This is a genomic window from Streptomyces sp. So13.3 (genome assembly GCF_005860785.2).
GTDB lineage: Bacteria > Actinomycetota > Actinomycetes > Streptomycetales > Streptomycetaceae > Actinacidiphila > Actinacidiphila fildesensis.
Genome location: NZ_CP048835.1, coordinates 3,716,024 through 3,831,027 on the forward strand (window position 1 = coordinate 3,716,024; position 115,004 = coordinate 3,831,027).

Genomic DNA, 115,004 nt, shown 5'->3' on the forward strand with positions numbered 1-115,004 from the left:
GGACCAGCGGCCGGTGCGCCCGAGGAGCAGCGCGGTCGCGGCGACCCCGGCGGTGGAGGTCCGCAGCACGGTCGCGCCCAGCCGGTACGGCTTGGCCCCGGCGGCGGCGAAGGCGGCGAGCTCGTCGGGCGAGACCCCGCCCTCCGGGCCGACGACGAGCACGATGTCGCCCTCGGACGGCAGCGCGGCGTCGGCCAGCGGCGCGGAGCCCTCCTCGTGCAGGACGGCGGCGAAGGCCGCCCCGCCGAGCAGACCCGCCAGCTGCCGGGTCGTCATCAATTCGGTGACCTCGGGGAACCGCAGCCGACGCGACTGCTTCGCGGCCTCGCGTGCCGTGGAACGCCACTTCGCGAGCGCCTTGGCACCCCGGTCGCCGCGCCACTGCGTGATGCACCGGGACGCCGCCCACGGCACGATCGCGTCGACACCGGTCTCCGTCATCGTCTCGACGGCCAGCTCACCGCGGTCGCCCTTCGGCAGCGCCTGGACGACGGTGATCCGCGGCGCCGGCGCCGGTTCGGTGCGCAGCTCGGAGACGGCGACCTCCAGCCGGTCCTTGCCCTCGACGGAGGCGACCACGCCGTACGCTCCGACACCCTCGCCGTCCGTCAGGACGATCTCCTCGCCGACCGCGAGCCGCCGCACGGACACCGCGTGCCGCCCCTCGGCACCGGACAGCACGATCCGGCCGCCCTGCGACCCGTCCCGCAACTGCCCGGGTTCGACGATGAATACCGGCGCGGTCATCCGAAAGCCTTCCGTGCTGCGTTGAGTTCTTCCATGAGCACGGCGACGAGTTCGCCCGCCGGCAGGTCACGGGCCAGCCGGTGTCCCTGCCCCGCCCACAGCGCCATCGCCTGTGGATCTCCGGCCGCCGCTGCGGCCTTGCGGATGCCCGCGGTCAGATGGTGGATCTGCGGATAGCCCGCGGGCGCGTACGGCCCGTGCTCCCGCATGAAGCGGTTGACCAGCCCGCGCGCCGGCCGCCCGGAGAACGCCCGGGTGAACTCGGTGCGCGCGTAGACCGGGTCGGTGACGGCGCGCTTGTGCAGCGCGTTGGCCCCGGACTCGGGACAGACGAGGAAGGCGGTGCCCAGCTGCGCGGCGTCCGCGCCCACCGCCAGAACGGCCGCGATCTGGTTGCCGCGCATCAGCCCGCCCGTCGCGATGACGGGCAGCTGGACGGCGTCGCGGACCTGTGGGACGAGCGACAGCAGCCCGAACCCCGCGTGGTCCAGCTCCGGATCGTCCCGGTGGGTGCCCTGGTGGCCGCCCGCCTCCGTCCCCTGGACGCACACCGCGTCGGCACCCGCCCACTGGGCGGCGAGCGCCTCACCGGGTGTGGTGACGGTGACCACGGTGTACGTCCCGGCCTTCGCGAACGCGTCGAAGACCGGCCGGTCGGGACAGCCGAACGTGAAACTGACGACGGGGACCGGATTGTCCAGCAGTATCGAGACCTTGGCGTCGTACGCGTCGTCCTGTCCCGATTCGGGGTCGCCGAGCGGCGTGGAGTACCAGGCGGCCTCGCCCGCGAGCTGCTCGGCGTAGACCTCGACGGCGGACCGGTCGGCGGTGTCGGGCTGCGGCGTGAAGAGATTCACGCCGAAGGGGTTCGACGTCAGGTCGCGCAGCTGCCGGATCTCCTCGTACATCGCTTCCGGCGTCTTGTACCCGGCGGCGAGGAATCCCAGGCCGCCGGCGTCACTCACGGCCGCGGCGAGCCGCGGGGTGGACCCGCCGCCGGCCATCGGCGCCTGGATGATCGGGAACGCCGAGAACGACGAGAGATCGGTCAACGCGGACATACGCCCATCGTTTCACGCCGGGCGGGCCCGAACAGGTCAGGCCCGCCCCATGGGGCACCCCCGGCCGGAGGCTGGGGGACGGTCGGAGCCGGCGCCCCGCTGGAGGAGCCGGCGCCCCGCTGGACGCCGGCGGCGGTCTCAGCGGCCGTTGAAAGCGTCCTTCAACCGGGAGAACAGCCCCTGCTGGCCGGGCTGGAAGTGACCGGTCGGCCGCTCCTCGCCACGCAACTTGGCCAGTTGCCGCAGCAGGTCCTCCTGCGCGGCGTCGAGCTTGTTGGGCGTGATGACCTCAACGTGCACGATCAGGTCACCCCGGCCGCCGCCCCGCAGATGGGTCACCCCGCGCTGGTGCAGCGGGATCGACTGGCCGGACTGGGTACCGGGCCGGACGTCGATCTCCTCCATGCCGTCGAGCGTCTCCAGCGGGCACTTCGTGCCCAGGGACGCCGCCGTCATCGGGATGGTGACCGTGCAGTGCAGATCGTCGCCGCGCCGCTGGAAGGTCGGGTGCGGAAGCTCCCGGATCTCCACGTACAGGTCGCCGGCGGGGCCGCCGCCGGGGCCGACCTCGCCCTCGCCCGCCAGCTGGATGCGGGTGCCGTTGTCGACGCCCGCCGGGATCTTGACGGTGAGCGTACGGCGGGACCTGACCCGGCCGTCGCCCGCGCACTCCGGGCACGGGGTCGGCACCACGGTGCCGAAGCCCTGGCACTGCGGGCACGGCCGCGAGGTCATGACCTGGCCCAGGAAGGACCGGGTGACCTGCGAGACCTCACCGCGGCCGCGGCACATGTCGCAGGTCTGCGCCGCCGTGCCGGGCGCAGCGCCCTCGCCGGAGCAGGTGCCGCACGTCACCGCCGTGTCGACCTGGAGGTCCTTGGTGGTGCCGAAGGCCGCCTCGTCCAGCTCGATCTCCAGCCGGATCATGGCGTCCTGGCCGCGCCGGGTCCGCGACCGCGGACCGCGCTGCTGGGACTGCCCGAAGAAGGCGTCCATGATGTCGCTGAAGTTGCCGAAACCGGCTCCGAAGCCGCCCGCGCCACCGCCGCCGGAGGACGACAGAGGGTCGCCGCCCAGGTCGTAGACCTGCTTCTTCGCCGGGTCCGAGAGCACCTCGTACGCGGCGTTGATCTCCTTGAAGCGCTCCTGGGTCTTCGGATCCGGATTCACATCCGGATGCAGCTCGCGCGCGAGGCGGCGGAAGGCCTTCTTGATCTCGTCCTGTCCGGCGTCACGGCGCACGCCAAGGACCGCGTAATAGTCCGTGGCCACCTACGACTCCGCCAGGATCTGTCCGACGTAACGTGCCACTGCGCGTACCGCTCCCATCGTTCCGGGGTAGTCCATGCGGGTCGGTCCGACCACACCGAGTTTGGCGACTGCCTCGTCGCCCGAACCGTAGCCGACCGCCACAACGGATGTGGAATTCAAGCCCTCGTGAAAATTCTCATGCCCGATCCGCACGGTCATGCCCGAGTCGTTGGCCTCACCGAGGAGCTTGAGGAGCACCATCTGCTCCTCAAGGGCTTCCATCACCGGCCGGATCGTCAGCGGGAAGTCGTGGTTGAAGCGCGTCAGGTTCGCCGCGCCGCCGAGCATGATGCGCTCCTCGGTCTCCTCGACGAGCGTCTCCAGCAGCGTCGCCAGCAGGATCGACACCGACGGCCGGTCGTCGTACTCGAAGCCGTCCGGCAGATCCGCCACCAGCGGCGGGACGTCCGCGAACCGGCGGCCCACCACCCGGGCGTTCAGCCGGGCCCGCACATCGGCGAGCAGCGTGTCGCTCATCGGCGCCGGGCAGTCGATGAGCCGCTGCTCGACGCGTCCGGTGTCGGTGATGAGGACCAGCATGATCCGGGCCGGGGCCAGCGCCAGGAGCTCGACGTGCCGCACCGAGGAGCGGGTGAGCGACGGGTACTGGACGACGGCGACCTGCCGGGTGAGCTGCGCGAGCAGCCGTACGGTGCGGCCCACCACGTCGTCGAGGTCCACCGCGCCGTCCAGGAAGTTCTGGATCGCGCGCCGCTCGGCGGACGTGAGCGGCTTCACCCCGGCCAGCTTGTCGACGAACAACCGGTAGCCCTTGTCCGTCGGGATCCGGCCCGCGCTGGTGTGGGGCTGGTGGATGTAGCCCTCGTCCTCCAGCGCCGCCATGTCATTGCGCACCGTGGCCGGCGAGACGCCCAGGCCATGGCGCTCGGTGAGCGCCTTGGAGCCGACCGGCTCCTCCGTGCCCACATAGTCCTGGACGATGGCGCGCAGTACTTCGAGTCTGCGTTCGCTGAGCATCGCGCACACCTCCAGCCGTAGATCCCGCACCAGCACTGCCGTGGCCTGGCACTCATCCGATACGAGTGCCAGCATCCCCCGCAGTCAGTGTACGGCGGAGTAGCAAGGCCCCGGCAAGGGTCGCAACGGTAGCGCGCGGGGAGGGTCCCCCGGCGATAGCGTCACAGGGTGGATACCGCAGAGTCCGGCGCCGACGGCTGGGAGCACCTGGCTCCCGGCGTCGCCCGCCGCCGTCTTCCCTTCCTCGACGTCACGATCGGCCTGGTCGTCGGTGACGAGGGCGTGCTGCTCATCGACACCGGCTCCACCCTCGCCGAAGGCGCTCGACTACGGCTGCAGGTGCGGGAACTGACCGGCCGCCCTGTGACGCACATCGCTCTTACCCACGGCCACTTCGACCATGTCTTCGGCACCGCCGCCTTCTCCGGAGTGCGGGTGTACGGGCACCGGGCACTCGACGGCCGGCTGGAACGCGGGCGCGACGCGCTCCGCGAGGACGCGGTCACGCACGGCGTCGACCCCTCGGCGGCAGCCGAGGCGGCGGACGTCCTGGTGCGCCCCGACCGGCTCGTCGACGACGGCTACGAACTCGACCTCGGCGGCGGCCGCACCGCCCGGCTCTTCCACCCCGGCACCGGCCACACCACCCACGACCTGGCCGTGTACGTGCCCGGAACGCCCGCCGTCGTGTTCTGCGGCGACCTCGTCGAGGAGTCCGGCGAACCACAGGCGGGCCCCGACGCCGTCCCGGCCGCCTGGCCCGCCACCCTCGACCGGCTGCTGGCGGTGGGCGGCGGGACCGCCGTGTACGTCCCCGGCCACGGCGCCGCCGTGGACGCCCGCTTCGTCCGCGCCCAACGCGACGCCCTGACGGCCCGGTTCACCGCGTCGTAGTCCCCGCCCAGGACGCTGTCCTCGATACGATCCGCCCATGCGCAGCAGAGAATACGGTCCCGACCTCACCCCTCCCTGGCTGCGATCTCCCGGGTGATAACCCCCGTACCCCCAGCAAGCCCACGTCCGCGCCAGCACCTGAGCAGAATGGCCCCCATGCGCAGCAGAGAGTACGGTCCCGACCTCACCCCTCCCTGGAAGAAGAGCGTGCCCGCGCCCGAGGTGGCGGCGGAGCCGGATCTGGTGGTGGAGGAGGTCTCGACGGGATTCTGCGGGGCGGTGATCCGCTGCGAGAAGACGGCGGAGGGCCTGACCTTGACGCTGGAGGACCGCTTCGGCAAGCACCGGGTCTTCCCGATGGAGCCGCGCGGCTTCCTGCTCGACGGCAAACCCGTCACCCTCGTCCGCCCCCGCACCGGCGGCCCCGGGGCGCAGCGCGGCCCGCTGCTGTCCGCGTCGGGCTCGATCGCGGTGCAGGGCGCCCGCGCGCGGGTGGCACGGGCCGGGCGGATCTACGTGGAGGGCCGGCACGACGCGGAGCTGGTCGAGCGGGTCTGGGGCCACGACCTGCGCGTCGAGGGCATCGTCGTCGAGTACCTGGAGGGCATCGACGACCTGCCGGCGATCGTCGCCGCGTTCTCCCCCGGCCCGGACGCACGCCTCGGCGTCCTCGTCGACCACCTGGTGCCCGGCTCCAAGGAGTCCCGGCTCGCGAGCCAGGTCTCCGGCATCGACGACGTACTCGTCGTCGGCCACCCCTACATCGATGTCTGGGAGGCCGTGAAGCCGTCCTCCGTCGGCATCCCCGCCTGGCCCTCGGTACCACGCGGCCAGGACTGGAAGACCGGCGTCTGCGAGGCACTGGGCTGGCGTGAGACCACGGGCGAGGCCTGGCAGCGGATCCTGGCGTCGGTCCACACGTACAAGGACGTGGAACCGGCACTACTGGGCCGCGTGGAAGAACTGATCGACTTCGTCACCGCCCCCTGAGCCGGCCTGCCCACGCGGCACCCCATCCAGCCCGTGCGCCACGGCCCCGTCCAGCCCGTCCGGCGTTTGAGGACAAGGGGGCCCGGGGGCTTGCCCCCGGTTTCGGGAAGGGGCGGGGTCGGGGAACAGCCCCGCAGGGCCCCCACGCCCACCCCCACCCGCTCAGTCGACCAGGTCCCGCACCACCGCGTCGGCGAGCAGCCGCCCCCGCAGCGTCAGAACGGCCCGCCCGTCGGCGTAAGGACCGGCCTCCAGGAGACCGTCCGTTACCGCCTTCGCGGCGGCCGCCGCCCCCGCCGGCGCCAGCAACCCCAGCGGGCACCCCGCCGCAAGCCGCAACTCCAGCAGGATCCGCTCGACGCGCCGGTCCTCGTCCGCGAGCACTTCCCGTCCCGCGCCAGGGCTGCGCCCCTCGGCCAGCGCCTGCGCGTACGCGCCCGGATGCTTGACGTTCCACCACCGCACGCCACCGACGTGGCTGTGCGCGCCGGGGCCCGCGCCCCACCAGTCGGCGCCGGTCCAGTACAGCTCGTTGTGCCGGCAGCGGCCCGCTTCGGTGGTCGCCCAGTTCGACACCTCGTACCAGTCGAATCCGGCCGCGGCGAACCGCTCGTCGGCGATCAGGTACCGGTCGGCGTGCACGTCGTCGTCGGTCATCGGCACCTCGCCGCGGCGGATCCGCCGCGCCAGCTGGGTGCCCTCCTCGACGATCAGGGCGTAGGCGGAGACGTGGTCGGGTCCGGCGCCGATCGCCGCGTCCAGCGAGGCCCGCCAGTCGTCGTCCGACTCGCCCGGTGTGCCGTAGATCAGGTCCAGGTTGACGTGCTCGAAGCCGGCGGCGCGCGCCTCCGCGACGCAGGCCTCCGGCCGGCCCGGGGTGTGTTTGCGGTCCAGGATCTTCAGGACGTGCTGCTTGGCGCTCTGCATACCGAACGAGATCCGGTTGAAGCCGCCCGCCCGCAGCTCCGCCAGATAGGCCGGGTCGACGGACTCGGGGTTGGCCTCCGTGGAGATCTCCGCGCCCGGCGCGAAGCCGAACTCGGCGCGGATCGCGGCCAGCATCCGGACCAGGTCGGCGGCCGGCAGCAGCGTCGGGGTGCCGCCGCCGACGAAGACGGTCTCGACCTGGCGCGGGTCGTCGCCGAGCACCTTGCGGGCGAGCCGGACCTCGTCGATCAGGTAGTCCGCGTAGTTCTCGCGCGAGGCGAGCACCCCGCCGGAGCCGCGCAGCTCGCTCGCGGTGTAGGTGTTGAAATCGCAGTAGCCGCAGCGGGTGGCGCAGTACGGGACGTGCAGATAGAACCCCAGCGGCCGGGCGCCCGCCCCTGCGAGCGCGCTCGCGGGCAGCGCCCCGTCCTCGGGCATCGGCTCACCATCAGGCAGTACGGAAGGCATGACCCCATTGTCCGCCCCCGGCGGCGGCGCTCGTCCCACTCACTCGGGGACGAGCGCCATCGCTCCTGCTACGCCTCGCGCGATCCCGCGTACATGTCGTCGATCAGCGACTGGAACTCGCGCTCGACGACCGGCCGCTTGAGCTTGAGGCTCGGGGTCAGGTCGCCGTGCTCGACGTCGAGGTCGCGGGGCAGCAGCCGGAACTGCTTGATCTGCTGCCAGCGCTGCAGGTCCTCGTTGACCCGCGCCACATAGCCCTCGATCAGCTCGCGGGCCTGCGGGGAGGCGACGACCTCGGCGTAGCTCCGGCCTTCGAGCCCGTTCTCGGTGGCCCAGCCGAGGATCGTCGGCTCGTCCAGGGCGAGCAGCGCGGTGCAGAAGTTGCGGTCCGCGCCGATCACCAGGACGTTGCTGACGAACGGACAGACCGCCTTGAACTGGCCTTCCACCGCGGCGGGCGCGATGTACTTGCCGTTCGAGTTCTTGATGATGTCCTTCTTGCGGTCGGTGATCGTCAGGAAGCCGTCGGCGGACAGCTCCCCGATGTCACCGGTGTGGAACCAGCCGTCGGGCTCCAGGACCTCGGCGGTCTTCTCCGGCAGCCCGTGGTAGCCCTGCATGATGCCGGGGCCGCGCAGCATGATCTCGCCGTCCTCCGCGATCCGGACCTCGAGGCCGGGCAGCGGCTTGCCGACGGTGCCGGTGCGGTACGACTCGCCGGGGTTGACGAAGCTGGCGGCGCTGGACTCGGTGAGCCCGTAGCCCTCCAGGATGTGGATGCCGACGCCGGAGAAGAAGTAGCCGATCTCGGGCGACAGCGCGGCGGAGCCGGAGACGCAGGCGCGCAGCTTGCCGCCGAACGCCTCGCGGATCTTGGCGTAGACGAGCTTGTCGGCCACGGCGTGCTTCGCGGAGAGCCCGAAGGGGGCGCTGGCCTTGCCGGTGAGGCGCAGGTTGTTCTGGGTGACCTTGGCGTACTCGCGGGCCACTTCCGACGCCCACTTGAAGATCTTGTACTTGGCGCCGCCGCCCGCGCGGGCCTTGGCCGCCACACCGTTGTAGACCTTCTCGAAGATCCTGGGCACTGCCGCCATGTAGGTCGGCTGGATCAGCGGCAGATTGGTGATGATCTTGTCGACCCGGCCGTCCACGGCGGTGACGTGGCCGATGGTGATGTGGCCGGCGGTGAGCACCTTGCCGAAGACGTGCGCCAGCGGCAGCCACAGGTACTGGACGTCGTTCTCGTCGAGCAGGCCGACCGACTGGATCGCGCGGGCCATGTAGGCCCAGCAGTCGTGCGGCAGCCGCACGCCCTTGGGGCGGCCGGTGGTGCCGGAGGTGTAGATCAGCGTCGCGAGCTGGTCGCGGGTGATCGCGCCGACGGCGTCCTTGACCGCCTCGGGGTGCTTCTCCAGGAACGCCGCGCCGCGCCGCTCCAGCTCGTCGAGCGAGAGCACCCAGCCGTCACCGGAGCCGTCGGCGTCCTCGACACCGGTGGCGTCGATCACGACCACATGGGCCAGCTCCGGAAGCTCGGCGCGCCGCTCGCGGGCCTTGCCGACCTGTACGGCGTCCTCCGCGATCAGCACCCGGCTGCCGGAGTCCGCGAGGATGAAGGCCGTCTCGTCGGCGTTGGTGCTGGGGTAGATCGTCGTGGTGGCCGCACCCGCGCACAGCACTCCCAGGTCGGCGAGGATCCACTCGACCCGTGTCGCGGAGGCGATGGCCACCCGCTCCTCGGAACTGATCCCGAGGTCCATCAGACCGGCCGCGATGGCGAACACCCGTCCCGAGGCCTGGCCCCAGGTCAGCGAACGCCAGCTGTCCGGGCCCCCGGCCGCGTCGATCACGGGGTAGCGGTATGCCTCCGCGTCGGGAGTCGACTCCACCCGTTCGAGGAAGAGTGTCGCCACGGATGGCGGTCGGGTCTCGATCAGCGTCTGTGTCTCTGTCACGACATCCTCCGGGCCCGCGCCTGCTCTGTTAACTCACCAGTAACCTCTGCGTCGCGATCAGAGTAGAGGCCCATCGCCCGGCGCGTAAGGGGCTCAGGGCCGCTCGTTGCAACCGTAACCAATCGAGTAGGTGCCAGGTACATGCTTCGGACGCGTCGCAGGTGGGGGTTGCGCCCGCGAACCGGGCCGGATGTACGGAGGGCGCCCCTCCGTTTCTGGTGGGGCGCCCTGGGCGCGGAGTGTGACGCGAAGAACTACTTCTTGCCCTTGCTCTCGCTGCCGCCGCCGTCGGAGTCCGTGGACAGCACCGCGATGAAGGCCTCCTGCGGGACCTCCACGCTGCCGACCATCTTCATCCGCTTCTTGCCTTCCTTCTGCTTCTCCAGCAGCTTGCGCTTACGGGAGATGTCGCCGCCGTAGCACTTGGCGAGCACGTCCTTGCGGATCGCGCGCACCGTCTCACGGGCGATGACGCGGCTGCCGACCGCGGCCTGGATCGGGATCTCGAAGTTCTGCCGCGGGATGAGCTTGCGCAGCTTGTCGACCATCCGGACGCCGTACGCGTACGCCTTGTCCTTGTGCAGGATGGCGGAGAACGCGTCCACCTTGTCGTGGTGCAGCAGGATGTCGACCTTGACGAGGTCGGCGGTCTGCTCGCCCTTGGGCTCGTAGTCCAGCGACGCGTAGCCGCGGGTCTTCGACTTCAGGTTGTCGAAGAAGTCGAAGACGATCTCGGCCATCGGCAGGTCGTAGCGCAGCTCGACGCGGTCCGCCGACAGGTAGTCCATCCCGAGCAGCGAGCCGCGGCGGGACTGGCACAGCTCCATGATCGCGCCGACGAACTCGTTGGGCGCGAGGATCGTCGACTTCACCATCGGCTCGTACACCGAGGTGATCTTGCCCTCGGGGAACTCGCTCGGGTTGGTGACGATGTGCTCGGAGCGGTCCTCCATCACCACGCGGTAGACCACGTTGGGCGCGGTGGCGATCAGTTCGAGGCCGAACTCGCGCTCCAGCCGCTCACGGACCACGTCCAGGTGCAGCAGGCCGAGGAAGCCGACGCGGAAGCCGAAGCCGAGCGCGGCGGACGTCTCCGGCTCGTAGACCAGCGCGGCGTCGTTGAGCTGGAGCTTGTCCAGTGCCTCCCGCAGCTCCGGGTAGTCCGAGCCGTCGAGCGGGTACAGGCCGGAGAACACCATCGGCTTGGGGTCCTTGTAGCCGCCCAGGGCCACGGTGGCGCCCTTGGACTGCGACGTGATCGTGTCACCGACCCTGGACTGCCGGACGTCCTTCACACCGGTGATGATGTAGCCGACCTCGCCGACCCCGAGACCGTCGGAGGGCGTCATCTCCGGACCGGAGATGCCGATCTCCAGCAGCTCGTGGGTCGCGCCGGTCGACATCATCTGGATGCGCTCGCGCTTCTTGAGCTCACCGTCCACGACCCGCACGTACGTGACCACGCCACGGTAGGAGTCGTAGACCGAGTCGAAGATCATCGCGCGGGCCGGGGCCTCGGCGATGTTGGCGCCGACCGGGGCCGGCACCTTCTTCACGACCTCGTTGAGCAGGTCGCCCACGCCGACGCCGGTCTTCGCGGAGACCTTGAGCACATCGGACGGCTCGCAGCCGATGATGTGCGCCAGCTCCTCGGCGAACTTCTCCGGCTGGGCGGCCGGCAGGTCGATCTTGTTGAGCACCGGGATGATCGCGAGGTCGTTCTCCAGCGCCAGGTACAGGTTGGCGAGGGTCTGGGCCTCGATCCCCTGCGCCGCGTCGACCAGGAGGACGGTGCCCTCGCAGGCGGCGAGCGACCGCGAGACCTCGTACGTGAAGTCCACGTGGCCCGGGGTGTCGATCATGTTCAGGATGTGGGTCGGGGCCGTGGCGTCGCCGTCCGTGGGCGCCCAGGGCAGCCGGACCGCCTGGGACTTGATCGTGATGCCACGCTCACGCTCGATGTCCATGCGGTCGAGATACTGGGCACGCATCTGCCGCGGATCGACCACGCCGGTCAGCTGGAGCATCCGGTCGGCGAGCGTCGACTTGCCATGGTCGATGTGCGCGATGATGCAGAAGTTACGGATCAGCGCCGGGTCGGTACGGCTCGGCTGCGGAACATTGATCGGGGTCGCGGGCACGCAGGGTCCTGTTTCTCGACGCTTGACGTCTGACGTCTGTAGGCGGATCGATACGTTGACCCCCATCGTCCCATGACTGGAGGCCTGGGACCGGTTTGGGAGGTCGTGCGGGCGGCTGGTAGCCTGGAGCACTGTGCCTCGTGCCCTGTGACCCGAGGCGCTCAATGAAAAGTACCCGAACCTGAGAAGGCTCCTTCGTGGCGAACATCAAGTCCCAGATCAAGCGGAACAAGACCAACGAGAAGGCGCGCCTGCGCAACAAGGCGGTCAAGTCCTCCCTCAAGACCGCGATCCGCAAGGCCCGCGAGGCCGCGGCGACCGGTGACCTCGAGAAGGCCACCATCGCCAACCGCGAGGCCGCGCAGAAGCTCGACAAGGCCGTCAGCAAGGGCGTCATCCACAAGAACCAGGCCGCGAACAAGAAGTCCGCACTGGCTCACAAGGTCGCCTCGATCAAGGCCTAACCGTTTGACCGGGGCCCCTGGCCCCATCTCGCCGGAAACGGAACCAGCGGCCCCTCTACCGCCCGGACCGGCAACCGAAAGACATCGCGCCGCGCTCGGCCGTTCGCCACGCGGGTGCGGCGCACACCGCATCATCCGAAGGCCCCGCAGCCATCCCTCACGGGACGGCAGCGGGGCCTTCGGCGTTGCCATATCCTCACGGCATGTCGACGCCGCCTGATCAGCCGAGCGCCTACCCGTATCCGGGTCCCCAGTCCGCCGCGCAGCCCTCGCCGGGGTTCGGGCCGCCGGTTCCGGCCCAGCAGAACCCGTACGCGCAGCCCATGCCGCAGCAGGTACCGCCGCAGCCGGGCCAGCCCGGGTCGTACTACGGACCGCAGGGTGCGCCGATACCGCAGCTGCCGCCACCGCCGCCGGGCGGTGGCTCGGGCGCCGGGAAGGCCGTGCTGTGGGCGGCCGTCGGCGCGCTGGTCGCGTCCGCCTTCTGGGGCGGCGGAGTGCTTCTGCTCGGCGGGAAGGACAAGGACACCGCGACCGCCGACCTCAAGGGGTACAAGGTCCAGTCCGATGTCTGCTCGGCCGCCGAGATCTCGGCCTTCAAGGGCAAGTACCCGGAGAGCGACAGCTCCCCGGTGACGTACACGCTCAAGCACGACGCGCTGGACGACATGTACTGCGACATGGACCTCAAGGCTTCGGGGTCGACCTACGCGGACGCCTATCTGTCCACCACGGTGCAGTTGCACAAGACGACCGATCCGTCGGCCGAGTTCGTGGCGCGGTGGGAGAGCTACACGCAGCGCAAGGGCGACTACAAGGCCGAGAAGGTCACCGGCTTCGGCGACGCGGCCTATCTGATCACCGAGGACACGATCAGCGGCTCGTCCGGGTCGCGCTCGGTGACGCTGGCCGTGCGGGACGGCTGGATGACGTACCAGATGGCCTGGAGCATGTATCTGTCCTCGCTCGACAAGGACAAGACCCCGCCGTCGGTGAGCGAGGTCACCGGCTGGGTGAAGAGCTCCACCACCGCGACGCTGGCCAAGCTGAAGAACTGAACGGGGCCGAAGAACTGAGCCGGGGCTGAGGAACTGAGCCGGGCGGCCCGGCCGGAGGCCTGCTGGGCCGCCCGCGACTCCAGGAGCCGCCAGGCTTCTACGAGCGGTCGCGGGCGGCGCGGGCCACCGCCACGACGGCTTTCTCCAGGGCGTATGCGGGGTCCGCGCTGCCGCCCTTGACCGCGGCGTCCGCCTCGGCGACGGCGCGCAGCGCGGCGGAGACCCCGTCGCCGGTCCAGCCGCGCATCTGCTGGCGCACCCGGTCGATCTTCCACGGGGGCATGCCCAGGTCACGGGCGAGCTGGCCGGGGTTGGCGCCGCGCGGGGCGGAGGCGAGCTTGCCGATGGCGCGCACGCCCGAGGCGAGGGCGAAGGTGATGCCGGGCAGCGGCTGGCCCACCGAGAGGGCCCAGCGCAGCCGCTCCAGCGCCTCCGCGGTCCGGCCGGTGACGGCGAAGTCGGCGACCTCGAAGCCGGTGGCCTCGGCGCGGCCGGTGTAGTAGCGGGCGACGACGGCCTCGTCGATCGTGCCCTCGACGTCGGCGACGAGCTGGGCGGCGGCGCTGGCCAGCTCGCGCAGGTCGCTGCCGATGGCGTCGACCAGCGTCTGGGTGGCCTCGGGGGTCGCGGAGCGGCCCAGGGCGCGGAACTCGCTCCGCACGAACGCCAGCCGGTCGGCCGGCTTGGTCATCTTCGGGCAGGCGACCTCGCGGGCCCCCGCCTTGCGGGCCGCGTCCAGCAGAGCTTTGCCCTTGGCCCCGCCGGCGTGCAGCAGCACCAGGGTGATCTCCTCGGCGGGCGAGTCCAGGTACGCCTTCACGTCCTTGATCGTGTCCGCACCGAGGTCGTGCGCGTCGCGCACGATGACGACCTTGCGCTCGGCGAAGAGCGAGGGGCTGGTCAGCTCGGCGAGGGTGCCGGGCTGCAGCACTCCGGGGGCGAGGTCGCGCACATCGGTGTCGGCGTCGGCGGCGCGCGCCGCCACGATCACCTCCCGCACGGCGCGGTCGAGCAGCAGGTCCTCCTGGCCCACGGCGAGCGTGAGCGGAGCGAGCAGATCGTCTGGGGAACTCTTCCTGGCCATCGCGGACCAGCATCCCACGGGGGACTGACAGCGGCGGCCATGGCGGAGAATGGTCCGGTGAGCGACGTACGACATGTCCTGGTGCTGCCCGACCGCGATGCCGCCGAGGAGGCCGCAGAGGCGGCCATGGAGCGGTTCGGCCTCCCCTTCGAGCCGCAGCTCGTCCGTGACGCCCTGGCCGGCGAGGACGACGCCGAGGACGCCCAGTGGCTGGTCGTGGTGGAGGACGAGGAGGGCCGCCTCGAAGGCGCCGCCCTGCACGCCCTGGCGGAGGAGTTCGACGGCTGGCGGGAACAGCCCCGCGAGTAGCGGGTCGCCGGGCGGCCTAGGTCCGGAGATCTAGTGCCGCGGGCTCTGGTGGCGTCCGTCGGTGCTCGGTAGCGTCACGGGGCATGACGACACCTTCCGCACCGCTCACGCCTTCCGCCCCTTCTTCCGCTGCCGTCTCTCCCGCTTCGCCCCCTTCGCCCGTTCCGGACGGGCCCCGGAGCTTGAAGCAGCGCAAGGACGAGGCGCTGCACCGGCTCGAACACGACGCGGACGTATGGGTGGCCACCGCCGACGCCCAGGGGGCGCCGTGCCTGGTGCCGCTGTTCTTCCTGTGGGACGGCGAGGCGCTGTGGCTGTCCACCCGCGGTACGAATCCCACCGGCCGCAATCTGCGGGAGAGCGGGCTGGTGCGGGTCTGCCTGGGGCACACCCGTGACGTCGTCCAGATCGATGCCACGGCCGGCACCCTGACCGCCGCGGAGCTGCCCGTCGAGATCGGTGATGCCTTCGCCGCGAAGGGCGACTGGGATCCGCGCGGCGACGGACCGTCCTATCTGTGGTTCCGGGTCCAGCCGCACACCGTCCAGGCGTGGGGCACCGTGGCCGAGTTGAAGGACCGGGACCTGATGCGTGATGGCCAGTGGCTTCTCTGACGGGAATCTATCGAGGTCGACAGCTCGGGTGATCCATTGCTTCGCATACACCATGGAACGGCAATATTGACGACGGATTTCGTTGTTCTGAATCTCTTGACGCGTTCTTGGCGGCCGGGGTTTGATGCCGGGGATGAAGCGGCCGTTCCGCTTCGATTTTCCCTGGACCGGAGGCGGTAAGCCCCCCTCAGCACCATCCGATCGGACCCCGCATGACTGACACGCTGCGTCCTCCGCACTCCCCCATCGCGCCGCCCGTCACCCCGCCGAAGGCCCTCACCCGGTCCATCGGCGTGGTCGGCGGCACGCTGCTGACGCTGTCCTGCCTGACGCCCGCCTCGTCGCTCTTCGTCATCGTGCCGGGCCTCTTCGGGGATCTCGGCACCGGGACGGCGCTGACCATCGTGATCGCGGCCGTCCTGTGCATCGCGGTGGCCTTCTGCTACTCCGAGCTCGGCACCCTCATCCCGAGCGCGGGCGGCGAGTACGCCATGGTCGGGACGCTGATCGGCCGGCTGGCGGGCTGGATCGTCTTCATCCTGTCGCTGATCGTGGTCATGATCGTGCCGCCGATCATCGCGCTCGGCACCGGCGAGTACCTCGAACCGATCATGCACATCAACGCCCAGTGGGCGGGCGCGGGCGTCATGCTGCTCGCCACCGTCATGGGCCTGCTCGATCTGCGGGCGAACGCCTGGATCACCGGCATCTTCCTGGTCCTGGAGGTCATCGCGGCCGGAGTGGTCGCCGTCCTCGGCTTCTCGCACTCCTCCCGTTCGGCGTCCACGCTCATCCACCCGGTCGTCGAGGCGACCGGCGGCGCGCCGGGCAGCCCGGCCACCGCCGCCCTCACCGGCGGCGCGATCGTCGCGGGGCTGGCCGTCGCGCTCTTCGTGCTGCAGGGCTTCAGCACGGCGGTGTACCTGTCGGAGGAGATGGAGAACCCGCGCCGGAACGTCTCGCGGACCGTGCTGTGGACACTGGGCATCGGCGCCGTGGTCGTCATCGTCCCCACCATCGCGATCACGCTCGGCGCGCCCGACATGCAGACCCTGACCGAGGGCAACCTCTCGGCGATGGTGAAGGCCTGGAGCAACTCCGCCGTGGGGACGTTCGTCAGCCTGTGCATCGCGCTGGCGATCATCAATGCGGGCATCGTCATGGTCATCCAGAACTCCCGGGTGCTCTACGCCTCGGCCCGCGACCGCGCCTGGCCGCGGCCGGTCAACAAGGCGTTCTCCACGCTGAACAGCCGCTTCGGCTCCCCGTGGGTGGCCACCCTCGCGGTCGGCGTGCCGGGTGCGGCGCTCTGTTTCGCCCCGCTGGACACGCTCACCAATGTCACCGGGGTCGCGGTCGCCGGGATGTATCTGCTGGTCGCGGTCGGCGCCCTCGCCTCACGGCGCGGCAGCCACAAGTCGCGGCCCGCGTGGCGGATGCCGCTGTGGCCCGTGGTCCCGGCGGTCCTGATCCTGGTGATGGCCTACGTCCTGTACGTGCAGGAGATCAAGGACCTCGCGATCACCGGCGGCATCGTGGCCGTCGCCTGCCTGTACTGGCTGCTCTATCTGCGGCCCCGCCAGGACACCCGCTGGGTGATCACGGTGCCGGAGGAGCAGCTGGGCCTGGAGGACGAGCCCGTGCACGCCACGGCCGGCTGAGAACACCGCGGTTGTGCGGCGGCGCTGCGGGCGCCGCGTCACGCCGGCTCCATCGTTGTGGCCTCCCGGGCCGGGATCTCCTCCTGGTCCGGGAGTTCGCGTATCCGGGGTACCGGCGAGGGCAGCAGCCACAGGACGCACAGCACTCCGCCGACGGTGGCGATCCACAGCGTGGGCCGCAGTCCGAGTGCCGTGCCGAGCACGCCGCCCGCCAGGGCGCCGAGCGGGCGGACGCCGTGGTTGACCATGCGGTAGGCCCCGGTCACCCGGGCCCGCAGCCGGTCGGGGATGACAGCGCTCTGCAGGGAGCCGCTGGCTATGTCCAGCACCATCACCCCGAATCCGGAGACGAATTCGGCGAGGAAGAGCAGGGCGAGGACCAGCGGGGTGGGTCCGCCGGCCAGCGGCACCAGGATCAGCGGGGTGGGGAAGACCGCGAAGCCGAGGACGACCGCCGGGCCGATCCCGATCCGCCGGACGATCCGGCCGCTGAGGGCGGCGCCGATGAGTCCGCCGACCGCCCCGGCGCCGATCACCAGCCCCAGCACGCCCGCGTTCAGGCCGAGTTCACCGACCGCGTAGAGCACGACGATGGTGTGGAAGACGAAGTTGAAGAAGTTCACGGTCGCCGCGGCGGCCAGCAGCGGGCGCAGGATGCGGGAGCCCGCCATGAACCGCAGCCCGGCCGTGAAGTGCCCCTTCTCCGCCGGGGCGACCGGTGGTTCCACCGGGGAGATGCGTGCCAGGTAGCCGGCCGAGACGAGGTAGGAGACGGCGTCGACGAGCAGCGTGAGCGGTGCGGCGAGTATCTGCACCAGCAGACCGCCCACACTCGGCCCCGCCACGAAGGAGAAGGCCCGGCTGCCGTTGACGAGCGCGTTGCCGTCCACGTACTGGCCGGGCCGCACGAGAGAGACGAAGAGCGTGGCGTTGGAGACGTCGAAGGCGACGCTGCAGGCGCCGACGGCGAAGGCGATCACATACAGGTGCGTGAGGGTCAGCACGTCGAGGGCATAGGCGGCGGGCAGCGAGAGCATCAGCGCCGCGCGGACCAGGTCGGCGGCGATCATGATGCGCCGCCTCCTGCTCCGCCGGTCGGCCCACGCGCCCGCGGGCAGCGAGAACAGCAGGGCCGGCAGCAGACCCGCGGCGGAGAGCCAGCCCATCTGGGCGGCGTCCGCGTGCAGCACCAGGACGGCCGCGAGCGGTATCGCGAGGAACGACACCTGGTCGCCGAAGAGCGAGACGGTCTGGCCGGTCCAGTACTGGCGGAACGGGCGTTCGCGCAGCAGAGCCGGCATGCGCTCGGCGACCTTCATGACTACTCCTCGGCGGTGTCAGGGTCGGGGTCGTTGCCGGGGGCCGGGTTGTCGGCGGGGGCCTCGGCTTCCCGGTCCAGGAAGGCGATCCGCAGGACGGAGACGCGCTGCGCGCCGTCGGGGCGGAGCGCGGGATCCGTGTCGCGGTCGGCGAACGTCTCCAGCAGTTCGTCCACCTTCGCGCCCAGCGCGGTCAGTTCCTCCGGGGTCAGATAGACCCACGTGTCGCCGAACTGCTCCGCTTCCTGCCAGTCGCGCGACAGTTCACGGCGGGTCTCCAGCGCCTTGGTCATCTTCCGGAAGTAGTCCTCAGCGACGGCGACGGTGAGCGCGTCCGCCGCGTCCGCCACCGCCGGGTCGTCCGAGTAGCCGGGCCAGTCCGTGAAGCGCGCCGTCGCCCGCCACGGCTTCTGCCGGCCGTGGCCGCCCTCGGCCTCCTCGACGAGTCCGAACTTGGCGAGCACCCGCAGATGGTAGGAGCAGCTGGCGACGGACTCCCCCGTCAGCTCGGCGGCCCGCGTCGCGGTGAACGGGCCCTCCCGGCGGAGCAGACCGGTGAGCTTCATCCGCGTCGGGTGGGCGTAGGCCCGCAGGGCGCGCGGGTCGCTGAGGTGTATCTGCCGCTCGGTCATGATGTAAAGATACCTTTAGAAAGAAATCTTTACAACGAAGTCTTTACATAGAACTCCCCACCACGGTGGCCCGGAGATCGTCCGCACGGTCCCCCACGACCGCGACCGATCCGTCGGTGTCCGTCCGCAGCACCCTCGCGCCCTGCGCGCGCAGCGCCGAGACCGTACGCGGCGCCGGGTGGCCGTACGGGTTGTCCGCGCCGCAGGAGATCAGCGCCAGACGCGGCCGGAGCCGGGCCAGCAGCACCGGGTCCTGGTAGGCCGAGCCATGGTGCGCGACCTTCAGGACATCCACCCGGGGCAGCTCGGGGACGGCCGCCAGCAACTGCCGCTGGGCCGGCGGCTCCAGGTCACCGAGCAGCAGGAACGTCAGCCCCGCCGTACGGACCAGCAGGACGACGCTGGCGTCGTTCGGACCGTTGTCCGGCAGCTCGCCCGGGGTCACGGGCGGCCAGAGCAGCTGCCACTCCAGCCCTCCCAGCCGGCGCCGCTCCCCCGCCGCCGCACGGACCACCGGGATCCGCGCGGCGGCCGCCTGTCTGCGGACGAAGGCCGCCTGCTCGGGCGGTTCGTCCAGCGTCGTCGTCTCGATCGCGCCGATCTTGCGACCGCGCAGCACTCCCGGGAGCCCGTCCACATGGTCCGCGTGGAAGTGGGTCAGGATCAGCAGCGCGATCGAGGTCACCCCGAGCGACCGCAGACACCGGTCGACGAGGGCCGGCTCCGGCCCGGCGTCGATGACGACGGCCGAGCCGTCCGTCCCGGACAGCACCAGGGCATCCCCCTGGCCCACATCGCACATGGCGAGCCGCCAGCCGGGCGGCGGCCAGCCCGTGATGACGCGCGGGAGCGGTACGGGCCGCAGCACGGCGAGCAGCAGCAGGAGCGCGACCGCCGCGCACAGCCATGGGCGGGCCAGCAGCCGGCGGCCCGTCGTCACCACCGCCACGGTGAGCACGGCGAGCAGCAGGCCCCCGCCCCATCCGCCGGGCCAGCCGATCCCGGCACCGGGCAGTGCCGCGCCCCGCCGGGCGACGGCCGCGATCCAGCCGGTGGGCCACCCGGCCAGCCAGGCCAGCCACTCGGCGGCCGGCATCGCGAACGGCGCGGCGGCCAGCGCCCCGAACCCGAGCACCGTGGCCGGCCCCACCGCCAGTTCCGCGAGCAGATTGCACGGGATCGCGACCAGGCTCACCTGCCCGGCGAGCACCACGATCACCGGGGCGCAGACCGCCTGCGCGGCGCCCGCCGCGCCCAGCGCCTCGGCCGGTCCCGGCGGCATCCCGCGGCGGCGCAGGGCCGCGCTCCACCGCGGGGAGATCGTCAGCAGCGCGCCGGTGGCCAGCACGGAGAGCAGGAATCCGTGGGAGCGGGCGAGCCAGGGGTCGTAGAGGACGAGGAGGAGCACCGCCGCGGCCAGCGCCGGCAGCAGGGCGCGGCGGCGGCCGGTGCCGATCGCCAGCAGCGTGATCAGCCCGCAGGCGGCGGCCCGCAGCACACTCGGATCGGGACGGCAGACGATGACGAACCCGACGGTGAGCAGCCCGCCGAGCACGGCGGTCGTGCGCAGCGGGATCCCGATCCGCGGGGCGAGCCCACGTCGCTCCGCGCGGATGGCGAGGCCGGGCGGCCCGATGAGCAGCAGCAGGACGATGGTCAGATTCGAACCGGAGACCGCCGTCAGATGGGTCAGATCCGTGGTCCGGAACGCCTCGCGCAGTTCCGGAGTGAGCCGTGCGGTGTCCCCGTCGACGAGCCCGGGGAGCAGCGCCCGCGCATCGGGCGGCAGCCCGTCCGTCGCCGCGCGCAGCCCCGCCCTGAGCCGCCCCGCGAAACGCTGCGTCGCGGTGGGCGGGCCACTGATGTGCGGCGGCCCGCGCACCGACAGCACGGCGGCGCTCCGCTCGCCGGGCAGGACCGACGGTGCGATCCGTGCCGCCACAGTGACCCGGGTGGACGGCAGCAGTCCGAGCCACGGATCGGCGGACGACGCGGACACCCGGCCCTCCGCGGGACCCGACCCGGCCGGGCGCGAGCCCGGTCCCGTTCGTGGCCCCGGCCGCTGTCCCGGTGCCGGCTTGCGCGGTGCGCCCGCTTCGGCGATGACCAGGACCGGCGTGCGGACCTTCGTGGTCACCCCGTGCGCGGTGACACGGACGGCCTCCGCCGCGACGATCACGGCGTCCGGGGCGCGGGCCGCGCCCCGGACGTGCGGGAGGGCAGGCCGCGGATCGCCGGTGATCCTCAACTCGACGACAGCGTGGGCATGTTCGGCGGCCAGCGCCGGCAGCGGCCCGCGATGACCGTCCGCCGCATGCAGCGCGGCGACGGCCGTCGCCGCGGAAGCGCACAGCAGCGCGGTGGCGGTGGCCACCGCCAGCCCGGCGGGCCGCCCCCACCGGGCCACCAGCAGCGCCACCCCCAGTACGGCGGTGACCACCGCACACCAGGCCGCCATCTCTCCCGGCATCCCCAGCGCGAGCGCCGACGCGAGCCAGGCGGCGAGGGCCGGCGGCACGAGCCGCAGGTCCGCAGGGCCCTCCTGGTGCGGGTTGGACGCGCCGAGCGGTGATACCGCCGACGCGTGCACGGCCGAGCGCGCCACGGCGCCCGTATCCGCCCGGCGCCCCGCCGCCGCGTCGGGGCCCGCCCTGGGACGGGTCACGGCTGGACCAGGGGCTTGAGGTCGGAGAAGCGCCGGTCACCGATGCCGGTCACATTGCGCAGCTGGTCGACGGAGGCGAAGCCGCCGTGCTGGGCTCGGTAGTCGAGGATGTGCCGTGCCAGGACCGGTCCGACGCCCGGCAGGGTCTCCAACTGGGCGCTGGTCGCGGAGTTGAGGCTCACAGGACCGGCCGGCGCACCGCCTCCCGGTCCGGGGGCGGCGGGTGCGGGCGGCCCGCCGACGACGACCTGCTCACCGTCGGCGAGCACCCGGGCGAGGTTCAGCGCGCTGGTGTCCGTCCCCGGGAGCGCCCCGCCGGCCGCCGCGAGAGCATCGGCCACCCGCGACCCGGCGGGCAGCCTGAGCAGCCCGGGACGGCGGGCCTTGCCCGCGACGTCCACCGTCAGGACCGTCTTCGCCGCCCCCACGGCGGCCGGCACGTTCGGCACGGACCCGGCCGGCCCGGAGCCGGGCGCGGCGCTCGGCCCCCGCATCGGGAACAGGGACGCTCCGGGCGACGGTCCGTCGACGCGCGCCGGAGCGGAGACCGTCCGCGGGCGCCCGGTCCAGAAGTGCTGCACAGCGAAGCCGACGGCGACGGCCAGGACGACCAGCAGGGCAGCGGCGGTCCTGAACTCCAGGCCGCAGCGCACATACAGCCAGCCGCGGAAGGCTCGTAACCGCTCGGCAGGAGTCGCCCGGAACCGCGCCATGCCCTCAGGCACCGACCCCGACGCCAAGGTCGACGGCGCGGCCGAAGAAGCCGCAGAAGGAGCAGTAGAAGGACTGGAGCCAGCGGGCGGTGACGGTGGCGGATCCGGGCGAGGGTCCGGGCGCGGGTCCGGTGGGTCGAAGAGCGCGGCGGCGCGCTCCCCCACCGTCCCCTGGAGGTGCTGAACGCCCCGATTGCCCTGGAGGTGACTGCGGCGGCGGCTGATCGTGGTGAGCGCTGTGGTTCCCATGCCGCGAAACTAAGCGGAATCACCGAACGAAGATGATCACTGCCAAATCCTGTGGATAACCCACGAGTTGTGGACAACTCGCTCACTCAATGAGGTGAAATCACCGCTCCGAGCAGCCCCGGCCCCGCGTGCGCGCCGATCACCGCGCCCACCTCGCTCACCACCAGCTCGTCCAGCCCCGGCACTCGCTCCCGCAGCCGTTCGGCCAGCGCCGCCGCACGGTCGGCGGCGGCCAGGTGGTGGACCGCGACGGCCACCCGCCGGCTGCCGGCCCGCTCGACGACGATCTCCTCCAGCCGCGTGATCGCCCGGGAGGCCGTACGGACCTTCTCCAGCAGCTCGATCCTGCCGTCCACCAGCTGCAGGATCGGCTTGACCGCCAGCGCCGACCCGAACAGCGCCTGCGCGGCACCGATCCGGCCGCCGCGCCGCAGATAGTCCAGGGTGTCGACGTAGAAGTATGCCAAGGTGTCCGCCGCGCGCTTCTCGGCGGCGGCCACGACCTCGTCGGCCGTGCCCCCGGAACCGGCGGTCTCGGCCGCCGCCAGAACCGTGAAACCGAGCGCCATCGCGACCATTCCGGTGTCGACGACCCGTACCGGAACGGGCGAGTCGCGCGCGGCGACCAGCGCCGCGTCATGGGTCCCGGAGAACTCGGCGGACAGATGCAGCGAGACGATGTGGTCCGCCCCCGCCCCCGCCGCGGCCCGGTAGCACGCGGCGAACTCCGCCGGGCCGGGTCGCGAGGTGGTCACCGGACGTCTGCGCTGCAGGGCTCTGGCAACCGCCGGGGCGGAGATCTCCGTGCCCTCTTCGAACGCCTCGTCGCCGATCACCACGGTCAGCGGAACGACGGTGATGCCGTGCCGGGCCAGTGCCTCCTGCGAGAGGTAGGCCGTGGAATCCGTGACGATAGCGACATGCGGGGACATGTGCGGGAGGTTACCCGGGGCCCGGGCGTGGCGACAGTGCGGCCCGGGTCAAGATCGGCTGATGTGCTTGGGATCGCCGGCGGAGCCGCCCGTGGGGCCGCCGGTCGGCAGCGTGCTCGGCGCCCAGTGGCGCAGCGCTCCGGCCTCGATGTCGATCTGCTGCGCCAGCGCGGTCAGATCGTCGTCGGCGAACTGCCGGGCCCGGTCCTGGGCGGCCCAGCGCAGCGCGTCGGCGGAGTGGGTGATCCGCTCGGTGCGCTCGGCCAGGGACGGCAGCCGGTCGGCGATCCGCGCCTTGTCCGGCTCGCGCTCCAGCACCTTCAGCTCGGTGTCCAGCACCCGCGCGTGATCGTTGAGCCGGGCGAGCAGGGCGGACGCCTCGGAGAGCGAGGCGTCCTCGGCCGAGCCGGCCTCCAGCGCCCGGTAGGTGCTGTCGATGGAGGTCCGCAGGTCCAGCCGGAGTTGCGCCAGCTCCCCCGCCGCCCCCATCAGCGTGTAGCGGCGGGCCTTGAGCGCGGTGTCCTCGACGACCCGGCGGGCCTGCGCGCTGCCGCGCTCCACGCCGCGCTTCACCGCCCGCACGGTCCGTACGGTGGCGACGACGCCCACCGCCACGAACGACGCGAAGAGCAGCAGCAGCACAACGACGGCGATATCCACGGGTGCTCCTCCGGTCGAACGGGCGCGGGCAGCCGGGTGGGCCCACCGTCAACGGTAAACGCACCGGGCGGATCGGTGGCTCCGTACGAACCCCCAATCCGCCCGTAAGGGAAACCCCTGGTACCCGGCGCACCGCCGGATACCAGGGGTTCTGCGCACTCCGTAGCGTCAGCCGGTGACGATGTTGACCAGCTTCGGCGCCCGCACGATCACCTTGCGCACCGCGGCCCCGCCCAGCGCCGCGACCACGCCCGCGTCGGCCAGCGCCAGCGCCTCCAGGTCCGCGTCCGAGATCGTCGGCGGCACCTCCAGACGGGCCTTGACCTTGCCCTTGATCTGAACGACGCAGATCACGGCCTCGTCCTGGACCAGCGCCGGGTCCGCGACCGGGAACGCTGCGTGGACCAGCGAGTCGTCGTGGCCCAGCCTGCGCCACAGCTCCTCGGCGATGTGCGGGGCCAGCGGGGCGACCAGCAGCACCAGCGGCTCGGCGATGGCACGCGGCACGGCGCCGCCCGCCTTGGTCAGGAAGTTGTTCAGCTCGGTGACCTTGGCGATGGCGGTGTTGAAGCGCAGGCCCGCCATGTCCTGGCCGACGCCGTCGATCGCCTTGTGCAGCGCGCGCAGCGTCGCCTCGTCGGGCTCGGCGTCGGACACGGTGACCGCACCGGTCTCCTCGTCGACGACATTGCGCCACAGCCGCTGCAGCAGCCGGTACTGGCCGACCACCGCGCGGGTGTCCCAGGGGCGCGAGACGTCCAGCGGGCCCATCGCCATCTCGTACAGGCGCAGGGTGTCCGCGCCGTACTCGGCGCAGATCTCGTCCGGGGTGACGGCGTTCTTCAGGGACTTGCCCATCTTGCCCAGTACGCGGCTGACGGGCTCGCCCTGGTGGAAGTAGGCCCCGTCGCGCTCCTCGACCTCGGCGGCCGGCACCGGGAAGCCGCGGCTGTCGCGGTACACGAACGCCTGGATCATGCCCTGGTTGTACAGCTTGTGGAACGGCTCGGAGGACGAGATGTGCCCCAGGTCGAACAGCACCTTGGACCAGAAGCGCGCGTACAGCAGGTGCAGCACGGCGTGCTCGGCGCCGCCGACGTACAGGTCGACGCCGCCGTGCGGCTGGCCCTCGCGCGGGCCCATCCAGTACTGCTCGATCGCGGGGTCGACCAGCCGCTCGCTGTTGTTCGGGTCCAGGTAGCGCAGCTCGTACCAGCACGAGCCGGCCCAGTTGGGCATGGTGTTGGTCTCGCGGCGGTAGCGCCGGGTCCCGTTGCCGTCACCCAGGTCCAGGTCGACGTTCACCCAGTCCGCGTTGCGGGACAGCGGGGTCTCCGGGCGGGTGTCCGCGTCGTCCGGGTCGAAGGTGCGCGGCGAGTAGTCGTCGACCTCCGGCAGCTCCAGCGGCAGCATCGACTCGGGCAGCGAGTGCGCCACGCCGGCCTCGTCGTAGACGATCGGGAAGGGCTCGCCCCAGTAGCGCTGCCGGCTGAACAGCCAGTCGCGCAGCCGGAAGTTGACGGTGGCCTCACCGATGCCGTGCCCGGACAGCCACTCGGTGATCCTCGCCTTGGCGTCGACGACACCCAGGCCGTCCAGGGAGAACTCGTCGTTGGCGGAGTTGACCAGCTTCGCCTCGTACGAGGCGAAGGCGTCGTCCCACGCCGCCGGGTCGGTGCCGCGGCCGTCGGAGGGCTGGACGACACAGCGCATCGGCAGCTCGAAGGCGCGGGCGAAGGCGAAGTCGCGGCTGTCGTGCGCCGGGACGGCCATGATCGCGCCGGTGCCGTAGCCCATCAGCACGTAGTCGGCGATGAAGACCGGGACCTGGTCCCCGCTGACCGGGTTCACGGCGTAGGCGCCGGTGAAGACGCCGGTCTTCTCCTTGGCGTCGGCCTGCCGCTCGACGTCGGACTTGGCGGCGGCCATCTTGCGGTACGCGGCCACGGCCTCGCCCGGGGTGGCGTGCCCGCCGGTCCACACGTCGTGGGTGCCCTCGGGCCAGGCGGCCGGGACGACCGTCTCGACCAGTTCGTGCTCGGGCGCCAGCACCATGTAGGTGGCGCCGAACAGCGTGTCCTGGCGGGTCGTGAAGACGGTGATCTTCTCGTCGCCGACGGCGAAGTCCACCCGGGCGCCCTCGGAGCGGCCGATCCAGTTGCGCTGCTGCAGCTTGATGGCCTCGGGCCAGTCCAGCGGCTCCAGGTCGTCGATCAGCCGGTCCGCGTAGGCCGTGATGCGCATGTTCCACTGGCGCAGCTTGGACTTGAAGACCGGGAAGTTGCCGCGCTCGGAGCGGCCGTCCGCGGTGACCTCCTCGTTCGCCAGGACGGTGCCCAGCCCCGGGCACCAGTTGACGCGCGACTCGGACGCGTACGCCAGCCGGTACTCGCCCAGCAGGTCGGAGCGCTCGATGGCGCTCAGCGCGTCCCAGGCGCGGCCGTCCGGGGTCGGGCGGGCGCCGGAGGCGAACTGTGCGACCAGGGTGTCGATCGGACGGGCCCGGCCCGCCTCCTCGTCGTACCAGGAGTTGAAGATCTGCAGGAAGATCCACTGGGTCCACTTGTAGTACGCCGGGTCGATCGTCTCGACCGACCGGCGCATGTCGTGGCCCAGGCCCAGCCGGCGCAGCTGGCGCCGCATGTTCTCGATGGCGTCCTCGGTGGAGGCCCGCGGGTGCGTCCCGGTGGCGACCGCGTGCTGCTCGGCGGGCAGCCCGAAGGAGTCGAAGCCCAGGGTGTGCAGCACGTTGTGGCCGGTCATCCGCTGGTGGCGGGCGTACACATCGGTGGCGATGTAGCCCAGCGGGTGGCCGACGTGCAGTCCCGAGCCCGAGGGGTACGGGAACATGTCCATGATGAATTTCTTGGGCTTGGCGGCCAGCTCGGCATCCCCCGCCAGGTCACCGCTGGGGTTCGGCGCCTCGTAGGTACCGGACTCCTCCCAGAAGTCCTGCCAGCGGGCCTCGATGTCGGCGGCCAGCTGAGCGGTGTACTTGAAGGTCGGCACAGTACGGTGCGGCTCGGCTGCCTCAGTGGCGGCGGTGGTCTCGCTCATCGTCCTCGAAGCTCCATCGTGATCATGACGGGCGTACGCCGCGTCTGCTGCCTGCCTGCGGAAACGAAAAAACCCCTCGCACAGGAGGGGCCGCCGCACTGACTCGGTTCGTCGTCAGTGCGGCTTGCTAAGCAGAAGGCGTACGGCACGCATGGGGTCAGGTTACCGCAGCGCGCGAGGGGCCCGCACCGGGAATGCCCCGGTGCGGGCCCGTGCACTGGCTCAGGAGCTCAGCCCGTGCGCCGACCGTGAGGTCAGCGGTGGTTCTTCTTCGGCAGGTACGAGGTCACGTAGTCGGCACCAGGGGTACCGACGCCGGTGACGTCGTCGAAGCCGACCGTGGCGTGCAGCGACGCGTCCTTGCCGAGGCTGCGCAGGGACGTGATCGTGCCGTCCGCCGCGTCGACACCGTTGACGAAGTCAACGCGGACGACCGCCTGGTCACGGCCCTGGCCCAGCGGGTGGTCCGTGACGTCGTGGTAGGCCGACGTGGCGTACCGGTCGTAGATCAGCGGGTTGGCGAAGCCGACCGGGATCCCGTGCCGCGCCTGCTGCACGAGCGCCTGGACGCCGGCGATCACCGGGGCGGCGAGCGAGGTGCCGCCGATCCGGTACTCGCTGTACGCCAGCGAACCGTCCGCGAGGGACTGGGTCTGACCGACGAGGAAGCCGGTGTTCGGGTCGGCGACCGCCGAGATGTCCGGCTCGACGCGCTGCTTCACGCCGCCGCCGTTGGCGAGGGCGAGCGAGTCCGGGACGACGTTGCGCTGGTAGAACGGCTGCGCGTACAGGTTGCTGGTGCCGCCGCCCGCGCCTGAGGTGTAGGCGCCGGGGAAGCCCGTCCAGCTGTTGCCGTCAGCCGACAGCACAGCCTTCTCGGTGCCCCATCCGGTCTCCCACTGGTACTTCTCACCCTTGCCGACGTTCAGCGAGGTGCCGCCGACCGAGGTGGCCCAGGGGGAGTTTCCGGGGGTGTCGACCTGCTTCTTGCCGGTCTTGGCGACGTTGTCGCCGGAGTCACCGGAGGAGAAGTAGAAGCCGATGCCCTCGACAGCACCCTGCAGGAAGGTCTGGTCGTAGGCCGCGGCCACGTCCGGGGTCTCATTGGCCTCGACGTCGCCCCACGAGTTGGAGACGATGTCGGCCAGCCGGCCGTCGACGATCTTGTTCAGGGCGTCGAGCAGGTCGTTGTCCTGGCAGGACGCGCCACCCACGTAGACGATGTCGGCGTCCGGGGCCACGGCGTGCACGGCCTCGACGTCGAGCGTCTCCTCGCCGTACCAGCCACCCGCGTCGCAGGCCTCGGTCGAGTTGTAGTCGGCGGGCAGCACCTGGGAGAGCTGGCCCTTGCGGTACGCCTGGTCACCGTTGTTCTTGGCGTACTTCTTCGCGTCCTGGACGATGTACGGCGAGGCGTACGCGTCCGTGATCGCGACCGTGACGTTCTTACCGGTGTAGCTCTTCGCACCGTAGGCGGCGCGCAGGTCCTTGCCGGTGTAGCCCTTGATCGCGTACGGCGCCTTGGTGCCGTAGGCGGACGGGAGCTTCTTGTTGGTGTTCGAGCCGAAGTAGCTCGAGAACGGCCCGGCGTTCTTGAACACCGCGCCGGGAGGCGGCAGCGCCTCGTCGTGCTTGGCGATCTTGGGAGCGTTGTCCAGGCCGACGACCGTGAGCACCGCGCCGTTCAGCGCCGCCGGCGCGGACGCCGTCGTCGCCGGGGCGTGGTAAGTCTTGCCGTCCTTGGCGAAGTTGTGCAGCTGGGTGCCGAACGCCTTCTCCGCGGCCGCCACGTCACCGCTCACGGTGATGTAGTGCTGGGTGGTACCGGTCACCTTGAGGCCCGAGGACTTCAGCCAGGCGGTGACCTGGGCTATCTGGTCCTTCGTCGCACCGAACCGCGCCTGTGTCTGCGCCGCGGTCAGATACTTGCCGTAGGAAGCCGACTTCGGGTCGGAAACCGCGGTCGCATAGGCCGTGAGGCCCTTCGCGTCCCGGCCCGCCAGGTAGACACGGGCGGTAACGCCGCTGGCGTCCGCCGTGTCGCCCTTGTCCGCATTGGCGGTTGCCCACAGCGGCTTGGTGCCACTGAGCAGCTGCCTGTCGTGCGGTTGGTCAGCCTGCGCGGCAGGTGTGCCCAGCGCGAGCGCGCCGGCCATCAGCGGCAGCGCTGCGGCCACCGCCAGCCCGGCACGCGTTCTTTTGCGCTCAAATCTCATGAAACCCCCATGCGAAGCGAGTTGACGCCGATTACGGTGTCGCCGCTATGCGTACGGCTCGTACCGCAGAGCGCCACTCTTTCGCCGAAAAGCTCATGTCAGGGGCATGCAATTGCCAAGAGCAGGCCAAAGAAACGCCAGCGAACGGTAAGCGGCACGAGCCGGTCACGAGGGGCGGAAGCCGCTGCCCGGCCGGTGGGAACCGTGGCCGGGCCGACCGGAACCGCGGTCCGATCGGCGGGTGCTGACGGGGAATCCGGCACCCGGTCGGATCGACGTTAGCAGCGGCGGCAACGGCGTGGCCGGAGTTGCCGGAAGCCGGCCGCCGGAGGACGACCGCGGCTGCGGGCTCGGCCGGGGTCACGCGCTCGGGGCGCACCGCGCCCGGCTCACCGCGGCAGCGGCGGTGACCGGCGGCCGGCCAGGGCGGTCCGCCGCTGTCCGGCGCCGGCGCTGCGACCCGAAGACGCGAAGACCCGAAGACCGAGGAGAAGGCCGGACGAGAAGAAGGCCCGACCGCCGGTTCGGCGATCGGGCCTTCTGATTGTGGAGCTACGGAGAATTGAACTCCGGACCTCTTGCATGCCATGCAAGCGCTCTACCAACTGAGCTACAGCCCCGCGGTGTACCCCGCCGGGTTCCCCCGGCGACTCGGCATACATTACACGGCCCTGGGGGTGTTTCGCCAAATCGTTTACCGGGAAGCCGGGGGCTCACCTGGAGGAACGGTTGCTCTGCTGTTCCGAGGCCGAGCCAGGTAATGTCGGGATTCCGTGCCAGGTTCACCGGCGCCCCGTGCCCCCCACCAGTCTCCCTGGAGCAGCGCACTGTGACAGCGACGCAGCTGACCGCCGACACCCGCATGATTGCGGCCAGGACGTTCATTCTGCGGCGACCGACGCTGCTCGCCGCGGCGGTCTGCCTGGTCTCCTTCGCCGGCTTCTGGATGGCGCAGCGCGCCTCCCATGTGTCGATGATCGACCTGATGGTCTACCGGGCCGAGGGCGCGACCGTGCGCAACGGCGGCGACCTGTACGAGATGCGGGCCACGTACGCGAACCTCCCGACCACCTATCCACCCTTCGCCGCGCTGATGTTCATGCCTCTGACGTGGATCGGCGTGGGCGGGATGCGCGCGGTGGCGACGGTGGCGAACCTGGGCCTGCTGGTGGCGCTGGTGCATCTGTCGCTGCGGCTGACCGGGCGGCCGGCCAAGCTGCCGGCCGCGGCGGTGACGCTGGCCGTCGCGTCCGTCGCGGTGTGGTGCGAGCCGGTGTGGACGACCCTGCGGTACGGGCAGATCAACCTGCTGCTGGCCGTGCTGGTGCTGTGGGACCTGACGCGGCGCGCGGGCCATCGCTGGGCCGGCTTCGGGACCGGGATCGCGGCGGGCATCAAGCTGACGCCCGCGCTGTTCGCGGTGCTGCTGGCGGTGGCCGGGGTGGCGCTGGGCTGGCGGCGGCTGCGCCGTGGCCACAGCCCCTGGAATCCGCACCTGCGGCGGGCCGCCGTGGCCGTCATCACGTTCGTCGGGACGGTGGCGATGGCAGCGGTGGCGCTACCGCACGACTCACGGCGGTTCTGGACCGAGATGCTCTTCGCGGCGGACCGGGTCGGCTTCGGCGAGGACACCGCCAACCAGTCGCTGCGCGGGATCTTCGCCCGCGCCCTCCACACCGGCGACCCGGGCAGCGGCTGGCTGCTGGCGGCCGCCGTCGTCGGCTGCGCGGGCCTGGCCGTCTCGGTCGCGGCACTGCTCGCCGGGGACCGGCTGCCCTACAACGTGGCCTGGGCGACGCTGGCCTGCGCGGTGACCGCGCTGCTGGTCAGCCCGATCTCCTGGTCGCACCACTGGGTGTGGGGGGTGCCGATGGTGATCCTGCTCGGCACCGAGGCGCTGCGCCGCCGGGACGCGCTGTGGGCGGCGGGGGCGGCCTTGGTGGGGCTGCTGTTCTGCTCGTTCATGCTGTGGCTGGTCCCGCACGGCGCCGGGCGGTTCGAACTGGGGCAGAGCGGCGGGCAGATGGCGCTGTCCGCGGTCTATCCGGCGATCGGCGCCGCGTTCCTCGCGGTGACCGGCACGGTGGCGTTCCAGGCCTTCCGCAACGATCCGCGCCGACGGCGCTCCACACCCGTGCTGTCGTCGCGGCGGGCGGCCGCGTACGACTACGTCAACCGCTGACCGAACCCTCTACCCCGGCAGTCGTCCCCATCGCAGCCGCCTCGCCCGTCCCGTCCGTCTCTTCCGCCCCGTCCATGCCACGGCGGAGCAGGTTGTCCTCGACCCGGGCCAGCAGCCGGGCCAGTTCCCGGCGGTCGGCCGCCGACAGCCCCGCGACGGTGATCTCCTCCAGCTGCCGCCACGCGTCCTCGACGGGTGCGCGCAGCGTGTGGCCGGCCTCGGTCGCCTCGACGAGGACCGCGCGCCCGTCGTCCTCGCCAACCCGGACCTGCCGCGCCGCCTCGCGGCCGGCGGCCCGTACAACACCCCCGACTCCGCCACGTTCTTCGGCGGGGACGAGCGCGGCTTCACCGACTATCCCGCGCTGGTCTGAACGGAGCGGGCGGAGCCGAACGGTTCCGAGCGGAATGGTTCGCAGCGGAACGGTTCGCAGCGAGGCGGTCGGAGCGCGGGGCCGGGGGCGGGAGGAGCCGGGATGCGGTCCCGGCTCCGTCCGGCCCTACGCCTTGTCGCGCCGCAGCCCCAGCAGCGCCCCGGCCACCGCGACGACGGTCAGCGCCGCCGCGGTCACCGCGAAGGCATGGGCCGCCGGGTGCGGCCCCGCGACGTCGAGGCGGTTCAGGAACAGGGTGCCGAGGGTGGCCACGCCCACCAGCATGCCGAGCTGGGTGACGGTGGCCAGCAGCCCGCTGGCGTCGGCCGCGTCCTGCGGGGCCACCTTCCCCAGCGCGCGGGTGAGGGTCGGGCTGAACGCCGATCCCAGCCCCGTGCCGATCCCCGCCAGTCCGGCGAAGAGCGCGAACCCGCCGTGCCCGCCGCCGCGCAGCGCCAGGCCGAGCACGGCGAAGGAGAGCGCCCCGACGGCGAAGCCGGCCGGGGCCAGCCACCGGTGCCAGCTCTGCGGCAGACGGCGCCAGTTGAGGCCGACTCCACCGAAGAACACCGCCGCGACGGCGAAGGTGAGGCCGGTGCGCAGCGCGCTGTCCCCCAGCCCGGTCTGCAGATGCAGGGCGATGCTGAACAGGAAGCCCGCGTTGACCGCCATCGCCAGGCCGATCATCGTCGCCGCCCGCGCCATCCCCGGCGCCCGCAGCACCCGCCCGGACACCAGCGGGGCGCCGCCACGGCGCGCCAGCCGCGACTCCAGCACCGTGAACAGCCCGAACAGCACCACGCTCAGACCCAGGCAGATCCAGCCCCACACCGGCCAGCCCTCCTCCTGCCCGAGCACCAGCGGCACGGTGAACAGCGTCACCGCGGCAGCCAGCGTCACCAGTCCCGGCAGGTCGAGTCCGCGCCGCCGTTCCGGGGCGCTGCGGACGTCGGCCGGGATCACCCGCGGCGCGACGACCAGCATGACCAGCCCGATCGGTACGTTCACCAGGAACACCGGCCGCCAGCCGGTGCCGAACAGGTCCGCGCTGACGAGCACCCCGCCGAGCGACTGGCCGATCGCCGCGCCCGAGGCGATCACCGCCGAGTAGACGCTGAGCGCCTTCGACCGCGCCTCGCCGCTGAACGTCAGCTGGATCAGGCTGAGCACCTGCGGAATCATCAGGGCCGAGCCCGCGCCCTGGACGAACCGGAAGCCGATCAGCTGACCCGTGGACTGCGCGAGGCCGCAGGCCAGCGACGAGGCCGTGAAGAGGGCCAGTCCTGACAGGAAGACCCGCCGGTGGCCGAGCAGATCGCCGATCCGGGCGCCGGTGATCAGCAGCACGGCGTACGCGATGGTGTAGCCGGCCACGATGAGCTGCAGCCCGGCGCCCGAGGCGTGCAGATCGGTACGGATGGTGGGCGCGGCGACGTTCACGATGAAGACGTCGAGCAGGGCCATGAACTGGCCCGTCAGGATGATGCCGAGCAGCAGGCCGGTGCGCGGGCGCCGGTCGGCGCCGGGGGTGGTCTCCTTGTCGGTGACGGGGAACGGGAGCACGGAATTCGTCATGTCCGCCAGCCTGCGCGCGGCGCACTACTGGTAACGAGAGCCCTGTGATGCTGGTACCGGCAGCACCTGGCAAGCGTGCCCGGGCCGATGGAGGATGGGGAGATGCCCCAACGCCGCACCGCCCTGGCCGCCTTTCTCCGCAGCCGCCGCGCCCGCATCACCCCCGCGGACGTCGGCATGCCGCCGGGGCTGCGGCGCCGTACCCCCGGTCTGCGGCGCGAGGAGGTCGCGCAGCTCGCAGGGGTCGGGGTCACCTGGTACACGTGGCTGGAACAGGGCCGCCCGATCAACGCCAGTGTGCAGGTGCTGGACGCGGTCGGCCGGGTGCTCCAGCTCGACGTGACCGAGCGCGAGCACCTCTACCGGCTGGCCGGGGTGCCGTTCGTCCGCCAGGACGTCTCCGACGCGGAGGTGGTGGGCGAGGAGGTGCAGGGCATCCTCGACGCCTTGGACCCGCTGCCCGCCGTGGTCTACAGCGCGCGCTACGACGTACAGGCCTCCAACGCCGCCTACCGCGACATCTGGCCGGCGACCACGTTCGTCCCGCGCGCGGAACGCAATGTGCTGCTGAAGCTGTTCACCATCCCGGACTGCTGCTCGTCGATGGTGAACAGCGACGAGGAACTGCCCCGCATGGTCGGTCAGCTGCGCGCCGCGTACGGCCGGCATGTCGGGGAGCCGGTCTGGGAGACGTTCATCGCGCGCCTGATCCACGAGAGCCCGGAGTTCGCGCAGATGTGGGCACGCGGTGACGTCGCCTCGCCGGGACCGCGGCTCAAGGTGTTCCGGCACGCGTCGGTCGGGCTGATCAACCTGACCTCGGTGTCGCTGGCCATCGACGGCATGGCCGAGCACCGGATCGTCGTCTACACCCCGGCCGACGACGAGAGCCGCGCGCAGATCGAGCGGCTGCGCGTCATGGCCGAGCCGATGATCGGCTGCCCCGTGCACCGGCGGAAGGTCTCGGAGATCGTGGCGGAACGAGAAGCGGAGCGAGCGGCAGAACGGGTGGCCGAGCGGGTGCCCGACCGGGTGGCGGAGCCGGTGGAGTCCCGCCTCCCGTGAGGGGGCGGGACACCCGCACACCGGCGGGCGCGGCCGGCGGCCACCCGGGGATCAGTACCCGGCGGTGAAGCGGGTCCTGTGGTGGCGGGGCCGCTCGGCCTCGTCCAGCAGCGCCACCGCCAGGTCCTCCATGGATATCGCCGAGTCGCCCTTGGCATCGACCAGCAGTTCATCGGTGCCCAGCCGGTAGCGGCCCGTGCGCACTCCCGGCTCCAGCAGCGCGGACGGACTCAAGTAGCCCCAGTCCACCGCGGTTTCCGCGCGGCAGACGGCGAGCTGCTCGTTGCACGCCAGCGCGATCGGGCGCCACGAGGCGGGGAAGCCGGGTCCGTCGACGACGGTGACGCCCCCGGTGCCGGGCACGGTCAGGCTACCCGCGCCGCCGACGACCAGCAGCCGGACGCCGGTCCCGGTGAGCCCGGCCAGCAACCCCCGGGTGGCCGTGACGAGTTCGCCCTCGCTGCCGGGGGCGGGACGGGTCGCTCCGATCACCACGTCCTGGCCTGCGCTCAGTTCGGCCACGTCGTCGGCGTTCGCGGCGTTGCCCGCCCGTGCGTCGGCGGCGGACGGCAGCTCGGGGAAGCGGGCCGGATCGCGCACGACGGCGGTGACCTGATGGCCCCGCGCCAGCGCCTCGGCCACCACCCGGCGCCCTACGTTGCCCGCTGCTCCGAAGACGGTGATGCGCATCAATCTCAGCTCCTGCTCGATGAGTTGTCGATGGGGACGGACGAGGGGTTCCGGACGTCGCCGGCTTCGGGGGCGCCGCCCATAGCGGTGCCGGCGCTCCGGAACCGCGGCGGTCCGCCGGGGCCCGGCCGGTGCGCGGCGTTCCGCGTCTGGGCCACGACGAGGGCGGCCAGGACGATCAGCCCGCCCAGGATCTGGGCCGCGGTGAGCTCCTGGTCCAGGACGAGCCAGCCGAGCACCGTGGCGACCACGGGACTGAGCAGACCGAGGAACGTCACGCTGGTGGGCGACAGGTCGCGGATCCCCCGGAACCACAGGGCGTAGGCGAATGCCGCGCCGATGATCGAGAGATAGCCGTAGCCGGCCAGGTTCTCGGCTGTCAGGTTCGCCGGGGGCGGGCCTTCGACGAGGAGGGCGACCGGCAGCAGCAGCAGGCCGCCCGCGACGAGCTGCCAGCCGGTGGTGGCGAGCAGCGGTGCGGGTGACGTCCACCGCTTGCTGAGCACCACTCCGGTGGCCATCACGACGGCGCCGCCGACAGCGGCCGCGACACCGATCGCGTCGAGCCGCGCGTCGGCCCGCAGCACGAGCAGGCTGACGCCGGCCACGCCCGCTATGCCGGCCAGGACGGTGCGCGGGGACAGCCGCTCGCCGAGCAGACCGGAGGACAGGCCCGCGACCAGCAGGGGCTGGAGCGCGCCGAGGGTCGCGGCGACCCCGCCCGGCAGCCGGTAGGCGGCGATGAACAGCAGCGCGAGGAACGCCCCGATGTTGAGGGAGCCGAGCACCAGGGCACGCCACCACCACGACCCCTGCGGCAGCCGCCGGGTGAGGGCGACGAGCACGAGGCCCGCGGGAAGCGCGCGCAGCAGCGCGGCCAGCAGCGGCCGGTCGGGCGGTAGCAGCTCGGTGGTGACGAGGTAGGTGGTGCCCCAGATCGCGGGCGCCAGCGCGGTCACGACGATGATCCGGACTCGATTACTTAGCACTAAGGCAATGTATCTCATCGCTAAGACATTGGTACAGTACTCAGGTGGCAGATCATGTGGACCGCGTGCTGGAGCAGTGGGGAACGCAGCGCCCCGACCTCGACGTCTCGCCGATGGCGGTGATCGGCCGGCTGAAACGGCTCTCGCGGGTGATCGACGCCGAACTCCGCCGTACGTTCGCCGCGCACGGACTCGACGCCGCGTCGTTCGACGTCCTCGCCACGCTGCGCCGCAGCGGCCCCGAGAACCGGCTGACACCGGCCGAGCTGATGCTGGCGGCCATGGTCACCTCAGGAGCCGTCACCCAGCGGCTGGACCGCCTCCAGGACCGCGGCCTGGTGACGCGCACCCCCAGCCCGTCGGACCGCCGTGTGGTGCATGTCGCTCTCACCCGTGACGGCCGCGATCTCATCGACGAGGTGCTGCCCGACCACCTCGCCACCGAGAACCGGCTGCTCGCCGCGCTGACCGAACCCGAGCGGGCGGCCCTCGCCAACGCCCTGCGGCATCTCTCCGAGTCCCTCGGCGACACCATCGACTGACCCGCGCCCGGCCAGAGCCGGACCCACACGCGGCTGACCTGCGGAAACGCAAAGATCCCGCCCGATCGCAGTGATCGGACGGGATCCTTATCGTGGAGCTACGGAGAATTGAACTCCGGACCTCTTGCATGCCATGCAAGCGCTCTACCAACTGAGCTACAGCCCCGCCGTTTCCAGCGGCTCGCGCTGGGAACGAGAAGAAGCTTAACCGGTCTCCGGGGCAGATGCGAAATCCGCCCGGTGATCCACCGGCGAGTGGATCAGTTGTCGTCGCCGAGCACCGGTTCGGGCAGCGTGCCCGCGTTGTGCTCCAGCAGCCGCCAACCGCGCGCTCCCTCGCCCAGCACCGACCAGCAGCAGTTCGACAGACCCCCGAGGGCCTCCCAGTTGCCCGCTTCCAGCCCCAGCAGCCGGCCGATCGTGGTGCGGATCGTGCCGCCGTGGCTGACCACCACGAGAGTGCCGCCGTCGGCCAGCTTGTCGGCCTCGCCCAGCACCACGGGCGCCGCCCGGTCCGCGACCTCGGTCTCCAGCTCACCGCCGCCGCGCCGTACCGGCTCGCCGCGCTTCCAGGCGGCGTACTGCTCGCCGTGCCGCGCCACGATCTCCGTGTGGGTCAGACCCTGCCAGTCCCCCGCGTACGTCTCGCGCAGCCCCTCGTAGTGGGTCACACCGAGGCCGGTCACGGCGGCCAGCTCGGCGGCCGTCGCGGAGGCGCGCTGCAGGTCGGACGCGATGATCGCGGCCGGTTCGAGAGCGCCGAGCAGCCTGGCGGCGCGCCGGGCCTGGGCGATACCGTCCGCGGTCAGCGGGATGTCGGTACTGCCCTGGAAGCGCTGCTCCAGGTTCCACTCGGTCTGGCCGTGCCGCCAAAGAACGATCCGGCGGCCGCGGCCCGTCGTGTGCCCGTTCAGCTCAGGTCTCCATCCGCTTCGGCCGCGTACAGCTTCGCGTGCTCCTCGCCCTTGCCGCGGGTGGCGACGGCGTCGGCGGGCAGCTCGATCTCGGGGCAGTCCTTCCAGAGCCGCTCGAGGGCGTAGAAAACGCGCTCCTCGGAGTGCTGCACGTGGACCACGATGTCGATGTAGTCGAGCAGCACCCAGCGGCCGTCGCGCTCGCCCTCGCGGCGCACCGGCTTGGTGCCCAGCTCCTTGAGGAGCGCCTCTTCGATGCCGTCGACGATGCCCTTGACCTGCCGGTCGTTCGGGGCGGAGGCCACCAGGAACGCGTCGGTGATGGAGAGGACGTCGCTGACGTCATAGGCGATGATGTCGTGCGCGAGCTTGTCGGCGGCGGCCTGCGCGGCGGCCTTGATGAGCTCGATGGAGTGGTCAGTGGCGGTCACAGGTGAGGCTTTCGGGTCGAGGGCGTGTCTCTCCAGGGTCTCACGCCCCACGGACAGCCCCCGACCCGTTATCCATCAGGCCTGGTCAGGCCCCCTGAGCGGATTCCCGGCCGGTCCCGGGCCGCCGCTCAGGGGGGTGTCAGCCCTTGTAGTCCTTGCCGAGGACGACCGTGATGTCCGCATTCGCGGCGACCGTTCCCTTCTTCACCGCGCCCGCCGGCAGCCCCAGGGTCTTGGCCACATCGGCGGCCGCCGCCTTGCGGGCGTCGTCGGCGTAGAGCACCTCGGAGGCCGGCTGCGACGACGGGGCCGTACCGCCCGCCACGTAGGTGTACACGCCGCCGTTCAGGATCGCGGCCTGGGCCAGGCCCGCCGCCTTCTTGTCGCCGGAGGCGTCCTTGATCAGCACCCTGGCCTGCGCCGAGGCCCCGGCGTTCTTCACGGTGCCGCCCAGCACGTCCTTCACGACGCTCTCGGTGGCCTGCGCGCTCAGCGTCCCGTTCGGCTGCACCGGCAGCAGCGCGGTGCTGTAGGTCCCCGTCTTCGCCTGCTCCGCGAGCTGCGCCAGCGAGGCGCCGAGCGCGTTGACGGGCAGCGACGGGTCCGGGATCGAGTTCAGCGCCTCGACGGTCTTCGTCGCCGAGGCGGAGTCGCTCGGCATCTTCGCCAGGACGGCCTGCATGACCTGGCCGAAGCGGATGAGCTGCTTGGCCTGTGCCTCGCCGGGCCCGCGGTGGGTGGCGTACGCGACGGCCCCCTGGCCGTTCAGCTCCTGCGCCTTGCCCTGGGTGACCAGGACCTTGCCCGCGTCCTTCTGCGTCCCGTTCACCGCGGTGTCGGTGTCCAGGGTGATGCCGCCGAGGGACTCGACGAGGATCTCCAGATACGGGGTGTCCAGCCGCCAGCTGCCCTTGATGTCGGACCCGAGGAGCGTGTTCAGCCCCTGCCGGGTCGGCTCCTGGCCCTGGTCGATCTGCTTGCCGAGGGTGGTCGAACCGCCGTCGTCGGTACTGAGGGCGAGCGTGTTCGGCAGCAGCACCGTGGTGCCCTTGCCGGTGGTCTGGTTGCTGACCAGCAGCGCCGTGGAGGACTCCGAGCCGTCCACCGGCCGCAGGTTCACCACGATCACATCGCGCTTCTGGCCGCCCGCGCCGGCCGCCGCCGTGTTCTTGCCCGAGCCGCCGAGGCCGGGGATCCGGCCGGTCTTCCAGAGGTAGCCGGTGCCACCGACCAGCGCCACCACGACCAGCAGCACCAGGGCGATCTTGCGCTTGCGGCCACGCCGCTTGGTCTCGGCACGGCGTTCGGTGCGGGACTCCGAGAACTTCAGCCAGTCGATGACCTCTTCCGACTCCTCGTCGTCCTCGTCGACGAAGGCGAACTGCTCGGTGCGGTAGTCCTGTCCGGCCTGCTGCCGCGGCGGTCCGGCGTCGGGCCCGGGGACCTGCGCGGGCACCGGGGCGGCCGGCGGAGCGGCGGCCGGGGCGGGCGCCGCGTAGTACGGCTGAGCGGGCGGCGCGCCGTACTGCGGCTGCTGCTGGTACTGCGGGTCCTGGTACGGCGGCTGCTGCAAGGGCTGCGGCTGCGCGTACTGGGGGTCCGGATACGGCTGCTGCTGCGGGATCCAGCCCTGCTGCTGCCCCGCGTACGTCTGCGCCGGGTCCGCGTAGTACGGGTCGGCGTACCCCGGCTGCTGCTGCGGCGGCTGCTGTCGCCGGGGCTGCTGCTCCGGCTGCTGTGCATACGGGTCGTATCCGTACTGCTGCTGGTAGTAAGGGTCCTGGGGCGCGGGCGGGTCCTGCGGGGCGTTCGGGTCCTGACCGTTCTCAGGACCTCCCTCGGCGTATTGCCAACGGGGGTTTGCGTCGTTCACGAGGACCCCTTCACTGCGATGCGTCCGCTACCCGTCGTCCCGGTAGAGCCTGCGTTTGTCGATGTAGCGCACCACCCCGTCCGGCACCAAGTACCAGACCGGATCGCCCTTGGCCACTCTCTGGCGGCAGTCCGTCGACGAGATCGCCAGCGCGGGAACCTCGACCAGCGAGACCCCGCCCTCCGGGAAGCCCGGATCCGCCAGGGTATGCCCAGGACGCGTCACCCCGATGAAATGCGCGAGGGAGAAGAGCTCCTCGGCGTTCCGCCAGGAGAAGATCTGGTTGAGCGCGTCCGCGCCGGTGATGAAGAAGAGGTCCGCGTCCGCGTGCTCGTCGCGCAGATCCCGCAGGGTGTCGATGGTGTACGTCTTGCCGCCGCGGTCGATGTCGCTGCGGCTCACCGAGAACTGCGGGTTGGAGGCGGTGGCGATCACCGTCATCAGATACCGGTCCTCGGGTGGCGAGACCGGTTTGTCGGCCTTCTGCCACGGCCGGCCGGTCGGCACGAAGACGACCTCGTCGAGCTGGAACAGACTCGCCACCTCGCTGGCGGCGACCAGGTGACCGTGGTGGACGGGGTCGAACGTTCCGCCCATCACGCCGATCCGCTTCTTCACGTTCCCAGGCATCGCGGAGACTAGTCCCGGTTGAAGCGGGTCGTGATCCACAGCAGGAGGAGCAGCGCGAACAGCGCGCCACCGCCCGTGAGATACGGGCTGAGGCTCTCGTGGTTCCCCCCACCCGACTCCTCGGCGAGGGTGGTCAGTGCGGCAGCTGCGTATGACGTCATGGTCGGCAGGACCTTTGCGGTTTCGAGGGTGGACGGGAAGACTCACGCACATCGTACGGGCGGGCCCTGTGGAACTTAGCGCAGGCTCCGCGCGTCCAGAGTATGTACCGGTTGGCTATCTGGGGGTTGGGTCACTATGTCCGTGCCGAACGATCCGAGCGACTCCACGGAGTCCAGTGGCGGTGCCGCGAAGGTGCCCAGCCGCACGCGCAAGCGCTTCCCGGGGATCTCCTCCAGGGCGTACGAGCATCCCGCCGACCGGTCCGCGCTGGTCGCGCTCCGCAAGCTGACCGGTTTCGACACCGCTTTCAAGGCGCTCAGCGGACTGCTCCCCGAGCGCTCGCTGAGACTGCTGTTCCTCTCGGACTCCGTCCGGGTGAGCGACCAGCAGTTCGCGCACCTGAACGTCATGCTGCTCGACGCCTGCTACATCCTGGACCTGGAGAAGGTCCCGTCGATGTACGTCACGCAGGACCCGCAGCCGAACGCGATGTGCATCGGCATGGACTCGCCGATCATCGTGGTCACCACCGGCCTCGTCGAGCTGCTCGACGAGGAGGAGATGCGGGCGGTCGTGGGCCACGAGGTGGGCCATGCGCTCTCCGGCCACTCGGTCTACCGCACCATCCTGCTGTTCCTGACGAATCTGGCCGTACGGGTCGCGTGGATCCCGCTGGGCAACCTGGCGATCCTGGCGATCGTCACGGCGCTGCGCGAGTGGTTCCGCAAGTCCGAGCTGTCGGCCGACCGGGCCGGGCTGCTGGTCGGGCAGGACCTGCAGGCGTCGATGCGCGGGCTGATGAAGATCGCCGGCGGCAACCACCTGCACGAGATGAACGTGGACGCGTTCCTGAAGCAGGCCGACGAGTACGAGGCCGCCGGCGACCTGCGCGACTCCGTCCTGAAGATCATGAACGTGCTGCCGCGCACCCACCCCTTCACCACGGTGCGCGCCGCCGAGCTGAAGAAGTGGGCGGCGAGCCGCGACTACCAGCGGCTGATGGACGGGCACTACCCGCGCAGGAGCGAGGACAAGGACACCTCGGCCTACGACACCTTCAAGGAGTCGGCGAACCACTACGCGGAGAACGTCAAGACCAGCAAGGACCCGCTGATGGGCCTGATCCGCGACATATCGACGGGCGCGGGCGACATCGGCGGCAAGCTCAGGAACAAGTTCACCGGTCCGGGCGGCACGCAGACCAGCACCCAGGAGCGGCCGGCGGAGGAGACGCAGGAAGACCCCGGGGACAGCCCGGAGAACGGTCCCCGCGCGGAGTGACACCGATTCCCGGGCACCGGCTCCAGGCACCGGCTCCGGGCACCGCCTCCGGGCCGTAACGCCCTCGGGCGCGGCCTAGGGAGCTGCTGAGGACGTGGTGGAGGGCGCCGCCGGGGTACCGGTGGCGCCGTTCGCCAGCCCCGCGCAGACGGATACTGCCGGACGGTCGCGGTCGTACGGATCGGCGGTGGTCGGGCCCTGCGGCGACTGGCCGGCGAGCAGCGGCCGGAAGTAGTCGGCGGCCGGGGCCGTGCAGGACAGCGGTCCGGCGGCGACATCGGCCTGCACCACTTCCATGTGGTGGTCGCGCAGGTCGTCCCGGTCGAAGCGGAACCGCATCTCGCGCCGCACGGTGAACAGCGAGGTGGTGCCCTGCGCCGCCCCGGAACCGGTGACGCCCTGCACCGCGTACACGAAGGTGTGGTCGGCGACGACCTCCAGCCGGTCGTCACCGACCTGGGCCACCGCGATGGTGCCGTTCACCCGTACCTTCTGGTCGGCCAGCCGCACCTTGGCCGGGTCCAGCCGCACCAGCCAGCCGGTCGCCGCGTGCTGCCCGTCGTCGCCCGGGGCGCTCAGGCTGCGGTCGAACTGGTCGACCTGGCCGGGATCGATCAGATCCCGGACGGCGCGCACACCGCCGCCCGTAACCGCTTCCGGGTCGAGCGACGAGGCCACCAGGTACTCCTTGGTGGTGCTGAGCGCCTGCATCACCTGACTCTCGGTGAAGTCCCCGACACGGCGCGCGGTCGGCAGCGGAAGCCCTTCGGCACCGGCCCGGTAGTGCGCGGCCGGATCGTTCGCGTACAGCGACTTCGTGTCCACGGCCGGTACCGGGCCCGGCGGCACCAGCGGTATCAGCGTGATCCGCAGCGGCTCCACCGCATCCGGCCCCGAACTGCTGTACGGATGACGTATGCCCAGGTAGATCGCGGTGCCGAAGGCGACGGCGATGAGTACGACCAGGATCAGGGCCTGGCGCGGGGCGCCGGCGACGGGCCACATATGGCGGACGCGCACCGCCCGCGACGTCCCGTCCAGCCGCTCACGGGCCGAGTACTCCTGGATACGGGCAGCTCGAACGAACGATTCGTCGAAGACGACGGATCGGTACTCGTCCTCACCACCTCCCGGGACTCCCTCAGGGGCGCCCTCAGGAGGGTCTCCAGGACCGGCCATACCACAAGGTTAAGTCTCCGGAGGCACATATAAACGCCGTGATACGCGACAACTTCTGACAGCAGCTCAGGGAAGCGGGGTCGCGGCGACCGGCGGCAGGGTCTGGCTGCCGACCCGGCCGCTCGACGGAGGCGCAGGTACGGCGGGCTGGCGGCCGCCCCCGGCACCCCGGTACACGGCCGCGAAGGTCAGCGCCACCACGCCGATTCCCATCAGCACGGCGAGCAGCCAGGCGAGTGAACGGTGCCAGCGGACACTGCCGCCGCGGTACGGGCGGCCTTCGGCCATACGGACGTGCTGCAGATACAGGTCGTCGGATTCGCCGGTGTCGTACCGGACGGGATCGGCCGGCGCGGACCCGCCGCCGGAAACGCTTTCGGCCTCGGCACGGGCCCGCGCGGCGGCGAGCATGCGCTGGCGCGCGGTGGGCTCGTGCACGGGCGCGGACCGTACGAAGTCCTCGTCGAAGACCAGGGATGCGAACTCGTCATCATCCGGCATCGCACCAGGGTAGTCCGGCCAACGGCGCTTTGGGCAGGGAGCGGATGAAATACACTGCCCCCCCGCCCAGTTGGCCCTGTGGACGGACCGCCCCGCTACCGGATGTGGCCGTCGCCGGTCACGATGTACTTGGTCGACGTCAGCTCCGGCAGCCCCATCGGGCCGCGGGCGTGCAGTTTCTGGGTGGAAATGCCGATCTCCGCACCGAACCCGAACTCACCGCCGTCCGTGAACCGCGTCGACGCGTTGACGACGACCGCGGCCGCGTCCACCAACTGGGTGAACCGGCGGGCCGCGGGCTGCGAGGTGGTGACGATCGCCTCGGTGTGGCCGGACGACCAGAGCCGGATGTGGTGGACGGCCGCGTCCAGCGAGTCGACGACTCCCGCCGCGATGTCGTAGCTCAGGTACTCGGTCTCCCAGTCCTCCATGGTCGCCGGCACCACGGTGGCCTTGGAGCCGGTCCGCTCGGCCAGCGCCAGCACCCGCTCGTCACCGTGCACGGTCACCCCGGCCTCGGCCAGCGCCGCCAGCGCCAGCGGCAGGAACGCCTCGGCGATGTCCTGGTGCACCAGCAGGGTCTCCGCGGAGTTGCAGACGCTGGGACGCTGCGCCTTGGAGTTGATGAGCACCTCCACCGCCATCGGGAGGTCGGCCTGCGCGTCCACGTAGACGTGGCAGTTGCCGGTACCGGTCTCGATGACCGGCACCGTCGACTGTTCGACGACCGTCCTGATCAGCGACGCTCCGCCGCGCGGGATGAGGACGTCGACCATGCCGCGGGCCCGCATCAGCTCCTTGACGGACTCCCGGCTCTCGCCCGGCACCAGCTGCACCGCGTCGGCCGGCAGCCCGGCACCGCCGACGGCGTCCCGCAGCACCTTCACCAGTGCCTCGTTGGAGGCGTACGCGGAGGACGAACCGCGCAGCAGCACCGCGTTCCCGGACTTCAGGCACAGGGCGGCCGCATCCACGGTCACGTTCGGCCGGGCCTCGTAGATGATGCCGACCACGCCGAGCGGCACCCGCACCTGGCGCAGATCGAGCCCGTTCGGCAGCGTCGAGCCGCGGACGACCTCGCCGACCGGGTCCGGCAGGCCCGCCACGTCGCGGACGTCGGCGGCGATGGCCGCGACCCGCTCGCGGGTCAGCGTCAGCCGGTCGATGACCGTGTCGCTGCTCCCCGCCGCCCGGGCCCGCGCCACGTCGCGCGCGTTCGCCTCGACGATCTCCTTCGTCCGCACTACCAGCGCGTCGGCGATGGCGAGCAGCGCGTCGTCCTTCACCGAGCGCGGCAGCGGCGCGAGGTCGGCCGCGGCGGCCCTGGCCCGGTAGGCGGCCCGCAGCACAGCGGACTCGGGCAGGGGGGAGGGCAGGGAGGGGGCGTCATGGCTACTGCTCATGTCAGGCAGCCTACGGCGCCTCCCGGGGACGGCGGGACGGGATTCCGGCCGTTGAGACGGCCCGCCGCCCCGGCCTGCCGGCTCCCCCGCCGCCCGGCCGGGGCGGGACCCGGGCCGGGCTGGGGCACCACTCGGCAGTGGTCAGGGGTGCTGGGGAAACACAGAGACGGCCTAGAAGGGGTGGACACCCACCGGCACGGCCGGCGGGGGGCCGTAGCCCTCGGAGATGCGCTGGTGATAGGTCTCACGGTCGATCACTTCGAGGCCGACCGTCTCCCATGGCGGGAGCTTGGCCGTCGAGCGGTGCTCGCCCCACAGGCGCAGCGCGATGGCCGCGGCATCGTGGAGGTCACGGGCCTCCTCCCAGTACCTGATCTCGGCGTGGTCATGGGCATATCGGCTGGTCAGCAGGAACGGGTGATCGTGCGCGAGCTGTTCCAGCGCGCGTCTGACCTCCGGGAGCGGGGCCCCGGGCCCGGAGACGCTGAGCGTGACGTGCCAGAGCCGGGAGCTGGTGCGCGCTTCCGGCTGATGGTCCGCACTGGTATCCGCTCCGCTGTCGACGCTGACCAGTGCCCGTTCCGTCGTCCCCCGGGGGAACGAACCTGGGCGCCCTCGTCTCACCGGCGGCCTCCCTGTGGCGTTCTGCTTTGCGAGCGCCGCCCGTCCCCGCGGCGGTATTGGCGACTCCTCCGCTTCAAAGTTGACCAGGGTGCGGGCTACCGCGGGGACGTTTTCGACAAGAAGTCCCCGACTGGGTCTGCCGGGCCGGCCGTTCGCTCAGTGCTGGTGCAGCACAACGAGGTCGTCGCGGTGCACGACCTCGCGCTCGTACGCGGGTCCGAGTTCGCGGGCGAGGTCGTGCGTCGAGCGGCCGAGCAGCCGCGGCAGCTCCCTGGCATCGAAGTTGACGAGGCCTCGGGCGACCGCCCGGCCGGACTCGTCGAGCAGGTCGACCGGGTCGCCGGCCACGAACTGCCCCTCGACGCCGGTCAGTCCGGCCGGCAGCAGCGAGGTACGGCGCTCCGTGACGGCCTTGACCGCGCCCGGGTCCAGGCGCAGCGCGCCGCGCGGGGTGGAGGCGTGCGCGAGCCACAGCAGCCGGTCGGCGGACCGCTTGCCGGTGCGGTGGAAGAGCGTGCCGGTGACGCGGCCGGCGAGGGCGTCGGCGGCGTGGCTGGCGGAGGTGAGCACGACCGGGATGCCGGCGGCGGCCGCGATCCGGGCCGCCTCGACCTTGGTGACCATGCCGCCGGTGCCGACCCCGGCCTTGCCGGCGCTGCCGATGGTGACGCCTTCGAGGTCGGCGGGTCCCGCAACCTCGTCGATCCGGGTGGCGCCGGGCGAGCGCGGGTCGCCGTCGTAGAGGCCGTCCACGTCGGACAGCAGCACCAGCAGGTCGGCGCGGACCAGGTGGGCGACGAGGGACGCCAGCCGGTCGTTGTCGCCGAAGCGGATCTCGTCGGTGGCCACGGTGTCGTTCTCGTTGACGACCGGCACCGCGCCCATGACGAGCAGCTGGTCCAGGGTCCGGTACGCGTTGCGGTAGTGGGCGCGGCGGCTGATGTCGTCGGAGGTCAGCAGCACCTGGCCGACCCGGATCCCGTAGCGGGAGAACGACGCGGTGTACCGCGCCACCAGCAGTCCCTGGCCGACGCTGGCGGCGGCCTGCTGGCGGGCCAGGTCGCGCGGCCGCTTCGCGAGACCGAGCGGGGCGAGGCCTGCGGCGATGGCGCCGGAGGAGACCAGCACGATCTCCTTCGGGCCGTTCTCCCGGGCCGTCGCCAGCACGTCCACCAGCGCGTCGACGCGATCCGCGTCCAGCCCGCCGGAGGCCGTCGTCAGCGAGGACGAACCGACCTTGACCACGACCCTGCGGGCCTCCACCACGTCCTGCCGCGCCGCTGCCACGTACGTCCCCTGTGCTCGCCTGTTCCCGTCGGTCCGCCTGCCCCGATCCGTGCAATCTACGTGATCCGGGGCACCGCGCGGCCGGGCGTATCGCGCCCTGGACACCGCGCCCCGGCACCCGCCGGGGCGACGGGTCCGGGATACGGGTCAGGCCGGCGGATCACAGGTCAGGCCTGCGGGTCCGGGTGCCGCAGCTGCCAGCCGGCCCAGGCCGAGGTGACCATCTGGCGGACGTCGTACCGGGCGGACCAGCCCAGCTCCTTGCCGATCAGCTCGGCCGAGGCGACGACCCGGGCCGGGTCGCCGGCGCGGCGCGGGACGATCTCGGGCGCGAGGTCGGTGTGTCCCGACACCTCGCGGATGAGGTCGATCATCTCCGCCACCGACACGCCCTCGCCGGTGCCGATGTTGAGCTTCAGGGACGCCGAGGGGTCGGCGGTCAACCGGCGCGCCGCGGCGACGTGGGCGGAGGCGACGTCCTCGATGTGAATGTAGTCACGGACGCAGGTGCCGTCCGGCGTCGGGTAGTCGTCGCCGAAGATCAGTGGCGGCTTGCCCTGGGCCAGTCGCTGGAACACCATCGGCACCAGGTTGAAGATCCCCGGGTCGCCGAGTTCCGCGGAGGCGGCGCCCGCCACGTTGAAGTAGCGCAGCGAGGCGGTGGCCATGCCGTGCGCCCGGCCGACCGCGCCGACCATCCACTCCCCCGTGAGTTTGGTCTCGCCGTAGGGGCTCATCGGGTCGCAGGGGGTCCGCTCGGTGACCAGCTCGACGTCCGGCATGCCGTAGACCGCGGCGGAGGAGGAGAAGAGGAAGCGGCTCACCCCGGCCTCGGCGGCGGCCTCGAGGACCGTCTGCAGGCCGACGACGTTCTCGCGGTAGTAGTGCAGCGGGCGCTCAACCGACTCGCCGACCTGCTTCTTCGCCGCGATGTGCACGATCCCGCGCACCTCGTACTGCCCCAGGACGCGGTCCAGCGCCGCCCGGTCCAGCACGGAACCCTGCTCCAGGGGAACACCGGCGGGCAGCCGCGCCGCGTCACCGGTACTGAGATCGTCGAGGACGACCACCTGTTCACCGCTCTCGACGAGCGCCTTGACGACATGCGATCCGATATATCCGGCGCCGCCGGTGATCATCCAGGTCATCCGGTCAGTCTAAGTCGGTGAGTAGCCATGCGATAAACTCGGAGTGAACCCTCAGCAGGCTGCGCTCCCCCGGAGCAGGACCTCGGTTCGTCATTTCCCGCCACGGAAAGGTTGTCCTGACCCATGGTCCCTCGGCTCTCGGTGGTAGTGCCGATTTACAACGTCGAGATGTTTCTCGAGGAGTGCCTCGAATCCCTCGCCGGCCAGACGCTCCGTGAGCTCGAAGTCATCATGGTCAACGACGGTTCGACGGACAGAAGTGGTGAGATCGCCACCGCCTTCGCCGCCCGCGACCCGCGGTTCCGCCTTGTCGAACAGACGAACGGCGGCCTTGGCCACGCCCGTAACACCGGTGTACGCAACTGCACTCCGGGGGTGGATTACCTCACATTCGTCGACAGCGACGACATCATCCCGGACTACGCCTACGAGCACTTCCTGTCGACGCTGGACGAGACGGGGTCGGACTTCGCGTCCGGCAACGTGTTCACGCTGGACTCGAAAGGCACCGCCCAGTCGGCGATGCACCGCAAGGCCACGGCGACGACGCGGCTGAAGACCCACATCACACGTGACCCGGCACTCATCGCCGACCGGCTCGCCCCCAACAAGGTGTTCCGCCGCACCTTCTGGGACAAGTACGCGATGGAATTCCCCGAAGGTGTGCTCTACGAGGACACTCCGTTGACGGTCCCGGCGCACTTCAGGGCCCGCAGCGTCGACATCCTCGGTGAGCCCACGTACTACTGGCGGCAGCGTGAGGGCGGCGCCGCACCGTCCATCACCCAGCGCCGCACCGAGCTGAAGTCGGTCCGCGACCGCGTGGCCGCCGTCGACTCGGTGAGCCGCTTCCTCGCCGCGCAGCCGGGCAAGGAGTACCGCAAGTACAAGCGCTGGTACGACGAGACGGCCCTCGCCAGCGACATCCGGATCTTCATCAATGTGCTGCCCGACGCGGACCAGGAGTTCCGCGACCTCTTCATGCAGGTCGCCTCGGACTTCCTGAGCCGGGTGGAGCCCCGCGCCCTGGACGCGCTGCCGGCCCTCATGCGGCTGAAGTGGCACCTGATCCGGCACGGCAAGCTGGACGAGCTGCTCGAAGTCCTGTCGTACGAGAAGAAGGAGACCGGCGCGTCCCTGCCGGTCGTCCGGCGGTTCCGCCGCTACGGCAAGTTCCCGTTCTTCGGCAACCGCACCGTGGGTGTGCCGAATCACGTGTACCGCCTCAAGCAGGAACTGGCGCTGCGCACCAAGGTGTCCTCGATCACCTGGCACGGCGACGAACTGAAGATCGAGGGCTTCTCCTACGTCAGCAACCTGAACGTCCACAAGCGGCGGATGTCGCTCAAGGTCATCGCGCTGCGCAACAGCAAGTCCAAGCGCACGCTGGTCATTCCGGCGCGTACGGTCTTCCGTCCCGAGGCCACGTCGACCTCCGGCCAGAACCGCTACTCGTACGACTGGTCCGGCTTCGAGCTGACGGTCAACGCGCAGAAGCTCAAGCAGCGCGGCCACTGGAACGAGTCGACCTGGCGCTTCGCGATCGGCAACCTCAGCCGCGGCCTGCTGCGCAAGGGCGCCCTGAACCCGGGGGCCTTCGGCTCCGGCACCCACCCGCCGGTGCACTACGTCGACGCCGAGACCCGGATCGTCCCGCTGTTCATCGGCGGCCGGCTGCGGCTGCGGGTGGAGAAGGTCCGCGCCCGGGTCACCGGGCACGAACTGACCGACGGATTCATCGAGATCCGCGGAGTGGCGGCCGGCAAGCTCGCCGAGGGCAGCCTGCTGAGCATGCAGCACCTCAAGACCCCCAGCTCGCACGAGTACCCGCTGGAGATCACCGGAAGCTCCCCCAAGGGGCAGACGACCTTCACCGTACGGATCCCGCTGGACGACATCGTCGACGGCCGGATGACGGAGGTCGCACTGTCCTCGGTCAAGGCGCCGGACAGCGAGACCTGGCGCACCGAGATCATCGTTCCCGGTGAGCGCAAGGCACGCCAGCTGATCGCCGACGACGATCTGGCGCCGGGCCGGTACGCGCTGGCACCGTCGGCCTCGGGTCTCCCCCGTGAGCTGGCCCTGCACCGCAACGCACCGGGCTACCTGCTGCTGAGCGACCGGATCGTACGGCCCGTCGTGGACCGGCTGACCTGGCAGTCGGACGGCTCGCTGCTGGTCGAGGGCGAGTGCCCGACCAGCGCCACCGACCCGGCGAACCTGGTGTTGATGCACCGGGCGCACCACGAGGAGAAGGTCTTCCCCGTGACGGTGGCCGACAACCGGTTCACCGCCACCCTCACCGTGCACGCCGTCCCGGGGATGGCCGGCACCCTGCCGCTGCGTCCCGGCCGCTGGAACCTGATGTTCCAGAACTCGGTGGAGGACAACGAGCGCACCCCGGTCGTCATCAGCCCCGCGCTGATCGACGACCTGCCCGCCGAGACCATGGTCGCCGGCCGCAAGTACGTCGCGGCCGCGCACTCCTACGACCGGCTGGCGCTCGAGGTCACCGCGTCGCTGCGGACCGACGAGCAGGGCCCGTACCGGCAGCGCCAGTTGCGGACGCAGTTCTACCCCGAGGCCCGCACCCAGCCGCTGCGCGAGTCCGTGCTGTACGACAGCTACACCGGCAAGCAGTTCTCCGACTCGCCGCGCGCGGTGTTCGAGGAACTGATGCGGCGCGGCGACGACCTGGAGCACCTGTGGGTCGTCCGCGACGAGCAGGTGGAACTGCCGCCGGGCGCGAAGGCCGTCCGCATGTGGGGCCGCGAGTGGTTCGAGGCGCTGGCCCGCAGCCGGTACATCGTCACCAACGCGCACCTGCCGTACTGGCTGAAGCGGCGTCCGGGCCAGGTCGTCGTCCAGGCCTGGCACGGCACCCCGTTGAAGAAGATCGGCCACGACATCGAGGACGTCCAGTTCACCAACGGGCGGTACCTGGAGAACGTGGCGAAGGAGTCGAAGAGCTGGAGCTTCATCGTCTCCCCCAACCGCTTCAGCACGCCGATCCTGAAGCGCGCCTTCGCGTTCGACGGTGAGCTGCTGGAGGCGGGCTACCCGCGCAACGACATGCTCTACGCACCGGAGCGCGACGAGATCGCCCAGAAGGTGCGCGAGCGCATCGGCCTCCCCGCGGGCAAGAAGGTCGTGCTCTACGCCCCGACCTGGCGCGACGACCAGTACTACGGCCCCGGCCGGTACAAGCTCGACCTCCAGGTCGATCTGGTGAAGGCCAAGCAGGAGCTCGGGGACGACTTCGTGCTCCTGGTCCGGCGCCACCCGAACGTGGTGGACACGGTGCCGGGTGCGGGCGAGGGCTTCGTCTGGGACGTCTCGGAGTATCCGGAGATCGGCGAGCTGTTCCTCGCCGCGGACGTTCTGATCACGGACTACTCGTCGCTGATGTTCGACTACGCGAACACCGGCCGCCCGATGCTGTTCTTCACCTACGACCTGGCGCACTACCGCGACCAGCTGCGCGGCTTCTACTTCGACTTCGAGAAGGAGGCCCCCGGGCCGCTGATCTCCACGTCGGACGAGCTGATCGCGTCACTCAAGGACCTGGACGCGGTGACGGACCGGTACAAGGGCGCGTACAAGAAGTTCCAGGACGTCTTCTGCGACCTGGACGACGGCCAGGCCGCCGGCCGGGTCATCGACCGGATGCAGGAGCTGGCGAAGGAGGACTGACCTCCCCGCTCACAGCCGCGAAAGGGCGGCCACCCCTCGGGGTGGCCGCCCTTTCGGGTGAGTCCGGCAGAAGGCGGAGGCAGAAGACCGGAAGGCGGCAGCGTCAGCGGCCGAGCAGCCGGCGCATCCGGGCCTCGGCGACCCTGCGGGCGCCCTGCAGCCCGTCCGCGACCCGCAGCACGAGCGCCCGGCCGCCGGTGACATGCGTCTGGACCAGCAGCACCCGGCCGGTGGGGCGCACCACGATGCCCCGGCGGGGCGCCTGGGCTCCGGCGGCCCGCACCTCCACCGGGGTCGCGGCGCCGTCGGCGTACCGGATCTCGGCCCGTACGTTCCACACGCCCAGCTGCCCGGGGCAGGCCAGCGCCGGTGTCGACAGCCGTACGTCGGCGGTCCAGCCGTCGCCGTCCGGGACCAGCGGTGCCTCCACGCCGACCGCGGGCCGGCTTCCGGTCCGCTCCTCCAGCTCGACATGGATCGTGCGCGGGCCGAGCTCCGCGAGCCGCCCGTACAGCTCGTGCACGCGCAGGCTCAGCCGGGTGCTGCCGCCCGCCCTGACCCGGCCGTCGACGGCCACCGGCAGTTCGGCGGTGGCCAGCAGACCGAGACCCACGGGCGGCGCGGCCGGGTCGTACGGGGGATCAGCCGGGGCGGGCGGGCGGTCAGCTCCACCAGCCGGCCGAGCTCGGCCGGCTCCGGCGCGGCCAGGATCGCACCGGCGATCCAGCGCGAGACGACAGCCGCGCAGGCGATGCCCTCGGAGTCGAACCCGGCCAGGTAGTCACGGGTGATCCGCCACCAGTCGGCCACGTACTCCCGGTCGCGCTGCGGGAGTTCACGCAAATAGAGCGGCAGGTCGTAGTCGCAGAACTTGGCCTGCGCATGCAGCGCCAGCTCCTCGCGTCCGGCGTTGCGCAGCACCTCGACGACGCCGCGGTGGGCGGTGACGCGGGACTGCCAGTTCCTGATGGCGCCGCGGCTCAGCGAGATCGACAGCTTCGCCGCCTGCCTGCGTACCTGCCAGAGGTAGACGACCTCGTCGGTCACCGCCAGCCGCGGGTCGGCGGCGTAGACCCGCGCGGTGAAGACGAAGTCCTCGTAGTGGAAGGCGCCGTCGGGGAACGTGATGGCGTGCTTCTCCAGGAACGCCCGGCGGTAGAGCTTGTTGACGGACAGGGTGTCCCACAGCATGCGGGGCCGGTCCTCGATCCCCTGGATCACGCTGCCGGGCAGATCGGCACCCGCCGACCGGTCGTAGATCAGCGGGGCCCAGACGGTGGTCGCGCCGTCCGGGAGCTCCACGCGCAGGCACTGGCCGGCGACGACGTCGGCACGCCGCTGCTCGGCGATCGGCAGCAGGGCGCCGATCGCTCCCGGCGGCAGGATGTCGTCACTGTCGAGGAACATCACGTACGGGAAGGCGGCGGCGGCCATGCCGTCGTTGCGCGGTGTCCCGCAGCCCCCGCTGTTCGTCGCCCTGGGGAGGATCCGCACCCGCGGGTCCGCGGCGAGCGGCGCGAGCGCGTCGAGGGTGCCGTCCGTCGAACAGTCGTCGACGACGATCACCTCGCCGACCTCGGACCCCTGCGCGAGCGCGGATTCAACGGCGCTCACGATGCGGGAGGCGTCGTTGTAGACGATCACAACGATGCTGACGTGTCCCATACCCGACCCCATGTCCCTGACCATCAGGAGATCATCTCATCCGGCGCCGGCCGGAAAGTCCCCGAGGAGCGCCTGGTCCGGCGCTCCTCGGGGGCTGTTCGGAACGACTGCTCAGAAGGCTTCGAAGTCGTCGAACTCCTGCTGCGCGTCGTCCTTGTCGCTCTTGTCGCGGCGGCGGTTGACCGCCGGGCGCGGCGGGTCGAAGCGGTGGTCCTCGCCGCGGCGGCCCAGCATCTCGGCACCGGCGGCCATCGTCGGCTCCCAGTCGAAGACGACCGCGTTCTCCTCCTCGCCGATGATGATCTCGTCGCCCGCCTGGGCGCCGGCCTTCACCAGCCGCTCCTCGACACCGAGGCGCGAGAGCCGGTCCGCGAGGTAGCCGACGGCCTCGTCGTTGGAGAAGTCGGTCTGCCGCACCCAGCGCTCGGGCTTCTCGCCGCGGACGCGGTAGGAGCCCTCCTCCTCGGTGACGGTGAAGCCGGCGTCGTCCACCGCGACCGGGCGGATGACGACCCGGGTCGACTCCTGCGCGGGCTTGGCGGCGCGGGTCTCGGCGACGATCTTCGCCAGGGCGAAGGAGAGCTCGCGCAGGCCCAGCCGGGAGACGGCCGAGACCTCGAAGACCTGGTAGCCGCGGGCTTCCAGCTCGGGCCGGATGATGTCGGCGAGGTCCTTGCCGTCCGGCACGTCGATCTTGTTCAGCACGACGATGCGCGGCCGGTCGCCCAGGCCGCCGTACTCGGCCAGCTCGGCCTCGATGACGTCGAGGTCGGTCACCGGGTCCCGGTCGGACTCCAGCGTGGCGGTGTCCAGGATGTGCACGAGCACCGAGCAGCGCTCGACGTGCCGCAGGAACTCCAGGCCCAGGCCGCGGCCCTGGCTGGCGCCCGGGATCAGGCCGGGGACGTCGGCGATCGTGTAGACGACCTCACCGGCGGTGACCACGCCCAGGTTCGGGACCAGGGTGGTGAAGGGGTAGTCGGCGATCTTCGGCTTGGCGGCCGAGAGCACCGAGATGAGCGAGGACTTGCCCGCGCTCGGGTAGCCGACCAGTGCCACGTCGGCGACGGTCTTGAGCTCCAGGACGATGTCCCGGGCCTTGCCGGGCTCGCCGAGCAGCGCGAAGCCGGGGGCCTTGCGGCGGGCCGAGGCCAGCGCCGCGTTGCCCAGGCCGCCGCGGCCGCCCTGGCCGGCGATGAAGGTGGTGCCCTGGCCGACGAGGTCGGCGAGCAGGTTGCCGTCCCGGTCCAGCACGACGGTGCCGTCCGGCACCGGCAGGACCAGGTCCTGGCCCTCGGAGCCGGTGCGGTTGCCGCCCGCGCCGCCCTTGCCGTTGGTGGCCTTGCGGTGCGGGGTGTGGTGGTAGTCGAGGAGCGTGGTGACGTCCTGGTCCACGACCAGGATCACATCGCCGCCACGGCCGCCGTTGCCGCCGTCCGGACCGCCGAGCGGCTTGAACTTCTCCCGGTGAACGGAGGCGCAGCCGTGGCCTCCGTTACCCGCGGCGACATGCAGCTCGACGCGGTCCACGAAGGTGGTCATACGGATTGCCTCCAGATAAATACGGGATTGTCTCAGTACTAACGCACCAAGGGCGGACCCTCTTCCCGCGCGCGGTGCGCGTCGGGGAAGTGGGATCCGCCCTCAGTGGTGTGTCTGTGTTCGTTGCGGAGCCGTATTAGACGGCGGCCGGAACGATGTTCACTACCCTGCGGCCACGCGCGGTGCCGAACTCGACCACACCGGCGGCGAGAGCGAACAGCGTGTCGTCCTTGCCGCGGCCCATGTTCGAACCGGGGTGGAAGTGCGTGCCACGCTGGCGGACGATGATCTCGCCGGCGTTGACGACCTGGCCGCCGAAACGCTTCACGCCGAGAAACTGAGCGTTGGAGTCACGTCCGTTACGGGTGGACGATGCACCCTTCTTGTGTGCCATGTTTTCTCAGTCCCTTACTTCGCAGCCGCGGGGATACCGGTGATCTTGATCGCCGTGTACTGCTGACGGTGACCCTGACGACGGCGGTAACCGGTCTTGTTCTTGTACCGCAGGATGTCGATCTTGACACCCTTGTGGTGGTCCACGATCTCGGCCGCGACCTTGATTCCGGCCAGGACCCACGGGTCACTGGTGACGGAGTCGCCATCGACCACGAGGAGCGTCGAGAGCTCGACCGCGTCGCCCACCTTGCCGGTGGAAATCTTGTCTACCTCGACGACATCGCCAACGGCCACCTTGTGCTGGCGGCCGCCGCTGCGCACGATTGCGTACACGCGGAACTCACTCTCAAGCTCGAATCGGGTACTCCTGAAGCCAGCCATCCCTGTCCTGCATTGGGGGGCCTCTCCCGGCGGACCGGGAGGGATTTGCTCAGGAGCGGGCGCAAAAACGCCGAAGGCCAAGGCTACGGGGCCCGTGGCGCAGGGTCAAACCGGGTGGCCGGGCGGCCGGCGGACGTAGTGCGGAAGGGCGGGCCCGAGGTCTCCGGGCCCGCCCTTCACCGTCTCAAGACGGCTTGTCACACCAGCAGTTGAGCTACTCGCTGTCGGCCGTACCGGCGGTCTTCTTCGTGGCCGCCTTCTTGGCCGGTGCCTTCTTGGCGACGGTCTTCTTGGCCGCCGTCTTCTTCGCCACGGCCTTCTTCGCCGCCGGCGCCTTCTTCGCGGCCGCCTTGCGCGGCGCCCGCTTCTTGGGCTCCGTGACCGCCCCGTCGGCCTCAGCGGCCTCCTGGACGGCCTCTGCGGCCTCGGTGGCGGGCTCGGTGCCGACGACCACCACTGCGGCGCCCTCGGCCGCCGGAGCGGTCACCTCGCGGGTCGCACGGCGGCGGGCGCGGGGCGGTGCGGCGGAGGGAGCGGGCTGCGCCGCCTCCACTGCCGCTTCCACGACCGGCTCCGGCGTCGGCTCGACGACGGGGGCGGCCTCGACCACGGTGACGGGCTCGGCCTCGGAGGAGGCCGGCGAACCCGCCGGGGCGCTCACCTTGCGGGTGGCACGGCGGCGCGTACGGCCCGGGGCCTGCGGCTCCATGACCGGTTCCGCGACGGGTGCCGGTTCCGCGACCGGCTCGACGACGACCGGTTCCGGGGCCTCGGCCGCGGGCTCGATCACGAACTCGATCACCTCGGCGGCCGGCGACTGCCGGTCCGCGAAGGGCGCGCCCGCCGGGGCGGTGGCCTTACGGCTCGCCCGGCGGCGGCCGCCACGGCCACGCGACGTCGCCGCGGCCTCGGCCTCGGCGGCGCTGCTGAACCACTCGTCGTCGGTCGCGACCGTCGGCACCAGCTCGGCCTCGGTCACCGCGACCGGCTCCAGCTCCGGGTACTCGTCCGCGTCCTCGTGCGCCTCGTACTCGTCGTTCTCGGTGTCGTTGCCGTTCTCGTTCTCGGTGTCGTGCTCGTGCGTGTGCTCGTCGCCCGCACCGGTCCCGGCCTTGCCGCGGCGCTTGCGCTTGCCGCCGCCACCGGTGGTCGTCGCCTGGTCCATGTGGACGATGACGCCGCGCCCGCTGCAGTGCACGCAGACCTCGGAGAACGACTCCAGCAGGCCCTGGCCGACCCGCTTGCGGGTCATCTGCACCAGACCGAGCGAGGTGACCTCGGCGACCTGGTGCTTGGTCCGGTCCCGGCCCAGGCACTCCAGCAGCCGCCGCATGACGAGGTCGCGGTTGGACTCCAGGACCATGTCGATGAAGTCGATGACGACGATGCCGCCCAGGTCGCGCAGCCGCAGCTGGCGCACGATCTCCTCGGCCGCCTCCAGGTTGTTCTTGGTGACGGTCTCCTCGAGGTTGCCGCCCTGACCGGTGAACTTGCCGGTGTTGACGTCGACGACGATCATCGCCTCGGTCTTGTCGATCACCAGCGAACCGCCGGACGGCAGCCAGACCTTGCGGTCCAGCGCCTTCAGCAGCTGCTCGTCGATCCGGTACGTCGCGAAGACGTCGACCTCGGAGGTCCACCGGCTGAGCCGGTCGGTCAGGTCCGGAGCGACATGGTGGACGTACTCGTTGATCGTCTCCCACGCCTCGTCACCGCTGACGATGACCTTGGTGAAGTCCTCGTTGAAGATGTCGCGGACGACGCGGACCGTCATGTCCGGCTCGCCGTAGAGCAGCGTCGGGGCGTTGCCGCCCTTGGCGCGCTTCTGGATGTCGTCCCACTGGCCCTGCAGCCGGTCGACGTCGCTGCGCAGCTCCTCCTCGCTCGCACCCTCGGCGGCGGTGCGCACGATGACGCCCGCGTCCTCGGGGACGATCTTCTTGAGGATGGTCTTGAGCCGGGCGCGCTCGTTGTCGGGCAGCTTGCGGCTGATGCCGGTCATCGAGCCCTCGGGCACGTAGACCAGGTAGCGGCCGGGCAGCGAGATCTGGCTGGTGAGGCGGGCGCCCTTGTGGCCGATCGGGTCCTTGGTGACCTGCACCAGGACCGACTGGCCGGACTTCAGCGCGCTCTCGATCCGGCGCGGACCGTGGCCCATGCCGAGCGCCTCGAAGTTGACCTCGCCGGCGTACAGCACCGCGTTGCGGCCCTTGCCGATGTCGACGAAGGCGGCCTCCATGGACGGCAGCACGTTCTGGACCTTGCCCAGGTAGACGTTGCCGACGTACGAGGTGGCCTGCTCCTTGTTCACGTAGTGCTCGACGAGGACGTTGTCCTCCAGCACGCCGATTTGGGTGCGCTCACCGCTCTGCCGGACGACCATGACGCGCTCGACGGCCTCGCGGCGGGCCAGGAACTCGGCCTCGGTGATGATCGGGACGCGGCGGCGGCCCTGCTCACGGCCCTCACGGCGGCGCTGCTTCTTCGCCTCCATGCGGGTGGAGCCCTTGATGGAGGTCACCTCGTCGAAGCCGGTGCCCAGGCTGGGCTCGGCCTTGGCGCGCGGCTCACGGACCTTGACGACCGTGCGCTCCGGGTCGTCGGCGACCGTGCCGTCGTCCCCGCCCGAGTCGCCACTGCGGCGACGGCGACGGCGCCGGCGACGGCTGCTGGTGGAGCCGTGGTCGTCGTCCTGGCCACCGTCCGACGCCTCGGCGTCGTCCTCGGTGTCGTCCTCGTGCTCCTCGTCCTCGGCCGACTGCTCGTCGCCCTCGGCGGACTCGCCACGGCGACGGCGGCGGCCACCACGGCGGCGGCGGCGCGACGGACGGTCGTCCGACTCGTCGTCGTCCTCGTCGGACACGGTCTCCTCGGACACCGCGTCGGCGGTCTCGTCCTCGGCCTCGACGGGCGCGGCTTCGGTCACCACGTCCTCGGCCGGGGCGCCGCGGCGACGGCGGCGGCGACGCGAACCGCCCTCCTGCTCGTCGTCCTCGTCACGGGACCGGACGGCCGGAGCCGGCGGCTCCTCCTGGACCGGTTCGGCGGCGACGGGGGTGGTGACGTGCTCGGCGGCCTGGAAGACCGGCGGCTGGAAGACCATCGTCGGCGGGCGCACCGCACGGCGGCGGCCACGGGTCGGCGCCGGCTCGGCCGGAGCCTCCTCGGGCTCGACGGCCACCGGCGCGGCGGTCTCCTCCGGCTCGGCGGGCTCGACCGGACGGGCGGCCTCGACGGCCTGCTCGGCGGCGACGGCGCGCTTGCGGGTGCGGCGGTTGCGGGCCGGGGCCTCCGCCTCGGGTGCCTCGGCCACGGCCTCCTCGACCGGGGTGAACTGCGGGGCGGCCTCGGCGGTGCCCTTACGGGTGGCGCGGCGGGCGGCACGCGGCGCGGCAGGCGCCTCGGTGTCCTCCTCGTCCGGCACGACGGGCTGCGCGGCCGGTGCGGCCTGCGCGAAGGTGTCGTCCTTCGGTGCCAGCGCGCCCGGCTTCAGCCGGCGGGCGCCGTCGCCCGCGGCCGACGAGGCCGACGGGGCGGAGGGAGCGACGCGCTTGCGGGAGGAGCGGCGGCCACGGCCCGGGGCCTCGGCCTCCGGACGCGGCGGGTGCCGCGGCAGCGGGGGCCGCGGCGACGACCGGCGCGGGGCGGCGGGCGCCTCCTCGATGAACTGCGGAGCCTGGGCGGGCGCGGCGACCTTGCGGGTCGCGCGGCGGCGGGGCCCAGGTCGGGGCGGCGGGGTCCACGGTTGGCTCGGCCGGTGCCTCGACGGCGGCCGGGGTCTCGGCGGCGGGCGCCTCCTCGACTGCCTGCGGGGCCTCGGACGGCGCGGTGACCTTACGGGTCGCACGACGACGGCGCGCGGCGGCGCGGCGGAGTCCGGGGCGTCAGCGGCCTCGGCCGGGGCTTCGGGCGCGGCGGCCGGTGCGACCGCCGGGGTCTCGGCACGGCGTCGGGGGGCCGCAGGGGCACCGGGGCCGGGGCCGTCACCTTGCGGGTGGCGCGACGACGGGCGCGGCGGCGCGGCGGAGGTGTCGGTGTCCTCTGCGGACGCCGGGCTCGCGGCCGGGGCCTCGTCGGCCGGGCGCGGCGGGCAGGCCGGCCGGGCGGGACAACGGCCCGGCGGCGACGGCGGGGGCCGGCTTCTTTCGCTGGTTGCGGCGCCGGTGTCCGGCGCCTCGTTGGGCTCGTTGTGATCGAGCATTCGGGCAGTGCTCCCGTCATGCTCCCGGGCGCCGCGCTCTGTTCCGGTGGCGGCGGGCCGCGACGTCGGTCGTGGTGCCGCTGTCCGGGGGCGCGGGCGCCGCACGGGAGCTGTTGTCTCGCTCGTCGGCACGCCTGTGACGGGCCGACGAAAGTCTTATGAGGTCAGCGTCACCGGGCCCGGGTGGCTCCCTGGCGCGTCGGCAACACGTCGACGGCGTTCCTACGCGGAAGCTTCCCCAGCCTTCGGCGGGGAGTCCCCACTCGGCACCGTCGCGGCGTCGCGATCTGGCGCGAGCGGGTCGGTGACCGTCCCGGACTCTTCGTGGAGCGGCCCCTGCGCCAGCCTGGTCACCGCTGCGGGGACCGGCGGCGCGAGGTCGGCCGTCACACGGAGGCCGGACAGGACGTCGTCGGGTCGCACGGCAGGTGTCAAGTGCCGAACAACTAGCCGCAGTATCGCACAGGCGACAGGCTCGGGCCTATCCGCACCCTGTTCGAGCGCGTCAGCCGGCATGACCTCGAGCCGGGTGACGGCGTCGCGCGCGTCGAAGGCGCGCATGCCGTTCTTGGTCTTCCGCTCGACCTGGACGGTCTCGGCGGCGAGGAAGAGGGCGACCGCACGCTCCGCCTCGGCCGGCTCGACGCCGTCGAGCCGGAGCTGCCATACGGAGGCCTGCAGCCGCTCGGCGAGGCCGGAGGTACGGGCCTCCACCGCTTCGGTGATGTCGAGCCCGGTGGGCAGCGACTCGTCGAGCAGCAGTCGCAGCTTCTCGGGGTCGCGGACCTCGGTGAGGCCGATCTCCAGGTACTCGGCCTCGCTGCCGACGCCGGTGGGCGCGGCGTTCGCGTACGAGACCTTGGGGTGCGGGGTGAAGCCCGCCGAGTACGCCATCGGCACCTCGGCGCGGCGCAGGGCCCGCTCGAAGGCGCGCTGGAAATCGCGGTGACTGGTGAACCGGAGGCGGCCGCGCTTGGTGTAGCGCAGGCGGATGCGCTGCACCGTCGGTGCGGGCGGTGGGCCTTCGGGCTGTCGCTTGCCCAGTGTCGTTCAGTCCCTCGTACGTCTGCGGAGGCCTTGTCGGGGCCCGTTTGTCATACCCAAGGTTACGCCGCGTCGCGCACAGGTGATGACGGGCGGTGCGGAGCAGCGGGCCCGCGGGGTTTCGGCCAAATCTCATCCTCGCCTCCGGCCACCGCCATTCGCATCTCGTATGCGTAACGGGTCTGGACCGGAACCGTTCCGTGGGACCGGTCCGCACCGCCGGGTCGAGATCGAACTCACCAACGAGGAGCGGGCCGCCCGGGCGTTCCTCGTCGGCGACCTGGCGTACGGCGTCGGCATCCGCCGGCTGACGACGGCGCCCCGCCGGGTCCCGGTCCCGCTCAGCGATGGCCCGGCGGGACGCGCTTGCCGAACTCCGGGGCGCGCTTCACGAGGTCCGGGACGGGCGCCGCGCTCTGCTCCGGAAGGCGCGGGGCGCTCTTCGGCGCCCCGAACAGCATCCGGCGGGCGTCCGCCCGGGCCTCGCGAACGGTCACACGGACGGTGCGCAGCGCGTCCTGAACGATCTGCCGGGCCTCACCGACCGCCCGTCCGACCGGCGCGAGCACTTCGCGCCGCGTCCAGCGGCCGACGGCGCGCACGGCGTCGGCGGCCGGCACGAAGACGGTGTGCCACACCCAGCGCGCCGGATCGCCGATCAGGGTCCGCGCCAGCCACTTCAGCCCGCGCCCCACCGCCCGCGAGATGTACCCGGCGACCCGCCAGGCATGGCCGAGCGCGGCGGCGATCTCCCGCCCCACCGGGGCCAGTACATAGCGGTAGAGGGCCACGACGGGCACCACGAGCAGATACCGGAGCAGCCAGCCGACAGCCGTGCCGACGGCCTCGGCCGACCAGGTGAGGGCCGTGCCGAGCGCCCGCACCGACCACCCTGCGGCCCGGCCCAGCGGCGTCAGCACGTACCGGTGGAACGCGACCACCGGCACCACGAACAGCACCCGCCCGAGCCACACCGCGGCGGTGCCGGACGCGCGAGCCGTCCGGACCGCGGCATGGCCGAGCGGCGTGAGTACGTAGCGGTAGAGAGCCACGGCCGGTACGGCGACCAGGTAGCGGAGCAGCCGGCCGGCGGCCGTGCCGAGTGCCCGCACCGACCACCGTGCGGCGTGGCCGGCCGGCGTCAGCACGTAGCGGTACAGGAGCACCAGCGGAACGACGACCAGCACGCGCAGCAGCCACCGCACGGCCGCGCCGGTGCCGTGGCCGGTGGCCGCGAGGGCGGCGGCCAGCGCGCGGGCGGCGGGGGCCAGGACGGCGGTGTGCAGCAGCCGCAGCGGCCGGACGAGGAGGTGGGTCACGAGCAGGACGACGCCGGTCCCGAGCAGCCGGACCAGCGCGGCCAGGCCGGATCCGGCGGCGCGCAGCGACCACGTCACGCCCCGGCCGAACGGCGTCAGGACGTAGCGGTACAGGGCGCCGAGCGGCACCACGACCAGCGTGCGCACCAGCCACCGGGCGGTGGTGGCGGTCCCCCGGCCGGCCGGGACGAGTACCGCCGTCCAGAGCCACACCAGCGGGACGGCGATGAGGACGCGGCCCAGCAGGGCGAGGGCGCCGCCCAGCCACCGGAGGGCGCGGCCGGTGCCGCGGGCCACGGCGCTGAGCGGTTCGACGACGACGCGCCGCCAGAGCCAGCCCAGGCCGGCGCCCAGACCGCGGCCCAGGGCGGCGAGCGCGTCCCACGCCATCCGCACCGGAAGGATCACGACGAGCGCGAAGATCCGCACCGGCATGCGTATCGCGACCGTCAAGCAGCCCTGGCCGGTGTCCCGTTCCCCCGTCACGCTCATGCGCGCACGGTACGTGACGCCGGCCGGAACCCAGAAGCGGAGGTGCCCCGGGCAGCTCGCCCGGGGCCCCGCCCTACGTCCCCGCGTCCGTCAGACGGCCGCCGGCGCGGTGTCCTGCTCGGTGTCGGGGTCGATCCCCTGGAGGTACTCCTCAGTGATCTCCTTCGGCCCGAACGGCCAGACCTTCTCGAAGCGGGCCCACAGGAGGAAGGCGACGCAGCCGAGGGCGACCCACGCCAGGGACCACTCGATGGGGTGACGGCCGGGCGAGTTCTTGTCCGCGTAGCCGTAGATCACCAGCCAGCCGACGAGGGCGATGATGCTCGGCAGCGGGTAGAGCCACATCTTGTACGGCCGGTGCAGACCGGCCTGGCGGCGGCGCAACACCGAGACCGCGAGGATCTGCGCGAGCGCCTGGACGATCACCATGACGGTGGTGAGCAGTTGGATGAGGGTGGCCAGATCGGTGTGGCGGCCGATGAGGAAGCCGATCGCGGTGATGACGCCCATGGTGGCCAGGCCCAGCATCGGGAAGCGGTGCTGGGCGTGCAGCTTCCCGTACTGGCGGAAGAAGACGCGGTCACGGGCCGCGTCGTAGGGCACCCGGGAGCCGCCGAGGAGTCCGGTGAAGACCGAGGCGAAGGCCGTGATGAGGATGAGGACGGTGACGGTGTCGGCGGCGCCCTTGCCCCAGGTCTTCTCCATGACCGCGGAGGCGACCGACGAGGAGGCGATGTCGTCGGCGTTGAGCATCCGGTGCCAGTCGATGACCCCGAGGGTGCCGATCTGGAGCAGCAGGTAGATCCCCATGATGCCGAGGATCGAGAAGATGATGGAGCGCGGCAGGATGCGCCCGGGGTCCTTGATCTCGGCGCCCATGTACGCGGTGGTGTTGTAGCCGAGGTAGTCGTAGATGCCGATGGTGAGACCCGCGGCGAAGCCGATCCAGAAGGTGTGGCTGGTCAGTTCGAAGGCGTGCGCGGGGTAGGTGAAGGCCAGGTCCGCGTCGAAGTGGGTGAACGCGGCGAGGATGACCAGCGCGACCGACAGGATCATCACGCACCACATGACGGCGGTGATGCGGGCGATGTGCTCGATACCGCGCCACAGCAGCAGGACGACGAGCGCGATCATGCCGAGACCGACGGCGTCCCCCGCGTTCTGGCCCATGTCGGGGGCCAGATAGCCGAGGTACTGGACGAAGCCGACGACTCCGGTGGACATGATCAGCGGGATGAAGAGCATGGCCGTCCAGACGAACAGGAACGGCATGAGCTTGCCCGAGCGGTACTGGAACGCCTGCCGGAGGTAGACGTACGAGCCGCCGGAACCGGGCATCGCCGCGCCCATCTCGGCCCAGATCAGACCGTCGGCCAGCGCCAGCAGGGCGCCGGCCAGGAAGCCGATCACGGCCTGCGGCCCGCCGAACGCGGCGACCATCAGGGGGATGGTGACGAAGGGTCCGATGCCGCACATCTGGCTCATGTTGATGGCGGTGGCCTGGAACAGGCCGATACGGCGGACAAAGCCGCCGGCAGGTGGCGGGGAGCCGGACACGGTGCCTCCCTGGGCAGGTGACGGGGACGGGGAGCGGACTGCCGTTTCGCCAGTGCAGGGGTTCGCCTCGGCGCCGGGCGTGCTTAAGTTAAGTACCTTTACTTGATGCGTCAAGGGGTCACGGCGATATGCATGAGAATGGTGCGATGAGCAGCAGCGACGGTGGTGCGGAACAGCCCTGGAACCGACAGCGACTGCGCAGCACCAACGAGCGGCTCCTGCTGGAGCGGCTGCGGACCGGGGGCGTCGCCTCCCGCGCCCAACTCGCCCGCGAGACCGGCCTGTCCAAGCCGACGGTCTCCAGCGCCCTCGCCTTCCTCGAACTGGCAGGACTGGTCCGCGAAGCCGGCCTGCACACCCCCGAACGCGGCCGCGTCGCCGTGCTCTACGCCCCCGACGCGTCGGCCGGCTACGCGCTCGGCATCGACATCGGCCGCGCGTGGCTGCGGGTCGCCCTCGCCGACCTCGACGGAACGGTCGTCGCCCGCGCCGACGTCCGCAACCGCGCCCGCAGCTCCGCCGCGATGGCCGACCTCGTGGTCGCCACCTCCCACCAGGTCGTCGCCGACTCCGGCGTCCCCCCCGCCAAGGTCGCCCACGCGGTGGTCGGCACCCCCGGCGTGTACGACGAGACGCAGCGCCGGGTCCGCTACGCCCAGCACCTGCCCGGCTGGGGCCGGGCCGGCCTCTTCGACCGGATGCGGGACGAACTCGGGGTACCGCTGGCCGTCCACAACGACGCCAACCTGGCGGCCCTCGGCGAGTACACCTTCGGCGTCGGCGCGGGCAGCAAGCTCTTCGTCTACGTCATGATCGGCACCGGGCTCGGCATGGGCGTGGTCTCCGAGGGCCGGCTGTTCACCGGCGCGCACGGCGCGGCGGGCGAGATCGGCTATCTGCCGTGGGCCGGCCCCGGCCACCACCGGCCGGACACACCGGACACCCTGGAGAGCGCGGTGGCGGCCGACGCCGTCGTCCAGGCCGCCCGCGGGCTGGGCATGAGCGGCCCGCTCACCGCCAAGGACGTCTTCGACGCGGCACGGGCCGGCGACGTCGCCGCTGTGGCCGCCGTCCGCCAGGAGGGGGAACGGCTCGCGCACACGGTGGCGGCGGTGGCGGCGGTGCTGGATCCGGACCTGGTGGTGTTGGGCGGGGGCGTGGGTCACAGCGCGGACCTGCTGTTGAGCACGGTCCGGGACACCTTGCGGGCGCTGACACCGCTACGACCGAAGGTGGTGCCGAGCGCCCTCGGAGAGGACGCGGTGGTTCTGGGCGCGGTGGCCACCGCGCTGGGAACAGCACGGGATGTGGTGTTCGAACAGCGGTCGGCATCGTCCTAGGACGATGCCGACCGCTGCGGTTGCTACTTGACGACCGTCAGCGGGAGCAACTTCTTGCCCGTCGGGCCGATCTGGATGTCCAGGTCGAGCTGGGGGCAGACGCCGCAGTCGAAACACGGGGTCCAGCGGCAGTCCTCGACCTCGGTCTCGTCCAGCGACTCCTGCCAGTCCTGCCACAGCCAGTCCTTGTCGAGGCCCGAGTCCAGGTGGTCCCAGGGCAGGACCTCTTCCTCGGTGCGCTCGCGGGTGGTGTACCAGTCCAGGTCGACGCCGGTGCCGGGGAGCGCCTTGTCGACGGCGCGCATCCAGCGGTCGTAGCTGAAGTGCTCGCGCCAGCCGTCGAAGCGGCCGCCGTCCTCGTACACCGCGCGGATGACCGCGCCGATCCGGCGGTCGCCGCGGGAGAGCATGCCCTCGACGATGCCCGGCTTGCCGTCGTGGTAGCGGAAGCCGATGTTGCGGCCGTACTTCTTGTCGTTGCGGATGGCGTCCCGCAGCTTGGCGAGCCGGGCGTCGGTCTCTTCGACGCCGAGCTGGCCCGCCCACTGGAAGGGGGTGTGCGGCTTGGGGACGAAACCGCCGATGGAGACCGTGCAGCGGATGTCGTTCTGCCCGGTGACCTCGCGGCCCTTCTGGATGACGTTGCGCGCCATGTCGGCGATCTGCAGGACGTCCTCGTCGGTCTCGGTGGGGAGCCCGACCATGAAGTACAGCTTCACCTGGCGCCAGCCGTTGCCGTACGCGGTGGCGACCGTACGGATCAGGTCCTCCTCCGAGACCATCTTGTTGATGACCTTGCGGATGCGCTCGCTGCCGCCCTCGGGGGCGAACGTGAGGCCGGACCGGCGCCCGTTGCGGGTCAGCTCGTTGGCGAGGTCGATGTTGAAGGCGTCGACCCGGGTGGAGGGCAGCGACAGGCCGACCTTGTCCTCCGTGTAGCGGTCCGCGAGGCCCTTGGCGATCTCACCGATCTCGCTGTGGTCCGCGGAGGAGAGCGAGAGGAGGCCGACCTCCTCGAAGCCGGTGGCCTTGAGGCCCTTCTCGACCATCTCGCCGATGCCGGTGATGCTTCGCTCCCGCACGGGGCGCGTGATCATGCCGGCCTGGCAGAAACGGCAGCCGCGGGTGCAGCCGCGGAAGATCTCGACGGACATCCGCTCGTGGACGGTCTCCGCGAGCGGGACCAGCGGCTGCTTCGGGTAGGGCCACTCGTCGAGGTCCATGACGGTGTGCTTGGAGACCCGCCACGGCACGCCCGAGCGGTTGGGGACGACGCGGGAGATCCGGCCGTCCTCCAGGTACTCGACGTCGTAGAACCTGGGGACGTACACCCCACCGGTCTTCGCGAGCCGGAAGAGCACCTCGTCACGGCCACCGGGACGGCCCTCGGCCTTCCAGGCGCGGACGATGTCGGTGATCGCCAGCACCGCCTGCTCGCCGTCGCCGATCACCGCGGCGTCGATGAACTCCGCGATCGGCTCGGGGTTGAAGGCCGCGTGGCCGCCCGCGAGCACGATCGGGTCGTCGAGCGTGCGGTCGGCGGCGTTGAGCGGGATGCCGGCGAGGTCCAGCGCGGTGAGCATGTTGGTGTAGCCGAGCTCGGTGGAGAAGCTCAGGCCGAACACGTCGAACGCCTTGACCGGACGGTGCGCGTCGACCGTGAACTGCGGAACCTGGTGCTCGCGCATCAGGGCCTCCAGGTCGGGCCACACGCTGTACGTGCGCTCGGCGAGGACGCCCTCGCGCTCGTTGAGCACCTCGTAAAGGATCATGACGCCCTGGTTGGGCAGGCCGACCTCGTACGCGTCCGGGTACATCAGCGCCCAGCGCACATCGCAGGCGTCCCAGTCCTTGACGGTGGAGTTCAGCTCCCCACCGACGTACTGGATGGGCTTCTGGACGTGCGGGAGAAGCGCTTCCAGACGGGGGAAGACCGACTCGACAGGCATCAGAGATGTCTTTCATCAGCGGGCAGGGGTGACCCTCAAGACTAGCGCGCCTTCGGAGTCGCCTTCGCCCGGTGGAAATCCCGGCCGTGCGCCGCACCGGATCACGGCCGGAGATCGGCCTCGCGCCAGCGCTCCGGGAGCTGCTCCTCCACCTCGATCGCGCGGGCCCGCTCCAGCTGGCTGAGCGCGCCGTACGGGAAGGCGCTCTCGCCCGCCGCGACGGCCTCCCCGGCCAGCCGGGCGATCGCGACCCGGCACATCACGCTGTCCTGGTGCTCGCCCAGCAGCTGCTGGACGGACTTCATCCGGGCGGTGTGCTCCTTCGCCGGGGAGCCGAGCACCGGGCGGGCGGCCTCGGCGCAGTAGCGGGCACGCTTGGCCGCCTTGCGGGCCTCGTGCAGCGCCAGATCGCGCTCCTGGCCGCGTTCGACGGCCATGGCGGCCTCGACGAGCCTCCGCAGCCGCCGGTGGTCCCGGCGTACGGCCTTCTGCAGCGCGGGCGTCGCGGCCGCCTTCGCGCCCTCCAGGTACGGCGGGTCCGAGAGGAGTGCCTCGACCGTGTCCAGCACCTGGAAGTAGTGCGGGCCGCCGAGCACCCGCAGCACGGCGGCGTGCGTCTCGCCGTGCGCCTTGGTGCCTTCCGCGAGCAGCCGGCTGCGCAGCGTTTCGTCGATCAGGTCCGGGGCGAGCTCCGTGAGCCGCTCCTGCAGCCGCTCGGCCAGCACCTCACGGTCGCGCTCCGTGCCCAGCACCGCGCCGAGCCACTTCAGCTCCTCGCCGACCGGGTCGGTCACGGCCCGGTCCAGCTCCCGGCGGAAGGTCTTCAGGGCGCTGCGCGCCCGCCGGGCCGCGACCCGCATCTGGTGCACGGCGTCGGGCTCGGCCCGCCGGACCTCGGGGTCGAGGGCGATGAGGGCCCGCAGCTGCTCGTACAGATAGGCCAGCGCGGCGTCCCCGGCGGTGAGGATCTCGGCGGGCGGTCCCGGCGGGACGATCGCCGCCGTCAGCCGGTCGCCGAGGGCGCGGGCGAGCTTGGAGGGCGAGTCCGAACGGTGCAGTCCCACGGCGGCCAGCCGCTGCTCGACGGCGTCCAGGAGCGCGGGCTTGCCGCCGACGAGTTCGACCTCGAACTCGGTCCAGGTGATCGCCACGGCCTTGCTCGCCGGGCCGGCTCCCAGCAGCTGTGCGGTGACGTGGTCGTGGGCGATCTCCGCCAGGGGCTCCCCCGCCGCGTCCAGCAGATGCTGCCGCTCGCGGTGGTTCTTGAGCCGCACGACGGGGATCAGCCGCCGCCCCCGGGTGTGCACGGCCACCTCGGCGGCCAGGTCCTTCGGGACGGTGCGGGTCGCGCGTCCGAGCGGGGCGTGCACCTCGGTGCGGGTGTCGGCCTCGGTGGTCGGCAGTTTCAGATGCCAGCCGGCGTCGTCCCCGCCGGTGCGGCGGCGCAGGGTGATCCTGCGGGCCGCGAGGCGCAGGTCCTCGGTGTCGAAATAGACGGCGTCGAGTTCCGCCGGATCCAGGTCACAGCTGCTGACGACCTTGGGCAGCCCGCTGAGATCGGGCTGCTCGAACCGGCCGTCCGCTTCGTACTTGCGCTCGGTCTCCCGCACACGCTTACCCATGAAGGGAACGTAGTCGCGGGTTCCGCTGCGGGCAATGGCGCGTACCTTGCCACCGGCCGGTTCGTTCCGGCCAGTGGCGGCGATCAGGCGGACATCGGGCGCTGTATCCGGACCGCCTGGAGCAGTCCGATGGCGATCCAGATCGCGAACATCGACGAGCCGCCGTACGACACGAAGGGCAGCGGCAGGCCGGCGACCGGCATGATGCCGAGCGTCATCCCGATGTTCTCGAACGCCTGGAACGCGAACCAGGCGACGATGCCGGCCGCGACGATCGTGCCGTACAGGTCGGTGGCGCTGCGGGCGATCGCGCAGGCCCGCCAGACGATCAGCCCGAGCAGGACGATGATCGCGGCGGCCCCGGCGAAGCCGAGCTCCTCGCCGGCGACGGTGAAGACGAAGTCGGTCTGCTGCTCGGGCACGAACTGGCCGGTGGTCTGGCTGCCGTGGAAGAGCCCCTTGCCGAACAGGCCGCCGGAGCCGATCGCGATGAGCGCCTGGTGGGTGTTGTAGCCGACGCCGGCCGGGTCCAGGGCGGGGTTGGCGAACGCCGCGAACCGGTCGACCTGGTACTTGTCGAGCACGCCGAGCTGCCAGATCAGCGCGGCCCCCACCGCGCCCGCCGAGATCAGGCCCAGCACCCAGCGGTTGGAGGCGCCGGAGGCGAGCAGCACACCGAGGATGATCACCGCCATCACCATCACCGAGCCGAGGTCCGGCATCAGCATGATGATCGCTATGGGCAGCGCGGCCCAGATCAGGGCCTGGAGGACGGTGCGGTGGTCGGGGTGCACGCGGTCGCCCGCGTCCACCCGCGCCGACAGCAGCATCGCCATGGTCAGGATGATGGTGATCTTCACGAACTCGGACGGCTGCAGCGAGAAGCCGCCGCCGATCACGATCCATGAGTGCGCGCCGTTGATCGTGGTGCCCAGCGGGCTGAGCACCGACAGGATCAGCAGCACCGAGATCACGTAGAGCACCGGCACGACACCGCGCAGCCGGCGGTGTCCCAGCGCCACGACGCCCGCGGCGAGGCCGAGGCCGATGCCGGTGTTCATCAGATGGCGCAGCAGGAAGTAGTACTGGTCGCCGTGGGTGAGGTTGGTGCGCCCGCGGGTCGCCGAGTAGACAAGCAGCGTGCCGATCGCCGACAGCGCGAGTGCGGAGCCCAGCAGGACCCAGTCCATCCGGCGCAGTATCGAGTCCCGGGCGAGCAGTTTGCCCAGGGTGCTGCGTTCCGGGGTGAAGCGGCGGATCGTGTAGCCGTTGGCGGTCATGAGACGTACCTCCGGCCCAGCAGGAGCTTGTCGTCGCGGCCGGGGGCGAGCGCGGCGAGCACCGGGCCGCCGGCGGGCGCGGAGGGTGCGCCGGACGACGGGGCGAGGGTGGTGACGGCGGACACGGCACGGACGACGGAGCCGTCGTCGGCGAACTTCGGCAGCTTCGTCTCGGGGGTCGGCAGCAGCGCCTTCTTGCTGTCGATCGAGCCGTTGGCCTGGATGCCGTACATCGCCTCGTAGATCTTGCGGATCGCGGGTCCTGAACCGCCGGAGCCGGTGCCGCCCTGCGAGATCGTCATGACGATCGCGTAGTCCTTGGTGTACGTCGTCAGCCAGGACGTCGTCTGCTTGCCGTCGACCTCGGCGGTACCGGTCTTGGCGTGCAGCTGGATCTTGTCCTGCGGCCAGCCGGAGAAGCGCCAGGCGGCGGTACCGCTGGTGATGACGCCGGCGGTGGCCTGGTTGATGTACTTCAGGGTCTCGGCGCTGTCCGGCAGCTTGCCGGTGGCCTTGGGCGCGATCGGCTTGATCGTCTTGCCGTCCGCGCTGACGATCGCCTTCCCTATGGTCGGCTGGTAGAGCGTGCCGCCGTTGGCGAGGGCCGAGTAGATCCGCGCCATCTGGACCGGGGTGACGAGGGTGTCACCCTGGCCGATCGCGAAGTTCACCGAGTCACCGGCGCGCATCACATTGCCGTCGACGCAGTTCTCGCGGGCGATCTGGGTCGCGTAGTCCTGCTTGTTGGTCTTCCCCTCCCGGCACCAGTAGTCCACGTTGGCCTCGAAGTAGGCCTGCTTCCACTGGCGGTCCGGGACCCGGCCCTTGACCTCGCCCGGCAGGTCGATGCCGGTCTTGGCGCCCAGGCCGAACTGGTGGGCGGTCTTGTAGAAGAAGTCCTTGGGGTTCTTGGGCTTGGTGCCGCCGTCCGCGAGCCACTGGTTGTACGAGAGCCCGTAGAAGACGGTGTCGCAGGAGATCTCCAGCGCCTTGCCGAGGTTGATCGCGCCGAAGCTCTCGCCCTCGAAGTTCTTGAACACACGGCCGCCGATGGTCATCGACGAGGTGCAGGGGTAGGCGCCGTCGAGCGGGTATCCGGCGTTGACGGCGGCCGACGTGGAGATCACCTTGAAGGTCGAGCCGGGCGCCGACAGGCCCTGGATGGCCCGGTTCAGCAGCGGGTAGTTCGAGTCCTTGCCGGTCAGCTGCTTGTAGTCGGCCGGCGAGATGCCGCCGACCCACGCGTTCGGGTCGTACGTCGGGGCGCTGGCCATCGCGATGACCTGGCCGGTGTGCACGTCCATGACCGTGACCGCGCCCGAGTCGGCCTTGTAGTTGGTGCCCGTGACGGTGTCGAAGGTCTTGCGGGCCTCCACCATCGCGTCGTTCAGCTCCTTCTCGGCGACGGCCTGGACGCGCGAGTCGATGCTGGTCACCAGATTGGCGCCGGGTTCCGCGGGCGTGTCACCGGCCCGGCCGATCACCCGGCCGAGGTTGTCCACCTCGTAGCGGGTCACGCCCGCCGTACCGCGCAGCGCCGCGTCGTACTGGCGCTCCAGGCCGGAGCGGCCGACCTGGTCGGAGCGCAGCAGCGGCGTGCCGTTCTTCTGCGAGGAGGCGATCTCGTCGTCCGTGACGGGCGAGAGGTAGCCGAGCACCTGTGCGGCGTTGGCCTTGCTCGGCGCCGGGTAGCGGCGGACGGCGGTCGGCTCCGCGGTCACACCGGGGAAGTCCTCGCGGCGCTCCATGATCTGCAGCGCCTGCTGGGTGGTGGCCTTGTCGGTGATCGGGATCGGCTGGTACGGCGAGCCGTTCCAGCAGGGCTGGGGGGTCTTGGCGTCGCAGAGCCGGACCTTGGCGATGACGTCGGCGGGCGGCATGGCCAGCACCGCGGCGAGCCGGGTGAGGACGGCCTTGCCGTCGTCCTTCTGCTTGAGCAGCTCGGTGCGGCTGGCGGATACCACCAGCCGGGTCTCGTTGTCGGCGATGGGCACACCGCGCGCGTCCAGGATCGCCCCGCGGACCGCGGGGGTCACGACCTGCTGGATGTGGTTGCTGGCGGCCTTCTCGGTGTACTCGTCACCGTTGCGGATCTGCAGGTACCACAGGCGTCCGCCGAGGGTGAGCAGCAGGGAGAAGACGAGGATCTGCAGGATGACCAGGCGGATCGTGACGCGGGAGGTGCGGCCGGTCTCGGGAATGTTAGACATCGGCGCGCGGCGCCTTCCTCGCGGGATTCGTGGCGGTGGGGTTCCCCGTGCCGGAGGCCAGGGGAGGGCGGGCGCTCACAGCCTGCGGCCTCCCTTGGCGATGGAGCCGACCCGGCTGCCGCGGCCGACCCGGCCGACCCGGCCGACCCGGCCGAGCAGGCCGGCGCGCTGGCTGCCGATGCGGCTGCCGTAGCCGCCGGCCGCGTCCTCGGCGAGCGGGTCGTGGTCGAAGCGTCTGGCCAGTGCCATGACCAGCGGGACGATGAACGGGGCGAGCAGCAGGTCGTAGACGGCCGCGGTGAAGATCAGCTTGGCGAGACCCACATGGGCCCCGGCGGTGTCGCCGACCAGGGCGCCGACGCCCGCGTAGAGCAGGGTGCCGCCGATGGCCGCCGCGACGACGACGAGCATCGGCATGGCGGCGGTCCGCAGCTGCCCGGTCTCGGGCTTGGCGAGGCCCGCCAGATAGCCGATGACGCACAGCACGAGCGCGTACCGGCCGACGGCGTGGTCGGCGGGCGGTGCCAGGTCGGCGAGCATGCCGGCGCCGAAGCCGACGAGTGAGCCGCCGACGTGGCCGTAGGTCAGCGCGAGGCCGAGCACGGTGAGCAGCAGCAGGTCGGGTACCGCGCCGGGCAGGTGCAGCCTGGCGAGCACGCTGACCTGGACGACCATCGCGACGACGACCAGGACGGTGGAGAGCAGGATCCGGTTGAGTCGCATGGTCAGCTCCTGGTGGTGGGCGCACCGGAAGGGGTGGCGCCCGGTTTCCGCGCCGGCGGGGCGACCTTGGCCGCGGTGGGCGACGGCGTGGGCTTCGGCGGCAGCACACTGTCGCGCGGGTCCGTGCGCGGGCCCTCGACGACGACGCCGACGATGTCGAGCCGGGAGAAGCCGACGTACGGCTCGACCTGGACCGTACGGGTGAGGCTGCCCGCGGACGGGTCGATCGCGACGACCCTGCCGACCGGGACGCCGGGTACGAACGGCTTGCCGGCCTGCGAGCCGAAGGTGACCAGCCGGTCGCCCTTCTTCACCTTGGCCTTGCCGTTGAGCAGCTGGACGCGCATCGGCCGGTCGCCCTGGCCGGTCGCGAAGCCCAGTTCCATCGAGCCCTCCATCCGGGTCCCGACGGTGAAGTCCGGGTCGTTGGCGAGCAGCACGGTGGAGGTGGAGGGTCCGACGGTGGTGACCCGTCCGACCAGGCCTTCGCCGTTGATGACGGTCTGGTCGCGGAGGACGCCGTCAGCGCTTCCGGCGTCGATGGTGACCGTCCAGGAGAATCCCTGGGCGGCTCCTATGGCGATGATCTGAGCGCCCTTGATCGCGTACTGGCCGGCTCCCGCGGTCTTCAGGAGCTGGTCCAGTTCACGGGCCTTGTTGCGGGTGATGTCCTTGCTGCCGAGCTGCTGCTTGAGCTCCGCGTTCTCGCGTTCCAGGCGGCTGATCGTGCTGTGCCGTCCCCCGGAGTCGCGCACCGCGGAGATCGCGTTGCCGACCGGGTCGACGGCGGACGCCACACCCTTTTCGACAGGTCCGAAGGCCGAGGCCGCCGCCTGTCGGGGGCCGTCCATCGGTGACTGTTCGCCGCCGCGGATGTCCACGGTGATCAGTGCGAACGCGATCGCGATCAACAGCACCAGCAGAAGCCGGCTCTCTCGTGTGTCCCTCACGGGCGCCAGTCCGTGCCTTCCTCGAACGGACCGGTCGGCTGCGGTCCCCGGCCGGTCGAAGTGTGTGACGCAGTGAGAACGATCCCGCGTGCCGGCGGGCAGTCACCCGCACGCAGGACCTTGCGAACTCATCTGCGCGGCTGGGCGTCCAGAACCTGCTGCAACGCCTCGAACTCCTCGACGCACTTGCCGGCGCCGAGCGCCACGCAGTCCAGCGGGGATTCCGCGATGTGGATCGGCATTCCGGTCTCGTACCGCAGTCGCTCGTCCAGCCCGCGGAGCATCGCTCCTCCGCCGGCCAGCACGATGCCACGGTCCATGATGTCGCCGGAGAGTTCGGGCGGGCACTTGTCGAGCGTCGTCTTGACCGCGTCGACGATCGCGTTGACCGGCTCCTCGATGGCCTTGCGGACCTCGGCGGCCGAGATCACCACCGTCTTGGGCAGGCCACTGACCAGGTCACGGCCACGGATCTCGGTGTGCTCGTCCTTCTCCAGCTTCGGGTCGAAGGCCGACCCGATGGTGAGTTTGATCTGCTCCGCGCTGCGTTCGCCGAGCAGGAGGCTGTACTCCTTCTTGATGTGCTGGATGATCGAACTGTCCAGCTCGTCGCCGGCGACCCTGATGGACTGCGCGGTGACGATGCCGCCGAGTGAGATCACGGCGACCTCGGTGGTGCCGCCGCCGATGTCGACCACCATGTTGCCGGTGGCCTCGTGGACCGGGAGCCCGGCGCCGATCGCGGCGGCCATCGGCTCCTCGATGATGTGCACCTGGCGGGCGCCGGCCTGGGTGGTGGCCTCGATGACGGCGCGTCGCTCGACCCCGGTGATGCCGGAGGGCACGCAGACGACGACGCGGGGGCGGGCCAGATAACGACGCTTGTGGATCTTGAGAATGAAGTAGCGCAGCATCCGCTCGGTGATCTCGAAGTCGGCGATGACGCCGTCCTTCAGCGGGCGGACCGCGACAATGTTTCCCGGGGTGCGGCCGATCATCTTCTTGGCCTCGGCGCCGACCGCCAGGATGCCGCCGGTGTTCGTGTTGATGGCGACGACCGAGGGCTCGTTGAGGACGATCCCGCGACCCCTGACGTACACCAGCGTGTTGGCAGTCCCGAGGTCGACAGCCATGTCACGGCCGATGAACGACATGTTGTTCGCCATGTGGATACGTCTGGCCTTCCCGAGCTTGAGCGGAGATTCCATCGTAGTCGCGCCCCACGGGGCACGGGGTCCGGGGTTCCGACGTCATTGTCATCAGAACACACAGCGTCCGCTGGTAATGGTGACGACGTGTCGGAGAGATTGGTTCCCGATAAAGCGTTGCATATGCCGGAGGCGACCGGATTTCCCCGGTCGCCTCTGAGCTGATTGGGCGTCAGTCGACGAGCCTTCACCGCAGTTCAGAAGGGGTACAGCCGGTCAGCGCATACACCCGGAAGCGGGACGGCGGGCCGATTGTTCAGACCAGGCCCGGGAAGAAGAGCTTGATCTCCCGCTCGGCGGACTCCGGGGAGTCCGAGGCGTGGATGAGGTTCTCGCGCACGATGCTGCCGAAATCCCCGCGAATGGAGCCGGGGGCGGCGGCGATCGGGTCGGTGGGGCCGGCCAGCGCCCGTACGCCCTCGACGACGCGCTCGCCCTCGACGACCAGCGCCACGGACGGGCCCGAGGCCATGAACTCCATCAGCGGCTCGTAGAACGGGCGGCCGACGTGCTCGGCGTAGTGCTGCTCCAGGGTGCCGAGATCGAGCGTGCGCAGTTCGAGGGCGCCGATCGTCCAGCCTGCCTTGCGCTCGATCCGGCCGATGATCTCGCCGATCAGGCCGCGGCGGACGGCGTCCGGCTTGAGAAGGACAAGGGTGCGCTGGCTCACGGTACGGCTCCTACTGACGGTGACGGGTATGACGACATTACAAGGCGTGGTCAGGCCACCTGCGCCGAGTGCCTCGCCTTGGCCTCGTCGATCTTCCGGCCGTAGTGGACGGAGGCCCACCACAGGGCCGCGAAGACCACGCCCAGGAAGTACATCGTCCCGACCCAGTAGCCGCTCACGACCAGAGCGATCTGCAGCGCCCAGCCGACCGCGAGGGCCCCGGGGCGGGACAGCATGCCGCACAGCAGCACGCACAGCAGCATCCCTGCGCCGCACACCGCCCACACCGTGCCGGCCGTCAGATCGTCCTGCTTCATCGCGACGAGACCGGCGAAGCCGATCACGAAGAACTCACCGATCAGGGTGCTCGCGCACAAGGTCCGCATCGTGCCGCCTCACTTCCGGCCCAGCAGCAGCCGGGCCTCTCCCACGGTGAACACCGATCCGGTGACCAGCACGCCCGCCCCCGAGTACGCGCCCTCGTCCTCGGCGAGGGCGATCGCGGCCTCGATGGCGTCGTCCAGCCGCGCCTCGACCTGCACCCGGTCGTCCCCGAAGACCTCGACGGCCAGCGCCGCCAGCGCGTCCACGTCCATCGCCCGGCTGGTCGAGTTCCGGGTCACCACGATCTCCGCGAGCACCGGCTCGAACGCCTCCAGCAGCCCGCGGACGTCCTTCTCCGCACTCGGACCGACGACCCCCACCAGATGGGTGAAGTCGAAGACCTCGCTGACCGCGGCAGCCGCCGCCCGCGCGCCGGCCGGGTTGTGCGCGGCGTCCAGGACGACGGTCGGGCTGCGCCGGATGATCTCCAGACGGCCCGGCGACGTGACGGACGCGAAGGCACCGCGGATGGTGTCGATGTCCAGCGAGCCGACCCGTGTGGTGCCGATGCCGAAGAACGCCTCGACGGCCGCCAGCGCGACCGCGGCGTTCTGCGCCTGGTGCTCGCCGTGCAGCGGCAGGAAGATCTGCTCGTACTCGCCACCGAGGCCGCGCAGTGTCAGCAGCTGGCCGCCGACCGCGATCTCGCGGTGCACGACCCCGAACTCCATGCCCTCGCGGGCCACCGTCGCGTCGACCTCGACGGCGTGCTTGAGCAGCACGGTCGCGGCGTCGACGGGCTGCTGGGACAGCACGACGGTCGCGTCCTTCTTGATGATCCCGGACTTCTCCACGGCGATCTCGCCGGGCGTCGTGCCGAGCCGGTCGGTGTGGTCGAGCGCGATCGGGGTGACGACGGCGACCGAGCCGTCGATCACGTTGGTGGCGTCCCAGCTGCCGCCCATGCCGACCTCGACGACCGCGACATCGACGGGCGCATCGGCGAAGGCCGCGTAGGCCATCGCGGTGAGCACCTCGAAGAACGACAGCCGGTGCGGCTGCGCGTCGTCCGTCATCTCGATGTACGGCTGGATGTCGCGGTACGTCTCGATGAACTTCTCGGCGCTGATCGGCTGCCCGTCCAGGCTGATCCGCTCGGTCATCGCCTGCACGTGCGGGCTGGTGTAGCGGCCGGTGCGCAGATGGAAGCCGAGCAGCAGCTGCTCGACCATGCGGGCGGTGCTGGTCTTGCCGTTGGTCCCGGTGATGTGGATGGCCGGGTAGGTGCGCTGCGGCTCGCCCAGGATGTCCATGAGTGCGGTCATCCGGTCGAGCGACGGCTCCAGCTTCGTCTCGGGCCAGCGCCCGGTCAGCTCCCCCTCGATCTCCCGCAGCTCACGCTCGGTCGCGGGGTCCTTGGGCGGGGCCGGTACGCCGTCGTCCGGCGTGAGCGGGACGGGCGTGCGCAGGGTACGGCTGCCTGCCTCGATCACCGCCATGTCGGCTTCCCGGACGGGCCCGCCGTCGGGGGCGTCGTCGTCCGGGGTCTCGTCGAACAGGTTTGCTGCCGCGTCGTCGTTCTGGGGGTGCTCGCTCACGCCGCCCAGTCTACGGAGCCGGTGCGGGTCCACATGCCCGGGTGAGCGGGCGGCGCACCGCGCGCGCCCCGGAGAACGCGACGGACGCGGGGGCCGGCCCGTGGCGAACGGGCCGGCCCCCGCGTCCCGAGGTCCGGGTGGTGCCGCGGGTCAGCCCTGCGGCAGGCCGTCCAGCTGGGCGGTGATGCGGGCGATGTCCGCCTCGGCCGTCGCCAGCCGGGTGCGGAGCTTGTCCACGACGTGCTCGGGCGCCTTGGCGAGGAACGCCTCGTTGCCGAGCTTGCCCAGCGCCTGCGCCTTCTCCTTCTCGGCCAGCCCGATGTCCTTGGTCAGCCGCTTGCGCTCGGCCTCGACGTCGATCGTGCCGGACAGGTCCATCGCGACGGTGCCGCCGGCGACCGGGAGGGTCGCGGTGGCGCTGAAGCCGGCACCGGCCGGCTGCAGGCGCAGCAGCTGCCGGATCGGCGCCTCGTGGGCCGCCAGCGCGCCCGGCAGCGTGAGCTGCGCGGGGACCTTCTGGCCGGGCTGCAGGCCCTGGTCGGCGCGGAACCTGCGGACCTCGGTGACCACCTGCTGAACGCCGGCGATCTCCTTCTCGGCCGCCGCGTCCCGGAAGCCGCTGTCCTTCGGCCAGTCGGCGACGACGACCGACTCGGCGCCGGTGAGCGTGGTCCACAGCGTCTCGGTGACGAACGGGACCACCGGGTGCAGCAGCCGCAGCAGCACGTCCAGCACCTCGCCGAGCACCCGGCCGGAGACCTCGGCGCCGCGGCCGCCCGCGAAGAAGGTGGTCTTCGACAGCTCGACGTACCAGTCGAAGACCTCGTCCCACGCGAAGTGGTAGAGCGCCTCGGAGAGCTTGGAGAACTGGTAGTCCTCGTAGAGCGCGTCCACTTCGGCGACGACCGCGTTGAGCCGGGACAGCACCCAGCGGTCGGTGGCCGACATCTCCTCGACGGGCGGGAGTTCACCCTCGACCGTCGCGCCGTTCATGAGCGCGAAGCGGGTCGCGTTCCAGATCTTGTTGGTGAACTTGCCGGAGGCCTGGACCCAGTCCTCGCCGATCGGCACGTCCACACCGGGGTTGGCGCCGCGGGCCAGGGTGAAGCGGACGGCGTCGGAGCCGTACTTGTCCATCCATTCCAGCGGGTTGACCGCGTTGCCGAAGGACTTCGACATCTTCTTGCCGAACTGGTCGCGGACCATGCCGTGCAGGGCGATGGTGTGGAACGGCGGGGTGCCGTCCATCGCGTACAGGCCGAACATCATCATCCGGGCGACCCAGAAGAAGAGGATGTCGTAGCCGGTGACCAGCACCGAGTTGGGATAGAACTTCTCCAGCGACTCGGTCTGTTCGGGCCAGCCCAGCGTGGAGAACGGCCACAGGCCCGACGAGAACCACGTGTCGAGCACGTCGGTGTCCTGCGTCCAGCCCTCACCGGTGGGGGGCAGTTCGTCGGGGCCGACGCAGACGACCTCGCCGGCCGGGCCGTACCAGACCGGGATGCGGTGGCCCCACCAGAGCTGGCGCGAGATGCACCAGTCGTGGAGGTTGTCGACCCAGCTGAAGTAGCGGGACTCCATCTCCTTGGGGTGGATCTTCACCCGGCCGTCGCGGACCGCGTCACCGGCGGCCTGGGCCAGCGGGCCGACCTTGACCCACCACTGCAGCGACAGCCGCGGCTCGATGGTCGTCTTGCAGCGCGAGCAGTGCCCCACCGAGTGCGAGTACGGGCGCTTCTCGGCGACGATCCGGCCCTCGGCGCGCAGGGCCGCGACGATGGCGCTGCGGGCTTCGAGCCGGTCCAGGCCCTCGAAGGGGCCCGGGACGGTGATGATCGCCCGCTCGTTCATGACGCTGAGGTTCGGCAGGTCGTGCCGGCGGCCGATCTCGAAGTCGTTCGGGTCGTGCGCCGGGGTCACCTTGACGGCGCCGGTGCCGAACTCCGGGTCCACGTGCTCGTCCGCGACGATCGGGATCCGGCGCCCGGTGAGCGGCAGTTCGATCTCGGTGCCGACCAGGTGCGCGTAGCGCTCGTCGTCCGGGTGGACGGCGACGGCGGTGTCACCGAGCATCGTCTCGGCGCGGGTGGTGGCGACGACGATGGCGTTGTCGCCCTCGCCGTAGCGGATCGAGACGAGCTCGCCGTCGTCGTCCTGGTACTCCACCTCGATGTCCGAGATGGCGGTCAGACAGCGCGGGCACCAGTTGATGATGCGCTCGGCGCGGTAGATCAGCTCGTCGTCGTAGAGCTTCTTGAAGATGGTCTGGACGGACTGCGAGAGGCCTTCGTCCATGGTGAAGCGCTCACGCGACCAGTCGACGCCGTCGCCGAGGCGGCGCATCTGGCCGGAGATCTGGCCGCCGGACTCTTCCTTCCACTGCCAGACCTTCTCGACGAACGCCTCGCGGCCCAGGTCGTGGCGGGACTTGCCCTCCTTGGCCAGCTCGCGCTCGACGACGTTCTGGGTGGCGATGCCGGCGTGGTCCATGCCGGGCTGCCACAGCGTCTCGTACCCCTGCATGCGCTTGCGGCGGGTCAGCGAGTCGATGATCGTGTGCTCGAAGGCGTGCCCCAGGTGCAGGCTGCCCGTGACGTTCGGCGGCGGGATGACGATCGTGTAGGGCGGCTTGTCGCTCTTGGCGTCGGCCTCGAAGTACCCACGCTCCACCCAGCGCTCGTACAGCTTCCCCTCTACCTCGGCCGGCACGTACGCGGTCGGCAGTTCGGGGGTGCTGTTCGGCCCGCCATGGGGGCTGCGCTGAGAGTTGTCGGTCACCCCGTCATTCTACGGGCGCCCCGCACCGCTCGTTACGAAGCCGTAGCGGGCCCGGCGTAAGCGGCGGGTAAGACATCCGGAAGGATGGGTGCACGGTCGTTTACGGAGGGGACGAGTCACATGAGCTACAACCAACCGCCGCCCGATCCCGGCTACGGCGGGCAGCCGAACCCCTACGGGCAGCAGCCGCAGCAGCCCGGCGGATACGGCCAGCCCCAGCAGGGCGGCTACGGACAGCAGCCTCAGCAGCCCGGGTACGGCTACCCGGCGCAGGTCCCCCCGCAGACCGGCCCGTACGGACAGCAGCCGCAGCAGGGCTTCGGCGGCTATCCGCCGCAGCCGCCGCCCGGCAAGAAGAACACGGTGTGGATCGTCATCGCCGCCGTGGTCGTCGTCGCCGCGATCGGTGGGGGCGCCTTCGCGCTCTTCCATGGCGGGGACGCGGACAAGGGCACGGTCAGCAGCAGCAGCGGCACCACCGGCGGCAACAAGGGCAGCGGAAGCGACGACGGCAAGAAGTACAAGCTGACCGCTCCGCAGACCGTCGCCGGTGACTTCCAGCTCAAGGACCCGCTGGACGACGACAGCAAGACCGAGATGAAGGACGTGCCCGGAGTCGTCAACCCGGAGCCGGCGGGCGGCAGTTACGAGAACAGCACCAAGAAGAAGATGCTGTTCAGGGGCGTGTGGGGCACGGTCGCCGATCCCGGGCGGGAGGTAGACGCGCTCTTCGTCAGCGGCACGAAGGACATCACCAAGGAGGGTGACGCCGAGCTCGTCGGGACCCCGGAGAAGGTCACGCCGGACGGGCTCGACGGCGGCGCCGTCATGAAGTGCCAGATCGTCAGGTTCAAGGCGCCCACCACCAGCACCTCACCGGTGAAGAGCGCGGATGTGCCGCTGTGCATCTGGTCCGACCGCAGCACCGTGGCCATGGTCATGGTCGTCGACCCGATCGCCGCCCTCACCGGCAGCGGCCCCAGCATCAGCGACACCGCGGCCACCACAGCGAAGGTGCGCAAGGACGCCCGCGTCGAGATCAAGTAGACCGACGCAGCAGGCCGTGACCACCTAGCGGTACGCGGTCACGGTCACACGAAGCAAGACGTACGTTCCACGAGGGGAATCACCCACACATGAGCTACAACCAGCCGCCGCCGGGTTACGGCCAGCCGCAGCAGCCGCCTCAGCAGCCCTACGGCCAGCCGCAGCCCCAGCCCGGATACGGCGGCTACCCCCAGCAGCCGCAGCAGCCCCAGCAGGGCTGGCCGCAGCAGCAGGGTTACCCGCAGCAGCCCCAGCAGCCGCAGCAGGGCTGGAACGGCCAGCAGCCCGGCCAGCAGCCGGGTTACCCGCCGCAGCCGCCCCAGGGCAGGAGCAAGACCGTCGGCGTGGTCATCGGTGTCGTGGTGCTCGCCGCCATCGGCGGGGGCATCTACTTCGCCACCAGCGGCGGTTCCAGCGGCAGTGGCGGCGGCTACAAGATCGCCTTCCCGGAGAAGATCGCCGACGGCAAGTACACCAAGTCGTCGGAGAACATCGGCACCCCCGAGACGGGCAAGTCGGACGCCGGCATCACCGACCCGACCAGCGTGCGGGGCACGTACAAGTCGGACAAGGAGACGGTCTCCCTCTCCGGCGGCGAGGGCAATGTCACGGACCCCAAGGCCGCGGTCGACAAGATCCTTTCGAGCGGTCTCAGCAAGAGCGGCGCCGAGGCCACCGAGCAGCACCCCGCCGGATTCGACGGCGCCGTGATGAAGTGCGCCGGCGGCGGCTCGTCCATGCCCTACTGCGTCTGGGGCGACGACAGCACCGTGATGATCTCGATGTACATCAACATCGACCTCAGCGGTACGTCCACGCCGCCCTCCGCCTCCGAGTGGGCGAACACCACGGCCAAGATCCGCAGCGAGATCCGCGTCAAGAAGTAGCCGCACCCGTGCGGTAGCCGTACAAAGCGAAGGGGGCGCCCGGCAGTTGCCGGGCGCCCCCTTCGATGTCAGCCGGTGAGCGCTATGCGCTCTTCTGCTCGCCCTTGCCGATGATGCGCGGCTCGCGCGGCACCAGGGTCGGGTTGACGTTGGAGTGCACGACCTCGTCGGTGATGACGACGCGGGCGACGTCCTTGCGGGACGGCACCTCGTACATCACGGACATCAGCACCTCCTCCATGATGGCGCGCAACCCGCGCGCGCCGGTCTGGCGGAGGATCGCCTGGTCGGCGATGGCTTCCAGCGCGCTGTGCTCGAACTCCAGCTCCACACCGTCGAGTTCGAAGAGCTTCTGGTACTGCTTCACCAGGGCGTTCTTCGGCTCCACGAGGATCTGCAGCAGCGCCTCACGGTCCAGGTTGTGGACGGAGGTGATGACCGGCAGCCGGCCGATGAACTCGGGAATCATCCCGAACTTCACCAGGTCCTCCGGCATGATCTCCTGGAACTGGTTCGCGGCCTGGATCTCGCGCTTGGAGCGGATCGTCGCGCCGAAGCCGATGCCCTTGGCGCCGGCCCGCGATTCGATGATCTTCTCCAGGCCCGCGAAGGCACCACCCACGATGAACAGCACATTCGTGGTGTCGATCTGGATGAACTCCTGGTGCGGGTGCTTGCGCCCGCCCTGCGGCGGCACCGAGGCCGTCGTGCCTTCCAGGATCTTCAGCAGCGCCTGCTGAACGCCCTCACCGGACACATCCCGCGTGATCGAAGGATTTTCACTCTTGCGAGCGACCTTGTCGATCTCGTCGATGTAGATGATCCCGGTCTCGGCCTTCTTGACGTCGTAGTCGGCCGCCTGGATCAGCTTGAGCAGGATGTTCTCGACGTCCTCGCCGACATAGCCCGCCTCGGTGAGCGCGGTGGCGTCGGCGATGGCGAACGGCACGTTCAGCATCCGGGCGAGGGTCTGCGCGAGCAGCGTCTTGCCGGAGCCGGTGGGGCCGAGGAGCAGGATGTTGGACTTGGCGAGCTCGATCGCGTCGTCGTGGCCCCGGCCGTTGTTCTCACCGGCCTGCACCCGCTTGTAATGGTTGTAGACCGCGACCGAGAGAGCCTTCTTCGCCGGCTCCTGGCCGACGACGTAGCTCTCCAGGAACTCGTAGATCTCCCGAGGCTTGGGCAGATCCTCCCACCGCACTTCGGAGGACTCGGCCAGCTCCTCCTCGATGATCTCGTTGCAGAGATCGATGCACTCATCGCAGATGTACACACCAGGCCCTGCGATGAGCTTCTTCACCTGCTTCTGGCTCTTGCCGCAGAACGAGCACTTGAGCAGGTCGCCGCCGTCACCGATGCGTGCCACGAGGTGTTTCCCCTTCGCCTGGGATCCGCCTAGTCCAACGGAACCTGGTGCTTCTCTCATCGACGGTACCTTGCCGCGCCCCCCGTGCGGGCCCCCCTTGGACCTACTCAGTCCAAGGAGGGCGGTAACGCTTCCGCACTGCGGTACCCCCATGGGGGTACCGCGATCCCTCCGTCAGACCGACGCGGAGGTCTTACGGGTGGAGACGATCTGGTCGACCAGACCGTACGCGAGGGCTTCCTCGGCGGTCAGGATCTTGTCGCGCTCGATGTCCTCGCGGATCTGCTCGATCGGCGTGGTGGAGTGCTTGGAGAGCATCTCCTCCAGCTGCGCGCGCATCCGGATGATCTCGTTGGCCGCGATCTCCAGGTCGGAGACCTGACCCCGGCCGGTCTCGCTGTACGGCTGGTGGATCAGGATCCGCGCGTTCGGCAGCGCCATCCGCTTGCCGGGGCTGCCGGCCGCGAGCAGCACGGCCGCGGCGGAGGCCGCCTGGCCCATGCAGACCGTCTGGATGTCCGGCTTCACGAACTGCATGGTGTCGTAGATGGCCGTGAGGGCCGTGAACGAGCCACCGGGCGAGTTGATGTAGACGGAGATGTCGCGGTCCGGGTCCATCGACTCCAGGCACAGCAGCTGCGCCATGACGTCGTTGGCCGAGGCGTCGTCGATCTGCACACCGAGGAAGATCACGCGCTCCTCGAAGAGCTTCGCGTACGGGTCGTACTCGCGCACGCCCTGCGAGGTGCGCTCGACGAAGCGCGGAATGATGTAGCGGGCCTCGGCGCCGAGCACACCTGGCGCCTCGGCCATCGTGCGCTCGTAGAGGCCGCTACCGGGGAAATTCAGGGAGTTCACTTTCACCGTCCTGGTGATGAGCAGTGGGCTGGGCGGGTTCGGCGGAGGGGGCCTGAGGTGCTCAGACAGCCCCGGTGCCGCCACCGCCCGGAACGCCGGAGGCGGTGAGCATGACCCCGTCCAGCAGGCCGTAGGCGGTGGCCTCCTCGGCCGAGAACCAGCGGTCGCGGTCGGAGTCCTTGGTGATCTGCTCGACGCTCTGGCCGCTGTGCTGCGCGATGAGCTCGGCCATCCGCCGCTTGGTGTGCAGCAGCTGCTCGGCCTGGATCTTGATGTCGGTGGCGGAGCCACCCAGACCCGCGGAGGGCTGGTGCATCAGGATCCGGGTGTTCGGCAGCGCGAAGCGCTTGCCGGGCGTGCCCGCGGTGAGCAGGAACTGGCCCATCGAGGCGGCGAGGCCCATGGCGATCGTCACGACGTCGTTCTTGATGAACTGCATCGTGTCGTAGATCGCCATGCCGGCCGTCACGGAGCCGCCGGGCGAGTTGATGTAGAGGTAAATGTCCTTGTCCGGGTCAGCGGCGAGAAGGAGCAGCTGCGCGGTGATCTTGTTGGCGATATCGTCGTCGACCGCCTGGCCGAGGAAGATGATCCGCTCGTTGAGCAGTCGGTTGTAGACCTGGTCGCCGAGTCCACCGATGGTCGGCTCGCCGGCGGCGGAAGGCATCGGAGTCGTCACGTATCCACCTGCTCGTTGTCGGACGGCCCGGGGCCGTCTCAGCGTCTTCGTCTTCGCGTCTTCGCGTCTTCGGGTGTTCTCGGGCGGCTCGGGGGTCAGTCCCCCAGCATCCCTACTTGGACCCTAACGCGCAGGTGGGGCCCAGCAATCCCCTACGCGAAACTGTTCGCTGTGAGCGCAGGCTCGGCGCCCGGGTAAGCAAAACGGGCCCGAACGCGGCTTCGCGTCGGGGCCCGTCGTGCGAACAGGTCAGGCCTTGTCGGAGGTCGCCTCGACGGCGTCCTCGACCTCGGTGGCGGTCTCCTCGTCGGAGCCGGCCTCCACCGTCACAGCACCCTCGTCCTCGACCTCGTCGTCCAGGTCGACCGTCTCACCGTTGGTGTCGGTGACCTTGGCGGCCTCGACGACCACGGCGAGCGCCTTGCCGCGGGCGACCTCGCCGACGAGCATCGGCACCTGGCCGCCTTCGACGACGGCCTGGGCGAACTGGTCCGGGCTCATGCCCGAGGAGGCGGCGCGGCGCATGAGGTGCTCGGTGAGCTCCTCCTGGTTGACCGACAGCTGCTCCTTGGAGACCAGCTCATCCAGGATGAACTGGGTCTTGATGCCCTTGGTGGCCTGCGCGCCGAGCTCCGCGTCGTGCTCCTCGGCGGTCTTGCCCTCGCGCTCCAGGTAGCTGTCCCAGTCCAGGCCCATGGCCGGGAACTGGTGGTGCTCCAGGTTGTGCTTGCGGGTCTGGATCTCGTCCGCCAGCAGCTTCTCCGGCATCGGGACCTCGACCAGCTCCAGGAGGGCGTCGAGCACCTTCTCCTGGGCCTGGGTGGCCTGGTCGTAACGCTTCATGTTCTCGAGGCGCTTGACGCTGTCCGCGCGCAGCTCCTCGAGGGTGTCGAACTCGCTCGCCAGCTGGGCGAAGTCGTCGTCCAGCTCGGGCAGCTCACGGGCCTGGACGGACGTCACGTCCACCTTGACCGACGAGGTCTTGCCGGCGGCGGAGCCGCCCTTGAGCTCGGAGTCGAAGGTGGCGGTGCCGCCGGCCTCGAGACCGATGACGGCCTCGTCGATGCCCTCGAGCAGCTGGCCGGAGCCGATGGTGTAGCTGACGCCCTTGGCGACGCCGTCCTCGAGGACCTCGCCGTCCACGGACGCTTCGAGGTCCAGGACCACGACATCGCCCTCGGCGGCGGCGCGCTCGACCGGGGAGGTCGAGGCGAAGCGCTCGCGGAGCTGCTCCAGCGACTTGTCGATGTCCTCGTCCGACACCTCAAGGGCGTCGACGGTGACCTCGATGCCGGAGTAGTCCGGGATCTCGATCGCCGGACGGATGTCGACCTCGGCGGTGAACTTGAGGTCCTGGCCGTCGTTGAACTCGGTGATGTCGACGTCGGGCTGGCCGAGAACGTTCAGCTCGCCCTCGCTGACAGCCTCCGTGTAGAACTTCGGGAGTGCGTCGTTGATGGCCTCTTCGAGGACCGAGCCGCGACCGAACCGCTGGTCGATGACGCGCGCGGGGATCTTGCCCTTACGGAAGCCCGGCACCGTGACCTGCTGGTTGATCTTCTTGTAGGCCGCGTCGAGGCTGGGCTTGAGCTCCTCGAAGGGCACCTCGACAGTGAGTCGAACCCGGGTCGGGTTCAGAGTCTCGACGGCGCTCTTCACGGTTGGGTCTCCTTGGGGCTGACATCAGGGGCTTTAGAGAATCGCGCCAACACCCGGTTCCCACCATGTGAGCGGAACCGGCGGCCGACGAGACGTACTACTCGGGGACTGCGCCCCTACGTCGCCCCGTATACAGGCGCCATTGCATAGTACCGGTACGACGGGCACGCCCGTCCCGCTCGGCAAAGTCATCTGGTCGGGGTGGCCGGATTCGAACCGACGGCCTTCCGCTCCCAAAGCGGACGCGCTACCAAGCTGCGCCACACCCCGCTGGTGCGAGACGTAGAGTACATGCCCTGGTACACGCGGGCGGCCAATATTCCGTCGCGACTTCAACTGAATCCCGGCCGGGTCGCACACCCGGATTTACCGGTGTGCGGCGGGGGTGTGCGAGCCGCTACGATGCGGTGTGCCAGAATCTGTGGCGCTGCGGGCGTAGCTCAATGGTAGAGCCCTAGTCTTCCAAACTAGCTACGCGGGTTCGATTCCCGTCGCCCGCTCCACGTGGCTACGGCCCAGGTCAGAGGGATAATCCCCTCACCTGGGCCGTTGTCGTTGCCGATCTTCGTTCAGTCCCGTGTGCCCCCGGCGTGCCCGTCCGGTCCGCGATCTTGGTTTCGTGCCCGCTCCACGAAGTCGCTCACCGCATCACCGATCAGCCGTTCCCGCTCAGCGCTGGCGTGCTGGTAGATCAACGCCGCACGGGCGGTGCTGTGACCCATCCTCGTCATGAGTTCCTTGGTGCTGGCCCCGGTCGCGGCGGCCAAGGTGTTCCCGGTATGCCGCAGGTCATGGAAGTGCAAGCCCTTGATTCCGGCCGTATCGCACGCCTTCCGCCAGAGCTTGCCGAAGTGGTTCCGGCGCGGCACGGCCTTCCTCGATCCGATGAAGACCCGGCCATCCGCTCCCGGCTCCGCATAGACCTGGAGATGCGCGGTCAGCTCGGCCCTGATGACCTTGGGGATGGCCACCGTGCGCTTGCCCGCCGCGCTCTTGGGCTCCTTGATCAGCCGCTTCCCGTTGCGCAGCTCGGCGACGGACCGGCGGACCCGGAGCGTGCCGCCCTCCATGTCGAGATCACGGCGGCGCAGCCCGACCAGCTCACCGAAACGCAGCCCGGAGAACGCCGCGAGCAACACGAACGCCCGATACCGGGGCTGCATCGCGTCGGCGATGGCGTACACCTCCGCCACGGTGGCAGTCGGCCGCTCCGGCGTCGGCGCGGTACTGGCGCCCTTGATCCGGCACGGGTTCCGGCGGATGAGCTGGTCATCCACAGCGGTACCCAGAATCGCCCGTAAGAGCGCATAGCTCTTGGCCATCGTGGACGCTCCGGTACCTGCGTCGAGCTTGGCCGTGCGCCAGGCCCGGACATCGGCCGCCGTGATGTTGGCGACGGACAGAGCGCCGAGGGCAGGCTCCAGGTGGACCCGCAGCAGCGTCGCGTACAGCTCGGCCGTGCCCTTACTCACCCCGCGCTGAGCGATCCAGGTCTTCGCGTACCCGCCGAACGCGACCTTGCCCGCCTCAGGATCAGTCCAATCCCCGCGCCGAAGCTCGGTCTGCTTGTCGGCCAGCCAGTCATCCGCCTCACGCTTGGTACGGAACGTGTGCGGCGCTGGGCGGACGATGCCATCCGGGCCCGGGTAGCGCGCCTGATAGCGCCCGGAGGCCAGCTTGCGCACCCGGCCGAACGTCCGCTTCCTGCCAGCCATCAGGCCACCGCCCGCAACCGTCGGACAACAGGCGCGACCGTGTTCTCCAGGAGGTAGGCGGCGATCACGCTCTCCCGAATCCGCACGTGGGTACCGACCTTGATGTACTCGATCCGCCTCTCCTCGATCAGGCGCCGGACAAAGCGCGGCTTGGTGTTGAGCGCTTCGGCAGCCTCTTCGACGCTCAGTAGTCGGTCCATGGTCACCACTCCCCCGTGTCTCTGAGCCCGGCGAGTGCTTCGCGGGCGGTCTCGCGGTTGATGCGTAGGTCCCGGGCGACGCTGGCGGCGAGGCGTGATTCCCCGGGGGTGTGGCCTTGGCCGGCGTACTGCCAGTCGGCCATGACGAGCACGGTTGGATCGCGGGTGTAGTCGGGTAGGCCGAGGGCTTCGCGTTGCTCGGCGGCGCGGTAATCGGCCCGGACCTTGCGCAGGGCGCCGAGGGTCGTCGAGTAGCGGAGGGACTTGGACGAGAAGTGGCCCCGGAAGCCGAGCATGTGCGCCCAGGCCCACAGCCGCCGGTCGGGGTAGATCGCGTCCAGGTCCCAGCAGGCCCGGATGAGCCGTTGGGCATGGTCGGGCACGCCGTGCCGGTCGAGCTCGTGCAGCTCTCCGATACGTCGGTCGAGGGTGCCGGTGGTCTCAGCGGCCTTGGTGGCGTACTTGGCGACGTAGGAGGCCACGGCCTGTTCGCTAACGTCCTTCCCGGCACCGAATGCCCGGATGGGCCGGATGTCGAGCTGGACGCCCCAGCGCAGCACCCAGGGGCTCGGGTATCCGGCTTCCGAATCGGCCGGCACGGTGATGGTGGTGTACCGGTGGGCGGCCGCAGCCCGGATGCAGTCGGTCAGGAGATCGGTGGTGGCCCAGGCCGGGGGCGCGTCCTGCCCTTCGGGTCCGTCGAGGCGGATCACGGCGTGGAAGTGGACGGCGCCGCGCTTTTGGAACTCGGCGACCTTGCCGTAGGAGACCCGGGCTACGTCGGACAGCTCCCGTTGGGTCAGTCCGGCACGGGCGGCGATCTCGCGGCGCAGACGCGTCGTGAACCTCATCCACAGGTCGCCCGCATGGTTGTTGAACAGCACGGCGCCCGCGTAGTCGTAGGTGTCCGCATCGAGCGGTGTACCGAGCAAGTCGTCACCGTCTTGGTGGGTGGTGCCGCAGCGGCAGCGGCCGGAGTCGGGCCGGTTGTGGACCGGGCCGAACGACGGGGCGGTGAAGGTGGCGAAGACCCGGGGGTGATCGCGGACAGTGCCCGGCACGTCCTTGGACTCGTCACCCGCCAATCCGGCGCGGATCAGGTGGTAGGTGTCGGCGGCGTAGACCGTGGCGCAGGGTTCGCAGCGTGAGGCGCGACGGTTGCCGCAGGCCAGGCGAAGGCGTCCGCCCGGCTCATCAGCGGTGGAGTAAGTGTGGAGGGTCTGACCGGTGGCCCGGTCACTCGTACGCGTGAAGCCGCGTAGGTGGATGGGGTTGGAGCAGCCGCCGGTGCGGGTGACTTGGTGGTGCCAGCGGTGGAAACCCGGATCCCCGGCCACCATGAGCAGGTCGCCCATGGTGGTCGGGTCCAGGGTGGTTACCGCGGTCATCGCCCCGCCGGGACGAGCAGGCGGCGCCGGGCGGGTGCCGTGCCGGTGCCCCGGCAGGCGTGGCAGTTCACGGTGATGGTGGTGCGCTGGCCGTTGGGGGTGCGGGTGCCGGTGGTGATGGCGACGGAGGGGAATCCGTCGCAGTCCGGGCAGACCCGGGCGGGGGAACGGTGAGGGGCGGTCATGATGGTGGTCTCCTTGCTGGTCTTTCGAGGCGGGTGAGGGGCAGGGCCCTCCGGACGGCGGAAACTTGGAGGTGGATGCCGTCCGGAGGGTTGGTCAGCGTTCGGTATTGCGGCGGCCGTGGCCTTTGGCCGTGTACATCGCGGCATCAGCAGCCGACAGGGCGTTGGTGAGGGTGGGCACGGGCAGGTCGGCTAGGTGGCAGGCGCCGACCGAGGCGGAGACCGGCAGCAGGCGCCCGGCGTAGGGCACGGGGCGGTGCAGCGCGGATCGCAGAGCGGGAAGGCCCGGGGTGGCGGTCGGGTCGGTGACGAGGGCGGCGAACTCGTCTCCTCCGAGGCGGACAGCGATGCCGTGCCGGTCACACCATGCGGTCAGCCGGGCGGCGGTCGCAGTCAGCACGGCATCCCCGGCGTTGTGGCCGTACGTGTCGTTGACGGCCTTGAAGTCGTCCAGGTCGATCAGGACGGCCAGAGCGTGCGGTGAGCGGGTGATGAGGCGCTGTGCCCGGGTGGTCCAGCCGGTGCGGGTGTGCAGGCCGGTCAGCGGGTCACGGCGAGCAGACGCCAGACGGCGGGAGAGCAGGCCGCCGTGCACAGCCCAGCCGAGCGCGGGTAACACGGGGACGATGGCTTGCAGGTCCATGGCGGTCACCGGCCCTTGCGCTGGTCGGCGAGCAGGGAGCGCAGGACCACGGCGCACACCGCGATCGAGGCGCCGGTGACGGCGACGGCCAGGAGCAGGGAGACCAGGACCGCGCCGACGACCAAGACCGCGGCGACGCCACCACCGACGACGGCGACGAGACCGGTCGGGGTGAGCCGTACCGCCGGGCGGGACGGGACCGGGGCGGGTGCGGTGGCAGGGTGCTGGCAGGCGCAGGCCGTGTGCTGAGCGACAACCGGTGCCAGGGCCGTGTGCTGCTGGGTGGTGAAGGTGGCGGTGGGCATGGTCGGGATCTGCGGTCGGAGCATGGCGGGACTTCCTTCCGGATCAGGGCTGGGTAGTCGGGGTGACGACGGTGACGCCGGTGGTGGTGCCGGATTCGATGGCCGGGGCGAGGACGCTGTGGGCGAGGAGGAACCCGGCGATGAGGAGGACGATCACGAGCCACAGGGGCGGGCGGGCGAGCTTGTAGCCGAGGTAGCCGACGACGGCGATGGCGAACCAGAACGGCACGGACTCAGGCATGAGGAGTGGTCCTTTCCGGGGTCAGCGGACGCGGCAGCGGTGGGTACGGGCGGCCAGCGATGCGGCGGCACGGTTGGAGTAGTCCGAGGACCAGCCGCACCCGTCGTTCGTGCAAGCGGCGGCGTGCCGGGTGCGGCCGAGGTGATCGCGGTAGGTGCCGATCTGGACCGGGCCGACGTGGGAGACGGAGTGGAAGTTCTCGTTGCGGGCCATGAACGGATGTCCTTTCAGGTGAGTTGGGCTGCGATGGACTCAGCGAGGGGCGTGGGGACGCCGAGGCGGGCGGTCAGGGTGTCGAGGTCGATCGGGGTGCCGGTGGCCGTCAGATGGGCGGCAGCGACCTTGCGGGCATGGGCCAGAAGCGGCGGCGCGACCGGTGCAGGCGCCGGGGGCAGTGCGGGAGCAGATTCCGCAGCGGTGACGGCTTCTTGGACGGGTTCGCGGTCGATGGTCGGTTCGGGGTCGGGGTCGCATTCGGCCGGCACAGGGGTCCGCGGTTCGGCCGGGGGTGCGGGATTGTGGGCGAGGAAGGTTCCGCCGAGGAAGGCCAGCGCGGGCCATCCGGCAACGAGGATCCGCAGCCACGCGGGCACCTGATGCAAGTCCAGCAGTCCGGCAGTGGCGACGTTGGCGCCAAGCGAAGCGACCAGGGCAACGGCGAACCAGATCCACGCCGACCGCACCGGGCCATCCGTAGCCCGCAGGGTCCGCAGGCGACGCCAGGCCGCGACCAGCAGGAGATCGACGCTGATCGGGTAGGCCCAGGCCTTCCAGCCGTGTTGTCCGGCGGCTTCCGCGATGTCGTGCAGGTGAGCGAAGGACAACGCACCGGCAATCACCGCTTGCACGAGGACCGCATCAGGACGGATCGAGGGACGCATGGTCGTTCACCTCCTTCATGGGGTGGAGTCCGGTGCCAGGCGGGGAGCGGGTCCAGCCGCCCGGCACCAGGGATTGAGGGGTCAGGCTTGGCCGGAGCCGAAGCAGGTCAGGCACATCCCGACCTGTTGGTCGTCGGTGATCCGCTGTTTGCGGCCGACCTTGACCGCGACACCGACCTCACCGGTCCCCTTGCAGACGTGGCACTTCGGTGCAGCCTTGGCAGCGGCTTTGCGGGCAGCCACGGCGATCACCGGCCCTTGAGGGCATCAGCGCGGGCACGGGCGGCACGGGCAACGTCAGCGGTCTCGGTGTCACCGGGCTGGGTGGCGGCGATGCGCTCCAGCAGATCGGCCTTGCGGTCCATCAACTCGGCCTCATTGCCGTGGCCGGTACGCAGGGCGCGAAGATCGGCGATGAACTGGGAGATCTCGGCCGGGGTGGGTTCGGACATGGCGGGCACTTCCTTCCGCTATTGGGCATGGCGGGGGTAGGGACCTGGCGCGAGGAGGTCACGCCAACCAGTGGGGCGAGGGGTGTTACTCGGTGACCGGGCGGGGCCGGAGCTTGATCAGCGACGGCGGGCCAGCCGGGGTCAACGGGGGCAGCACCGGCCGGAAGGCTGCCAGCTCCGGCAGGTCCGGGGTCAGGTGCGCGAAGTTGTTGCAGGCGGTGACCGCCTGGCGAAGCGTGGTGTGCGGGGCGCGGGTGCGAGACCAGCCACCCGCCGTGTCTCCGACGATCGCGACGCCGGGCAGCTCGGCCGGGATCATCGTTGCGGCCAGGACCGCTTCGGCAGAGATGTCGGCGAAGGCCATCTTGGCGGAGCCTTCATCGTTGACGCGGTGGCAGACGCGGCCGGTCAACTGGGCCCGGAGCATGGTCACTCCGTCGCCGAGTTCGGAGCCGAAGCGCTGCCCGCACACCTCTACGTAGATTCCGGCGGCCCGTCCGAGCTGCACCAGGGAGACCAGGGCGGTCATGATCCGCTCGCGGCGCTTCTTCTGCGAAGTAGCGGAGATCAGCAGCAGCTCGGCTACCTCGTCGATGAACAGCACCACCGGCACCGGCCGCAGGTGTTCGGGCAGACCCCAGATGTCGGAGGTGATCTCCGCATCCGGGATATCAGCGCTGATGCGCTGCTCACGGCGGATGAGCTGGAACGTCTCAGCCATCCGCCCCACCAGAGCTTCCAGGAGCGCGACACCGGTGTCGGGGTTGTCGGCCAGGGCGGAGAAGCGCCGGGCCAGCGGACCCAGCTCGACGCCTTGCTTGCAGTCGATTCCGACCAGGGCGACCGGTTGCGCGCTCAGCTCGGTGGCCAGGTTCCGCTGATAGACCGACTTCCCCGACAAGGTGGCGCCCAGCTCCAGGCAGTGCGGGACCTGCCGGAAGTCCCGGTAATGCACCGACCCGTCATCCACCAGAGCGACCGGGACCCGCAACAGGTCACGATCCGTCTTGGCTGGCATGACGACCTGCTGCAGCACGTCATAGCCCGTCATCCGGACCTCGACCACACCGGCCTTGATCTCGCGGGAGGTCACGCCGTACATGCGGAACGAGTGCCGCAGCCGGTCAGTCGAGGCAGATACATCGAAGGCGTCCTGTCCCGGACGGAGCCCCAGCCGGAGCACCAGACCGGTGCGGGTGACCCGGGTCCGCAGCAAGCGCGGCGGCCGATTGGGAGGCACTTCCCGGCGGGCCATGCGCGCCAGAACCATCCGGATCCGGGACGGCGGAACGGTCAGCCCGCACGCCTCCATCACCGAGTTGTAGGTGAACGCGATCCGGACCAGCGCCACCAGGGCACCGAAGGCCATCCAGTACCAGGCCGGACGCTTCACCCGAAGCAACATCACCCCGGCAACCACGAGCGCCAGCAGGACCAGAACTAATGTCCCCCGCACGGCGATCAGCCCTTGGCGTTCGACGTAGCCGCAGAGATCGCGGTGATTGCAGCGGCGCGGAAGGCGATCCCGTGCCGCTTCGTGCCGTTGAACTCGTTCTCCCAGGGGCGCGCCACCAGACCCGTGAGCGCCACCACGGTGCCCATGACCAGTTCACCGGTGATGCCCGACTCGACCACCGTCACGGTCATGACCTCGGCCTCACCGTTCGCGACGAACATCACGTCCACCGTCTTGAGCGGCTGACCGGTCTCGGTGTCAACTGCGACCAAGCCAGTCTTCTTGTCCTTCATCTTGATCTGCGGAGGCTGCGCCACCATCACGGCGGCGGCGCTCACGTCTACGGGGATCTGACGCACGATCGGTCTCCTCTAGATGTGACACCCTCCTGCACTCATGTACAGGAGTGATAGCTAGAAGAGTGCCCGACTCCTGTACATGAGTCAACCCGCCACTAGAAAGAATCTTGTGGCGGGTTGTCAGACCTGATGGAGGATCAATCCCCCGCAGGGAAGCGGTAGTCGAGAACGAACTGGTCAGCGGCCATGACCGTGTCGCAGACCTCGACCACGCGACCTTCGTGAGTCATGGCATCCCGTACGAGATGAAACACCGGCGAACCGGGACTCAAGGCCAACGCTGAGGTCTCAGGCTTGGTTGCCAGCCGCGCCCGCACGGTTTCTGTGAACTCCGCGAGGGTATGGCCGTTCTCCTCAAGGCGCGCGTAGATCCCACCGCCGCCGGGGTTCTCGGCGAACATCTCCGGGATGTCCTTCACCACGTCCCACGGCAGGTACGAGGTCGCTTCCTCGGTGGGGGTGCCGTCGCGGAAGTACCGGCGTTTACGTGCCAGCACCTTCGTTCCGGCCGGTACGTCCAGCCTCTCCGCAATGTCGGGCGGGGCATCTACCGGGCCGATGAAGAGCACGTTCACGCCAGGCTTGCCGCCGGACTGCTCAGCCTCTGCCAGGTAGGCAGCCTTCCCCGCCTTGCGGTGTGCCCGACGGAAGCGGTCAGAGGACTTCCGCTGTACGGGCGGACGGGAGCGGACGAACGATCCCCGCCCATGGTGGGTCTCGATCAGTTGAGCCGTACGCAGCTCTGCGACTGCCTTGCGTACGGTGCCGGAAGCGGCGGCGTAGCGGGCCATCAGGTCCGCTTCACTCGGCACGGCATCGCCGGGCGCCAACGTGCCTGCCCGGATCTGTGCGGCGAGGTCATCTGCGATCAGCAGATACTTCGCCTGGGCCGTAGAAGCCACCTCAGCACTCGCCATAGTCCTTCCCTGTCTCCTATTCTCCTGTACATGAGTAACAGCCGCCACGAAGCCACGTCAACGCCTCTCCACTCCGTGTCCGTGGCCGGAGTCGTCGTGCGGCACGACGGGCGCGTCCTGTCGATCAAGCGCGCCGACAACGGAACGTGGGAGCCGCCCGGCGGTGTCCTCGAACTCACCGAGACCCTGGAAGACGGCGTTCGCCGGGAGGTCTACGAGGAGACCGGCATCAAGATCCAGGTCGAGCGGCTGACCGGGGTGTACAAGAACACGACGCGCGGGATCGTCGCCCTCGTGTTCCGCTGCCATCCCGAGGGCGGACAGGAACAGCTCTCCGACGAGTCCATCGCAGTCGAGTGGCTGACCCCTGACGAGGTGATCGCCAGCATGGGCGAGGTGTACGCCGTGCGCATCACCGATGCTCTTCGTGACGATGCTCCTCACGTCCGCGCTCACGATGGCCGCAAGCTGACCAGCTCCATGGAGCACTAACGGGCGACAGCGCGGTAGGAGTTTCTCTATTAGATCAAGGCGACTCGCTGCGCTCGCCGCTGGCCCGTAGCTCCGGGCCTCTCAGGGTCTGCAAGGCAGTCTTCTCTCAGAGAGAGAAAGGGCCGCGCACAGCGCGGCGGCGCCGGCCGTCGCCCGGCGCGGCCCGCCTCCATGTCTCCGCCACCGGCTGGCCGCGCCGGTCGCCGTCCGCGCCCACAAGTGGGGGAAACACAGGTCCGGGGCAGGGTCAGGAGCGGTGACGCGGATTGCCAGCCCAGCAGGCACAGACAGCCTCCGGCGGGGGCGCTCCGACTCTGGGATGGCGGAAACCCGGACGGCGACCGCGGGCACATCGTGGTGAAGGTGGGAGCTGCCATCCCGTCCACCGACGTCCCAGGCAGAGCCGAGCAGTCGCGGCCCAGGGCGTCAAGGTCGTTCGTACAGTGGCGCGCTCCACCTTGACGCCCTGAACCACGCCCGCTCCACGATGTGTGGGACGACGGCAGACGGGATGGCAGCCAGGCACGCTGTGGCGGAGGCTTGGAGCTGAGGTGATGCGGCTGTACCGATAGGTTCCAACGTCACGTCATTCACGCCGAGTTGAAGGCGATCAGGGTCCCGGGCGATCTCCCAGTTTGCTATGGCGGCCGACGGGGCCTACCACTACCGTCTTCTGGGACGGTGCCTGTTTCGTTCCCAGTGATCACCAGCGCAACATCTGTAAATGGCCGGGGGGAAGCATTGGCACTAGCTGATCCGGAGCGGGCAGAGGACCGCGGCGGCCATCCTGGACGGACCTTTCGGCCTCGCGGTGCCCAAGCTACCGTCATGCTGATTCTGCCGTTTCTGGCCGGTCCGCTCTTCCTGGCATTGGGCTTGGTGCTCGGCATCGACAACGGAACTGCCAGGCTGCACTTCAGTGACGCCCAGAAGGTCTCCGCCGTTGTGACCAGCGCCGAGTACGTCAAGCCACAGTTCAAGCAAAGTGCTTCGAGAGTGCGTGTGGCCTTGCTGGTGGACGGCCGGCAGGTAGTAGCTTCGATCGACGATGTGGCCAGTGCCCCGGATGGTCTGTCCGCAGGAGACAGCGTGATCGTCCTGGCGGACCAGGCACGTTCCGGACATGCGCTGTTTCCGAGCCAACTCGGTTGGGAGAAGATGGCACTTCCCGGCGGGTTTATCGGCGCGGGTCTCTTCACCAGTATCGCAGCGGGCGTATCCGCCAGCAGGGCGGTCCGCACACGACACGGACGGTGAAGGGGGCGTTGCTGCTACCTCCGAGGGATCAGCGCCCAAGGTATCCGGGCGTGTCCGATCCGTGCCCGGTCCGGCGGGAAACGTCGGGGACTCACGGGGAACGACGGCCAGCGCGCGGCTTAGCACCAGGTCAGAGACTTGCCAGGTCAGGCCACATCCGCGTCACACGTCTTCCAAACTAGCTACGCGGGTTCGATTCCCGTCGCCCGCTCTGTACGGCTCCGGCCCGTGCCCGAGGACTTCCGTCCCGGTCACGGGCCGGACGCGTTCCTGCCAGTGCGTTCTAGTACTGCAACGGCGTTTGGCGTGACTGGTGGCCAGGGCCGTCGTTGATTTGACTATGGGTGGGGAACTCAGTGACATCAGGACGTGGGCGGCCGGTCTGGGCGAGTTGCACGAGCGGTTTGTGCACCGATTTGCCCGGTCGGAGCCGCGGGAGTCGGCGCTGGCTTATATGCAGGGGCTGATCGCTCCGTTGGAGCGGAAGAACGGCTGGACGCTCGCGGAGGAGGCCGGGCACGCGGCCCCCGATCGCATGCACCGGCTGTTGAACCGGTGCGACTGGGACGCCGATGAAGTCCTCGACGACGTCCGCGACTACGTCGTGGAACATCTCGGCGACCCGGACGCGGTGCTGATCGTGGACGACACCGGGTTTCTGAAAAAGGGCGTCCGCTCGGCCGGAGTCCAGCGCCAATATTCCGGAACCGCCGGGCGAACAGAAAATTGTCAGGTGGGTGTCTTCCTCGCCTATGCCGGCGCCCGGGGCCGCACGCTGATCGACCGCCGCCTGTATCTGCCCACGTCATGGACCGATGACCGCGAACGCTGCCGGGCCGCGGGGATCGAGGACACGGTCGCCTTCGAGACGAAAGTGGTGACCGCCAAGGCCATGGTCCGCCGGGCGATCACCGACAACATCCCGTTCCGGTGGGTGACGGCGGATGCCGCCTACGGCTTCTCCAAAGGCTGGCGGACCGAGCTCGAGCAGGCCGATGTCTTCCACGTCATGGCCACCACCCGCCACGACACCGTCGTCACCCGCTGGGCTATGGACCACCCGGTCCACGACCTGTTTCCCTCACTGCCCCGACAGAAGTGGAAACGCCGTTCGTGCGGCAACGGCGCCCACGGGCCCCGGATCTACGACTGGGCGAGGGTCGAAGTCCGTCCTTGGCATCGTGAAGACCGCCGGCACTGGGTCATCGCCCGCCGCAGCGTGAGCCGACCACAGGAGATCTCCTACTACATCGCCTACTGCCCGGCCGAGACCACACTCGATGAGCTGATCCGCGTCGCCGGCAGCCGGTGGGCTGTTGAAGAGTGCTTCCAAACCGCGAAGCAGGAATGCGGCCTGGACGACTACCAGGTCCGCCGCTACCCCGGCTGGCACCGCCACATCACCCTCGCTATGGCCGCCCACGCCTGCCTGACCGTCCTGCGGGCCCGCGCCCTCGATACGGAGAAAGCAGAAACGGATCCTCCCAGCTCATCCCCCTGACCCTGCCCGAAATCCGGCGACTGACCACCCGCCTGACACGGCCCCGAGCCCACCTCACCGACCACGTCCTGCACTGGTCACACTGGCGCCGCCGCCGACAATTCCAAGCCCGCTTCAGCCACTACAAACGACGCGGCCACACACCACCAGAAACTGCCCACACATCAGAACAAAGACCGTTGCAGTACTAGGGCGTGTTGCGAAAGTCCCGCCTGGCCCACGACGCCTGGCACGCGCCCTCGCCGCGTTGTCGGGCTCGTCCACGTACGTCCAATACAAGGACGACCCTCCGCCTTGCGAGCGCACGCACCAGACGCCGTGGACCACGCCCTCCGGGCGAACGGCGCTCCTTTCGCAACACGCCCTAGGCTGCCGGGCATGGAGATCTGGATCAATCCCGCCTGTTCGAAATGCCGCTCCGCGCTGAGCACCCTGGACGCCGAGGGCGCGGAGTACACCGTCCGCCGTTATCTGGAGGACCCGCCGGACGCGGACGAGCTGCGGGCGGTGCTGGGGCGGCTGGGGCTGGAGCCGTGGGACATCGCGCGGACCCAGGAGCCGGCCGCCGCCGGGCTGGGCCTGAAGGAGTGGGGCCGCGGGCCCGGGGACCGCGACCGCTGGATCGACGCCCTCGCCGCCCACCCCTCCCTCATCCAGCGCCCGATCATCACCTCGGACGACGGCACGGCCCAGGTCGCCCGTACCGAGGACGCGGTACGCGACGCGCTGTCGCGCGGCGGGGCGGGCTGAGGCCCGCGGCGATCAGTGGCGGTCAGTCGACCGGGACGCCCTGGGGGGCCTTGATGCGTTTCATGATCATCTGGGAGTTGACGTCGCTGACGCCCGGGAGGGAGATCAGCTTCTCGGTCCAGAAGCGCTCGTAGGCCTCGCTGTCGGCGACGGCGATGCGGAGCAGGCAGCCGGGGGCGCCGTAGAGGCGGTAGGCCTCGACCACGTCCGGGGTGGACTGGAGCTGGGCCTCGAAGGCGGCGACGGAGTCGCGGTCGCGGCGGACCTCCACCGAGGCGAAGACCTCGAAGCCGCGTCCGACGGCGGCCGGCTCGACGACGGCGCGGTAGCTCCGGATCACCCCGTCGTCCTCCAGTTGGCGCACCCGGCGCAGGCAGGGGGAAGGGGTGAGGCCGACCCGCTGGGCCAGCTCCTGGTTGGTCAGCCGGCCGTCGGCCTGCAGCTCGCGCAAGATTCGTCTGTCGATAGCGTCCATGGTGACATTTTCTAGCACTGTCGTGCGCATTTCGCGCCGTAATCAGCAATCAAATGTTGTCAATATCCGCATATCCTTGCTGTGGACTTATCAGACAACACGCGGAAGCGGGTCACAGTGCCGCACATCGTCGTCATCAGCACCGGGGGCACGATAGCCAGCAGGTGGCAGGGAGCCGGTTACGCGGCGGAGGCCGCCGGCCTGGAAGTGCTGGCCGCGGGGGCGATCCCCGAGGGCGTCGACGTACGGGTCGTGGACCTGTTCACCGTCAACAGCTCCCGGCTGACCACCGCCCACCAGCTGGAACTGCTGCGTACGGTGCACGAGGTGCTGGCCGACCCGGCCGTCGACGGCGTGGTCGTCACGCACGGCACGGACACCCTGGAGGAGTCCGCCTTCCTGCTGGACCTGCACCACGCGGACCGCAGGCCGGTCGTGCTCACCGGGGCGCAGAAGCCGCTGGACGCGGCCGACGGCGACGCGGCGGGCAACCTCTACGACGCGCTGCTGACCGCCTCCACCGGCCGGGACATCGGCGCGGTCATCGCCTTCGGCGGGCTGGTGCACGCGGCCCGCGGCACGGTGAAGAAGCACACCGTCGACGTCCAGGCGTTCGCCGACCCGACGGGGCTGCCACTGGGCCGGGTGCAGTTCGGCCGGGTCACCTGGGGGCGGCACCGCCCCCGGCCCGAGGCGCTGCCGGTGCCCGCCGCGGGCGTACGGCCGCCGCGGGTGGACATCGTGATGCACCACAGCGACGCCGATCCGGTGCTGTTCGACGCCGCGCTGGCCGCCGGCGCCGAGGGCATCGTGCTGGTCGGGACCGGAGCCGGCAACGCGACCCCGGACTTCGCGGCCGCGGTCGGCCGGGCGGTGGCGGCCGGCGTCCTCGTCGCGGTCAGCACCCGGGTGGCGGCCGGCGCAGTGGCGCCGATCTACACCGGCGGCGGAGCCGTGGACCTGGTCGAGGCGGGCGCCGTGCTGGCCGGCACGCTGCGCGCGGGACAGGCCCGCATCGCGGTGCTGTCCGCGCTGCTGTCCACACCCGACCGCGCGGACCGCCCCGCCGCGCTGCGCCGGATCGTGGACTCGTCGTCAGAGCTTTATCTGGTTGATGGTGTCGGCAAGTGAGGTAAGGAAACGGTTCACCGAGGGCGCCATATTGGTCGACGCGATGAAGAAGCCGAACAGGGCGGCCACTATCGCGGGGCCGACCTTGATCGACTTCCCCCTGATCATGACCACCAGAATGACGCCCAACAACAGGACTACGGACAGGGAGATGGCCACAGCGGATCACTTCCTCTTCGGTACGCCGCAACGGTCCGGGGAGTCGCCGCGCCCCCGCGCCACATCCATCGTGCCACCAAGCACCGACACTATGGACCCGGGAACCACATCGTTCCACGACAACACGGCCACAAACAGGCGGCCTCAAGAACAGGGGTGGCGAACTGGCGTGCGGACCACCGGTGTTGGGGGGCGTGGTGACGGTGGTGCCGGAGGGGGCGCCGCGCCGTCAGTCACGGCACACGACCAGCAGCGCACGGTCGTCGTTGACGTCCTTGGCGACCGCCTCGATCAACCGCCAGGCGGCGCCGCGGAATCCCGTGGCGACGAACCGGTCGGCCTCGCCGATCAGCCGGTCGATGCCCTCGGTGATGTCCCGGTCCGCGGCCTCGACCAGGCCGTCGGTGAACAGCAGCAGAACGTCGCCCGACCGCAACGTTCCCTTGACGCCGTGGAATTCGGCGCCGTCGTAGACCCCCAGCAGCGGGCCCTCCGCCGCCATCTCCTCCCAGCGGCCGGTTCCCGCGCTGAGCTGGACGCCGGGCAGATGGCCGGCCGACAGCAACTCGTAGTCGCCGCTCTCGAGGTCGAGCACCAGATGGATGGAGGTCGCGAAGCCCTCGTCCCAGTTCTGGCGCAGCAGATAGCCGTTGGCGGCGGTCAGGAAGGCGTGCGGCGGCAGCGAGCCGAGCAGGCCGCCGAAGGCGCCAGACAGCAGCAGTGAACGGGACGCGGCGTCCATGCCCTTTCCCGACACATCGGTCAGCACCGCTTCGAGCACCCGGCCGCCGAGCGTGCGGGTGGCGACCACGAAGTCGCCGGAGAAGGACTGGCCGCCGGCCGGGCGCAGCGCCATCTCGGCGTGCCACCCCGCCGGGAGCCTGGGCAGCCGGCTCTGCACCCGGATCCGTTCCCGCAGGTCGAACAGCATCGTGTGGCCGCCCCGCCAGGGCACGCCGACCCGGCTGCGGAACTGGGCGATGAGCAGTCCGGAGAGGGCGACGGCGGAGACCACCAGGACGATGCCCGGGGTCACCCGGGACGGGCCGTCCTGGTACGGGCCGAGGACCGCGGACTCGACGACCAGCGCGACCGCGGCGCTCGTGTAGAGCACCAGGAGACTCGCCGGGCGCAGCAGCAGGCCGCCGGTGAGGATCGGCAGGACGAGGGCGCTGGGCGGGCACCAGACGGGGATGCAGACGGTGGTGTAGGCGAGGGCCGGGACCGTGAGCATCAGCACGCTCAGCGCCAGCCAGTCCGAGGCGTCCCCGCGGAAGTAGTCGACGGCGGACTTGCGCAGGCCGAGGCGGACCCTGTGCAGCGACCGGCGCCACCGGGTGCCAAGACTGTCTCTTGCCGCGTCCTTACCCATGTCCCGGCGACCCTACCCACCCTTTCGGCGGCACGTCGATTCCCTGGACGGTGGGTCGCTGTCTGCGGTAAATGGGCTCGCATCACGGTAAGAGGGCTGGTAGGCAGGGTCCATGACGACCGAATTGCGGGTGCTTGACGCCGAGCAGTGGGACGACTGGTACGGGATGTTGGAGCGCGCCTTCGGAGGCCCTGCCGAGTCCCGGGACGAACGGGCGCTGTGGCGGGAGCTGACCGATTGCGAACGGTCGCTCGCGGCATGGGACGGGGACGAGATCGCCGGCACCGCGGGGGCGTTCTCGTTCCGGCTGTCGGTGCCGGGCGGCGCGCTCGTGCCGGCGGCGGGCGTGACGATGGTGAGCGTGCAGCCGACGCACCGCCGGCGCGGGGTGCTGACGTCGATGATGCGCAGACAGCTGGACGATGTGCGCGCGGCGGGCGAGCCGTTGGCGGTGCTCACCGCCTCGGAGCCGGCGATCTACGGCCGCTTCGGCTACGGGCAGGCCACGGACCAGATGCGGCTGGAGATCGACACCAACCGCGTCCGGCTGAACCTGCCCGCCGGGACCGACCGGGTCCGGCTGCGGATCGTGGCCCCCGCCGCGGCACGCGAGGTGTGCGAGACGGTCTACGCGCAGCGGGTCGCCGCCCGGCCGGGGATGCTCGCCCGGCAACCGGGCTGGGACCGGCTGCCGTTGCTCGACCCGAAGTCGAACCGGGACGGCGCCGGCGAGCTGCTGTGTGTGCTCGCCGAGGTGGACGGCGAGGTGCGCGGCTACGCGCGGTACGCGGTGCGGCCCATCTGGAGCCCGGCGACCGGGCCCGACGGCGCGGTGCTGCTGCGCGACGTCGAGGCGCTCGACCCGGTGGCCTACGCGGCGCTGTGGAACTTCCTGTTCGGGCTCGACCTGACGTCCTCGGTACGGATCCGCAACCGGCCGGCCGACGACCCGGTGCTCCACCTGGTCTCCGACGTCCGCCGGTGCGGCATCGGGCTCCGCGACGGGCTGTTCGTCCGGACGGTGGACGTCGGGGCGGCCCTGGAGGCACGGACGTACGCGGCTCCGGTCGACGTGGTGCTCGATGTCGAGGACGCGTTCTGTCCGTGGAACGCCGGGCGCTGGCGGCTGGCGGGCGACGCGAAGGGGGCGACGTGCGCGCGGACCGGCGACGCGGCGGATCTGGCGCTCTCGGCGCGGGAGTTGGGGGCGGCGTATCTGGGCGGCTTCTCGCTCGGCGCCCTGGCGGCGGCGGGGCGGGTGACGGAGTTGCGGCCCGGCGCGCTGGCCGAGGCGTCGGCGGCGTTCGGTTCCGACGTCAAGCCGTGGTTGCCGCACGGGTTCTGAGCGGCCTGGCGGCACCGGACACTCACCACAGGCAAAAAAGTGACGGAGAGTGTCGAACTCACTGCACTCGGACACGCATAGTTACCTTTGTCACACCGGCGCCGGGAACGCATGGGACGGCTGAGCAAGTCTCATACGTAGAGCCGTAGTTGGGCACGTGTGCCGGACACCGCCCGGCCCGGAGTGACAGAGGAGAAGCCATGAGAGCATTCGCGCTGTTTCATGCCCGGCCGACCACCCCGGACACCTTCACCACCCTGTACACCTACGACTGCGCGCAGCAGCTCAACGTCCTGCCCGACGGACGACCCGTCATCAGTGACCCCGTGATGCTGCTCGCCACCGGCTCCACCACGTCCACCGCCGGCTCCAAGACCCACTTCGACGACTGAGCCCCAGACGCCCATGACCGTCCTGATCCTGACCGTCCCGGAGGACGTGACAGCGGACCTGGTGGTGGCAGCCCTGCACGAGCGCGCGGTGCCGGTGGTGCGACTGGACCCGGCCGGACTGCCCGGCGAGGTCTCCATGTCCGCCGAGTACATAAGCGGCGACGTGCACGGCTTCCTGTCCGTACAGGGGCGCCTGGTGAGCATGAACAGCCTGCGCTCGGTGTGGATCCGGCGCCCCGGCACCCCGGGCGCGGATGCGACCCGGCGCTCCGAGCAGCCGGAGTGGCTGACCACCGAGGCGGAGCGGGCCCTGTACGGGGCACTGCGCTGTGTGCCCGCACCGTGGATGAACCATCCGGGCGCCGCCGAGCAGGCCCGCTACAAGCCCTGGCAGCTCTTCGCCGCGCACCGCGCGGGCTTCGCCGTGCCCGCCACCCTGATCACGACATTTCCGCAGGCCGCCCGGAAGTTCGCCGAGCAGCACCCGGAGCTGGTGGTCAAGTCCGTCTCCGGCACCCATCCGGGGAACCCGCCCATGGTGCTGCCGACCACGGTGGTCCCGCCGGACCCCGACTTCTCATCGGTCTCGGCGGGCCCCACCCTGCTCCAGGAGTACGTGCGCAAGACCGCCGACATCAGGCTGACCTGCGTGGGGGTCCGGCAGTTCGCCGCCGCCAAGAAGGCAGGCCCGGACCAGGTGGACGGCCGCTTCGGCAGCCCCGAGGACGCGCAGTGGTACCCGGTCGAACCGCCCGCGCGGATCGCGCGGGCGGTCCGGGACTACATGGACGAGGCCGGACTTGCCTACGGTGCCTTCGACTTCGCGGAGGACTGCGACGGCACCTGGTGGTTCCTGGAGTGCAACCAGTCGGGCCAGTTCGGCTTCGTCGAGCTGGCGACCGGTCAGCCCATCACCGCGGCGATCGCCGACTGGCTCGCCCGTGACGGGACCTGAGCCCCTTCCGCGCCGGCTCAGGACTCCCCGATCGCCCACCGTGAGCCGTAGGAGCAGTGCCGGAGGCGGGCGGTTCCAGGGCGTGTTGCGAAAGTCCCGCCTGGCCCACGACGCCTGGCACGCGCCCTAGCCTGCCGCCGAAGGCCCCTGGCAGTGCGGGCACCAGAACAGGTTTCTCGCTGCCAGGCCCGCCGTGCGGATCTCTCCGCCGCAGATCAGACAGGGCTGCCCGGTGCGGCGGTAGACGTAGACCTCGCCGCCGTGGTCGTCCTGGCGGGGCGGGCGGCCCATCGCTTCGGGCTCGTGTTCCGGGCGGACGGTGTCGATGCGGTTGTTGCGGACGCCTTCGCGCATGAGGGCTGCCAGGTCGGTCCACATCGCGTCCCATTGGGCGCGGGTGATGTCGCGGCCGGGGCGGTAGGGGTCGATGCCGTGGCGGAAGAGGACTTCGGCCCGGTAGACGTTTCCCACTCCGGCGATGATCTTCTGGTCCATCAGGAGTGCCGCGATAGTGGTGCGGCTGCGCGTGATGCGGTGCCATGCCTTGGCCGGGTCGTCCGCCGGGCGCAGCGGGTCCGGGCCGAGGCGGGCGTGTATCGCGTGCTTCTCGCCGTCGGTGATCAGCGCGCAGGTGGTGGGGCCGCGCAGGTCGGCGTACGAGTCCGGGTTGGCGAGCCGCAGCCGGACGGTGTCGGTGGGCGGTGGGGCCTTGCCGTCGCCGAAGCCGAGTTTGCCGAACAGGCCCAGGTGGATGTGGACCCAGCCCGTCCCGTCGAAGCCGAGGAACAGGTGCTTGCCGTGCGCGTCGACGCGGTCGAGGACCGCGCCGTCCAGCAGCGCGGCGCTGTCGGAGAACTTGCCCTGGGGGCTGCTCGCCCGCACAGGACGGCCGCCGAACCTCTCGAAGTGGTCGGCGGCCAGCCGGTGGATCGTGTGCCCTTCGGGCATGGTGCGGTCAGCCCTGCGGGTGGTGGGCCGGGATCGGGGGGAGCTCACCGGTGTTCTCGTACGCGGTGAGCATGTCGATACGGCGGGTGTGCCGCTCCTCGCCGGAGTACGGGGTGGCGAGGAAGATCTCGACGAACTTGGTCGCCTCGTCCTCGGTGTGCATCCGGCCGCCGATGCTGATCACGTTGGCGTCGTTGTGCTCACGGCCGAGGGCGGCGGTCTGCTCGCTCCAGGCGAGTGCGGCGCGGACGCCCTTGACCTTGTTCGCGGCGATCTGCTCGCCGTTGCCGGAGCCACCGATGACGATGCCGAGGCTGCCGGGGTCGGCGGCGGTGCTCGCCGCGGCCCGCAGGCAGAACGGCGGGTAGTCGTCCTGGGCGTCATAGATGTGCGGACCGCAGTCCGTCACCTCGTGGTTGTTGGCCTTGAGCCACTCGACGAGGTGGTTCTTGAGTTCGAAGCCGGCATGGTCGGAGCCGAGATACACGCGCATACGGACGAGTGTGGCATGTCCGGAGGCGGGCAGAGGTCAGGGGGGCGTCGGGCGCGCTTGAGGGTTATTTGAGGTTAAAACAACGAATTGGCCTCAGCTGTCCTCCGCTGTTCCGTAAGTGGTCGTTCCGGGTATTGGATGCGACCCCATGAGCTCACTTCCCCCCTCAGTCGTGACCGACGCCCCCCAACAGGAAGACAGGACTCCACAGCAGTCGTCCGGCCTCCAGGCCGGACTCAAGAACCGTCATCTGTCGATGATCGCGATCGGCGGTGTCATCGGCGCCGGCCTGTTCGTCGGCTCCGGTTCCGGTATCGCGGCGGCAGGCCCGGGCATCCTGCTCTCGTACGCCCTTGTCGGCACGATGGTCGTGTTCGTCATGCGGATGCTGGGCGAGATGGCGGTGGCCAACCCCACGTCCGGCTCGTTCTCCGCCTACGCGGACCGGGCACTCGGCCGCTGGGCCGGGTTCTCCATCGGCTGGCTCTACTGGTTCTTCTGGGTCGTGGTGCTGGCGGTCGAGGCGACGGCCGGCGCGACGATCCTGCACGGCTGGGTGTCCTCGGTCCCGCAGTGGGCCTGGGCGCTGATCGTGATGGCGGTGCTGACCGCGACCAACCTGGTCTCCGTCGGCTCGTACGGCGAGTTCGAGTTCTGGTTCGCCGGGATCAAGGTCGTCGCCATCGCCGCGTTCATCGTCCTCGGCGGGCTCGCCGCCTTCGGCATCCTGCCGGGCTCCGACCACGAAGCGGTCGGTATGGCGAACCTCACCGGGCACGGCGGCTTCCTGCCGAACGGGCCCGGCGCGATCCTCACCGGTGTGCTGATGGTGGTGTTCTCGTTCATGGGCAGCGAGATCGTCACCCTCGCGGCGGGCGAGTCCCAGAACCCGCGCAAGGCGATCACCAAGGCGACCAACAGCGTCATCTGGCGCGTCGGCGTCTTCTACCTGGGCTCGATCCTCATCGTGGTCTCCCTGCTGAAGTGGGACGACCCGGCGATCACCAAGAAGGGCTCGTACGTCGCGGCCCTGGACTCCATAGGTATCGCGCACGCCGGCGAGATCATGAACGTCATCGTGCTGACGGCCGTGCTGTCCTGCCTCAACTCCGGCCTGTACACCGCGTCCCGGATGGCCTTCTCGCTCGGGCAGCGCGGCGACGCGCCGGCGCAGTTCGCGCGCACCAGCAAGGGCGGGGTGCCGCGGAACGCGATCCTGGGGTCGGTGCTGTTCGGCTTCGTCGCGGTCTTCTTCAACTACGAGTGGCCGGACACCGTCTTCAAGTTCCTGCTCAACTCGTCCGGCGCGGTCGCGCTGTTCGTCTGGCTGGTCATCTGCTTCTCGCAGCTGAAGATGCGCCGCATCATCGAGCGGGAGGAACCGGAGAAGCTCATTGTGCGGATGTGGCTCTTCCCGTACCTGACGTGGGCGACGATCGGCATGATCTCGTTCGTGCTCGTCTACATGCTCACCGACAAGGACGGCCGCCCGCAGGTGCTGCTGTCGCTGCTGGTGGCGGCCGTGGTCATCGCGATCTCGCTGGTCCGTGAGCGGATGCAGCGCGACCGCAAGGACGCTGTCGTCGGCTCGTAGCCGTGGAACGACGGCGGCCCGGTCCCTGAGGGGCCGGGCCGCCGTGCTGTCCGCGGTCAGCCGCGGCGGCCCACCAGCTGCCAGGCGGCGGGCAGCACGCCCATCGCGAGCGCGGCCTTGAGGGCGTCACCGAGCAGGTACGGCGTCAGGCCGAGCGAAACGGCCTTGCCGAAGGAGAGATGGGCGGCCAGCGCCAGGTACGGCACGCCGACCGCGTAGATGATCACGCTGCCGAGCACCATGGCACCGGCCGTCCGCAGCACGGTGCGGTCCGCACCGCGGCGGGCGAGCGCGCCGACGGCGGCCGAGGCGAGCAGCATTCCGAGGATGTAGCCGAAGCTCGGCATGGCGGAGCCCGACGAACCCTCCGCGAACCACGGCATGCCGGCGACACCCGCGACGGCGTACAGCGCCAGGGCCGCGAATCCGCGGCGGGCGCCGAGCGCGGTGCCGACCAGCAGCGCGGCGAAGGTCTGGCCGGTGACCGGGACCGGGGAGCCGGGGACCGGCACCGAGAGCTGCGCGGCCAGACCGGTGAGCGCGGCGCCGCCGAGCACCAGCGCCACGTCGCGCACCCGGGCCCGGGCGGCGGAGGACGCGGGGAGCAGATCGGCGAGGACCGTGCCGGTCCGGGTGTCAGAGACAACAGCGGTGCTCATCGGGACTCCGTGGGTGAGAGGTCGGCCGGGCCGGGTTCGTACAGGTGACGCCGCGACGCTAGCGCAGCGGACAACCCAAGATCACCGTCGGCAGACGACAAAGGCACGCTCGGCGTCTTGGAGGTTCCCTGCACCGGCCAGCTTTCGCCGCCGCGCTTGCGTTTCGCTTGTTTCAGCAGGTCACGTGATGCTCGTCACGGTCGGCGCGGGAGACCCCGCCCGACGCCGACGGGTTTTGCGGAGCGTGCCCGGGCACGGGGACACTGTGGGGTCCCACCAAAGCCCACCGATTCTTCCACCGTCCCCCCTCCCCCGATCCTGTGAGAGTTCGAGCACCGTGCACGAGATACCGCCCCCCGCCGAGCCGTTGTCGGCCGGGCTGAAGCAGCGCCATCTGACCATGCTCGGCCTGGGCGGGGTGATCGGTGCGGGGCTGTTCGTCGGCTCGGGCGCCGGGATCGCGGTCGCCGGGCCGGGGATCGTCGTCTCGTATCTGATCGCGGGTCTGCTCGCGATGCTGGTGATGCGGATGCTCGGCGAGATGTCGGCCGCGATGCCCGCCTCCGGGTCCTTCTCGGTGCACGCGGAACGGGCCTTCGGCCGCTGGGCCGGTTTCACGGTGGGCTGGCTGTACTGGCTGCTGCTGGTCGTGGTGCTGGCGGTGGAGGCGACCGGCGCGGCGAAGATCGCGAACGGCTGGCTGCCGTCGGTGCCGACCTGGGCGTGGGTGCTGCTGTTCATGGTGGTGTTCACCGCCGCGAACCTCGCCGCCGTAGGCAACTTCGGCGAGTTCGAGTTCTGGTTCGCGGCCCTCAAGGTCGGCGCGATCGTGCTCTTCCTGGTGCTCGGCCTGCTGGCGGTCCTCGGGCTGCTGCCCGACACCGACCCGGTGGGCATGGCCAACCTCAGCGGCCACGGCGGCTTCCTGCCGAACGGCTGGGACGGGGTGGTCTCCGGGGTGCTCGCGGTCGTCTTCGCGTTCGGCGGCCTGGAGGTCGTGACCATCGCGGCGGCCGAGTCGGACGATCCGGCGCGCGCGGTGGGGCGCGCGGTTCGCAGTGCGGTGTGGCGGATCCTGCTCTTCTACATGGGCTCGATGCTCGTCATCGTGACCCTGCTGCCGTGGGAATCCGTCGTGCCCGGGCAGAGCCCGTACGTCGCGGTGCTGGACCGGATCGGCATTCCCGGGGCAGCGCAGATCATGAACATCGTGGTGTTCGTCGCGCTGCTGTCGGCGCTCAACGCCAATCTGTACGGCTCGTCACGGATGATCTTCTCGCTCGCCGAACGGGGCGAGGCGCCGGCCGCGCTGACGAAGGTCTCGCGCGGCGGGGTGCCGCGCCTGGCGGTGCTGGCGTCCGTCGCGTTCGGCTTCGCGTCGGTGCTGCTCAATCTGAAGTGGCCGGACTCGGTCTTCCAGTACCTGCTCAACGCGGTGGGCGCGGTGCTGCTCGTGGTGTGGAGCCTGATCGCCGCCTCGCAGCTGCGGTTGCGGCGGCGGCTGGAGCGCGCGGCGCCGGGGGCGCTCACCCTGCGGATGTGGTGCTTCCCCTGGCTGAGCTGGGCGGCACTGGCGGGGATGGCCGCGGTCCTGGTGCTGATGCTGACCGACGACGCGGCGCGCCCGCAGGTGCTGTGGTCGGCGGGGGCGACGGGCGTGGTGCTCGCGGTGGCGCTCGGACGGGAGTGGCGGGACCGCCGGGACCGCCTGCGGAACCCGGGCCGACAGGGCCGGTAGGGGCACCCGGGCCGGGCCCACTTCTGCTGCTAGCGTGCACTTGCATACGACTTGCAATAACCTAGCGGCCGGAGGAACTAGCGCATGCCCACGTACACGCTTCCTGAATTGCCCTACGACTACGCCTCGCTGGAGCCCGTGATCAGCGGCGAGATCATCGAGCTGCACCACGACAAGCACCACGCGGCGTACGTGAAGGGCGCGAACGACACCCTCGACCAGCTCGCCGAGGCCCGTGACAAGGAGCAGTGGGGCGGCATCAACGGGCTGGAGAAGAGCTTCGCCTTCCATCTCTCCGGCCACATCCTGCACAGCATCTACTGGTCGAACATGTCCGGTGACGGCGGCGGCGAGCCGCTGGACAAGGACGGCACGGGGCAGCTCGCGGACGCCCTCGCGGAGAACTTCGGCGGGTTCGACCGCTTCAAGGCCCAGCTCTCCAAGGCCGCGGCCACCACGCAGGGCTCCGGCTGGGGCGTGCTGGCGTACGAGCCGCTCAGCGAGCGGCTGATCGTCGAGCAGATCTACGACCACCAGGGGAACGTCGGCCAGGGCAGCGTTCCGCTGCTCGTCTTCGACGCCTGGGAGCACGCGTTCTATCTTCAGTACCGCAACCAGAAGGTCGACTTCGTCGAGGCGATGTGGCGCGTCGTGAACTGGCAGGACGTCCAGGCGCGGTTCGCCGCCGCCAAGGAGCGGACGAGCGGTCTGCTGCTGGCGCCGTAGGGCGCCCCGAAGGCCGAAGGCCCCCGCGCGGTGGTGTCGCGCGGGGGCCTTCACCCTGTGCTGCCGAACCCTCTCCCGCAGACCTGCGTCAGCGGGGTTCGATGAGGTCCCAGCGGTTGCCGTACAGGTCCTGGAAGACCACGACGGAACCGTAGGCCTCGTGCCGGGGCTCCTCCTCGAAGACGACGCCGGCCGCGACCATGTGCTTGTAGTCGCGGTCGAAGTCGTCGGTGTTCAGGAACAGCCCGACCCGGCCGCCGGTCTGGCCGCCGATCCGCGCCTCCTGCTCGGGCGTCGAGGCGCGCGCCAGGAGCAGTCCCGTCCCCTGTCCCCGCGACCCGCGAGGATCCACGATCACCCAGCGGCTGCCGTCGTCACGCGCGGTGTCCTCGCGCAGCTCGAAACCGAGAGCGCCGGTGTAGAAGGCGATGGCCTCGTCGTAGTCGCGGACGACGAGGGTCACCAGTCCGAGGTGCGGCATCAGTCGAAGATCGGCCCGGCGGTCCGGGTGCGCTTGACCTCGTAGAAGCCGGGGGTGGAGGCCACCAGCAGCGTGCCGTCCCAGAGCCGGGCCGCGGCCTCGCCCTTGGGGGCGGGGGTGACGACCGGGCCGAAGAAGGCGACCTGCTCGCCGTCTGCGCCGGGAACGGCGATGACCGGGGTGCCGACGTCCTGGCCGACCTTGTCGATGCCTTCCTGGTGGGAGGCGCGCACCTCGGCGTCGTAGGTGTCCTTGTCGGCGTAGTCGATCAGGTCCGCCGGGAGGCCGGCGTCCTCCAGCGCCCCCACGATCGCCTCCAGGGTCGCGCCCTCGCCGCGGTTGTGGAAGCGGGTGCCGAGCGCGGTGTAGAGCTTTCCGACGACCTCGTCACCGAACTTCTGCTGGGCCGCGACGACCACGCGCACCGGCCGCCAGCCCTTCGGGCCGAGCAGCTCGCGGTACTGCTCGGGCAGCTCGTCGAGCTTGGGCTCGTTGAGGACGGCCAGGCTCATGACGTGCCAGCGGACCTCGACCGGCCGGACCTTCTCGACCTCCAGCATCCAGCGCGAGGTCATCCACGCCCAGGGGCACAGCGGGTCGAACCAGAAGTCGACGGGGGTCTTCTCGGCTGTGGTCACTTCTTCTTCTCCTCAGGAACAGAAACAACACGGCACGGGACTGCTCGTACCTCGGAAACCTCGGGATCAGGGGCGGCATTCCCGCCTGTCGCCCATTGGTGCGGCGTGGGAGTATGCGAATCGATCGACGATGCTGACAAAGGAGTCATCAGTGCCCGGTGAGAACCTGTCCCGCGACGAGGCCCGCGAACGCGCGCGGATCCTTTCGGTCGACGGATACGAGGTCGCGCTCGACCTGCGGTCGGCCACCCGGCCCGACGAGGACACGTTCCGCTCGGTGACCACGATCCGCTTCCGGTCCGCGCAGCCGGGCGCGGCCACCTTCGTGGATCTGCTGGCACCGTCCGTCGAGTCCGTGGTGCTGAACGGACGGGAGCTGGACCCGGCGGCCGTGTTCGACGGGACGCGGGTCGCCCTGGACGGCCTCGAAGCCGAGAACGTCCTCACCATCGACGCGCGGTGCGCGTACAGCCGCACCGGCGAGGGGCTGCACCGGTTCGCCGACCCGGAGGACGGCGAGACTTATCTGTACACGCAGTACGAGCCGGCCGACGCCCGCCGGGTCTTCGCCAACTTCGAGCAGCCGGATCTCAAGGCGCCCTTCACCTTCTCGGTGACCGCGCCCGCGCACTGGACCGTACTGAGCAACGAGGCTCAGGCCGGCCCCGCACGGGACGCCGACCCCTCCTCGGCGACCTGGGACTTCGCGCCCACCAAGCCGATCTCGACGTACATCACGGCTGTCGTCGCCGGGCCGTACCACCTGGTGCGCGACCACTACTCGCGGACCTTCGACGACGGCACCGTGCTGGACATCCCGCTCGGCGCGCTGTGCCGGGCCTCGCTCGCGCCGCACTTCGACGCGGACGACATCTTCACCGTCACCAAGCAGGGCCTGGACTTCTTCCACGACACCTTCGACTACCCGTACCCCTTCGGGAAGTACGACCAGGCATTCGTGCCCGAGTACAACATCGGCGCGATGGAGAACCCGGGCTGTGTCACGTTCCGCGAGGAGTTCGTGTTCCGCGGCAAGGTGACGCAGGCGGCGTACGAGGGCCGGGCCAACGTCATCCTGCACGAGATGGCGCACATGTGGTTCGGCGACCTGGTCACCATGCAGTGGTGGGACGACCTGTGGCTCAAGGAGTCGTTCGCCGACTTCATGGGCGCGTACTCGCAGGCCGAGGCGACCCGCTTCAAGGACAGCTGGATCACCTTCGCCAACCGCCGCAAGGCGTGGGCGTACCGGGCCGACCAGCTGCCCTCGACGCACCCCGTCACCGCGGACATCCACGACCTGCAGGACGCCAAGCTCAACTTCGACGGCATCACGTACGCCAAGGGCGCGTCCGTGCTGAAGCAGCTCGTCGCCTATGTCGGCTCGGACGCCTTCCTGGAGGCGGCCAGGCGCTACTTCAAGCGGCACGCGTACGGGAACACCACGCTGGCGGACCTGCTGGCGGTGCTGGAGGAGACCTCGGGCCGGGACATGGCGCAGTGGTCCCGCGCCTGGCTGCAGACCGCCGGGGTGAACTCGCTGACGCCGGAGGCCGTGTACGACGCCGAGGACCGGATCACCCGGCTGTCCGTGCTGCAGACCGCCGCCGCGTCGCACCCCGAGCTGCGGCCGCACCGCGTCGCCGTCGGCCTGTACCGGCGGGCCGCGGGCGGTGCGCTGGAGCGCTACGCCCGCGCCGAGACCGATGTCACGGGGTCCCGCACCATCGTGACGGAGCTGGCCGGCGCCGAGCGGCCCGA

The 115,004-nt window shown here is 70.7% G+C and carries 101 protein-coding genes, 4 tRNA genes and 4 pseudogenes (2 of these 109 running past the window's edge); 29 read left to right on the forward strand and 80 right to left on the reverse strand.

The window, feature by feature from the left end; all coding sequences use genetic code 11:
* The 4 genes from C8250_RS16840 to hrcA form a co-directional block, all read right to left on the reverse strand.
* Positions 1–747, reverse strand: partial view of a 16S rRNA (uracil(1498)-N(3))-methyltransferase gene (locus C8250_RS16840; RefSeq protein WP_138353167.1) — the 5' portion only. It extends 3 nt beyond the left edge of the window; the window shows 747 of its 750 coding nt (coding positions 1–747); its start codon is at positions 745–747; its stop codon lies beyond the left edge, outside the window.
* Complete coding sequence (locus C8250_RS16845) at positions 744–1,808, reverse strand: nitronate monooxygenase (protein WP_138353166.1); 1,065 nt, start codon at positions 1,806–1,808, stop codon at positions 744–746. The genes C8250_RS16840 and C8250_RS16845 overlap by 4 nt, the downstream gene beginning before the upstream one ends.
* A 138-nt stretch (positions 1,809–1,946) precedes the next feature.
* Positions 1,947–3,080 (reverse strand): molecular chaperone DnaJ, encoded by a 1,134-nt coding sequence (gene dnaJ / locus C8250_RS16850; RefSeq protein ID WP_138353165.1) that lies wholly within the window; start codon positions 3,078–3,080, stop codon positions 1,947–1,949.
* Positions 3,081–4,097, reverse strand: a complete 1,017-nt coding sequence (hrcA, locus tag C8250_RS16855; protein WP_138353257.1) for a heat-inducible transcriptional repressor HrcA — start codon at positions 4,095–4,097, stop codon at positions 3,081–3,083.
* 168 nt (positions 4,098–4,265) lie between these two features.
* On the opposite strand from hrcA, the gene C8250_RS16860 reads away from it, so the two are divergent.
* Both C8250_RS16860 and C8250_RS16865 read left to right on the forward strand, forming a co-directional pair.
* Positions 4,266–4,991 (forward strand): MBL fold metallo-hydrolase, encoded by a 726-nt coding sequence (locus tag C8250_RS16860; RefSeq protein ID WP_138353164.1) that lies wholly within the window; start codon positions 4,266–4,268, stop codon positions 4,989–4,991.
* 156 nt (positions 4,992–5,147) lie between these two features.
* A complete protein-coding gene (locus tag C8250_RS16865; RefSeq protein WP_138353163.1) occupies positions 5,148–5,981 on the forward strand; it encodes a DUF3097 domain-containing protein in 834 nt (277 codons plus the stop codon).
* Between the two features lie 162 nt (positions 5,982–6,143).
* On the opposite strand, the gene hemW is transcribed toward C8250_RS16865, so the two are convergent.
* From hemW to lepA, 3 genes are all read right to left on the reverse strand, one after another.
* Positions 6,144–7,376 carry a radical SAM family heme chaperone HemW gene (hemW, locus tag C8250_RS16870; protein WP_138353162.1) on the reverse strand — a complete coding sequence of 411 codons (1,233 nt, stop codon included), beginning with the start codon at positions 7,374–7,376 and terminating at the stop codon, positions 6,144–6,146.
* Between the two features lie 68 nt (positions 7,377–7,444).
* Positions 7,445–9,331 (reverse strand): AMP-dependent synthetase/ligase, encoded by a 1,887-nt coding sequence (locus C8250_RS16875; RefSeq protein ID WP_138353161.1) that lies wholly within the window; start codon positions 9,329–9,331, stop codon positions 7,445–7,447.
* Between the two features lie 254 nt (positions 9,332–9,585).
* A complete protein-coding gene (gene lepA, locus C8250_RS16880; protein WP_138353160.1) occupies positions 9,586–11,472 on the reverse strand; it encodes a translation elongation factor 4 in 1,887 nt (628 codons plus the stop codon).
* 197 nt (positions 11,473–11,669) lie between these two features.
* On the opposite strand from lepA, the gene rpsT reads away from it, so the two are divergent.
* Together rpsT and C8250_RS16890 are read left to right on the forward strand one after the other, a co-directional pair.
* Positions 11,670–11,936 (forward strand): 30S ribosomal protein S20, encoded by a 267-nt coding sequence (gene rpsT, locus C8250_RS16885; RefSeq protein WP_138353159.1) that lies wholly within the window; start codon positions 11,670–11,672, stop codon positions 11,934–11,936.
* A 203-nt stretch (positions 11,937–12,139) separates the two neighbouring features.
* Positions 12,140–12,994, forward strand: coding sequence for a hypothetical protein (locus C8250_RS16890; protein WP_232484972.1), 855 nt, complete (start codon positions 12,140–12,142; stop codon positions 12,992–12,994).
* 97 nt (positions 12,995–13,091) lie between these two features.
* Here C8250_RS16890 and holA read toward each other — a convergent pair whose 3' ends face one another.
* Positions 13,092–14,078, reverse strand: coding sequence for a DNA polymerase III subunit delta (holA, locus tag C8250_RS16895; RefSeq protein WP_138353158.1), 987 nt, complete (start codon positions 14,076–14,078; stop codon positions 13,092–13,094).
* Between the two features lie 57 nt (positions 14,079–14,135).
* On the opposite strand from holA, the gene C8250_RS16900 reads away from it, so the two are divergent.
* The 3 genes from C8250_RS16900 to C8250_RS16910 all read left to right on the forward strand — a co-directional run bounded on the left by C8250_RS16900 (position 14,136) and on the right by C8250_RS16910 (position 16,662).
* Positions 14,136–14,387 carry a hypothetical protein gene (locus C8250_RS16900; protein WP_138353157.1) on the forward strand — a complete coding sequence of 84 codons (252 nt, stop codon included), beginning with the start codon at positions 14,136–14,138 and terminating at the stop codon, positions 14,385–14,387.
* Between the two features lie 182 nt (positions 14,388–14,569).
* On the forward strand, positions 14,570–15,001 hold the full coding sequence (locus C8250_RS16905) for a pyridoxamine 5'-phosphate oxidase family protein (protein ID WP_232484971.1): 432 nt from the start codon (positions 14,570–14,572) through the stop codon (positions 14,999–15,001).
* Positions 15,002–15,213: 212 nt separating this feature from the next.
* Positions 15,214–16,662, forward strand: coding sequence for an APC family permease (locus C8250_RS16910; RefSeq protein WP_138353155.1), 1,449 nt, complete (start codon positions 15,214–15,216; stop codon positions 16,660–16,662).
* A 38-nt stretch (positions 16,663–16,700) separates the two neighbouring features.
* Here C8250_RS16910 and C8250_RS16915 read toward each other — a convergent pair whose 3' ends face one another.
* The 9 genes and pseudogenes from C8250_RS16915 to C8250_RS16955 all read right to left on the reverse strand — a co-directional run bounded on the left by C8250_RS16915 (position 16,701) and on the right by C8250_RS16955 (position 29,725).
* A complete protein-coding gene (locus C8250_RS16915; protein ID WP_138353154.1) occupies positions 16,701–17,981 on the reverse strand; it encodes an MFS transporter in 1,281 nt (426 codons plus the stop codon).
* Between the two features lie 2 nt (positions 17,982–17,983).
* Positions 17,984–18,613: a helix-turn-helix domain-containing protein gene (locus C8250_RS16920; RefSeq protein WP_138353153.1), complete on the reverse strand. Its 630-nt coding sequence runs from the start codon at positions 18,611–18,613 to the stop codon at positions 17,984–17,986.
* A gap of 43 nt (positions 18,614–18,656) precedes the next feature.
* Positions 18,657–21,203 (reverse strand): ComEC/Rec2 family competence protein, encoded by a 2,547-nt coding sequence (locus tag C8250_RS16925; protein ID WP_138353255.1) that lies wholly within the window; start codon positions 21,201–21,203, stop codon positions 18,657–18,659.
* Positions 21,204–21,274: 71 nt separating this feature from the next.
* Positions 21,275–21,991: a ComEA family DNA-binding protein gene (locus C8250_RS16930; protein WP_269285038.1), complete on the reverse strand. Its 717-nt coding sequence runs from the start codon at positions 21,989–21,991 to the stop codon at positions 21,275–21,277.
* Between the two features lie 335 nt (positions 21,992–22,326).
* Positions 22,327–23,172 (reverse strand): DegV family protein, encoded by an 846-nt coding sequence (locus C8250_RS16935; RefSeq protein WP_138353151.1) that lies wholly within the window; start codon positions 23,170–23,172, stop codon positions 22,327–22,329.
* A 123-nt stretch (positions 23,173–23,295) separates the two neighbouring features.
* Positions 23,296–23,832 (reverse strand): annotated as a pseudogene (locus C8250_RS16940) (hypothetical protein); the annotation flags it as partial.
* A gap of 168 nt (positions 23,833–24,000) precedes the next feature.
* A complete protein-coding gene (leuS, locus tag C8250_RS16945; protein WP_138353149.1) occupies positions 24,001–26,889 on the reverse strand; it encodes a leucine--tRNA ligase in 2,889 nt (962 codons plus the stop codon).
* A 254-nt stretch (positions 26,890–27,143) separates the two neighbouring features.
* Positions 27,144–29,105 (reverse strand): S53 family peptidase, encoded by a 1,962-nt coding sequence (locus C8250_RS16950; protein ID WP_138353148.1) that lies wholly within the window; start codon positions 29,103–29,105, stop codon positions 27,144–27,146.
* A 547-nt stretch (positions 29,106–29,652) separates the two neighbouring features.
* Positions 29,653–29,725 (reverse strand) — tRNA-Ala (locus tag C8250_RS16955).
* A 209-nt stretch (positions 29,726–29,934) separates the two neighbouring features.
* Here C8250_RS16955 and C8250_RS16960 point away from each other — a divergent pair.
* The gene (locus C8250_RS16960; RefSeq protein WP_307811308.1) at positions 29,935–31,287 is read left to right on the forward strand and encodes a glycosyltransferase 87 family protein; all 1,353 of its coding nucleotides are present in this window, start codon (positions 29,935–29,937) and stop codon (positions 31,285–31,287) included.
* On the opposite strand, the pseudogene C8250_RS43545 reads toward C8250_RS16960, so the two are convergent.
* Positions 31,277–31,537: pseudogene (locus C8250_RS43545) on the reverse strand (MarR family winged helix-turn-helix transcriptional regulator); the annotation flags it as partial. The gene C8250_RS16960 and the pseudogene C8250_RS43545 sit on opposite strands and share 11 nt — an antisense overlap.
* 3 nt (positions 31,538–31,540) lie before the next feature.
* Between C8250_RS43545 and C8250_RS16965 the strand changes: the two are divergent.
* Positions 31,541–31,660, forward strand: a pseudogene (locus C8250_RS16965) (alkene reductase); the annotation flags it as partial.
* Between the two features lie 126 nt (positions 31,661–31,786).
* Here the strand turns inward: C8250_RS16965 and C8250_RS16970 are convergent.
* Positions 31,787–33,235 carry an MFS transporter gene (locus C8250_RS16970; protein WP_187144877.1) on the reverse strand — a complete coding sequence of 483 codons (1,449 nt, stop codon included), beginning with the start codon at positions 33,233–33,235 and terminating at the stop codon, positions 31,787–31,789.
* 102 nt (positions 33,236–33,337) lie between these two features.
* Here C8250_RS16970 and C8250_RS16975 point away from each other — a divergent pair, with 102 nt between their 5' ends.
* Positions 33,338–34,300, forward strand: a complete 963-nt coding sequence (locus C8250_RS16975) for a helix-turn-helix transcriptional regulator (RefSeq protein ID WP_306664960.1) — start codon at positions 33,338–33,340, stop codon at positions 34,298–34,300.
* A 51-nt stretch (positions 34,301–34,351) separates the two neighbouring features.
* On the opposite strand, the gene C8250_RS16980 is transcribed toward C8250_RS16975, so the two are convergent.
* Both C8250_RS16980 and C8250_RS16985 read right to left on the reverse strand, forming a co-directional pair.
* Positions 34,352–34,990, reverse strand: coding sequence for an NAD(P)H-binding protein (locus tag C8250_RS16980; protein ID WP_138353146.1), 639 nt, complete (start codon positions 34,988–34,990; stop codon positions 34,352–34,354).
* A gap of 5 nt (positions 34,991–34,995) precedes the next feature.
* A complete protein-coding gene (locus tag C8250_RS16985; protein ID WP_244809166.1) occupies positions 34,996–35,979 on the reverse strand; it encodes an EamA family transporter in 984 nt (327 codons plus the stop codon).
* A gap of 44 nt (positions 35,980–36,023) precedes the next feature.
* On the opposite strand from C8250_RS16985, the gene C8250_RS16990 reads away from it, so the two are divergent.
* Positions 36,024–36,521: a MarR family transcriptional regulator gene (locus C8250_RS16990; RefSeq protein ID WP_138353144.1), complete on the forward strand. Its 498-nt coding sequence runs from the start codon at positions 36,024–36,026 to the stop codon at positions 36,519–36,521.
* Between the two features lie 93 nt (positions 36,522–36,614).
* Here C8250_RS16990 and C8250_RS16995 read toward each other — a convergent pair.
* The 6 genes from C8250_RS16995 to C8250_RS17020 form a co-directional block, all read right to left on the reverse strand.
* Positions 36,615–36,687, reverse strand: a tRNA-Ala gene (locus C8250_RS16995).
* A 94-nt stretch (positions 36,688–36,781) separates the two neighbouring features.
* The gene (locus C8250_RS17000) at positions 36,782–37,435 is read right to left on the reverse strand and encodes a histidine phosphatase family protein (protein WP_239069862.1); all 654 of its coding nucleotides are present in this window, start codon (positions 37,433–37,435) and stop codon (positions 36,782–36,784) included.
* Entirely contained in the window at positions 37,432–37,866 is a 435-nt protein-coding gene (rsfS, locus tag C8250_RS17005; RefSeq protein WP_138353142.1) for a ribosome silencing factor, read from the reverse strand. The genes C8250_RS17000 and rsfS overlap by 4 nt, the downstream gene beginning before the upstream one ends.
* 139 nt (positions 37,867–38,005) lie before the next feature.
* On the reverse strand, positions 38,006–39,739 hold the full coding sequence (locus tag C8250_RS17010; protein ID WP_138353141.1) for an LCP family protein: 1,734 nt from the start codon (positions 39,737–39,739) through the stop codon (positions 38,006–38,008).
* Between the two features lie 27 nt (positions 39,740–39,766).
* Positions 39,767–40,369: a nicotinate-nucleotide adenylyltransferase gene (gene nadD / locus C8250_RS17015; RefSeq protein ID WP_138353140.1), complete on the reverse strand. Its 603-nt coding sequence runs from the start codon at positions 40,367–40,369 to the stop codon at positions 39,767–39,769.
* Positions 40,370–40,377: 8 nt separating this feature from the next.
* A complete protein-coding gene (locus C8250_RS17020; protein WP_187144878.1) occupies positions 40,378–40,530 on the reverse strand; it encodes a hypothetical protein in 153 nt (50 codons plus the stop codon).
* 142 nt (positions 40,531–40,672) lie between these two features.
* Here C8250_RS17020 and C8250_RS17025 point away from each other — a divergent pair, with 142 nt between their 5' ends.
* The gene (locus C8250_RS17025) at positions 40,673–41,812 is read left to right on the forward strand and encodes a M48 family metallopeptidase (protein WP_244809167.1); all 1,140 of its coding nucleotides are present in this window, start codon (positions 40,673–40,675) and stop codon (positions 41,810–41,812) included.
* A gap of 75 nt (positions 41,813–41,887) precedes the next feature.
* On the opposite strand, the gene C8250_RS17030 is transcribed toward C8250_RS17025, so the two are convergent.
* The 6 genes from C8250_RS17030 to galE form a co-directional block, all read right to left on the reverse strand.
* Complete coding sequence (locus C8250_RS17030) at positions 41,888–42,991, reverse strand: hypothetical protein (RefSeq protein ID WP_138353138.1); 1,104 nt, start codon at positions 42,989–42,991, stop codon at positions 41,888–41,890.
* Between the two features lie 66 nt (positions 42,992–43,057).
* Positions 43,058–43,492 carry a hypothetical protein gene (locus tag C8250_RS17035; RefSeq protein ID WP_138353137.1) on the reverse strand — a complete coding sequence of 145 codons (435 nt, stop codon included), beginning with the start codon at positions 43,490–43,492 and terminating at the stop codon, positions 43,058–43,060.
* A gap of 95 nt (positions 43,493–43,587) precedes the next feature.
* Positions 43,588–44,895: a glutamate-5-semialdehyde dehydrogenase gene (locus C8250_RS17040; protein ID WP_138353136.1), complete on the reverse strand. Its 1,308-nt coding sequence runs from the start codon at positions 44,893–44,895 to the stop codon at positions 43,588–43,590.
* Between the two features lie 171 nt (positions 44,896–45,066).
* Positions 45,067–45,519 (reverse strand): hypothetical protein, encoded by a 453-nt coding sequence (locus C8250_RS17045; protein WP_138353135.1) that lies wholly within the window; start codon positions 45,517–45,519, stop codon positions 45,067–45,069.
* A gap of 156 nt (positions 45,520–45,675) precedes the next feature.
* Positions 45,676–46,806: a glutamate 5-kinase gene (gene proB / locus C8250_RS17050; RefSeq protein WP_244809168.1), complete on the reverse strand. Its 1,131-nt coding sequence runs from the start codon at positions 46,804–46,806 to the stop codon at positions 45,676–45,678.
* Between the two features lie 167 nt (positions 46,807–46,973).
* Complete coding sequence (gene galE / locus C8250_RS17055) at positions 46,974–47,954, reverse strand: UDP-glucose 4-epimerase GalE (RefSeq protein ID WP_138353134.1); 981 nt, start codon at positions 47,952–47,954, stop codon at positions 46,974–46,976.
* 123 nt (positions 47,955–48,077) lie between these two features.
* Between galE and C8250_RS17060 the strand changes: the two genes are divergently transcribed.
* The gene (locus C8250_RS17060) at positions 48,078–51,647 is read left to right on the forward strand and encodes a bifunctional glycosyltransferase/CDP-glycerol:glycerophosphate glycerophosphotransferase (protein ID WP_138353133.1); all 3,570 of its coding nucleotides are present in this window, start codon (positions 48,078–48,080) and stop codon (positions 51,645–51,647) included.
* A gap of 103 nt (positions 51,648–51,750) precedes the next feature.
* Here the strand turns inward: C8250_RS17060 and C8250_RS44845 are convergent, their stop codons facing one another.
* The 9 genes and pseudogenes from C8250_RS44845 to C8250_RS17100 all read right to left on the reverse strand — a co-directional run bounded on the left by C8250_RS44845 (position 51,751) and on the right by C8250_RS17100 (position 64,244).
* Positions 51,751–52,260, reverse strand: a complete 510-nt coding sequence (locus tag C8250_RS44845; protein WP_346268750.1) for a hypothetical protein — start codon at positions 52,258–52,260, stop codon at positions 51,751–51,753.
* Entirely contained in the window at positions 52,179–53,312 is a 1,134-nt protein-coding gene (locus C8250_RS17065; protein ID WP_346268751.1) for a glycosyltransferase family 2 protein, read from the reverse strand. Before C8250_RS17065 ends, C8250_RS44845 begins: the two co-directional genes overlap by 82 nt.
* A 111-nt stretch (positions 53,313–53,423) precedes the next feature.
* Positions 53,424–54,854, reverse strand: a complete 1,431-nt coding sequence (gene obgE, locus C8250_RS17070) for a GTPase ObgE (protein ID WP_138359419.1) — start codon at positions 54,852–54,854, stop codon at positions 53,424–53,426.
* Between the two features lie 136 nt (positions 54,855–54,990).
* Positions 54,991–55,248, reverse strand: coding sequence for a 50S ribosomal protein L27 (gene rpmA, locus C8250_RS17075; protein ID WP_138359421.1), 258 nt, complete (start codon positions 55,246–55,248; stop codon positions 54,991–54,993).
* Between the two features lie 14 nt (positions 55,249–55,262).
* On the reverse strand, positions 55,263–55,583 hold the full coding sequence (gene rplU, locus C8250_RS17080) for a 50S ribosomal protein L21 (RefSeq protein WP_138359423.1): 321 nt from the start codon (positions 55,581–55,583) through the stop codon (positions 55,263–55,265).
* 262 nt (positions 55,584–55,845) lie between these two features.
* A pseudogene (locus tag C8250_RS17085) lies at positions 55,846–59,832 on the reverse strand (Rne/Rng family ribonuclease).
* Positions 59,833–60,054: 222 nt separating this feature from the next.
* Positions 60,055–60,834, reverse strand: a complete 780-nt coding sequence (locus C8250_RS17090) for a TIGR03936 family radical SAM-associated protein (RefSeq protein ID WP_138357744.1) — start codon at positions 60,832–60,834, stop codon at positions 60,055–60,057.
* A gap of 383 nt (positions 60,835–61,217) precedes the next feature.
* Positions 61,218–62,687, reverse strand: a complete 1,470-nt coding sequence (locus C8250_RS17095) for a hypothetical protein (protein ID WP_138357745.1) — start codon at positions 62,685–62,687, stop codon at positions 61,218–61,220.
* A gap of 90 nt (positions 62,688–62,777) precedes the next feature.
* On the reverse strand, positions 62,778–64,244 hold the full coding sequence (locus tag C8250_RS17100) for an APC family permease (protein ID WP_138357746.1): 1,467 nt from the start codon (positions 64,242–64,244) through the stop codon (positions 62,778–62,780).
* Positions 64,245–64,390: 146 nt separating this feature from the next.
* Here C8250_RS17100 and C8250_RS17105 point away from each other — a divergent pair, with 146 nt between their 5' ends.
* Positions 64,391–65,584, forward strand: coding sequence for an ROK family protein (locus tag C8250_RS17105; RefSeq protein ID WP_244809170.1), 1,194 nt, complete (start codon positions 64,391–64,393; stop codon positions 65,582–65,584).
* Positions 65,585–65,607: 23 nt separating this feature from the next.
* On the opposite strand, the gene C8250_RS17110 is transcribed toward C8250_RS17105, so the two are convergent.
* The 11 genes from C8250_RS17110 to C8250_RS17160 all read right to left on the reverse strand — a co-directional run bounded on the left by C8250_RS17110 (position 65,608) and on the right by C8250_RS17160 (position 80,899).
* A complete protein-coding gene (locus C8250_RS17110) occupies positions 65,608–67,533 on the reverse strand; it encodes a TIGR03960 family B12-binding radical SAM protein (RefSeq protein ID WP_138357748.1) in 1,926 nt (641 codons plus the stop codon).
* A 101-nt stretch (positions 67,534–67,634) separates the two neighbouring features.
* Complete coding sequence (locus C8250_RS17115) at positions 67,635–69,155, reverse strand: CYTH and CHAD domain-containing protein (protein ID WP_138357749.1); 1,521 nt, start codon at positions 69,153–69,155, stop codon at positions 67,635–67,637.
* 83 nt (positions 69,156–69,238) lie between these two features.
* On the reverse strand, positions 69,239–70,435 hold the full coding sequence (rodA, locus tag C8250_RS17120; protein WP_138357750.1) for a rod shape-determining protein RodA: 1,197 nt from the start codon (positions 70,433–70,435) through the stop codon (positions 69,239–69,241).
* On the reverse strand, positions 70,432–72,645 hold the full coding sequence (mrdA, locus tag C8250_RS17125; RefSeq protein WP_138357751.1) for a penicillin-binding protein 2: 2,214 nt from the start codon (positions 72,643–72,645) through the stop codon (positions 70,432–70,434). The genes rodA and mrdA overlap by 4 nt, the downstream gene beginning before the upstream one ends.
* 75 nt (positions 72,646–72,720) lie before the next feature.
* The gene (mreD, locus tag C8250_RS17130) at positions 72,721–73,368 is read right to left on the reverse strand and encodes a rod shape-determining protein MreD (protein ID WP_138357752.1); all 648 of its coding nucleotides are present in this window, start codon (positions 73,366–73,368) and stop codon (positions 72,721–72,723) included.
* 2 nt (positions 73,369–73,370) lie between these two features.
* The gene (mreC, locus tag C8250_RS17135) at positions 73,371–74,318 is read right to left on the reverse strand and encodes a rod shape-determining protein MreC (RefSeq protein WP_138357753.1); all 948 of its coding nucleotides are present in this window, start codon (positions 74,316–74,318) and stop codon (positions 73,371–73,373) included.
* A 128-nt stretch (positions 74,319–74,446) separates the two neighbouring features.
* Positions 74,447–75,472, reverse strand: coding sequence for a rod shape-determining protein (locus tag C8250_RS17140; protein WP_138357776.1), 1,026 nt, complete (start codon positions 75,470–75,472; stop codon positions 74,447–74,449).
* Positions 75,473–75,782: 310 nt separating this feature from the next.
* Entirely contained in the window at positions 75,783–76,196 is a 414-nt protein-coding gene (gene ndk / locus C8250_RS17145) for a nucleoside-diphosphate kinase (protein WP_138357754.1), read from the reverse strand.
* A gap of 50 nt (positions 76,197–76,246) precedes the next feature.
* The gene (locus tag C8250_RS17150; protein WP_138357755.1) at positions 76,247–76,582 is read right to left on the reverse strand and encodes a DUF4233 domain-containing protein; all 336 of its coding nucleotides are present in this window, start codon (positions 76,580–76,582) and stop codon (positions 76,247–76,249) included.
* Positions 76,583–76,591: 9 nt separating this feature from the next.
* Positions 76,592–78,079, reverse strand: coding sequence for a folylpolyglutamate synthase/dihydrofolate synthase family protein (locus C8250_RS17155; RefSeq protein ID WP_244809823.1), 1,488 nt, complete (start codon positions 78,077–78,079; stop codon positions 76,592–76,594).
* 189 nt (positions 78,080–78,268) lie between these two features.
* A complete protein-coding gene (locus C8250_RS17160) occupies positions 78,269–80,899 on the reverse strand; it encodes a valine--tRNA ligase (RefSeq protein ID WP_138357757.1) in 2,631 nt (876 codons plus the stop codon).
* A gap of 120 nt (positions 80,900–81,019) precedes the next feature.
* On the opposite strand from C8250_RS17160, the gene C8250_RS17165 reads away from it, so the two are divergent.
* Together C8250_RS17165 and C8250_RS17170 are read left to right on the forward strand one after the other, a co-directional pair.
* Positions 81,020–81,946 carry a hypothetical protein gene (locus C8250_RS17165; protein WP_138357758.1) on the forward strand — a complete coding sequence of 309 codons (927 nt, stop codon included), beginning with the start codon at positions 81,020–81,022 and terminating at the stop codon, positions 81,944–81,946.
* Positions 81,947–82,035: 89 nt separating this feature from the next.
* Positions 82,036–82,833, forward strand: coding sequence for a hypothetical protein (locus C8250_RS17170; RefSeq protein WP_138357759.1), 798 nt, complete (start codon positions 82,036–82,038; stop codon positions 82,831–82,833).
* Between the two features lie 82 nt (positions 82,834–82,915).
* On the opposite strand, the gene clpX is transcribed toward C8250_RS17170, so the two are convergent.
* The 5 genes from clpX to C8250_RS17195 all read right to left on the reverse strand — a co-directional run bounded on the left by clpX (position 82,916) and on the right by C8250_RS17195 (position 87,665).
* Complete coding sequence (gene clpX, locus C8250_RS17175; protein ID WP_138357760.1) at positions 82,916–84,199, reverse strand: ATP-dependent Clp protease ATP-binding subunit ClpX; 1,284 nt, start codon at positions 84,197–84,199, stop codon at positions 82,916–82,918.
* Between the two features lie 174 nt (positions 84,200–84,373).
* Positions 84,374–85,012: an ATP-dependent Clp protease proteolytic subunit gene (locus C8250_RS17180; RefSeq protein ID WP_138357777.1), complete on the reverse strand. Its 639-nt coding sequence runs from the start codon at positions 85,010–85,012 to the stop codon at positions 84,374–84,376.
* A gap of 106 nt (positions 85,013–85,118) precedes the next feature.
* On the reverse strand, positions 85,119–85,724 hold the full coding sequence (locus C8250_RS17185) for an ATP-dependent Clp protease proteolytic subunit (protein ID WP_164295743.1): 606 nt from the start codon (positions 85,722–85,724) through the stop codon (positions 85,119–85,121).
* Positions 85,725–85,985: 261 nt separating this feature from the next.
* On the reverse strand, positions 85,986–87,395 hold the full coding sequence (tig, locus tag C8250_RS17190) for a trigger factor (RefSeq protein ID WP_138357762.1): 1,410 nt from the start codon (positions 87,393–87,395) through the stop codon (positions 85,986–85,988).
* Positions 87,396–87,588: 193 nt separating this feature from the next.
* Positions 87,589–87,665 (reverse strand) — tRNA-Pro (locus C8250_RS17195).
* Positions 87,666–87,824: 159 nt separating this feature from the next.
* Here C8250_RS17195 and C8250_RS17200 point away from each other — a divergent pair.
* Positions 87,825–87,898, forward strand: a tRNA-Gly gene (locus C8250_RS17200).
* A 66-nt stretch (positions 87,899–87,964) separates the two neighbouring features.
* Here C8250_RS17200 and C8250_RS17205 read toward each other — a convergent pair.
* The 14 genes from C8250_RS17205 to C8250_RS17270 form a co-directional block, all read right to left on the reverse strand.
* Positions 87,965–89,110, reverse strand: coding sequence for a site-specific integrase (locus C8250_RS17205; RefSeq protein WP_138357763.1), 1,146 nt, complete (start codon positions 89,108–89,110; stop codon positions 87,965–87,967).
* Positions 89,110–89,319 (reverse strand): helix-turn-helix domain-containing protein, encoded by a 210-nt coding sequence (locus C8250_RS17210; RefSeq protein WP_138357764.1) that lies wholly within the window; start codon positions 89,317–89,319, stop codon positions 89,110–89,112. Before C8250_RS17210 ends, C8250_RS17205 begins: the two co-directional genes overlap by 1 nt.
* Positions 89,313–90,698: a replication initiator protein RepSA gene (gene repSA / locus C8250_RS17215; RefSeq protein WP_138357765.1), complete on the reverse strand. Its 1,386-nt coding sequence runs from the start codon at positions 90,696–90,698 to the stop codon at positions 89,313–89,315. Before repSA ends, C8250_RS17210 begins: the two co-directional genes overlap by 7 nt.
* Positions 90,695–90,883 carry a hypothetical protein gene (locus C8250_RS17220; protein WP_138357766.1) on the reverse strand — a complete coding sequence of 63 codons (189 nt, stop codon included), beginning with the start codon at positions 90,881–90,883 and terminating at the stop codon, positions 90,695–90,697. The genes repSA and C8250_RS17220 overlap by 4 nt, the downstream gene beginning before the upstream one ends.
* A 94-nt stretch (positions 90,884–90,977) precedes the next feature.
* Positions 90,978–91,526, reverse strand: a complete 549-nt coding sequence (locus C8250_RS17225; RefSeq protein ID WP_138357767.1) for a GGDEF domain-containing protein — start codon at positions 91,524–91,526, stop codon at positions 90,978–90,980.
* A 5-nt stretch (positions 91,527–91,531) separates the two neighbouring features.
* Complete coding sequence (locus C8250_RS17230) at positions 91,532–91,855, reverse strand: SpdD-like protein (protein ID WP_138357768.1); 324 nt, start codon at positions 91,853–91,855, stop codon at positions 91,532–91,534.
* A 19-nt stretch (positions 91,856–91,874) separates the two neighbouring features.
* Positions 91,875–92,072: a hypothetical protein gene (locus tag C8250_RS17235; protein ID WP_138357769.1), complete on the reverse strand. Its 198-nt coding sequence runs from the start codon at positions 92,070–92,072 to the stop codon at positions 91,875–91,877.
* 21 nt (positions 92,073–92,093) lie between these two features.
* The gene (locus tag C8250_RS17240) at positions 92,094–92,285 is read right to left on the reverse strand and encodes a mobile element transfer protein (RefSeq protein ID WP_138357770.1); all 192 of its coding nucleotides are present in this window, start codon (positions 92,283–92,285) and stop codon (positions 92,094–92,096) included.
* A 14-nt stretch (positions 92,286–92,299) separates the two neighbouring features.
* Entirely contained in the window at positions 92,300–92,953 is a 654-nt protein-coding gene (locus tag C8250_RS17245; RefSeq protein ID WP_138357771.1) for a DUF2637 domain-containing protein, read from the reverse strand.
* An 81-nt stretch (positions 92,954–93,034) separates the two neighbouring features.
* A complete protein-coding gene (locus C8250_RS17250) occupies positions 93,035–93,196 on the reverse strand; it encodes a hypothetical protein (RefSeq protein WP_187145375.1) in 162 nt (53 codons plus the stop codon).
* 5 nt (positions 93,197–93,201) lie between these two features.
* On the reverse strand, positions 93,202–93,405 hold the full coding sequence (locus C8250_RS17255; protein ID WP_138357772.1) for a hypothetical protein: 204 nt from the start codon (positions 93,403–93,405) through the stop codon (positions 93,202–93,204).
* 85 nt (positions 93,406–93,490) lie between these two features.
* Positions 93,491–94,810 (reverse strand): FtsK/SpoIIIE domain-containing protein, encoded by a 1,320-nt coding sequence (locus C8250_RS17260; protein ID WP_138357778.1) that lies wholly within the window; start codon positions 94,808–94,810, stop codon positions 93,491–93,493.
* Between the two features lie 56 nt (positions 94,811–94,866).
* Positions 94,867–95,220: a hypothetical protein gene (locus tag C8250_RS17265; protein WP_138357773.1), complete on the reverse strand. Its 354-nt coding sequence runs from the start codon at positions 95,218–95,220 to the stop codon at positions 94,867–94,869.
* Positions 95,221–95,357: 137 nt separating this feature from the next.
* Entirely contained in the window at positions 95,358–96,137 is a 780-nt protein-coding gene (locus C8250_RS17270) for a GntR family transcriptional regulator (protein WP_138357774.1), read from the reverse strand.
* Between the two features lie 18 nt (positions 96,138–96,155).
* Here C8250_RS17270 and C8250_RS17275 point away from each other — a divergent pair, with 18 nt between their 5' ends.
* From C8250_RS17275 to C8250_RS17290, 4 genes are all read left to right on the forward strand, one after another.
* Positions 96,156–96,629, forward strand: a complete 474-nt coding sequence (locus C8250_RS17275) for an NUDIX hydrolase (RefSeq protein WP_138357779.1) — start codon at positions 96,156–96,158, stop codon at positions 96,627–96,629.
* Between the two features lie 828 nt (positions 96,630–97,457).
* On the forward strand, positions 97,458–97,886 hold the full coding sequence (locus C8250_RS17280; RefSeq protein ID WP_138357775.1) for a DUF3592 domain-containing protein: 429 nt from the start codon (positions 97,458–97,460) through the stop codon (positions 97,884–97,886).
* Positions 97,887–98,226: 340 nt separating this feature from the next.
* Positions 98,227–99,387 carry an IS701 family transposase gene (locus tag C8250_RS17285; protein ID WP_138351468.1) on the forward strand — a complete coding sequence of 387 codons (1,161 nt, stop codon included), beginning with the start codon at positions 98,227–98,229 and terminating at the stop codon, positions 99,385–99,387.
* 378 nt (positions 99,388–99,765) lie between these two features.
* Complete coding sequence (locus C8250_RS17290; RefSeq protein ID WP_138357639.1) at positions 99,766–100,137, forward strand: arsenate reductase family protein; 372 nt, start codon at positions 99,766–99,768, stop codon at positions 100,135–100,137.
* A gap of 22 nt (positions 100,138–100,159) precedes the next feature.
* Here the strand turns inward: C8250_RS17290 and C8250_RS17295 are convergent, their stop codons facing one another.
* On the reverse strand, positions 100,160–100,612 hold the full coding sequence (locus C8250_RS17295; RefSeq protein ID WP_138357640.1) for an Lrp/AsnC family transcriptional regulator: 453 nt from the start codon (positions 100,610–100,612) through the stop codon (positions 100,160–100,162).
* Between the two features lie 117 nt (positions 100,613–100,729).
* Here C8250_RS17295 and C8250_RS17300 point away from each other — a divergent pair, with 117 nt between their 5' ends.
* The gene (locus C8250_RS17300) at positions 100,730–101,743 is read left to right on the forward strand and encodes an asparaginase (protein WP_138357669.1); all 1,014 of its coding nucleotides are present in this window, start codon (positions 100,730–100,732) and stop codon (positions 101,741–101,743) included.
* On the opposite strand, the gene C8250_RS17305 is transcribed toward C8250_RS17300, so the two are convergent.
* Both C8250_RS17305 and C8250_RS17310 read right to left on the reverse strand, forming a co-directional pair.
* Positions 101,708–101,902: a hypothetical protein gene (locus tag C8250_RS17305; RefSeq protein WP_138357641.1), complete on the reverse strand. Its 195-nt coding sequence runs from the start codon at positions 101,900–101,902 to the stop codon at positions 101,708–101,710. The genes C8250_RS17300 and C8250_RS17305 overlap by 36 nt on opposite strands.
* 229 nt (positions 101,903–102,131) lie before the next feature.
* Positions 102,132–103,274 carry a PP2C family protein-serine/threonine phosphatase gene (locus C8250_RS17310; protein ID WP_138357642.1) on the reverse strand — a complete coding sequence of 381 codons (1,143 nt, stop codon included), beginning with the start codon at positions 103,272–103,274 and terminating at the stop codon, positions 102,132–102,134.
* A 112-nt stretch (positions 103,275–103,386) separates the two neighbouring features.
* Between C8250_RS17310 and C8250_RS17315 the strand changes: the two genes are divergently transcribed.
* The 3 genes from C8250_RS17315 to tgmB all read left to right on the forward strand — a co-directional run bounded on the left by C8250_RS17315 (position 103,387) and on the right by tgmB (position 105,966).
* Positions 103,387–104,619, forward strand: coding sequence for a GNAT family N-acetyltransferase (locus C8250_RS17315; protein ID WP_138357643.1), 1,233 nt, complete (start codon positions 103,387–103,389; stop codon positions 104,617–104,619).
* A 200-nt stretch (positions 104,620–104,819) separates the two neighbouring features.
* Entirely contained in the window at positions 104,820–105,011 is a 192-nt protein-coding gene (gene tgmA / locus C8250_RS17320; RefSeq protein ID WP_138357644.1) for a putative ATP-grasp-modified RiPP, read from the forward strand.
* Positions 105,012–105,024: 13 nt separating this feature from the next.
* Positions 105,025–105,966 carry an ATP-grasp ribosomal peptide maturase gene (gene tgmB, locus C8250_RS17325; RefSeq protein WP_138357645.1) on the forward strand — a complete coding sequence of 314 codons (942 nt, stop codon included), beginning with the start codon at positions 105,025–105,027 and terminating at the stop codon, positions 105,964–105,966.
* 126 nt (positions 105,967–106,092) lie between these two features.
* Here the strand turns inward: tgmB and C8250_RS17330 are convergent, their stop codons facing one another.
* Together C8250_RS17330 and C8250_RS17335 are read right to left on the reverse strand one after the other, a co-directional pair.
* The gene (locus C8250_RS17330) at positions 106,093–106,914 is read right to left on the reverse strand and encodes a DNA-formamidopyrimidine glycosylase family protein (protein ID WP_138357646.1); all 822 of its coding nucleotides are present in this window, start codon (positions 106,912–106,914) and stop codon (positions 106,093–106,095) included.
* Between the two features lie 7 nt (positions 106,915–106,921).
* On the reverse strand, positions 106,922–107,407 hold the full coding sequence (locus C8250_RS17335) for a ribose-5-phosphate isomerase (RefSeq protein ID WP_138357647.1): 486 nt from the start codon (positions 107,405–107,407) through the stop codon (positions 106,922–106,924).
* A gap of 172 nt (positions 107,408–107,579) precedes the next feature.
* Here C8250_RS17335 and C8250_RS17340 point away from each other — a divergent pair, with 172 nt between their 5' ends.
* Entirely contained in the window at positions 107,580–109,001 is a 1,422-nt protein-coding gene (locus C8250_RS17340; protein ID WP_244809172.1) for an amino acid permease, read from the forward strand.
* A gap of 56 nt (positions 109,002–109,057) precedes the next feature.
* Here the strand turns inward: C8250_RS17340 and C8250_RS17345 are convergent, their stop codons facing one another.
* Positions 109,058–109,660, reverse strand: a complete 603-nt coding sequence (locus tag C8250_RS17345; RefSeq protein WP_138357649.1) for a biotin transporter BioY — start codon at positions 109,658–109,660, stop codon at positions 109,058–109,060.
* Positions 109,661–109,997: 337 nt separating this feature from the next.
* Between C8250_RS17345 and C8250_RS17350 the strand changes: the two genes are divergently transcribed.
* Both C8250_RS17350 and C8250_RS17355 read left to right on the forward strand, forming a co-directional pair.
* Positions 109,998–111,398 (forward strand): amino acid permease, encoded by a 1,401-nt coding sequence (locus C8250_RS17350; protein ID WP_244809174.1) that lies wholly within the window; start codon positions 109,998–110,000, stop codon positions 111,396–111,398.
* 84 nt (positions 111,399–111,482) lie between these two features.
* A complete protein-coding gene (locus C8250_RS17355; protein WP_138357651.1) occupies positions 111,483–112,124 on the forward strand; it encodes a superoxide dismutase in 642 nt (213 codons plus the stop codon).
* Positions 112,125–112,212: 88 nt separating this feature from the next.
* Here the strand turns inward: C8250_RS17355 and C8250_RS17360 are convergent, their stop codons facing one another.
* Together C8250_RS17360 and C8250_RS17365 are read right to left on the reverse strand one after the other, a co-directional pair.
* On the reverse strand, positions 112,213–112,605 hold the full coding sequence (locus C8250_RS17360) for a VOC family protein (RefSeq protein ID WP_138357652.1): 393 nt from the start codon (positions 112,603–112,605) through the stop codon (positions 112,213–112,215).
* The gene (locus C8250_RS17365) at positions 112,605–113,243 is read right to left on the reverse strand and encodes a DsbA family protein (RefSeq protein ID WP_138357653.1); all 639 of its coding nucleotides are present in this window, start codon (positions 113,241–113,243) and stop codon (positions 112,605–112,607) included. Before C8250_RS17365 ends, C8250_RS17360 begins: the two co-directional genes overlap by 1 nt.
* 151 nt (positions 113,244–113,394) lie before the next feature.
* On the opposite strand from C8250_RS17365, the gene pepN reads away from it, so the two are divergent.
* Positions 113,395–115,004, forward strand: the 5' portion of a protein-coding gene (gene pepN, locus C8250_RS17370; protein WP_138357654.1) for an aminopeptidase N. 967 nt of this gene lie beyond the right edge of the window; the window shows 1,610 of its 2,577 coding nt (coding positions 1–1,610); the start codon lies at positions 113,395–113,397; the stop codon falls past the right edge of the window.

Coding starts and splice junctions, on each gene's coding strand:
- C8250_RS16845 (WP_138353166.1), bottom strand. CDS start 1,808: ATGTCCGCGTTGACCGATCTCTCGTCGTTCTCGGCGTTCCCGATCATC.
- hrcA (WP_138353257.1), bottom strand. CDS start 4,097: ATGCTCAGCGAACGCAGACTCGAAGTACTGCGCGCCATCGTCCAGGAC.
- C8250_RS16865 (WP_138353163.1), top strand. CDS start 5,148: ATGCGCAGCAGAGAGTACGGTCCCGACCTCACCCCTCCCTGGAAGAAG.
- hemW (WP_138353162.1), bottom strand. CDS start 7,376: ATGCCTTCCGTACTGCCTGATGGTGAGCCGATGCCCGAGGACGGGGCG.
- C8250_RS16890 (WP_232484972.1), top strand. CDS start 12,140: ATGTCGACGCCGCCTGATCAGCCGAGCGCCTACCCGTATCCGGGTCCC.
- holA (WP_138353158.1), bottom strand. CDS start 14,078: ATGGCCAGGAAGAGTTCCCCAGACGATCTGCTCGCTCCGCTCACGCTC.
- C8250_RS16910 (WP_138353155.1), top strand. CDS start 15,214: ATGACTGACACGCTGCGTCCTCCGCACTCCCCCATCGCGCCGCCCGTC.
- C8250_RS16915 (WP_138353154.1), bottom strand. CDS start 17,981: ATGAAGGTCGCCGAGCGCATGCCGGCTCTGCTGCGCGAACGCCCGTTC.
- C8250_RS16920 (WP_138353153.1), bottom strand. CDS start 18,613: ATGACCGAGCGGCAGATACACCTCAGCGACCCGCGCGCCCTGCGGGCC.
- C8250_RS16930 (WP_269285038.1), bottom strand. CDS start 21,991: ATGGCGCGGTTCCGGGCGACTCCTGCCGAGCGGTTACGAGCCTTCCGC.
- C8250_RS16935 (WP_138353151.1), bottom strand. CDS start 23,172: ATGTCCCCGCATGTCGCTATCGTCACGGATTCCACGGCCTACCTCTCG.
- leuS (WP_138353149.1), bottom strand. CDS start 26,889: ATGAGCGAGACCACCGCCGCCACTGAGGCAGCCGAGCCGCACCGTACT.
- C8250_RS16950 (WP_138353148.1), bottom strand. CDS start 29,105: ATGAGATTTGAGCGCAAAAGAACGCGTGCCGGGCTGGCGGTGGCCGCA.
- C8250_RS16970 (WP_187144877.1), bottom strand. CDS start 33,235: ATGACGAATTCCGTGCTCCCGTTCCCCGTCACCGACAAGGAGACCACC.
- C8250_RS16975 (WP_306664960.1), top strand. CDS start 33,338: ATGCCCCAACGCCGCACCGCCCTGGCCGCCTTTCTCCGCAGCCGCCGC.
- C8250_RS16980 (WP_138353146.1), bottom strand. CDS start 34,990: ATGCGCATCACCGTCTTCGGAGCAGCGGGCAACGTAGGGCGCCGGGTG.
- nadD (WP_138353140.1), bottom strand. CDS start 40,369: ATGCCTGGGAACGTGAAGAAGCGGATCGGCGTGATGGGCGGAACGTTC.
- C8250_RS17020 (WP_187144878.1), bottom strand. CDS start 40,530: ATGACGTCATACGCAGCTGCCGCACTGACCACCCTCGCCGAGGAGTCG.
- C8250_RS17030 (WP_138353138.1), bottom strand. CDS start 42,991: ATGGCCGGTCCTGGAGACCCTCCTGAGGGCGCCCCTGAGGGAGTCCCG.
- C8250_RS17035 (WP_138353137.1), bottom strand. CDS start 43,492: ATGCCGGATGATGACGAGTTCGCATCCCTGGTCTTCGACGAGGACTTC.
- C8250_RS17040 (WP_138353136.1), bottom strand. CDS start 44,895: ATGAGCAGTAGCCATGACGCCCCCTCCCTGCCCTCCCCCCTGCCCGAG.
- galE (WP_138353134.1), bottom strand. CDS start 47,954: ATGACCTGGATGATCACCGGCGGCGCCGGATATATCGGATCGCATGTC.
- C8250_RS17060 (WP_138353133.1), top strand. CDS start 48,078: ATGGTCCCTCGGCTCTCGGTGGTAGTGCCGATTTACAACGTCGAGATG.
- C8250_RS17065 (WP_346268751.1), bottom strand. CDS start 53,312: ATGGGACACGTCAGCATCGTTGTGATCGTCTACAACGACGCCTCCCGC.
- obgE (WP_138359419.1), bottom strand. CDS start 54,854: ATGACCACCTTCGTGGACCGCGTCGAGCTGCATGTCGCCGCGGGTAAC.
- rpmA (WP_138359421.1), bottom strand. CDS start 55,248: ATGGCACACAAGAAGGGTGCATCGTCCACCCGTAACGGACGTGACTCC.
- C8250_RS17095 (WP_138357745.1), bottom strand. CDS start 62,687: ATGAGCGTGACGGGGGAACGGGACACCGGCCAGGGCTGCTTGACGGTC.
- C8250_RS17105 (WP_244809170.1), top strand. CDS start 64,391: ATGAGCAGCAGCGACGGTGGTGCGGAACAGCCCTGGAACCGACAGCGA.
- C8250_RS17110 (WP_138357748.1), bottom strand. CDS start 67,533: ATGCCTGTCGAGTCGGTCTTCCCCCGTCTGGAAGCGCTTCTCCCGCAC.
- C8250_RS17115 (WP_138357749.1), bottom strand. CDS start 69,155: ATGGGTAAGCGTGTGCGGGAGACCGAGCGCAAGTACGAAGCGGACGGC.
- rodA (WP_138357750.1), bottom strand. CDS start 70,435: ATGACCGCCAACGGCTACACGATCCGCCGCTTCACCCCGGAACGCAGC.
- mrdA (WP_138357751.1), bottom strand. CDS start 72,645: ATGTCTAACATTCCCGAGACCGGCCGCACCTCCCGCGTCACGATCCGC.
- mreD (WP_138357752.1), bottom strand. CDS start 73,368: ATGCGACTCAACCGGATCCTGCTCTCCACCGTCCTGGTCGTCGTCGCG.
- C8250_RS17140 (WP_138357776.1), bottom strand. CDS start 75,472: ATGTCGTTCATCGGCCGTGACATGGCTGTCGACCTCGGGACTGCCAAC.
- C8250_RS17150 (WP_138357755.1), bottom strand. CDS start 76,582: ATGCGGACCTTGTGCGCGAGCACCCTGATCGGTGAGTTCTTCGTGATC.
- C8250_RS17165 (WP_138357758.1), top strand. CDS start 81,020: ATGAGCTACAACCAACCGCCGCCCGATCCCGGCTACGGCGGGCAGCCG.
- C8250_RS17170 (WP_138357759.1), top strand. CDS start 82,036: ATGAGCTACAACCAGCCGCCGCCGGGTTACGGCCAGCCGCAGCAGCCG.
- C8250_RS17180 (WP_138357777.1), bottom strand. CDS start 85,012: ATGGCCGAGGCGCCAGGTGTGCTCGGCGCCGAGGCCCGCTACATCATT.
- C8250_RS17185 (WP_164295743.1), bottom strand. CDS start 85,724: ATGCCTTCCGCCGCCGGCGAGCCGACCATCGGTGGACTCGGCGACCAG.
- C8250_RS17205 (WP_138357763.1), bottom strand. CDS start 89,110: ATGGCTGGCAGGAAGCGGACGTTCGGCCGGGTGCGCAAGCTGGCCTCC.
- repSA (WP_138357765.1), bottom strand. CDS start 90,698: ATGACCGCGGTAACCACCCTGGACCCGACCACCATGGGCGACCTGCTC.
- C8250_RS17220 (WP_138357766.1), bottom strand. CDS start 90,883: ATGACCGCCCCTCACCGTTCCCCCGCCCGGGTCTGCCCGGACTGCGAC.
- C8250_RS17225 (WP_138357767.1), bottom strand. CDS start 91,526: ATGGACCTGCAAGCCATCGTCCCCGTGTTACCCGCGCTCGGCTGGGCT.
- C8250_RS17230 (WP_138357768.1), bottom strand. CDS start 91,855: ATGCTCCGACCGCAGATCCCGACCATGCCCACCGCCACCTTCACCACC.
- C8250_RS17235 (WP_138357769.1), bottom strand. CDS start 92,072: ATGCCTGAGTCCGTGCCGTTCTGGTTCGCCATCGCCGTCGTCGGCTAC.
- C8250_RS17240 (WP_138357770.1), bottom strand. CDS start 92,285: ATGGCCCGCAACGAGAACTTCCACTCCGTCTCCCACGTCGGCCCGGTC.
- C8250_RS17245 (WP_138357771.1), bottom strand. CDS start 92,953: ATGCGTCCCTCGATCCGTCCTGATGCGGTCCTCGTGCAAGCGGTGATT.
- C8250_RS17255 (WP_138357772.1), bottom strand. CDS start 93,405: ATGTCCGAACCCACCCCGGCCGAGATCTCCCAGTTCATCGCCGATCTT.
- C8250_RS17260 (WP_138357778.1), bottom strand. CDS start 94,810: ATGTTGCTTCGGGTGAAGCGTCCGGCCTGGTACTGGATGGCCTTCGGT.
- C8250_RS17270 (WP_138357774.1), bottom strand. CDS start 96,137: ATGGCGAGTGCTGAGGTGGCTTCTACGGCCCAGGCGAAGTATCTGCTG.
- C8250_RS17280 (WP_138357775.1), top strand. CDS start 97,458: ATGCTGATTCTGCCGTTTCTGGCCGGTCCGCTCTTCCTGGCATTGGGC.
- C8250_RS17285 (WP_138351468.1), top strand. CDS start 98,227: ATGGGTGGGGAACTCAGTGACATCAGGACGTGGGCGGCCGGTCTGGGC.
- C8250_RS17290 (WP_138357639.1), top strand. CDS start 99,766: ATGGAGATCTGGATCAATCCCGCCTGTTCGAAATGCCGCTCCGCGCTG.
- C8250_RS17295 (WP_138357640.1), bottom strand. CDS start 100,612: ATGGACGCTATCGACAGACGAATCTTGCGCGAGCTGCAGGCCGACGGC.
- C8250_RS17310 (WP_138357642.1), bottom strand. CDS start 103,274: ATGGGTAAGGACGCGGCAAGAGACAGTCTTGGCACCCGGTGGCGCCGG.
- C8250_RS17315 (WP_138357643.1), top strand. CDS start 103,387: ATGACGACCGAATTGCGGGTGCTTGACGCCGAGCAGTGGGACGACTGG.
- tgmA (WP_138357644.1), top strand. CDS start 104,820: ATGAGAGCATTCGCGCTGTTTCATGCCCGGCCGACCACCCCGGACACC.
- tgmB (WP_138357645.1), top strand. CDS start 105,025: ATGACCGTCCTGATCCTGACCGTCCCGGAGGACGTGACAGCGGACCTG.
- C8250_RS17330 (WP_138357646.1), bottom strand. CDS start 106,914: ATGCCCGAAGGGCACACGATCCACCGGCTGGCCGCCGACCACTTCGAG.
- C8250_RS17335 (WP_138357647.1), bottom strand. CDS start 107,407: ATGCGCGTGTATCTCGGCTCCGACCATGCCGGCTTCGAACTCAAGAAC.
- C8250_RS17345 (WP_138357649.1), bottom strand. CDS start 109,660: ATGAGCACCGCTGTTGTCTCTGACACCCGGACCGGCACGGTCCTCGCC.
- C8250_RS17355 (WP_138357651.1), top strand. CDS start 111,483: ATGCCCACGTACACGCTTCCTGAATTGCCCTACGACTACGCCTCGCTG.
- C8250_RS17360 (WP_138357652.1), bottom strand. CDS start 112,605: ATGCCGCACCTCGGACTGGTGACCCTCGTCGTCCGCGACTACGACGAG.